This window comes from Conexibacter arvalis (genome assembly GCF_014199525.1).
Lineage (GTDB): Bacteria > Actinomycetota > Thermoleophilia > Solirubrobacterales > Solirubrobacteraceae > Conexibacter > Conexibacter arvalis.
Window position 1 is genome coordinate 164,850 of record NZ_JACHNU010000001.1, and the last position, 113,070, is coordinate 277,919.

At 75.3% G+C, this 113,070-nt stretch carries 100 protein-coding genes and 1 pseudogene (2 of these 101 running past the window's edge); 54 read left to right on the forward strand and 47 right to left on the reverse strand.

The window, feature by feature from the left end; translation table 11 throughout:
- A protein-coding gene (locus tag BDZ31_RS00800; RefSeq protein WP_183338045.1) for an amidohydrolase crosses the window boundary here: on the reverse strand, positions 1-365 show its beginning. Its footprint begins 838 nt before the window's first position; only the first 365 of its 1,203 coding nucleotides appear in the window; the start codon lies at positions 363-365; its stop codon lies off the left edge, out of view.
- 147 nt (positions 366-512) lie between these two features.
- Positions 513-1,217, reverse strand: coding sequence for a FadR/GntR family transcriptional regulator (locus BDZ31_RS00805; protein WP_183338047.1), 705 nt, complete (start codon positions 1,215-1,217; stop codon positions 513-515).
- Between the two features lie 119 nt (positions 1,218-1,336).
- Between BDZ31_RS00805 and BDZ31_RS00810 the strand changes: the two genes are divergently transcribed.
- The 10 genes from BDZ31_RS00810 to BDZ31_RS00855 all read left to right on the forward strand — a co-directional run bounded on the left by BDZ31_RS00810 (position 1,337) and on the right by BDZ31_RS00855 (position 14,180).
- Positions 1,337-2,896: an amino acid permease gene (locus tag BDZ31_RS00810; protein ID WP_183338049.1), complete on the forward strand. Its 1,560-nt coding sequence runs from the start codon at positions 1,337-1,339 to the stop codon at positions 2,894-2,896.
- On the forward strand, positions 2,893-3,675 hold the full coding sequence (locus BDZ31_RS00815) for a gamma-glutamyl-gamma-aminobutyrate hydrolase family protein (protein ID WP_183338051.1): 783 nt from the start codon (positions 2,893-2,895) through the stop codon (positions 3,673-3,675). Before BDZ31_RS00810 ends, BDZ31_RS00815 begins: the two co-directional genes overlap by 4 nt.
- Entirely contained in the window at positions 3,672-5,060 is a 1,389-nt protein-coding gene (locus BDZ31_RS00820; RefSeq protein ID WP_183338053.1) for a type I glutamate--ammonia ligase, read from the forward strand. The genes BDZ31_RS00815 and BDZ31_RS00820 overlap by 4 nt, the downstream gene beginning before the upstream one ends.
- A 3-nt stretch (positions 5,061-5,063) precedes the next feature.
- On the forward strand, positions 5,064-5,843 hold the full coding sequence (locus tag BDZ31_RS00825; protein WP_183338055.1) for an SDR family NAD(P)-dependent oxidoreductase: 780 nt from the start codon (positions 5,064-5,066) through the stop codon (positions 5,841-5,843).
- Complete coding sequence (locus BDZ31_RS00830) at positions 5,833-7,281, forward strand: aldehyde dehydrogenase family protein (protein ID WP_246344363.1); 1,449 nt, start codon at positions 5,833-5,835, stop codon at positions 7,279-7,281. The genes BDZ31_RS00825 and BDZ31_RS00830 overlap by 11 nt, the downstream gene beginning before the upstream one ends.
- A 180-nt stretch (positions 7,282-7,461) precedes the next feature.
- On the forward strand, positions 7,462-11,385 hold the full coding sequence (locus BDZ31_RS00835; RefSeq protein WP_183338057.1) for an RCC1 domain-containing protein: 3,924 nt from the start codon (positions 7,462-7,464) through the stop codon (positions 11,383-11,385).
- 125 nt (positions 11,386-11,510) lie between these two features.
- The gene (locus BDZ31_RS00840) at positions 11,511-11,921 is read left to right on the forward strand and encodes a YciI family protein (protein WP_183338059.1); all 411 of its coding nucleotides are present in this window, start codon (positions 11,511-11,513) and stop codon (positions 11,919-11,921) included.
- 5 nt (positions 11,922-11,926) lie between these two features.
- Entirely contained in the window at positions 11,927-13,156 is a 1,230-nt protein-coding gene (locus BDZ31_RS00845; RefSeq protein WP_343075495.1) for an RNA polymerase sigma factor, read from the forward strand.
- Between the two features lie 64 nt (positions 13,157-13,220).
- Positions 13,221-13,652 (forward strand): Na-translocating system protein MpsC family protein, encoded by a 432-nt coding sequence (locus tag BDZ31_RS00850; RefSeq protein WP_183338063.1) that lies wholly within the window; start codon positions 13,221-13,223, stop codon positions 13,650-13,652.
- 180 nt (positions 13,653-13,832) lie between these two features.
- Complete coding sequence (locus BDZ31_RS00855) at positions 13,833-14,180, forward strand: anti-sigma factor antagonist (protein WP_183338065.1); 348 nt, start codon at positions 13,833-13,835, stop codon at positions 14,178-14,180.
- An 82-nt stretch (positions 14,181-14,262) separates the two neighbouring features.
- Here BDZ31_RS00855 and BDZ31_RS00860 read toward each other — a convergent pair whose 3' ends face one another.
- Positions 14,263-14,886, reverse strand: coding sequence for a LysE family transporter (locus BDZ31_RS00860; protein WP_183338067.1), 624 nt, complete (start codon positions 14,884-14,886; stop codon positions 14,263-14,265).
- A 72-nt stretch (positions 14,887-14,958) separates the two neighbouring features.
- On the opposite strand from BDZ31_RS00860, the gene BDZ31_RS00865 reads away from it, so the two are divergent.
- The 4 genes from BDZ31_RS00865 (at position 14,959) to BDZ31_RS00880 (ending at position 20,254) form a co-directional block, all read left to right on the forward strand.
- Positions 14,959-15,882, forward strand: a complete 924-nt coding sequence (locus BDZ31_RS00865) for an ArgP/LysG family DNA-binding transcriptional regulator (RefSeq protein WP_183338069.1) — start codon at positions 14,959-14,961, stop codon at positions 15,880-15,882.
- Positions 15,883-15,894: 12 nt separating this feature from the next.
- A complete protein-coding gene (locus BDZ31_RS00870) occupies positions 15,895-17,553 on the forward strand; it encodes a helix-turn-helix transcriptional regulator (protein ID WP_183338071.1) in 1,659 nt (552 codons plus the stop codon).
- A gap of 135 nt (positions 17,554-17,688) precedes the next feature.
- Positions 17,689-19,086 carry an FAD-binding oxidoreductase gene (locus tag BDZ31_RS00875; RefSeq protein WP_183338073.1) on the forward strand — a complete coding sequence of 466 codons (1,398 nt, stop codon included), beginning with the start codon at positions 17,689-17,691 and terminating at the stop codon, positions 19,084-19,086.
- 178 nt (positions 19,087-19,264) lie between these two features.
- Positions 19,265-20,254, forward strand: a complete 990-nt coding sequence (locus tag BDZ31_RS00880) for a lysylphosphatidylglycerol synthase domain-containing protein (protein ID WP_183338075.1) — start codon at positions 19,265-19,267, stop codon at positions 20,252-20,254.
- Positions 20,255-20,274: 20 nt separating this feature from the next.
- On the opposite strand, the gene BDZ31_RS00885 is transcribed toward BDZ31_RS00880, so the two are convergent.
- From BDZ31_RS00885 to BDZ31_RS00895, 3 genes are all read right to left on the reverse strand, one after another.
- Entirely contained in the window at positions 20,275-20,568 is a 294-nt protein-coding gene (locus tag BDZ31_RS00885; protein WP_183338077.1) for a GYD domain-containing protein, read from the reverse strand.
- A 160-nt stretch (positions 20,569-20,728) separates the two neighbouring features.
- Complete coding sequence (locus tag BDZ31_RS00890) at positions 20,729-21,034, reverse strand: DUF11 domain-containing protein (protein WP_183338079.1); 306 nt, start codon at positions 21,032-21,034, stop codon at positions 20,729-20,731.
- Positions 21,031-23,619 carry a DUF11 domain-containing protein gene (locus BDZ31_RS00895; RefSeq protein WP_183338080.1) on the reverse strand — a complete coding sequence of 863 codons (2,589 nt, stop codon included), beginning with the start codon at positions 23,617-23,619 and terminating at the stop codon, positions 21,031-21,033. Before BDZ31_RS00895 ends, BDZ31_RS00890 begins: the two co-directional genes overlap by 4 nt.
- Before the next feature lie 175 nt (positions 23,620-23,794).
- Between BDZ31_RS00895 and BDZ31_RS25730 the strand changes: the two are divergent.
- From BDZ31_RS25730 to BDZ31_RS00915, 5 genes and pseudogenes are all read left to right on the forward strand, one after another.
- Positions 23,795-23,968, forward strand: a pseudogene (locus tag BDZ31_RS25730) (glutathione-dependent formaldehyde dehydrogenase); the annotation flags it as partial.
- A 69-nt stretch (positions 23,969-24,037) separates the two neighbouring features.
- The gene (locus tag BDZ31_RS25315) at positions 24,038-24,172 is read left to right on the forward strand and encodes a hypothetical protein (protein WP_281381453.1); all 135 of its coding nucleotides are present in this window, start codon (positions 24,038-24,040) and stop codon (positions 24,170-24,172) included.
- A gap of 10 nt (positions 24,173-24,182) precedes the next feature.
- The gene (locus tag BDZ31_RS00905; RefSeq protein ID WP_183338082.1) at positions 24,183-24,623 is read left to right on the forward strand and encodes a hypothetical protein; all 441 of its coding nucleotides are present in this window, start codon (positions 24,183-24,185) and stop codon (positions 24,621-24,623) included.
- A gap of 87 nt (positions 24,624-24,710) precedes the next feature.
- On the forward strand, positions 24,711-25,643 hold the full coding sequence (locus tag BDZ31_RS00910) for a hypothetical protein (RefSeq protein WP_183338084.1): 933 nt from the start codon (positions 24,711-24,713) through the stop codon (positions 25,641-25,643).
- Positions 25,644-25,741: 98 nt separating this feature from the next.
- Positions 25,742-26,353 carry a dihydrofolate reductase family protein gene (locus tag BDZ31_RS00915; protein ID WP_183338086.1) on the forward strand — a complete coding sequence of 204 codons (612 nt, stop codon included), beginning with the start codon at positions 25,742-25,744 and terminating at the stop codon, positions 26,351-26,353.
- Positions 26,354-26,378: 25 nt separating this feature from the next.
- Here BDZ31_RS00915 and BDZ31_RS00920 read toward each other — a convergent pair whose 3' ends face one another.
- From BDZ31_RS00920 to BDZ31_RS00940, 5 genes are all read right to left on the reverse strand, one after another.
- The gene (locus tag BDZ31_RS00920) at positions 26,379-26,777 is read right to left on the reverse strand and encodes a PIN domain-containing protein (RefSeq protein WP_183338088.1); all 399 of its coding nucleotides are present in this window, start codon (positions 26,775-26,777) and stop codon (positions 26,379-26,381) included.
- A complete protein-coding gene (locus tag BDZ31_RS00925; protein ID WP_183338090.1) occupies positions 26,774-27,010 on the reverse strand; it encodes a FitA-like ribbon-helix-helix domain-containing protein in 237 nt (78 codons plus the stop codon). The genes BDZ31_RS00920 and BDZ31_RS00925 overlap by 4 nt, the downstream gene beginning before the upstream one ends.
- Positions 27,011-27,088: 78 nt before the next feature.
- Positions 27,089-28,375, reverse strand: a complete 1,287-nt coding sequence (locus BDZ31_RS00930; protein ID WP_183338092.1) for an RsbRD N-terminal domain-containing protein — start codon at positions 28,373-28,375, stop codon at positions 27,089-27,091.
- Between the two features lie 27 nt (positions 28,376-28,402).
- Positions 28,403-29,647 (reverse strand): CaiB/BaiF CoA transferase family protein, encoded by a 1,245-nt coding sequence (locus BDZ31_RS00935; RefSeq protein ID WP_183338094.1) that lies wholly within the window; start codon positions 29,645-29,647, stop codon positions 28,403-28,405.
- A complete protein-coding gene (locus BDZ31_RS00940; RefSeq protein ID WP_343075496.1) occupies positions 29,644-30,465 on the reverse strand; it encodes an SDR family NAD(P)-dependent oxidoreductase in 822 nt (273 codons plus the stop codon). The genes BDZ31_RS00935 and BDZ31_RS00940 overlap by 4 nt, the downstream gene beginning before the upstream one ends.
- 285 nt (positions 30,466-30,750) lie before the next feature.
- On the opposite strand from BDZ31_RS00940, the gene BDZ31_RS00945 reads away from it, so the two are divergent.
- Positions 30,751-31,515 (forward strand): enoyl-CoA hydratase/isomerase family protein, encoded by a 765-nt coding sequence (locus BDZ31_RS00945; protein WP_183338098.1) that lies wholly within the window; start codon positions 30,751-30,753, stop codon positions 31,513-31,515.
- Positions 31,516-31,559: 44 nt separating this feature from the next.
- Here the strand turns inward: BDZ31_RS00945 and BDZ31_RS00950 are convergent, their stop codons facing one another.
- From BDZ31_RS00950 to BDZ31_RS00975, 6 genes are all read right to left on the reverse strand, one after another.
- Entirely contained in the window at positions 31,560-32,561 is a 1,002-nt protein-coding gene (locus tag BDZ31_RS00950) for an ABC transporter permease (protein WP_183338100.1), read from the reverse strand.
- Positions 32,558-34,132: a sugar ABC transporter ATP-binding protein gene (locus BDZ31_RS00955; RefSeq protein WP_183338102.1), complete on the reverse strand. Its 1,575-nt coding sequence runs from the start codon at positions 34,130-34,132 to the stop codon at positions 32,558-32,560. The genes BDZ31_RS00950 and BDZ31_RS00955 overlap by 4 nt, the downstream gene beginning before the upstream one ends.
- The gene (locus BDZ31_RS00960; RefSeq protein ID WP_183338104.1) at positions 34,129-35,370 is read right to left on the reverse strand and encodes a sugar ABC transporter substrate-binding protein; all 1,242 of its coding nucleotides are present in this window, start codon (positions 35,368-35,370) and stop codon (positions 34,129-34,131) included. The genes BDZ31_RS00955 and BDZ31_RS00960 overlap by 4 nt, the downstream gene beginning before the upstream one ends.
- A 188-nt stretch (positions 35,371-35,558) precedes the next feature.
- The gene (locus BDZ31_RS00965) at positions 35,559-36,785 is read right to left on the reverse strand and encodes a helix-turn-helix domain-containing protein (RefSeq protein ID WP_183338106.1); all 1,227 of its coding nucleotides are present in this window, start codon (positions 36,783-36,785) and stop codon (positions 35,559-35,561) included.
- Positions 36,786-36,866: 81 nt separating this feature from the next.
- The gene (locus tag BDZ31_RS00970) at positions 36,867-37,691 is read right to left on the reverse strand and encodes a crotonase/enoyl-CoA hydratase family protein (RefSeq protein ID WP_183338108.1); all 825 of its coding nucleotides are present in this window, start codon (positions 37,689-37,691) and stop codon (positions 36,867-36,869) included.
- Between the two features lie 97 nt (positions 37,692-37,788).
- Positions 37,789-38,958 (reverse strand): thiolase family protein, encoded by a 1,170-nt coding sequence (locus BDZ31_RS00975; RefSeq protein ID WP_183338110.1) that lies wholly within the window; start codon positions 38,956-38,958, stop codon positions 37,789-37,791.
- Between the two features lie 261 nt (positions 38,959-39,219).
- On the opposite strand from BDZ31_RS00975, the gene BDZ31_RS00980 reads away from it, so the two are divergent.
- The 6 genes from BDZ31_RS00980 to BDZ31_RS01005 are packed head-to-tail and all read left to right on the forward strand — an operon-like array spanning position 39,220 to position 48,057.
- The gene (locus BDZ31_RS00980) at positions 39,220-40,776 is read left to right on the forward strand and encodes a class I adenylate-forming enzyme family protein (protein WP_183338112.1); all 1,557 of its coding nucleotides are present in this window, start codon (positions 39,220-39,222) and stop codon (positions 40,774-40,776) included.
- Between the two features lie 4 nt (positions 40,777-40,780).
- Positions 40,781-42,640, forward strand: a complete 1,860-nt coding sequence (locus BDZ31_RS00985; protein ID WP_183338114.1) for a hydantoinase/oxoprolinase family protein — start codon at positions 40,781-40,783, stop codon at positions 42,638-42,640.
- Complete coding sequence (locus BDZ31_RS00990) at positions 42,637-43,005, forward strand: acetone carboxylase subunit gamma (protein ID WP_183338116.1); 369 nt, start codon at positions 42,637-42,639, stop codon at positions 43,003-43,005. Before BDZ31_RS00985 ends, BDZ31_RS00990 begins: the two co-directional genes overlap by 4 nt.
- Positions 43,002-45,134 (forward strand): hydantoinase/oxoprolinase family protein, encoded by a 2,133-nt coding sequence (locus BDZ31_RS00995; protein WP_183338118.1) that lies wholly within the window; start codon positions 43,002-43,004, stop codon positions 45,132-45,134. Before BDZ31_RS00990 ends, BDZ31_RS00995 begins: the two co-directional genes overlap by 4 nt.
- Positions 45,131-47,269, forward strand: coding sequence for a hydantoinase B/oxoprolinase family protein (locus tag BDZ31_RS01000; RefSeq protein ID WP_183338120.1), 2,139 nt, complete (start codon positions 45,131-45,133; stop codon positions 47,267-47,269). The genes BDZ31_RS00995 and BDZ31_RS01000 overlap by 4 nt, the downstream gene beginning before the upstream one ends.
- The gene (locus BDZ31_RS01005; protein ID WP_183338122.1) at positions 47,266-48,057 is read left to right on the forward strand and encodes a hypothetical protein; all 792 of its coding nucleotides are present in this window, start codon (positions 47,266-47,268) and stop codon (positions 48,055-48,057) included. The genes BDZ31_RS01000 and BDZ31_RS01005 overlap by 4 nt, the downstream gene beginning before the upstream one ends.
- 49 nt (positions 48,058-48,106) lie before the next feature.
- Here the strand turns inward: BDZ31_RS01005 and BDZ31_RS01010 are convergent, their stop codons facing one another.
- The gene (locus BDZ31_RS01010) at positions 48,107-49,978 is read right to left on the reverse strand and encodes an ABC transporter transmembrane domain-containing protein (RefSeq protein WP_183338124.1); all 1,872 of its coding nucleotides are present in this window, start codon (positions 49,976-49,978) and stop codon (positions 48,107-48,109) included.
- 57 nt (positions 49,979-50,035) lie between these two features.
- Between BDZ31_RS01010 and BDZ31_RS01015 the strand changes: the two genes are divergently transcribed.
- Positions 50,036-50,599: a TetR/AcrR family transcriptional regulator gene (locus BDZ31_RS01015; RefSeq protein ID WP_183338126.1), complete on the forward strand. Its 564-nt coding sequence runs from the start codon at positions 50,036-50,038 to the stop codon at positions 50,597-50,599.
- A gap of 34 nt (positions 50,600-50,633) precedes the next feature.
- On the opposite strand, the gene BDZ31_RS01020 is transcribed toward BDZ31_RS01015, so the two are convergent.
- On the reverse strand, positions 50,634-52,175 hold the full coding sequence (locus tag BDZ31_RS01020; RefSeq protein WP_183338128.1) for an MFS transporter: 1,542 nt from the start codon (positions 52,173-52,175) through the stop codon (positions 50,634-50,636).
- Positions 52,176-52,304: 129 nt separating this feature from the next.
- Between BDZ31_RS01020 and BDZ31_RS01025 the strand changes: the two genes are divergently transcribed.
- Complete coding sequence (locus BDZ31_RS01025) at positions 52,305-52,973, forward strand: TetR/AcrR family transcriptional regulator C-terminal ligand-binding domain-containing protein (protein WP_183338131.1); 669 nt, start codon at positions 52,305-52,307, stop codon at positions 52,971-52,973.
- 81 nt (positions 52,974-53,054) lie between these two features.
- Here BDZ31_RS01025 and BDZ31_RS01030 read toward each other — a convergent pair whose 3' ends face one another.
- From BDZ31_RS01030 to BDZ31_RS01095, 14 genes are all read right to left on the reverse strand, one after another.
- Positions 53,055-53,876: a crotonase/enoyl-CoA hydratase family protein gene (locus tag BDZ31_RS01030; RefSeq protein ID WP_183338132.1), complete on the reverse strand. Its 822-nt coding sequence runs from the start codon at positions 53,874-53,876 to the stop codon at positions 53,055-53,057.
- A complete protein-coding gene (locus BDZ31_RS01035) occupies positions 53,873-54,634 on the reverse strand; it encodes an SDR family NAD(P)-dependent oxidoreductase (protein ID WP_183338134.1) in 762 nt (253 codons plus the stop codon). Before BDZ31_RS01035 ends, BDZ31_RS01030 begins: the two co-directional genes overlap by 4 nt.
- Before the next feature lie 27 nt (positions 54,635-54,661).
- Positions 54,662-55,837 (reverse strand): acetyl-CoA C-acyltransferase, encoded by a 1,176-nt coding sequence (locus BDZ31_RS01040; protein ID WP_183338135.1) that lies wholly within the window; start codon positions 55,835-55,837, stop codon positions 54,662-54,664.
- On the reverse strand, positions 55,834-56,589 hold the full coding sequence (locus BDZ31_RS01045) for an ABC transporter ATP-binding protein (RefSeq protein WP_183338137.1): 756 nt from the start codon (positions 56,587-56,589) through the stop codon (positions 55,834-55,836). The genes BDZ31_RS01040 and BDZ31_RS01045 overlap by 4 nt, the downstream gene beginning before the upstream one ends.
- Positions 56,586-58,430, reverse strand: coding sequence for an ABC transporter permease subunit (locus BDZ31_RS01050; RefSeq protein WP_183338139.1), 1,845 nt, complete (start codon positions 58,428-58,430; stop codon positions 56,586-56,588). Before BDZ31_RS01050 ends, BDZ31_RS01045 begins: the two co-directional genes overlap by 4 nt.
- Positions 58,427-59,290, reverse strand: a complete 864-nt coding sequence (locus tag BDZ31_RS01055) for a branched-chain amino acid ABC transporter permease (protein ID WP_183338141.1) — start codon at positions 59,288-59,290, stop codon at positions 58,427-58,429. Before BDZ31_RS01055 ends, BDZ31_RS01050 begins: the two co-directional genes overlap by 4 nt.
- 9 nt (positions 59,291-59,299) lie before the next feature.
- Positions 59,300-60,505 carry an ABC transporter substrate-binding protein gene (locus BDZ31_RS01060; RefSeq protein WP_183338143.1) on the reverse strand — a complete coding sequence of 402 codons (1,206 nt, stop codon included), beginning with the start codon at positions 60,503-60,505 and terminating at the stop codon, positions 59,300-59,302.
- 9 nt (positions 60,506-60,514) lie between these two features.
- The gene (locus BDZ31_RS01065) at positions 60,515-61,432 is read right to left on the reverse strand and encodes an SDR family NAD(P)-dependent oxidoreductase (protein ID WP_183338145.1); all 918 of its coding nucleotides are present in this window, start codon (positions 61,430-61,432) and stop codon (positions 60,515-60,517) included.
- A complete protein-coding gene (locus BDZ31_RS01070) occupies positions 61,429-63,048 on the reverse strand; it encodes an AMP-binding protein (RefSeq protein ID WP_183338147.1) in 1,620 nt (539 codons plus the stop codon). The genes BDZ31_RS01065 and BDZ31_RS01070 overlap by 4 nt, the downstream gene beginning before the upstream one ends.
- A gap of 65 nt (positions 63,049-63,113) precedes the next feature.
- Entirely contained in the window at positions 63,114-63,905 is a 792-nt protein-coding gene (locus tag BDZ31_RS01075; RefSeq protein ID WP_183338149.1) for an enoyl-CoA hydratase/isomerase family protein, read from the reverse strand.
- 1 nt (position 63,906) lies between these two features.
- Positions 63,907-65,106 (reverse strand): acetyl-CoA acetyltransferase, encoded by a 1,200-nt coding sequence (locus BDZ31_RS01080; RefSeq protein ID WP_183338151.1) that lies wholly within the window; start codon positions 65,104-65,106, stop codon positions 63,907-63,909.
- Complete coding sequence (locus tag BDZ31_RS01085) at positions 65,106-66,518, reverse strand: 3-oxoacyl-[acyl-carrier-protein] synthase III C-terminal domain-containing protein (protein ID WP_183338153.1); 1,413 nt, start codon at positions 66,516-66,518, stop codon at positions 65,106-65,108. The genes BDZ31_RS01080 and BDZ31_RS01085 overlap by 1 nt, the downstream gene beginning before the upstream one ends.
- Positions 66,519-66,520: 2 nt before the next feature.
- Positions 66,521-67,360, reverse strand: a complete 840-nt coding sequence (locus BDZ31_RS01090) for an SDR family NAD(P)-dependent oxidoreductase (RefSeq protein WP_183338154.1) — start codon at positions 67,358-67,360, stop codon at positions 66,521-66,523.
- 332 nt (positions 67,361-67,692) lie between these two features.
- The gene (locus BDZ31_RS01095) at positions 67,693-68,277 is read right to left on the reverse strand and encodes a TetR/AcrR family transcriptional regulator (RefSeq protein WP_183338156.1); all 585 of its coding nucleotides are present in this window, start codon (positions 68,275-68,277) and stop codon (positions 67,693-67,695) included.
- A gap of 264 nt (positions 68,278-68,541) precedes the next feature.
- Between BDZ31_RS01095 and BDZ31_RS01100 the strand changes: the two genes are divergently transcribed.
- Together BDZ31_RS01100 and BDZ31_RS01105 are read left to right on the forward strand one after the other, a co-directional pair.
- Positions 68,542-69,555, forward strand: a complete 1,014-nt coding sequence (locus BDZ31_RS01100) for an amidohydrolase family protein (RefSeq protein WP_183338158.1) — start codon at positions 68,542-68,544, stop codon at positions 69,553-69,555.
- Positions 69,552-70,409, forward strand: a complete 858-nt coding sequence (locus BDZ31_RS01105) for an alpha/beta fold hydrolase (protein ID WP_183338160.1) — start codon at positions 69,552-69,554, stop codon at positions 70,407-70,409. Before BDZ31_RS01100 ends, BDZ31_RS01105 begins: the two co-directional genes overlap by 4 nt.
- 17 nt (positions 70,410-70,426) lie before the next feature.
- On the opposite strand, the gene BDZ31_RS01110 is transcribed toward BDZ31_RS01105, so the two are convergent.
- Entirely contained in the window at positions 70,427-71,083 is a 657-nt protein-coding gene (locus BDZ31_RS01110) for a TetR/AcrR family transcriptional regulator (protein ID WP_183338162.1), read from the reverse strand.
- Between the two features lie 151 nt (positions 71,084-71,234).
- On the opposite strand from BDZ31_RS01110, the gene BDZ31_RS01115 reads away from it, so the two are divergent.
- The 9 genes from BDZ31_RS01115 to BDZ31_RS01155 all read left to right on the forward strand — a co-directional run bounded on the left by BDZ31_RS01115 (position 71,235) and on the right by BDZ31_RS01155 (position 81,514).
- Positions 71,235-72,029 carry an SDR family NAD(P)-dependent oxidoreductase gene (locus BDZ31_RS01115; RefSeq protein ID WP_221242773.1) on the forward strand — a complete coding sequence of 265 codons (795 nt, stop codon included), beginning with the start codon at positions 71,235-71,237 and terminating at the stop codon, positions 72,027-72,029.
- On the forward strand, positions 72,026-73,228 hold the full coding sequence (locus BDZ31_RS01120; RefSeq protein ID WP_183338164.1) for an acyl-CoA dehydrogenase family protein: 1,203 nt from the start codon (positions 72,026-72,028) through the stop codon (positions 73,226-73,228). The genes BDZ31_RS01115 and BDZ31_RS01120 overlap by 4 nt, the downstream gene beginning before the upstream one ends.
- Positions 73,225-74,334 carry a phosphotransferase gene (locus BDZ31_RS01125; RefSeq protein ID WP_183338166.1) on the forward strand — a complete coding sequence of 370 codons (1,110 nt, stop codon included), beginning with the start codon at positions 73,225-73,227 and terminating at the stop codon, positions 74,332-74,334. The genes BDZ31_RS01120 and BDZ31_RS01125 overlap by 4 nt, the downstream gene beginning before the upstream one ends.
- Before the next feature lie 125 nt (positions 74,335-74,459).
- Positions 74,460-75,902 (forward strand): aldehyde dehydrogenase family protein, encoded by a 1,443-nt coding sequence (locus BDZ31_RS01130; RefSeq protein ID WP_183338168.1) that lies wholly within the window; start codon positions 74,460-74,462, stop codon positions 75,900-75,902.
- A gap of 55 nt (positions 75,903-75,957) precedes the next feature.
- Entirely contained in the window at positions 75,958-76,665 is a 708-nt protein-coding gene (locus tag BDZ31_RS01135; RefSeq protein ID WP_183338170.1) for a FadR/GntR family transcriptional regulator, read from the forward strand.
- A gap of 302 nt (positions 76,666-76,967) precedes the next feature.
- Positions 76,968-77,765: a gamma-glutamyl-gamma-aminobutyrate hydrolase family protein gene (locus BDZ31_RS01140; RefSeq protein WP_183338172.1), complete on the forward strand. Its 798-nt coding sequence runs from the start codon at positions 76,968-76,970 to the stop codon at positions 77,763-77,765.
- Positions 77,762-78,565 carry an SDR family NAD(P)-dependent oxidoreductase gene (locus BDZ31_RS01145; protein ID WP_183338174.1) on the forward strand — a complete coding sequence of 268 codons (804 nt, stop codon included), beginning with the start codon at positions 77,762-77,764 and terminating at the stop codon, positions 78,563-78,565. Before BDZ31_RS01140 ends, BDZ31_RS01145 begins: the two co-directional genes overlap by 4 nt.
- Positions 78,562-79,929: a glutamine synthetase family protein gene (locus BDZ31_RS01150; RefSeq protein WP_221242774.1), complete on the forward strand. Its 1,368-nt coding sequence runs from the start codon at positions 78,562-78,564 to the stop codon at positions 79,927-79,929. The genes BDZ31_RS01145 and BDZ31_RS01150 overlap by 4 nt, the downstream gene beginning before the upstream one ends.
- Positions 79,930-80,041: 112 nt before the next feature.
- Positions 80,042-81,514, forward strand: coding sequence for an APC family permease (locus BDZ31_RS01155; RefSeq protein ID WP_183338176.1), 1,473 nt, complete (start codon positions 80,042-80,044; stop codon positions 81,512-81,514).
- A gap of 68 nt (positions 81,515-81,582) precedes the next feature.
- On the opposite strand, the gene BDZ31_RS01160 is transcribed toward BDZ31_RS01155, so the two are convergent.
- Entirely contained in the window at positions 81,583-83,067 is a 1,485-nt protein-coding gene (locus BDZ31_RS01160; RefSeq protein ID WP_183338178.1) for an MFS transporter, read from the reverse strand.
- Positions 83,068-83,151: 84 nt separating this feature from the next.
- Between BDZ31_RS01160 and BDZ31_RS01165 the strand changes: the two genes are divergently transcribed.
- On the forward strand, positions 83,152-83,742 hold the full coding sequence (locus tag BDZ31_RS01165) for a TetR/AcrR family transcriptional regulator (RefSeq protein ID WP_183338180.1): 591 nt from the start codon (positions 83,152-83,154) through the stop codon (positions 83,740-83,742).
- 30 nt (positions 83,743-83,772) lie between these two features.
- Here BDZ31_RS01165 and BDZ31_RS01170 read toward each other — a convergent pair whose 3' ends face one another.
- From BDZ31_RS01170 to BDZ31_RS01185, 4 genes are all read right to left on the reverse strand, one after another.
- The gene (locus tag BDZ31_RS01170; protein WP_183338182.1) at positions 83,773-84,537 is read right to left on the reverse strand and encodes a DUF427 domain-containing protein; all 765 of its coding nucleotides are present in this window, start codon (positions 84,535-84,537) and stop codon (positions 83,773-83,775) included.
- A gap of 103 nt (positions 84,538-84,640) precedes the next feature.
- The gene (locus BDZ31_RS01175; RefSeq protein WP_343075497.1) at positions 84,641-86,314 is read right to left on the reverse strand and encodes an MFS transporter; all 1,674 of its coding nucleotides are present in this window, start codon (positions 86,312-86,314) and stop codon (positions 84,641-84,643) included.
- Positions 86,311-86,814 carry an RDD family protein gene (locus BDZ31_RS01180; protein ID WP_183338184.1) on the reverse strand — a complete coding sequence of 168 codons (504 nt, stop codon included), beginning with the start codon at positions 86,812-86,814 and terminating at the stop codon, positions 86,311-86,313. The genes BDZ31_RS01175 and BDZ31_RS01180 overlap by 4 nt, the downstream gene beginning before the upstream one ends.
- A gap of 14 nt (positions 86,815-86,828) precedes the next feature.
- Positions 86,829-87,461 (reverse strand): hypothetical protein, encoded by a 633-nt coding sequence (locus BDZ31_RS01185; RefSeq protein ID WP_183338186.1) that lies wholly within the window; start codon positions 87,459-87,461, stop codon positions 86,829-86,831.
- Between the two features lie 203 nt (positions 87,462-87,664).
- On the opposite strand from BDZ31_RS01185, the gene BDZ31_RS01190 reads away from it, so the two are divergent.
- Positions 87,665-88,603: a sensor histidine kinase gene (locus BDZ31_RS01190; RefSeq protein ID WP_183338188.1), complete on the forward strand. Its 939-nt coding sequence runs from the start codon at positions 87,665-87,667 to the stop codon at positions 88,601-88,603.
- A gap of 116 nt (positions 88,604-88,719) precedes the next feature.
- Entirely contained in the window at positions 88,720-89,133 is a 414-nt protein-coding gene (locus tag BDZ31_RS01195; protein WP_183338190.1) for a response regulator transcription factor, read from the forward strand.
- On the opposite strand, the gene BDZ31_RS01200 is transcribed toward BDZ31_RS01195, so the two are convergent.
- A complete protein-coding gene (locus tag BDZ31_RS01200) occupies positions 89,096-89,803 on the reverse strand; it encodes a response regulator transcription factor (protein WP_183338192.1) in 708 nt (235 codons plus the stop codon). The genes BDZ31_RS01195 and BDZ31_RS01200 overlap by 38 nt on opposite strands.
- Positions 89,804-90,041: 238 nt before the next feature.
- Between BDZ31_RS01200 and BDZ31_RS01205 the strand changes: the two genes are divergently transcribed.
- From BDZ31_RS01205 to BDZ31_RS01220, 4 genes are read left to right on the forward strand one after another with little or no spacing between them, the layout of a single operon-like run.
- The gene (locus BDZ31_RS01205; protein ID WP_183338194.1) at positions 90,042-90,446 is read left to right on the forward strand and encodes an SHOCT domain-containing protein; all 405 of its coding nucleotides are present in this window, start codon (positions 90,042-90,044) and stop codon (positions 90,444-90,446) included.
- 18 nt (positions 90,447-90,464) lie between these two features.
- On the forward strand, positions 90,465-91,880 hold the full coding sequence (locus tag BDZ31_RS01210; RefSeq protein WP_183338196.1) for an MFS transporter: 1,416 nt from the start codon (positions 90,465-90,467) through the stop codon (positions 91,878-91,880).
- Positions 91,877-93,226, forward strand: a complete 1,350-nt coding sequence (locus BDZ31_RS01215; RefSeq protein ID WP_183338198.1) for a diacylglycerol kinase family protein — start codon at positions 91,877-91,879, stop codon at positions 93,224-93,226. Before BDZ31_RS01210 ends, BDZ31_RS01215 begins: the two co-directional genes overlap by 4 nt.
- Positions 93,202-93,420, forward strand: a complete 219-nt coding sequence (locus BDZ31_RS01220) for an amphi-Trp domain-containing protein (RefSeq protein ID WP_183338200.1) — start codon at positions 93,202-93,204, stop codon at positions 93,418-93,420. The genes BDZ31_RS01215 and BDZ31_RS01220 overlap by 25 nt, the downstream gene beginning before the upstream one ends.
- Before the next feature lie 44 nt (positions 93,421-93,464).
- Here BDZ31_RS01220 and BDZ31_RS01225 read toward each other — a convergent pair whose 3' ends face one another.
- Positions 93,465-95,336: an amidohydrolase family protein gene (locus BDZ31_RS01225; RefSeq protein ID WP_183338202.1), complete on the reverse strand. Its 1,872-nt coding sequence runs from the start codon at positions 95,334-95,336 to the stop codon at positions 93,465-93,467.
- 59 nt (positions 95,337-95,395) lie between these two features.
- Here BDZ31_RS01225 and BDZ31_RS25735 point away from each other — a divergent pair, with 59 nt between their 5' ends.
- Entirely contained in the window at positions 95,396-96,406 is a 1,011-nt protein-coding gene (locus BDZ31_RS25735) for a LuxR C-terminal-related transcriptional regulator (RefSeq protein WP_221242775.1), read from the forward strand.
- 110 nt (positions 96,407-96,516) lie between these two features.
- Here the strand turns inward: BDZ31_RS25735 and BDZ31_RS01235 are convergent, their stop codons facing one another.
- Entirely contained in the window at positions 96,517-96,966 is a 450-nt protein-coding gene (locus BDZ31_RS01235) for a GNAT family N-acetyltransferase (protein ID WP_221242776.1), read from the reverse strand.
- Positions 96,967-97,083: 117 nt separating this feature from the next.
- Between BDZ31_RS01235 and BDZ31_RS01240 the strand changes: the two genes are divergently transcribed.
- Positions 97,084-98,223, forward strand: coding sequence for a non-homologous end-joining DNA ligase LigD (locus tag BDZ31_RS01240; RefSeq protein ID WP_183338206.1), 1,140 nt, complete (start codon positions 97,084-97,086; stop codon positions 98,221-98,223).
- 66 nt (positions 98,224-98,289) lie between these two features.
- Here the strand turns inward: BDZ31_RS01240 and BDZ31_RS25740 are convergent, their stop codons facing one another.
- Positions 98,290-99,831, reverse strand: a complete 1,542-nt coding sequence (locus BDZ31_RS25740; RefSeq protein WP_183338208.1) for a DUF11 domain-containing protein — start codon at positions 99,829-99,831, stop codon at positions 98,290-98,292.
- Positions 99,832-99,962: 131 nt separating this feature from the next.
- Positions 99,963-102,311: a helix-turn-helix domain-containing protein gene (locus tag BDZ31_RS01250; protein ID WP_183338209.1), complete on the reverse strand. Its 2,349-nt coding sequence runs from the start codon at positions 102,309-102,311 to the stop codon at positions 99,963-99,965.
- 251 nt (positions 102,312-102,562) lie between these two features.
- Here BDZ31_RS01250 and BDZ31_RS01255 point away from each other — a divergent pair, with 251 nt between their 5' ends.
- Complete coding sequence (locus BDZ31_RS01255; RefSeq protein ID WP_183338211.1) at positions 102,563-105,871, forward strand: HtaA domain-containing protein; 3,309 nt, start codon at positions 102,563-102,565, stop codon at positions 105,869-105,871.
- Positions 105,872-105,954: 83 nt separating this feature from the next.
- On the opposite strand, the gene BDZ31_RS01260 is transcribed toward BDZ31_RS01255, so the two are convergent.
- On the reverse strand, positions 105,955-106,419 hold the full coding sequence (locus BDZ31_RS01260) for a hypothetical protein (RefSeq protein ID WP_183338213.1): 465 nt from the start codon (positions 106,417-106,419) through the stop codon (positions 105,955-105,957).
- 138 nt (positions 106,420-106,557) lie between these two features.
- On the opposite strand from BDZ31_RS01260, the gene BDZ31_RS01265 reads away from it, so the two are divergent.
- Complete coding sequence (locus BDZ31_RS01265) at positions 106,558-107,271, forward strand: YdeI/OmpD-associated family protein (protein WP_183338215.1); 714 nt, start codon at positions 106,558-106,560, stop codon at positions 107,269-107,271.
- Between the two features lie 18 nt (positions 107,272-107,289).
- Here the strand turns inward: BDZ31_RS01265 and BDZ31_RS01270 are convergent, their stop codons facing one another.
- Complete coding sequence (locus tag BDZ31_RS01270; RefSeq protein ID WP_183338217.1) at positions 107,290-107,526, reverse strand: hypothetical protein; 237 nt, start codon at positions 107,524-107,526, stop codon at positions 107,290-107,292.
- 180 nt (positions 107,527-107,706) lie between these two features.
- Between BDZ31_RS01270 and BDZ31_RS24650 the strand changes: the two genes are divergently transcribed.
- The 3 genes from BDZ31_RS24650 to BDZ31_RS01285 all read left to right on the forward strand — a co-directional run bounded on the left by BDZ31_RS24650 (position 107,707) and on the right by BDZ31_RS01285 (position 111,643).
- Complete coding sequence (locus tag BDZ31_RS24650) at positions 107,707-109,899, forward strand: histidine kinase (protein WP_183338219.1); 2,193 nt, start codon at positions 107,707-107,709, stop codon at positions 109,897-109,899.
- Positions 109,887-110,534 carry a response regulator gene (locus tag BDZ31_RS24655; RefSeq protein WP_183338221.1) on the forward strand — a complete coding sequence of 216 codons (648 nt, stop codon included), beginning with the start codon at positions 109,887-109,889 and terminating at the stop codon, positions 110,532-110,534. The genes BDZ31_RS24650 and BDZ31_RS24655 overlap by 13 nt, the downstream gene beginning before the upstream one ends.
- 446 nt (positions 110,535-110,980) lie before the next feature.
- Positions 110,981-111,643, forward strand: a complete 663-nt coding sequence (locus BDZ31_RS01285) for an MBL fold metallo-hydrolase (protein ID WP_183338223.1) — start codon at positions 110,981-110,983, stop codon at positions 111,641-111,643.
- Between the two features lie 25 nt (positions 111,644-111,668).
- Here BDZ31_RS01285 and BDZ31_RS01290 read toward each other — a convergent pair whose 3' ends face one another.
- Positions 111,669-112,964 carry an MFS transporter gene (locus BDZ31_RS01290; RefSeq protein WP_343075498.1) on the reverse strand — a complete coding sequence of 432 codons (1,296 nt, stop codon included), beginning with the start codon at positions 112,962-112,964 and terminating at the stop codon, positions 111,669-111,671.
- 65 nt (positions 112,965-113,029) lie between these two features.
- Between BDZ31_RS01290 and BDZ31_RS01295 the strand changes: the two genes are divergently transcribed.
- Positions 113,030-113,070 carry the 5' end (the start) of an ArsR/SmtB family transcription factor gene (locus BDZ31_RS01295; RefSeq protein ID WP_343075499.1) on the forward strand. 304 nt of this gene lie beyond the right edge of the window, so 41 of the gene's 345 nt are visible here — the first part of the coding sequence; it begins with the start codon at positions 113,030-113,032; the stop codon falls past the right edge of the window.

The window sequence follows — 113,070 nt, forward strand, 5'->3', positions numbered from 1 at the left end:
AAGGCGCCGACGGCGATCGTCGCGATCACGTTGTGGCCGCAGGCGTGGCCGAGCCCGGGGAGCGCGTCGTACTCCGCCAGGATCGCGACGTGCGGGCCGCCGTCGCCCGCCGTCGCGCGCAGCGCCGTCGGCATGCCGGCGAGACCGACCGTGCAGGCGTGGCCGTGCGCTTCGAGCAGCCGTGCGATCTCGCTCGCCGCGAAGTGCTCCTCGAAGCCGAGCTCGGGGTTGGCGCCGATCGCCCGGAGCAGCGGTTCGAGCTCCGGTGCGAGCGCGTCGATGCGTCGCGCGATCTCCAACTCGATGCCGTCGAAGGCGTCGACCGGGGGGTTGTTTGAAGGTCGATTGCCGAACACGAGGGCCATTCTGGGAAAGGCCCCCCGACGCCGGCTATGGGAGTTCCTCAAAACGCGCGCCCGCCGTTTTGGGCACATCCCGACGACCGTGCGCCGCCGTGCGCGGCTGCTCGCGCGCGCGTGCGGATCGCGTCGACGCGCGCGCGTCGACGCGGCTCAGTCGTCGGCGAGGATCCTGGAGAGGCGGCGGTCGGAGGCCCGCAGGTGGGCCGCCATCGCCCGTCTCGCCGCCCGCGCGTCGCCTCTGCGCAGCGCGGCGACGATCGCGCGGTGACCGCGCGCCGAGCTCTGGCGCATCTCGGCGAGGTCGAGCACCTCCAGCGGCATGAACAGCTCCAGACGCGCCTCGACGATCGCGTCGCGCAGCAGCGGGCTGGCGGCGGCCTCGGCGATCAGCAGATGGAAGCGGACGTCGGCCTGGCGCAGCAGGCCGACGTCGCCGGCGGCGGCCAGCTCGTCGGTCAGGCGCTCGAGCTCCTCCAGCGCCTGCGGCTCGATCCGCGCCGCCGCCCGCTCGACCGCGCTGCACTCGTTGATGAGACGGAACTCCATCGCCGCGTTCAGCTCCGGCGCCCGCGCGCGCAGCTCGAAGCGGACCCGTTCGGGCGCCACCCGCAGCTCGCGCACGAAGGCGCCGCCGTGGGCGCCGCGCCGGGTCTCGACCAGCCCCTCCCCCGCGAGCAGCCGGATCGCGTTGCGCAGCGTCACGCGCGAGACGCCGAGCTGCTCGGCGTGCTCGCGCTCCGGCGGCATGCTCGCGCCCGGCCGGTAGAGGCCGAGGTGGATCATCCTCCGCAGGTGGGCCGCGACCATCTCGTAGGGCGGCGGCAGCTGCAGCGCCGAGGCGAGCGATTGCTCCATGGGGCGAAGACTATCCCTTGACTCCATTGCGCAAGTATGCGTTGATTGGGACAGGAGATGTTCCTTTCGCCGTTTTCGCGCGCCGGCCCGGCGCCGCGGCGACCTACCGGGAGGAAGCGATGAGCGACGCGCGGGATCTCGAACCGCAACCGCCGGACGTGCTGCGCCACGTCGGCTATCGACAGCGATTGGACCGGTCCGTCGGCCAGTTCGCCGCGTTCGCGGCCGGCGTCAGCCTCGTCTCGATCCTGACCGGCGTCTTCCTGCTGTTCTCGTTCGGCTACGGCGCCGCCGGGCCGGCCTACTGGTGGACGTGGCTGGTCGTCTTCGCCGGACAGGCGATGGTCGCGCTCGTCTTCGCCGAGCTGGCCGCCCGCTATCCGATCGCCGGCTCCGTCTACCAGTGGACGAAGCTGGTCGGCGGCCGCGCCGCCGGCTGGCTGGCCGGCTGGGTCGTGCTCGGCGCGACGATCGTCGGCAGCGCCTCGGTCGCGCTCGCCGCGCAGGTCGTGCTGCCCGAGATCTCCAGCTTCTTCCAGTTCGTCGGCGACGGCAGCGGCGCCCACGACCTGCCGACCAACGCCGTGATCCTTGGCTCGGCGCTGATCGTCGTCGCGCTGATCGCCAACAGCCTCGGCGTGCGCACGCTGACGCGGGTCAACAGCGCCGGCGTCGCGATCGAGCTGATCGCCGCCGCCGCGCTGATCGTGCTGCTGTTCGCCGCCGCCAAGCGCGGCCCGGACGTCGTCACCGAGACCGCCGGCATCGGCGCCGGCCACGACTGGGGCCTGTTCGGCGCGCTGCTGCTCGCCTCGATCGCCTCCGCGTACGTGATCGTCGGCTTCGACACCGCCTCCTCGCTCGCCGAGGAGACGCGCGATCCCCAGCGCAACGCGCCGCGCGCGGTGATCCGCGCCGTGCTCGCCTCCGGCGTGATCGGCGGCCTGCTGATCCTTGGCGCGCTGATGGCGACCGGCGACCTCGACGCCGAGGGGATGACCGCCGTCGGCATGCCGTACGTCGTCAAGGACGCGCTCGGCGACACGGTCGGGACGATCCTGCTCGTCGGCGTCATGATCGCGATCGCCGTCTGCCTGATGGCGGCGATGGCGCAGGGCACGCGGATGGCGTTCGCGATGGCGCGCGACCGCGGGCTGCCGGCCAGCGAGCTGCTCGCCCGCCTCTCGCGCCGCAGCTCGACGCCGATCGCGCCGAACGTCGTGATCGCCGTGCTCGCGATCGCGCTGCTCGCGATCAACATCCGCCAGCAGCAGATCATCGCGATCGTGACGAGCCTCGCCGCCGCGCTCTTCTACCTCGGCTACCTCGCCGTCACCGTCTCGGTGCTGGCGAGACGGCTGCGGGGCGGCTGGCCGCCGCGCGAGCAGGCGGGCCGCAAGCTCTTCTCGCTCGGTCGCTGGGGGCTTCCGATCAACGTGATCGCCGTCCTCTACGGCGCGGCGATGTCGGTCAACCTGCTGTGGCCGCGCGCCGCCGTCTACAACCCCGAGCCGCCCCACCACTGGTACCTGCAGTACGGCGGCCTCCTGTTCGTCGGGCTGTTCGCCGGCGCCGGCCTGCTCTACTACCTGCTCGTCGCGCGCCACCGCACCGGCGTGCTCGACGGCCATGCCGCCGAGCCGGCGGTCGAGCGCGAGCCCGCGGGAGCCGGCCTGTGAGCGCCGACCGTCGCCCCCTCGTCGGCGTGACCGGCCGGCGCTTCCCCGCGCCGGAGGTCTACCGCTCCGACCCGGCGCTGATGGAGGGCCTGACGCTCGACGCCTACTTCAGCGCCTACGCCGAGCAGATCCGGGCCGCCGGTGGCACCCCGCTCTTCCTGCCGCGCGAGGCCGACCCCGACGACCTCTGCGCGGCGCTCGACGCGGTCGTGCTGGCCGGCGGGCTCGACGTCGAGCCGCGGCGCTACGGCGGCGAGCCCGGCCCCAACGCCACCGCCCACGACAGCGACCAGGACGAGTTCGACATCGCGCTGGCGCGCGCCGCGATCGCGCGGGGGCTGCCGCTGCTCGGCTGCTGCCGCGGCCACCAGGTGCTCAACGTCGCCCGCGGCGGCACGCTCTGCCCCGACCTGCCGGCCGACGGCCTGATCGCGCACAACGCGCGCGACCGCTCGCCGCGGCTGCGCGACCAGCGCGTGCGCCTGGCGCCGGGCTCGCTGCTGCGCGAGCTGCTCGGCGCCGAGGAGCGCGTCAACACGATCCACCACCAGGCGATCGACGCGCTCGGTGCCGGGCTGGTCGCGACGGCCCACGCCGACGACGGCGTCGTCGAGGCGGTCGAGCTGACCGGCGCCCCCGTCGTCGGCGTGCAATGGCATCCGGAGCTGCACGCCGGCGCCGACCCGCTGTTCGCGTGGCTGGTCGACGCCGCCCGTCGCGGCCCGCAGCGAGCACGCGATCATGCCGCCGTGGCACCGACCGAGGAGGAAGCGCTGTGACGACGACCAAGGAGGCCGCGCGGCCGACCGCCGCGCCGACGGAGGCGACCGGCGAGCGACTGCTCGACGGCGCCACCCACGTGCGCGTCGAGACCCCCGACATCGACGGCAACCTGCGCGGCAAGCTCGTGCTGGCGTCGAAGCTCGCCGAGGGCGCGCTGCCGATGTTCCCGGAGGCGTACCTCGCCTTCCGCGTCGACGACGAGCTGGTCGAGCACGGCGTCGGCTCGGCGGAGACCGGCTTCGGCGACATGGTCGTCGCGCCCGACTGGTCGACGGCGCGGCGCCTGCCCGGACGCGAGCACGTCGTCGCCGTCCTCTGCGACGGCCTGCGCAAGGACGGCACCCCCCACCCCGCCCATCCGCGCAGCGCGCTGCGGCGGGTCGAGCGCGACTGCGCCGAGGCCGGCTTCGAGAGCTGCTTCGGCGTCGAGTTCGAGTTCTGGGCCTTCCGCCTCGACGAGCGCGCCGACGCGGCGCTCGCCTCCGGCGACGTCGCCGGCCTCACGCCGCTGTCGCGGCTGCCGCAGGGCTACAGCCTGCTGCGCTGGCCCGACTGCGGCGACTTCGTCGACGACCTGACCGCGACGATGAGCGCCTACGGCGTCCCGATCGAGACCGTGCTGACCGAGATCGGCGACGGGATGCTCGAGGCGGCGCTGGCGCCCGGGACGGCGCTGGAGGCAGCCGACCGCGCCGCCCGCTTCAAGCTCGGCGCGCGCGAGGTCGCCGCCCGCCACGGGCTGCTGCTGAGCTTCATCGCCAAGCTGCGGCCGAGCGACCAGGGCTCCTCCGGGCACCTCCACCAGAGCCTGCTGCGCGACGGCCGCAACGCCTTCTGGGACGGCGCCCCCGAGCGACTCAGCGAAACCGGCCGCCACTACCTCGCCGGGCTCCTGCACGCGACGCACGAGTGCGGCGCGATGATGGCGCCGTTCCCCAACTCCTACCGCCGCTTCGATCCGGCGCAGTGGGCGCCGTGCGAGGCGGCGTGGGGCTTCGACAACCGCAACGCCTGCGTGCGCGCGATCACGACCGGGGCGGGCGGAACCCGCTTCGAGCAGCGCCGCCCCGGCGCCGACCTGCAGCCGTACCTGGCGATCGCCGCCTGCCTCGCGGGCGGCCTGCACGGAATCCGCGAGCGGCTCGAGCCGCCGCCGGAGGCAGACAAGCTCGGCCGCGGCGAGGAGGCGCGCACGCTCGACCGCGAGCTGGTCGACGCCGCCGCGACGCTGCGCGCCTCGCGCTTCGCGCGCGAGACGTTCGGCGACGAGCTGGTCGAGCTGTATGCCGCGACGCGGGAGGCCGAGGCGGAGGCGTGGACGCGCCTGCGCGACGGACAGATCCCGCCGTGGGAGATCAAACGCTATTTGGAGGTCGTCTGACCGATGAGACTGGAAGGCAAGGTCGCGCTGATCACGGGCGCCGGATCGGGCATGGGCCGCGCGGCGGCGCTGCTGTTCGCCGAGCGCGGCGCCGCCGTCGTCTGCGCCGACGTGCGCGCCGACGCCGCCGAGGAGACGGCGGCCGCGATCGCCGCCGCCGGCGGGCGGTCGCTGGCGGTCGCCGCCGACGTCTCCGTCGCCGCCGACGTCGAGAGCGCGGTCGCGCGCGCCGAGCGCGAGCTCGGCGGCCTCGACGTGCTCTACAACAACGCCGCGCTGTGGCTGTACGGCCCCGACGGCTACGTCGAGGGCGAGACCGACGGCCCCTCGCCGCTGCTGACCGAGGAGATCTGGCAGCGGACGGTCGACGTAACGCTGAAGGGCACCTACCTCGGCTGCCGCTACGCGATCCCAGCGCTGCGCCGGCGCGGCGGCGGCGCGATCGTCAACGTCGCCTCGGTCGGCGCCTTCCGCGTCGGCCACGGCTCCTCCGACGCCTACACCGCCGCGAAGGGCGGCGTCGTCTCGCTCACGCGCAGCCTCGCGGTCGAGCACGCGCGCGAGGGGATCCGCGTCAACTGCCTCGTGCCGGGGGCGATCGAGACGCCGCTGGTCAGCCGCTACTCGGAGGAGGCGCGTGCGGCCGCCAGCAGCTCGATCCCGCTCGGCCGCTGGGGCAGACCGGAGGAGATCGCGCAGATGGCGCTGTTCCTCTCCAGCGACGTCTCCTCGTACTGCACCGGTCAGACCTACGTCGTCGACGGGGGCTACCTTGCCGTCTGAGCTGGGCCTCTCGATCGGCGGCGCGCGCGTCCCGGCGGCGAGCGGCGCGACCTACGCCGTCGTCGAGCCGGCGACCGGCGAGCAGCTGGCGCAGGTCGCCGACGGCGGCGCCGAGGACGCCCGCCGCGCCGTCGCGGCGGCCGAGGCGGCCCAGCGCCGCTGGGCGGCCGCCGGCCCCGGGGAGCGCAGACGCTGCATGCTGCGGCTGGCGGAGCTGATCGACGCCCGCGCCGAGGAGCTCGCGCTGCTCGACAGCCGCAGCTCCGGCAAGCCGCTGCGCGACACGCGCGGCGAGGTCGGCTTCGCGAGCGCGATCATGCGCTACTACGCCGGCATGCTCGACAACCTCGCCGGCCAGACGCTGCCGGCCGACGGCGACGGGGTCCTGCTGACGCTGCGCGAGCCGCTCGGCGTCGTCGCCGCGATCACGCCGTTCAACGGCCCGCTCGCGACCGCGGCGCTGAAGGCGGCGCCGGCGCTGGCGGCTGGCAACGCCGTCGTCGTCAAGCCGGCGCCGGCGACGCCGCTCTCCTCGCTGGTGCTGGCCGACCTCGCCGCCGAGGCCGGCCTTCCCGACGGCCTGCTGGCGGTCGTCGCCGGCAGCGGCGCCGAGCCGGGGATCGCGCTGGTCGACGACCCGCGCGTCGGGATGGTCAGCTTCACCGGCTCCTCGGCGGTCGGGATCGAGATCGCGCGGCGGGCCGCCGGGACGCTGAAGCGGCTGACGCTCGAGCTGGGCGGCAAGTCGGCCTGCATCGTCTTCGACGACGCCGACGTCGAGCAGGTCGGCGCGCTCGCGCCGCTGCCGGCCTTCGTCAACGCCGGCCAGGACTGCTGCGCCCGCTCGCGCCTGATCGTCCACGAGCGGGTGCGGGAGGCGCTGCTGGAGCGCTACGTCGCGACCGCCGAGGCGCTGGCGCTCGGCGACCCGACCGATCCGGCGACCGAGGTCGGGCCGCTCGTCTCGCAGACGGCGCGCGAGCGGGTCGACGGCTACGTGCGGGGCGGCGTCGCCGACGGGGCGGCGCTGCTGACCGGCGGACGGGCGCCGGACGACCCGTCGCTGGCGCGCGGCGCCTACTACCTGCCGACCGTGCTCGACGGCGTCGCGGCCGCCTCGCCGCTGGCGCAGGAGGAGCTGTTCGGCCCGGTCGTCAGCGTCCTCTCCTTCCGCACCGAGGAGGAGGCGATCGCGCTCGCCAACGACTCCCGCTACGGCCTCTCGGGCTCGATCTGGACCCGCGACGTCGGCCGCGCGCTGCGCGTCGCGCGGGCGCTCGACACCGGCGCGCTCGGCGTCAACAGCAACTCGTCGGTGTTCATGAACGCTCCGTTCGGCGGCCGCAAGCTGTCGGGCCAGGGCTACGAGTACGGCCGTGCCGCGCTCGAGGCCGCCACGCAGGTCAAGAGCGTCTTCCTCTCGACCGCCGCCGCCTGAGCGGCGACGCGCCGGGAAGCGGTCGGTTGTGCGCGGGTGACAAGGGGTCAGTCGACCGCTTGTCCCTCCGCACCGCCGCCGCTGGGAGCGACGTCGATAGCGTCGTTCGTTTCGGGGGCCGGCGCCGTCGCGCCGAGCCGCAAACGACGCACGGCACGGGGCCGGCGGAAAGGGCGACGGATGCGACAGCGCGAAACGATCGGCGACAGCGGGGCCGTCGCGCTCGGCCTCCGTCTCCTGGCGACGCTGTTGTGCGCGCTGGCCGCGGCGACGGCGATCGCTCCGCGAGCCGCCGCCGCGCCGCTGCCCGAGCCGTCGGCGCGGTTGGCCGTCGGCGTCGCCCACGCCTGCGCGCTGCTGCTCGACGGCAGCGTCAGATGCTGGGGCGCCAACGATCGCGGTCAGCTCGGCCAGGGCGACCGCGTACGGCGCGGCGCCGGGCCCGGCGAGCTGGGCGACGCGCTTGCGGCCGTCGACCTCGGCAGCGGCAGACGCGCCCGCGCGATCGCCGCCGGCTACCACCACACCTGCGCGCTGCTCGACGACGGCGCCGTCAAATGCTGGGGCGACAACGGCAGCGGCCGCCTCGGGCTCGGCGACGTCGCCGTCCGCGGCGACGAGCCCGGCGAGATGGGCGACGCCCTTCCGGCCGTCGACCTCGGCAGCGGCAGAACCGCCACCGCGATCGCGGCCGCCTCCAACCACACCTGCGCGCTGCTCGACGACGGCGCCGTCAAGTGCTGGGGCGCGAACGGCAGCGGCCGGCTCGGGCTCGGCGACGTCGCCGACCGCGGCGACGAGCCCGGCGAGATGGGCGACGCCCTCCCGGCCGTCGACCTCGGCCGGCCCGCGATCGCGATCGCCACCAGAACGGAGCACACCTGCGCGCTGCTCGACGTCGGCGCCGTCAAATGCTGGGGTCGCGGCGACTACGGCCAGCTCGGCCAGGGCGACAACGTCACCCGCGGCGATCAGCCCGGGGAGCTGGGCGACGCCCTCCCCGCGATCGAGCTCGGGAGCGCGGCGACGGCGATCGCCGTCGGGTACACCCACACCTGCGCCGTGCTCGACGGCGGCGCCGTCAAGTGCTGGGGCTGGAACGTCCACGGCCAGCTCGGACAGGGCGACACCGCCAACCGCGGCGACGGCGCCCGCCCGCGGCTCGACACGCTCCCGGCCGTCGACCTCGGCGGCGCCCGCGCGACCGCCGTCGCCGCCGGCTACGGCCACAGCTGCGCGGTGGTCGACGGCGGCGCCGTCAGATGCTGGGGGTACAACAGCGACGGCCAGCTCGGCCAGGGCGACACCGACCCGCGCGGCGGCCAGCCCGGCGAGCTGGGCGGCGCCCTTCCGGCCGTCGATCTCGGCAGCGGCAGGAGCGCCACCGCGCTCGGCGCGAGCATGTACAACACCTGCGCGCTGCTCGACGACGGCGCCCTCAAATGCTGGGGCGACAACGCCAGCGGCCAGCTCGGCCAGGGCGACATCCACGACCGCGGCGACCAGCCCGGCGAGCTGGGCGACGCGCTCGGCCCCGTCGACCTCGGCGGCCAGCCGGTCGCGCAGGTCGCGCTCGGGCTCCTGCACGTCTGCGGCCTGCGCGTCGACGGCGCCGTCAAATGCTGGGGCGACAACGGCAGCGGCCGGCTCGGGCTCGGCGACGTCGCCAGCCGCGGCGGCCAGCCGGGCGAGATGGGCGAGGAGCTTCCCGCCGTCGAGCTCGGCAGCGGCAGAGCCGCCACCGCGATCGCGGCCGGCTCGTCCCACGCCTGCGCCCTGCTCGACGACGGCACCGTCAAATGCTGGGGCGCCAACAACGGCGGCCGCCTCGGGCTCGGCGACACCGCCGCCCGCGGCGACGCGCCCGGCGAGATGGGCGACGCCCTCCCGCCCGTCGACCTCGGCAGCGGCAGAACCGCCACCGCGATCGCGGCCGGCTCGTCCCACGCCTGCGCGCTCCTCGACGACGGCTCCGTCAAATGCTGGGGCGCGAACGCCAGCGGCCAGCTCGGCCAAGGCGACAGAGCGGCGCGCGGCGGCCAGCCCGGCGAGCTCGGCGACGCCCTCCCGCCCGTCGACCTCGGCAGCGGCGCGACCGCCACCGCGATCGCGACCGGCTCCCACCACAGCTGCGCCCTGCTCGCCGACGGCACCGTCAAGTGCTGGGGCGACAACGGCAGCGGCCAGCTCGGCCTGGGCGACACCGAGCCGCGCGGCGACCAGCCCGGCGAGCTGGGCGACGCCCTCCCGCCCGTCGACCTCGGCAGCCGCAGAACCGCCGTCGCCGTCAGCGCGGGGCGCGACCACAGCTGCGCGCTGCTCGACGACGGGACCATCAGATGCTGGGGCGGCAACAGCGACGGCCAGCTCGGCCTGGGCGACACCGAGCCGCGCGGCGACCAGCCCGGCGAGCTGGGCGACGCCCTCCCGCCCGTCGACCTCGGCAGCCGCAGGACGGCCACCGCGATCGCGCCCGGCCATCGCCAGACCTGCGCCCTGCTCGACGACGCGACCGTCAAGTGCTGGGGCCGCAACGCCGACGGCCAGCTCGGCCAGGGCGACACCGCCGCCCGCGGCGACCAGCCGGGCGAGATGGGCGACGCGCTCGCGGCCGTCGACCTCGGCAGCGGCAGAAGCGCCACCGCGATCGCGGCCGACTGGGCGCGCGTCTGCGCCGTGCTCGACGACGGCGCCGTCAGATGCTGGGGCGCGAACACCAGCGGCCAGCTCGGCCAGGGCGACAGCGACCCGCGCGGCGGCCGGCCCGGCGAGCTGGGCGACGCCCTGGCGCCGATCGACCTCGGGCGGCTGCGCCTGCGCGACCGCGTCGGACCGCTCGCCACCGCCTCGGGCTTCCCGGCCTGGAGCGCCGCGCCGCCGGCGATCGCGCTGCGGGCGCACGAGGTCGGCAGCGGCGTGGAGCGGATCCGCTGGGCGATCGAGCGCCGCGACGGCGGCCCCGTCGACCCCTTCGGCCCCGACGGCCAGACCTGGGATCCCGCCGCGCCGCCGCGGCCGGAGCACGGCGAGCGGGTCGCATTCGCCGCCGTCGACCGCGCCGGCAACCGCGGTCCGCTCGGGCGCACCGCGTTCGCGCGCGTCGACGAGGTCGCGCCGGTCACGACCGACGACGTCCCCTCCGGTCCGCAGACGACCGCCCACCGCGTCACGCTCGACGCGGTCGACGACGGCAGCGGCGTCGCCGCGATCCGCTACACGATCGGCAGCGCGCCGGGCGATCCCCACGGCCCGGACGGGGCGCTCTACGACGCCGCGGACGAGCCGCTGCTGCGCCCCGGCGAGCGGATCCGCTACGGCGCAGTCGACCTCGCCGGCAACGAGGAGACGCCGCGCAGCGCAGCGCTGGAGGCGCCGCCGAGACCGGATCCCGACCCGGACCCCGATCCCGACCCGGACCCGGACCCCGACCCCGATCCCGGCCCGCAGCCGCAGCCGGAGCCCGAACCGCCGGCGGCCAACCATCCGCCGAGCGCCAACGCGATCGTCACCCGCCTGCGCGGCGGCAGAGCCCGCGCCCGCCAGCGCTACCGGCTCGACGGCCGCAGCTCGCTCGATCCCGACGGCACGATCGTCCGCTGGCGCTGGCGCGTCGACGGCCGCGTCGTCAGCACCGCCGAGCGCGCCACCGTCACGCTGGCCGCGCGCAGACGCGCCTACCGCGTCACGCTCACGGTCGCCGACGACCGCGGCGCCGTCGACACCACGGCCGTTCGCGTCCGCACGCCGGCGCCGCCGCCGATCCGCGTCACGATCCCGGCGCGGATCGCCTTCGCCAGCGACAGCTCCGTGCTCACGCGCCGCGCCGCGGCGCTCCTCAGACGGCTGCGCCCGCACGCGCGCGGGGCGCTGCGCGTCACCGTCACCGGCCACGCCGACGACCGCGGATCGGCCGGCTACAACCGCTGGCTCTCCAGACGGCGCGCGCAGCGCGTCGCGCGGCTGCTGCTCGCCGGCGTCGCCCCGCGGCCGCGCGCAGTCACCGTCGTCGGCCGCGGCGCCGACCGCCCGCGCGCGAGCAACCTGACGGCGGCCGGGCGCGCGGCCAACCGCCGCGTCGAGGTCGAGATCGTGACGCGGCGCTGAGCGCGGGCTGCCGCGTCGAGGTCTACGCTCACGCGCAGCGCCACGATGTCGAGAAGCGCGGCCCGGCTCCGCTCACCAGGTGAAGGGCCGCGACAGGCGCGGCCCGCGGACACCAGGAGATCACGATGCCGAAGTACCTGCTGCTCAAGCACTACCGCGGCGGCCCGGAGCCCCACCGTCCCTTCCCGCCGATGGACCAGTGGGCGCCCGGGGACGTGGAGGCGCACATCGCCTTCCAACGGCATGTCGTCGAGCTGCTGCAGGAGAACGGCGAGTACGTCGACGCGCAGGCGCTCACGCCGACCCGCACCTGGGTGCGCTACGGCGGCCCCGACGCCGCGCCCGTCACGACCGACGGCCCGCTGCCGGAGACCAGCGATCTGATCGCGGGCTGGTACATGATCGACGTCGACTCGCACGAGCGCGCACTCGAGCTCGCCGCCTACGTCTCCTCCGAGCCCGGCCCCGGCGGCGAGACGATGTACGAATGGATCGACGTCCGCGAGGTCATGTCCGGCGCGCCGCCGGAGGAGTGATCGCCGTGGCCGGCCGGCCGGCCGATCCGCTCGACGAGGGCGCCCTGCGCGCCCTCGTCCCGCGGGTGCTGGCGGCGATGGTGAGGCGCGGCGAGCAGTTCGACGCCGCCGAGGACGCGCTGCAGGAGGCGCTGCTGGAGGCGCTCCGCAGCTGGCCCGAGCATCCGCCGCGCGACCCGCGCGCGTGGCTGACGACGGTCGCGACGCGGCGGCTCCTCGACGCCCGCCGCAGCGAGGCCGCCCGCCACCGTCGCGAGGAGGAGATCGTCGAGGAGGCGGCGCGCGCACAGCCGCCCCCGACCGCCGCCGCGGCCGAGGACGACACGCTCTTCCTGCTCTTCTGCTGCTGCCACCCCGACCTCTCGCCGGCCTCCCAGGTCGCGCTGACGCTGCGCGCCGTCGGCGGCCTCACCACCCGCGAGATCGCCGACGCCTTCTACGTCCCGGAGGCGACGATGGCGCAGCGGATCAGCCGCGCCAAGCGGACGCTGCGCGGCCGCCGCCTCGACCAGCCCGGCGACCTCGCCGTCGTGCTGCGCGTGCTCTACCTCGTCTACACCGCCGGCCACGCCGGAAGGGTCGATCTCGCCGGCGAGGCGATCCGGCTCGCCCGCCAGCTCGCCGCCGCCACCGACGAGCCGGAGGCGCGCGGGCTGCTGGCGCTGATGCTGCTCAACCACGCCCGCCTCCCGGCGCGGCTCGACGCCGAGGGCCGGATCGTCACGCTCGACCGGCAGGACCGCAGCCGGTGGGACAGCCGCGAGATCGCCGAGGGTGTGTCGATCCTGCAGTCGGCGCTCGCGCAGCAGACCGAGGAGCGGCCCCCGGGCCGGTACCAGATCGAGGCTGCGATCGCCGCACTCCACGACGACGCGGCGAGCGCGGAGGAGACCGACTGGCCGCAGATCCTGTCGTGGTACGACGACCTCGTCGCGCTGACCGCCGACCCGGCGCGCCGCGATCCCGCCGCGGTGCTCGGCCGCGCCGTCGCGGTCGGCCATGTCGACGGCGCCGCCGTCGGCCTGCGCGAGACCGAGCGGCTGCGCGAGTCGATCGGTGACCGGCACCGCTGGCATGCCGTCCGCGGCCACCTGCACGAGCTCGCCGGCGACCCGTCCGCCGCCGCCGCGGCCTACGCCGAGGCGGCCCGCCGGGCGACGAACGTCGCCGAGCGCGACCACCTCGTCCGCCAGGCCGCCCGTCAGCACGCGCGAGCCGACGCCGCTCCAGGCTGAAGCCGTGTGCGACCGGACCGGTCGGGTACCTGCCGGCACGAGCGAACCTGAAGGGGTGGGTGCCTTGTCCGCCAGCAGCGGCAACCTCGAAGCGCAGCCCGACGAGCGCGGGCTCTCGGTGCTCGCGCAGGTCTCCAACGAGATGGTGCGCCTGTACAAGGAGCAGTTCGGCCGCGGGCCGCGAAGAGTGCGCGCCCACTGGTGCGGCGCCGACGCGCTCGCGGTCGTGCTCGAGGACACGCTCGCCCCCGCGGAGCGCAACCTCGTCGCGCTCGGCGCGCACCAGACCGTGCGCGACACGCGGCTGATCTTCCAGTACGCGACGCTGCCCGAGTTCTGCGAGCCGGTCGAGCGGATCACGGGTCGGAAGGTCCGCGCCTTCGTCAGCGGCATCGATGCCGAGGTCGACGGCCTCTCGATCGAGAGCTTCGTCTTCTACCCGGTCGGCGAGGAGGCCGGCCAGCCGAGCCGCATCGAGCGCGCGCCACGACGATGACAGCGCGCTGACCGCCCGGCCGAGCGTGCGGATCGCGCCCGCTAGCGTCTCCGCACGACATCGGCGGTGCAGCGCATCGTCCGGCGTTGGCTGACCGACGCGACGGGCAGTCCGTCCTCCGGAAGCGGGGACGGCCGCACGGGCGCAAACCCGCAAGCCCCTCCAGGAGGCATCGTGTCCGTGCACCATCCCGTCACGGCTCCGCCCGGCTTCAGCATCCGCATCCGCCCCGAGCGCGACCACGTGATCGTCGCGCTCGGCGGCGAGCTCGACCTCGCGACCGTCGAGCGCGCCGAGCGCTGGGCGCGCGCGCTCTTCCGGCGCGGCTTCGCGTCGATCGCGTTCGATCTGCGCAGACTGACGTTCATCGACTCCAGCGGTCTGAGACTGCTGCTCCTGCTCGACAGGATCGCCGCCGCCGGCGGCGCCCGGTTCGCGATCATCGACGGCGAGGGGCCGGTCCGCCGCCTCCTCCAGCTGACCGGCCTGACCGACCACTTCGCCCGGGTCGCCCCGAGCGCCGCCTGAGCACGGCGCGGTCGCCGCTCGGTCGGCGCGTGCGCGGCGGTGCGCTCGACCGAGCGGCGGGGCGATCCGGGATTGGAGCCGGTCACACCGCGCTGAGCGCGAGCGAGAGGCCCAGCGCGAGCATGATCGCTGCGATCGCGCCGTCGAGCAGCCGCCACGCGGCCGGCCGGGCGAACAGCGGTCGCAGCGCCGCCGCGCCGTAGCCGAGCGCGGCGAACCAGAGCACGCTGCCGCACGCCATGCCGGCGGCGAACCACCAGCGCCGATCGCCGTGGGCGTCGGCGGCGGTCCCGGCGAGCACGACGGTGTCGAGGTAGACGTGCGGGTTGAGCCACGTCAGCGCCAGCGCCGTCAGCAGGACGGCGAGCACGCCGCCGGCGGCGCCGTCTGCGGCGTCGGCGACGGCGCAGCGGCGCCACGCGCGCCGCGCCGCCAGCGCCGCGTACGCGAGCAGGAACGCGGCGCCGGCCAGCCGCGCCGCGTCGGCGAGCGCCGGGGCGCTCGCCAGCAGCACGCCGGCGCCGCCGACGCCGAGCGCGATCAGCACGACGTCGGAGATCGCGCAGACGGCGACGACGACGCCGCGGCGCTCGCGCAGGAGGCCCTGCCGCAGCACGAAGGCGTTCTGCGCGCCGATCGCGACGATCAGCGAGAGCCCGAAGGTGAGCCCCGCCAACGCCGCCAGCAGTGCAGCCGAGGAAGGCACGGGCTCTGATCGTCACCGCGCCTGACCTGAAGCGCAACGACAGTTCCTGCGCTACCTGTAGCGTTGCTTTCGGTGCAGTTCGACTCGCAGCAGCTGCGCGCGCTCGTCGCGATCGCCGACGCCGGCTCGCTCGACGGCGCCGCCGCCGCGCTGGCGCTGACGCCGTCGGCGGTCAGCCAGCGGCTGCGCGCGCTGGAGCGCGCGACCGGCCAGGTGCTCGTCGTGCGCAGCCGCCCGATCGCGCTCACCGCCGCCGGCGAGGTGCTGCTGCGGCTGGCGACGCAGGTCGCGCTGCTGGAGGAGGAGGCGGCCCGCGAGCTGGCCGGGGACCGGGCCGCGGCGGCGCGCACGCCGATCGCGGTCGCCGTCAACGCCGACTCGCTCGCGACCTGGTTCCTGCCGGCGGTCGCGCCGCTCGCCGACGCGCTCGAGCTGCGGGTCCACCGCGAGGACGAGGGCCGCACCGCCGAGCTGCTGCGCCGCGGCGTCGTGATGGCGGCCGTCACCGGCGAGGACGAACCGGTCGCCGGCTGCGAGGCGACCGCGCTCGGGGCGATGCGCTACGTCCCGGTCGCGGCGCCCGCGTTCGCCGCGCGCTGGTTCCCGCCCGCCGTCGCCCGCGCCGACGCCTTCCGCCGCGCGCCGGTCGTCTGCTTCGACGCCGCCGACCGGCTGCAGGAGCGCTTCCTGCGCGAGCAGACCGGCGAGGACCCCGCGCCGCCGGTCCACCTCGTGCCGGCCTCGGCCGACTACCTGCGCGCGATCGAGCTCGGCTTCGGCTGGGGCCTGGTCCCAGAGCCCCAGCTCGACGTCCGCGCCGGCGACGACGCGCTCGTCACGATCGCCGACGAGCGGCTCGACGTGCCGCTGCGCTGGCAGCGCTGGTCGCTGCGGACGGCGTCGCTCGCAGCCCTCACCGACGCCGTCGTCACGGCCGCCCGGTCGGCGCTGCGGCAGCCGGACGGACGCGCGGCGCGAACGCTGTCGTCGGCGTAGCCTTGAGGCACCATGAGCTGGAGCGAGGCGTACGCCTCCCTCTCCGACGCCGACACGGCGCGTGGCGCGCCGTTGACCGCGGACGAGCTCGAGCGGCTCGCGACCGCGGCCTACATGCTCGGCCGCGCCGATGACCATCTGCGCGCGCTGGAGCGGGCCCACCGCGCCCATCTCGACGCCGGCGCGCCGCTGCGCGCGATCCGCTGCGCGATCTGGCTCGGCATCTTCCTCGCGCTCCGCGGCGAGCAGGCGCGCGCGACAGGCTGGCTGAGCCGCGCGCGACGGATGCTCGCCCACCAGCCGAGCGACTGCGTCGAGCGCGGCTACCTGCTGCTGCCCAAGATGATCCGCCACGCCGCGGCGGGCGAGGACGCCGGCGCCCTGGCGGCGGCCGCCGACGCCGCCGCGATCGCCGAGCGCTGCCGGGACGCGGACCTGCTCGCGCTCGCCGTCCACGAGCAGGGGCTCGCGCTCGCGCGGCAGGGGCAGGTCGAGCGCGGCCTCGGCCTGCTCGACGAGGCGATGGTCGCGGTCACCGCCGGCGAGCTGTCGCCGATCGTCACCGGGCTCCTCTACTGCAGCGTGATCGACGGCTGCCACGAGCTGTTCGCGCTGCGCCGCGCGCAGGAGTGGACGGCGGCGCTGACCGCCTGGTGCGAGCGGCAGCCGGAGATGGTCGCCTTCACCGGCCGCTGCCTCGTGCACCGCGCCGAGCTGATGCAGCTGCACGGCGCCTGGCACGACGCGCTCGACGAGGCCCGCCGGGCAGGCGGGCGGTTCGCGCGCGCCGGCGACGCGCGCCCAGCCGCCGGCGCCCGCTACCGCGAGGGCGAGCTGCACCGCCTGCGCGGCGAGCTCGCGGCAGCCGAGCGCGCCTATCGCGACGCCCACCGCGGCGGCGTCGAGCCGCTGCCCGGGCTGGCCCTGCTGCGGCTCGCGCAGGGCGACGGAGCCGCCGCGACGGCGACGATCCGCCGCGCGCTCGCCGAGACGACCGCGCCGCTGCGGCGGGCGCGGCTGCTGCCCGCGGCGGTCGAGATCGCGCTGGCGATCGGCGACGGGGAGGAGGCGCGCGACGCCTGCGCCGAGCTGGAGCGGATCGCATCCGACCACGGCGGCGCCGGCTCGGAGGCGAGCGGCTTCGACGCCGGGGCGCGCGTCGGCGGGGGCGGCGGCCTGCTGTCCGCGCTCGTCGGGCACGCTCGCGGCGCGGTCGCGCTCGACGGCGGCGACGCGCGCGCCGCCTTGCGCGCGCTGCGCGAGGCCAGCGAGGCGTGGCGGCTGCTGGAGGCCCCGTACGAGGGCGCGCGCAGCGGCCTCCTGCTCGCGCTCGCCTGCCGCGCGCTCGGCGACGAGGCGACCGCCGCGCTGGAGCTGGACGCCGCGCGCGCCGCCTTCGCCCGGCTCGGCGCGGCGCCCGACCTCGCCCGCGCCGAGCGGCTCGCCGGCCGCTCGGCCGGCGCGACGGCCGGAGACCGCCACGGCCTCACCGCGCGGGAACTGGAGGTCCTGCGGCTCGTCGCCGCCGGCGCCACCAACCGGGCGATCGCCGCCGAGCTGGTGCTCAGCGAGCGGACGGTCGACCGGCACGTCAGCAACATCCTCGCGAAGCTGCGGCTCCGCTCGCGCACGGCGGCGACCGCCTACGCCTACGAGCACGAGCTGGTGTGAGCGATGGGTGGGATCACCCAGCCGGCGCACCGCGCGCGGTTGGGTTGATCGGCCGATGCGGTCGCCGCCGCGCGCGCGTAGCGTCGGTGCCCGGAACCGCTTCGAGCGCTCGCCCGAGCTGACGAGGAGGAGCAGATGAGCCGCCTGCTGGAGAGCCGAGAGACCGCCGTCGAGGAGCTGCGCGCGCGGCTTCGCGGCGCCGTCATGACGCCGCACGACGCCGGCTTCGCGGCGGCGACCCGCCTCTGGAACGGCATGATCGACGCGACGCCCGCGCTCGTCGTGCAGCCGACCGGCACGGCCGACGTCGTCGAGGCCGTCCGCTTCGCCCGCGCGCGCGGGCTGCCGGTCGGCGTGCGCGGCGGCGGCCACAACATCGCCGGCACGGCGCTCGCCGACGGCGGCGTCACGCTCGACATGTCGCGGCTGCGCGGCGTGCTCGTCGCGTCCGATGCGCGCACCGCGACGGCGCAGGCCGGCTGCCTGCTCGCCGACGTCGACCGCGAGTGCCAGCTGCACGGCCTCGCGACGCCGCTCGGCTTCGTCTCCGAGGTCGGCGTCGCGGGGCTGACGCTCGGCGGCGGGCTCGGCTACCTGACGCGCCGCTTCGGCTGGACGGTCGACAACCTGCTCGAGGTCGAGGTGGTGACCGCCGACGGCGTCGTCCGCCGCGCCAGCCGCGACGAGCACGCCGACCTGTTCTGGGCGCTCCGCGGTGCCGGCGCGAACCTTGGCGTCGTGACGTCGTTCACCTTCCGTCTGCACCCCGTCGGCCCGCTCGTCCACGGCGGCCTGATCGCCTGGCCGTTCGCCCGCGCGCAGGAGATCGTGCGCGCCTACCGCGCGCTGACCGTCACCTCGCCGCCCGAGCTGACCGCGTTCCTGACCATGCTGCGCGGCCCGGCGGCGCCGTTCGTGCCCGCTCGCTGGCACGGCGAGCGCCTCTGCGCGATGACGGTCTGCTTCAGCGGCGATCCGGGCGACGCCGACGAGGCGCTCGCGCCGCTGCGCGCGCTCGCCGACCCGGCCTTCGACCTGCTCCGCGAGCTGCCCTACACGGAGCTGCAGTCCTCCCTCGACGGGACCGAGCCGAAGGGCCTCCACTACTACTGGAAGACCGAGTACGCGGCGGAGCTGAGCGACGAGCTGCTCGAGACGTTGCGGGAGCTGTTCACCGCCTGCCCGATCCCCGACGCCGAGCTGGGAATCCTGCAGCTCGGCGGCGCGCTGCGCGAGCACGCCGACGACGACGGGGCCGTCGGCAACCGTGACGCCGGCTACGCGATCGGCGCCCTTGGGATGTGGGAGCCGGACGACCCGGCGGCCGACGCGCACCGGCGCTGGATCCGCGCGGCGTGGGAGCGCCTCCGCCCGTTCTCGACCGGCGCCGCGTACGTCAACTTCCAGACCGCCGACGAGGGCCCCGACCGGGTCCGCGCCGCCTACGGTCCCAACTTCGACCGCCTCGTCGAGATCAAGCGCGCCTACGACCCGGACAACCTCTTCCGCTCAAACCGCAATGTGGTCGCCTAGCAGCGCAGAGCACCGGTTCGCGTGAGCGGTTTCGATCCCACGCGCGATGTCACCGCATGACGCCGGGGATCGGTGCGATGGCCGTGCGGTGCTACGGTCGTTGCGGTAGCGCTCGCTGGGCGGTTGGCCTGCTCTCCCGACGCGCGACGCAACGAAGAGCGGGCCGAGAGGAAGCGCCATGTCCCCCGAAGGACCCTGGCGAGCGGCGCGGGCATTCGTCGCGCGCCACCGCGTCGCGCTGACCATGCTCGCGTCGCTTGCGAGCGCAGCCGCGCTGTCGCTGCTGCTCTACGGCCGCCGCCACGAGTTCAGCGCCGCGCTGGCCAGCGCGGCGCTGTGGGTCGTCGGCCTCAGCGTCGTCCTGCACGTGGGCGGGCTGCTCGCGCGCACCGAGGCGTGGCATCGCACGATCGAGGCCGCCGGCGGCACGGTCTCCCGCCGGGTGCTGTATCGCGCCTCGAGCATGCAGGTGCTGGGCAGCGTCGTCAATCCGCACCTCGGCGTCGCCGCGCGGATCGCCGCGCTGCGCCGCTCCTCGCCCTCGGTCAGCCCGCAGGTGCCGACGCTGATCGCCGCCGAGTTCCCGATCCTCGCCGTCGAGGCCGCGCTCGCGGCGCTGACCTCGTTCACGCTGATCGGACCGCTCGGGCTGCCGTGGTGGCTGCCGCCGCTCTGCATCGCCGTCATCGCGCTCGCGAGCACGGGCATGCGCCGGCTCGCGCTCGCCAAGGGGCGCGAGCTGTGGAGAGGCCTCGCCGTCGTGCGCACGATCCGGGGCGGCGGCGCGCTGATCGGGTTCGTCCTGCTCGCGGTGCTCGCGCAGGTCGCCCGCAACTGGCTGCTGCTCCACGCCGTCGGCGTCGACGCCTCGCTGTTCGACGCGATCGCCGTCCTGATCGCCGTCGTCACGCTCGGCCAGCTGCCGATCGGGCCCAGCGTCGGCGCCGCCGCCGCCGTCCTGATCCTTGGCCACGACGGCATCGCCGCGACCGCAGCCGCCGGCATCCTCCTGACCGCCACCGGCACCGCGGCCGGCCTCGCCTTCGCCGCGTGGGCCGGGCTCGACCGCCTCTGGAGCCGCCTCCGACGTCGACCGCGCGCGAGCGGGCCGCCGCCCGTGCCGACCCGCCCCGCGCTCCGCCGCCGACGGCAGCGATTCGGCGTCTGACGTGAGCGGGCGCCGCCCGCTCAGGGCAGGTTGCCGGTGATGGCGCGCATCTCCTCGGCGCTGAAGGCGCGCAGCGTCGTGGAGCGGATATTGCCCTGCCCGGCGACGGCGAGCAGCGCGGCGGCGAGGGCGGCGTCGTCGGGAGCGTCGACCGTCGCGACGAGATCGTGCGCGCCGAGCGTCCAGTGGATGTCGAGGAATCTCACGCCCATCCCCTCGAACTGGCTCTGCGCCGCCTCGTAGCGGTCGACCGTCTCCTTCGCTCCGCGGACCCCTTGGTCGGTCCAGTCGAGCAACGCGATGTACGTCGGCATGGATGCCTCCTCTCGCTCGCAGCCGTGTCTTGCTGGTGCCCGGCCGCGAGCGGTTCCGACCGTCGATCGCCTGGATGATGGAGCCTTGGCGCACGCGCGTGCGGCGCGCCGAGCGGCGGCCGGCCTCGGCGACCGGCGCCGGCCGGCCTCATCTGGCCGCTCAGCCGGTCACGCCGCCGGCGCGGTGCCCGCCGGCTGCCACCACGACCGTCCGTCTCGCACGGGCGGTGACGGCGTCGGCCGAGGTCGCCACGGCGGTGTTCGTCTTGCGGCCGCTGGCGCCGCTCAGCGCGCGGACGACGAGCTGGAAGCCGCGGCTCGCGCGCGGTCCGAGCGCGCGCACGGTCCAGCAGTGCCGACCGCCCGCCAGCCTCGCGCGCGGCGTCGAGCGCACGGCGACGAGGCCGGCCGGCAGCTGGTCGCAGACGCGAACGCGGCGCGCGGTGCCGCGCGACGGGTTCGTCACGCGCAGCGGTAGGAGAACGTGTCGCCGGCGCGGACCGACGCGCGGCTCGCGGCCTTCGCCAGCCGCAGCGGGACCCGTCTGACCGTCGCGCTGACGCCGGCGATGTTGCCGGCCGGCTTCGCGTCGGTGCCGTCGCCGGTCGCGCTGACGACGTTGCGCTTCGCGCGGCCGAAGCTGGTCGGCGCGACCACGACGGCGACCGTCGCCGCCGCGCCCGCGCGCAGCTGGCCGAGCCGGCAGGTCACCGGGAAGCGGCGGGTGCAGCGGCCCTGGCTCGCTCTCAGCGAGACGATCCGGCCGCTCGCGGCGAACGTGTCGGTCAGCCGCGCGTCGGGCGCGTCGCCGCCGCCGCGGTTGACGACGCGGATGCGGTACGTGATCCGCTCGCCGATCGTCGCCGCTCTGCGGTCGGCGCGCTTCGTGACGTGGAGGTCGAACGGCGCGGCCGGCGCGCCGGTCGGCGGGGTCGGCTCCGGCGGAGTCGGCGGCCCCGGCGGCGGCGGGCCGGGAGTGGTCGCCGCGCAGACGGTCGCCGTCGCGCTGTTGTCGCTCAGGTCGCCGTCCTGCTGGTCGCCCCGCACGGTCGCGACGTTGACCGTGCAGCCGGCGCCCGGGAGCGCGGTCGCGGTCACGAGCACCTGGGTCGAGCCGCCGGCCTCCAGCGATCCGAGCGCGCACGACACGCGCCCGTCGGCGATCGCGCAGCTGCCCTGGCCCGGCTTGGCCGAGACGAGCGCCAGCCCGGGCGCGAGCGGATCGTCGACGGTCACGCCGCTCGCGTCGCTGGGGCCGTCGTTGGCGACCGTCAGCACGTACATCACCTGGCCGCCCGCCGGCACGGACGCGGCCGAGGCCCGCTTGGCGATCGAGAGGTCGGCGCGCCCTCTCAGCGACGGGCAGACCGTGCTCTCGTCGTCGGAGGGGTCGGGGTCGATCGTGAGCGCTCTGACCGTCGCGGTGTTGCTCGGGCAGCTCGCCAGCGAGCTCGGCGCTCTCATCGTGATCGCGAACGACTCGGTGGCGCCGTTCGGCAGCGCGTCGAGCGCGCACGTCACCGTGCCGCCGGCCTCGCCGCAGCCCGCGCTGACGGAGAGGAACCTCAGCCCTCTCGGAAGGACGTCGGTCACGACCACGCCGCGCGCGGGGTCAGGTCCTCTGTTGAAGACGTCGAGCCGGTAGGCGATCTCGCCGCCGGGCACGATCGGCGTCGGCGTCGCGCGCTTGACGACGCCGACGTTCGCCCGTCCCTGCGGCACGCAGACCGCGCTGACGTCGTTGGCCGGGTTGGGATCGGGCGTGTCGCTCGCGACGGTCGCGGCGTTGGTCAGCTGCGTGCAGGTCACCGCGGCGGTCGCCACCCGGACGCTCACCTCGAACGTGCGCGTGGCGCCGGAGTCGAGCGAGTCGACCGCGCAGGTCACCGTCGCGCCGACGACGCCGCAGCCCGCGCCGGCCGCGACGAACGACAGCCCGGCCGGCAGCCGGTCCTCGACGCGGACGCTCGTCGCCCGGCTCGGGCCGGCGTTGGTCACCGTGAGCGTGTAGGTCTCCTCGCCGCCGGGCGTCAGCCGCTCGGAGGCGGCCGTCTTCGTCACGCCGAGGTCGGCCGGCAGCTGGGTGTTGACGACCGTGCAGGCGATGTCGTCGCCGGGCGCCGGCGAGACGGCGACCGACGTGCCGCCGCCCGACGGCAGCGACGGGTCGGCGACGCCGTCGTTCGTGCACGTCCACGCGCGCGCGTAGTCGTCGAGCCGGGTCCCGCTCGCTGCGGCGGCCGCCTCCGACAGCGTGTAGGAGGCTCCGTCGGTGCGCGGCAGCACGATCGTCTCGCCGGTGGTCGCGGCGTCGCTTGCGCCGGTCGAGGCCGACGCGATCTCCGTGCCCTCCGGCGAGGTGACGGCGAGGTCGAAGGCGTCGGAGGCGCGGACCCGCCCGGCGACCTGCTTGGCGACCTCGACCTTCGCGGTCTGGAGCGCGAACGCTGCGCCGGAGCGGGCCGTCGTCTGGAGCGCCAGCGACAGCGTCGACGGCGTGTCGGCGCCGACGATCACGCCGTCGTAGAGCGCGACCGGCGAGCTGCCAGCGCCCGGCGGGTCGCTCCCCTGCCCGATGCAGGTGACGGTGGTCGTGCCGAGGCCGCTGAGCGCGTCGCGGCAGCCGCGCGGGGCGGTGCCGTTCATGACGCCGATCAGGCTCAGCGGCCTGTCGGAGGTCCAGGTCAGCCGCTCGTTCGGCGTCGCGATGTTGTTCTCGGCGTCGGCGGCCACGAGCCGCCAGCCGGTCACCCGGGCGCCCGCGCCGTCGACGACCTCGATCTCGCTCAGCGTCAGCTCGGCGCCGTTGAGGGCGCCCGCGTCGCGCGCGTACAGGACCGGTCTGCCCGGGACCCCGACGTAGTCGGAGGAGCCGAACGGGAATCGCCGCGCCAGCGGCGCCGGCAGCGGGTCGATCGCCGGGTGGGCGGACGGCCCGGCCAGCGGACGCGATCTGATCGTGAACGAGACGGTGTACGCGCCGCCGGGCAGCGTGATCGACAGCCGCTGGCCGTCAGCCGAGCGGGCGGCGGCGTCGCTGTAGGCCGCCATGTCGAGCCAGCAGAGGGTCGAGGCGTACGGGCCGCCGGCGCCGTACCCGCAGCCGGCGGCGCCGGACTGCGCCGACGCCTGCGCAGGGATCAGAGCCGCCGCGGCCGCCGCGACGAGCGCCGCGACGACGATCGGCGCGAACCGGCGCGACGCGAACGCGGCGAGCGCCGCGCCCGCCCAGCAGCACGGCCAGCGCTACGTGCCGCGGCTGCTGGAGCATGCGCGGCGCGGCGACCTCGACCCTTCGTTCCTGGCGACCCATCGCATGCGGCTCGACGACGCGCCGCGCGGCTACGAGCTGTTCAAGCACAAGCGCGACGGCTGTGTGCGCGCCGTCTTCGCCCCCTGAGTCGGATTGGGAGGCGCGCGCGGCGGGAACCTGCGGGGCTCGTCCACGAACCGAGGAGAGCCGGTCGGCATGGCGGTGCGACGCCAACGCAGAGGGAAGGTCGACGACGAGCCGGGAAGCGGCCTCGCACTTGCCGTGGCCGGGCTGTTCACGATCGCCGTGCTCGCGATGATCGTGTGGATCCTCGTCGAGCACGGGATGTGAGGAGCGCGGGATGAGCGGAATCGACGCGCGACGCCCGTCGGCGCGCACCCGCGCCTGGCGCTGGGCGCTCGCGCTGGCGGGCGCGGCGGCGCTGCTGGCAGGCTGCGGCGGCGACGAGGAGTCGCTGCAGTCGGGCGGCGACGCGAACGCGGGGGCGAGTGGCGGCGACATGCTGCCCGCCGCCGACGTCGCGCGCGTCCTGAGCGCGCAGAGAGAGATCGCCGCTTGCCGCGACGGCGGCGACGCGCGCGGGGTCGACGGCGCCGTCTCGACGCTGATCGCCGTCTATCGCGACGGCCCCGACCGCATCTACCAGTTCGGCTCCAGCGAACGGCTGGGACGGCCGATGCGCGACGTGCTCGACGAGGCGAGCGAAGGGCTCGACGCCTGCCGCGACCCCGCCGCCCGGGCGCGGATCGAGCGGGCGCTCGCGCAGGACGACGCCGGGTAGCGGTCGGCGCCAACCTGCGGACATCGCCCGTTCGCAACCGCGCTCGGCGGGTACAGGCGGGCTTCAGGCAGCGTCGGGAGCATCACCATGAACCGTGCGAAGACCGTCAAGCGACGGGTCCGCTCAGCGGATCCCTCCCTCACCCCGGAGGCCAACCGGCTGCTGACCGACGAGCTGCGCGAGGTAGTCGGCGCCGAGGAGGTCGAGGTGCCGGCCGCGGCGGCCGACGGCCGCGGCGAGGCGCACGGCGGCCACGGCCGCCTCCTGACCGCGATCCTCGCCAACCGGGTCCTGTTCTCGATCTCGTTCGCCGCGCTCGTGACGGTCGGCGTGATCCTCTCCCTGATCACCGGCACGTGGTGGGCGCTCGTCGTCGCCTGCGCCGTCCACGCCACCGGCACGCTGCTGATCGCCGGCTTCGCGATCCACATGACGACCGAGGTCGAGCACGTCGACCCGACCACCGCCGCGCGGCTGGAGGACGAAGGCGTCGGCGACCCCGATCGCGTCCTCACCGAGCTGACGGAGCAGTTCGCCGGCGCCGAACGGGCGCACGGAGCGGCCGACGTCGTCTCCACCGGCAGCAACGACAACCGCGCCGACCCCGACGCGTCCCCGGCGCAAGCCGAGCGCGAGCAGCGTACGGCGATGACGCCGTCGGCGCACGGCAGCAGCCCCGCCGGCAGCGGCTCGGTGATCGGCCTGATGCCGGTCGCGGTCGTCGCCGGCCTGCTCGTCGTCACGCTGATCGCCGCGATCGCCGAAGGCGGTCTCGTCTGGGCGGTGCCGGCGATCGTCTGGGCCGCCGCGACCGTCTGGCTCGTGCTCGTGCTGCGCGTCGACGGACCTGCCGAGGAGCGCGCGGCCGACGCCGGCGAGCCGCTCGAGGGCGGGCCGGATCGCGCGCACGGCGACACCGCCACGGCGGCGCGCGCCCGGCTGCTGCCGGTCGTCGCGGTCGCCGTCGTCGGCGTCGCCGGCTTCTGCGTGCTGGTCGCGCTGGCGATGACGACGCTCTAGCGGACGGTCGCGGCGTCGGCCGCCGATGAGTTCCCGCCCGCCCGGGCGTCATCTGTCGCGATGCGGGAAACGACCGACTCCGCGAAGGAGGAGAGATCATGGGCAAGCTCGTCGTCACCGAGTTCCTGACGCTCGACGGCGTCGCGCAGGCGCCGGGCGCGCCGGACGAGGACCGCGAGGGCGGCTTCGTCCACGGCGGATGGCAGGCGCCGCTGCTCGACGAGCAGGCGGGCGCGACGATGTTCGAGCAGGCGCGCGGGATGGACGCGCTGCTCCTGGGCCGCAGAACGTACGAGATCTTCGCCGGCTACTGGCCGACCGCGCCGGAGGAGATCCCGTTCACCGGCCTGCTCAACGACGTCGCCAAGTACGTCGCCAGCCGCACCCTCGCCGAACCGCTCGAGTGGAGCGGGTCGACGCTCCTGACCGGCGAGCTCGCCGACAGCGTCGCCGCCCTGAAGGAGCGCCACGAGGAGATCCACGTGATCGGCAGCCTCGACCTCGTCCAGTCGCTGCTGCGCCACGGCCTCGTCGACCGGATCGAGCTGTGGCTCTACCCGCTCCTGCTCGGCAGCGGCAAGCAGGTCTTCGGCGAGGGGATCGCGCCGGCGAGACTGCGCCTGGTCGAGTCGGTCGCCTACCCCAACGGCACGCTGCAGCTCGCCTACGAGGCCGACGGCCTCCCCGCCTACGGCACCATCGGAGCCTGAACGGGCACGGCGCGCGGGCGGCTCCTCAGCGCGTGAGGACGGCGCAGCGCAGGCCGGGAGCGCCGGCGATCCGCCGGTCGAGGGTGACGAGCGCGGCGTCGAGCAGCTCGGCGAGCGCGACGTAGGCGGCGTCGTAGGTCGAGAGGTTGCGGCGCAGCTCCCACGCGCGCCGCGCGAGCAGCTCGTACGGCCACTGCTCGATCGCGAGGTCGAGCAGGTCGTCGTGGGCCTGCGCAGCCTGGTCGGAGCTCACGAGCCCGGCGAGCTCATGACGGCGGATGATGTTCGCCGCCTCGAACTGCACGAGTCGCGGGGCGGCGAGCGCCCGTCCGCGGAGCGCCTCCGCGGCCCATCGCCCATCGGGGCCGTCGTCGAGCAGCACCGCGACGAGCGCGGAGGCGTCGCAGACGACCGGCGTGCTCACCGGCGGTCGGCGTCGCGCGCGGCGAGGATCGATGCGGCGTCGACGCGGACGCCCGTCGCCCCGACACGCGTCCGCGCCCGTGCGATCACGTCGTCGACGGCGGGACGCGCCGCCGTGTCGATCAGCATGCCGCGCAGATACTCCTGCAACGACTGACCGGCGCGCGCGGCCCGCGCCGCAAGTTCGTCCCGAACCTCGTCCGGGACCTCTCGCACGGTGATCGCCACAGTCATGCAGTCAATCTAGCAGCTTCGCTGCGGAATCAGCAGCGCTGCCTCACCGGAGACCTTGCGGCCTCAGCGGGCACGGCGTCACCGGCGGCGCTGCGTCCCGAGGTCGCGTCGCAGCGCCAGCGCGGCGTGCAGCTCGAGCACGCGGCCGGCGCTCAGCGACCGGCCGAGCAGCTCCTCGGCGCGCCGCAGGCGGTTGGCGACGGTGTGCTGGTGGACCGACAGGCGGTTCGCCGCCTCGAGCTTGCTCATGCCCGCTTCGAGATAGGAGAGCAGCGTCTCGCGCAGCTGCGCCGACGCCGCGTCGTCGCCGGCGAGCGGGCCGAGCTGCTCGGCGACGAAGCCGCGGGCGCGCTCGGGATCGCTCGTCAGCAGCGCCGGCAGCTCGACGCGGCGGTAGCGCACGACCGGGTCGGTCCGCCGCATCCGAAGCGCGAACCGGCGCGCCTCGACCGCCTCAAGGTGACTGGCGCGGAAGCCCTCCTCGCCGTGGCCGCAACGGCCGGCGGCGACATGCACCCCGGGCGGGACATGCGCGGCGGCGATCGCCTCCTCGTCGCGCCCCGCGGCGGGGCTGACCCACGCCCACAGGACCGAGACGCCGTCGGCGACGACGAGCGGGCGCCCCGCGCCGACGGCGGCGGCGGCGTCGGCGACGGCCGCCTCCAGCAGCCTCAGCGCGGACTGCGCGTCGCCGCCCGGGTCGGCCCAGACGACGAGCGCGAGCTGGGCGCGGCGCAGCTCGTAGTTGAGCCGGCGGCTGGCGACGTCGAGGTCGAGCTCGGCGCCGTCGAGCAGCTCGCGGACGGTCGCCGCGCGCAACGCGTCGGCGCTGCGCGCCCATCGCTCGCGCTCCTCCCCGTAGACCTGGATCGCGCAGTCGGCGAGGCGGTTGGCGTACTGCAGGTGGTGCGTTCCCCAGCGCAGGATCAGCGCTCCGGCGTCGGGTCCGGCCGTCTCGACCATGTGCGCGGCGACGTGCTCCCACACGTATGCCATGCCGTAGCGCGTGCTGCGGATGATCTGGTCGAGCGAGACGCCCCGCCGCGCGACGTCGCGCAGGTAGTCGACCGTCTCGGCCGCGAGCGTGAGGCTCTCGGCCTCCTCGCCGCGCAGCATCATCGTCGCCTGCCGCGCGATGCTCGCCTCCGACGCGATCCGATGGTCGTCGAACAGCTCGTCGAGCCGCTCCGAGAGCCCCTCGACCCGCGCGAAGGAGCGGCGGACCATGTCGGCGGCGATCTCCTCGACGTTGTCCAGCAGCCAGTGGATCGTCTCCTCAAGCGCCTCGGGCAGGGCGGCCTCGCGGCGCGCGCATCCACGCCGCGGGCGCGCCGTCGCCGGAGGCCCGCCGTCGCCCTCTCGCACGCTCGCCACGCTCCCGCGCCCCCGGGCTCAGCCCGCGTCGCGGCCGAAGGCGCCCTGCGCGCGCGCCGCCTCGATCCGCTCCCCGTCGTAGCCGCACAGCTCGCGCAGCACCTGCTCCTGGTCGGCGCCGCGCGCGGGCGCCGGCCGCAGCGGCGCCTCGTGGCCGGAGATCCGCAGCGCCGAGGCGATCTGGCGGACCTCGCCGAACGTCGGGTGCGCATAGGAGCGGATCGCGTCGCGCGCCTCGATCTGCGGGTCGCTCAGCGCGGCCGGCAGCGTGCGCACCTCGCCGACCGGCACGCCGGCGGCCCTCAGCGCCTCGACCCACGCCGCGACCGGCCGCTCGCGCATCCGCGCGCGCAGGATCGCGAGCAGCTCGTCGCGGTTGCGCAGGCGGGCCGCCATGTCGGCGAAGCGCTCGTCGCCGAGCAGCTCCCCGAGGCCGGCGACCTCGCAGTAGCGGCGCCAGAACTTCTCCTTCGCGCAGGCGACCGTCAGCCAGCCGTCGGCGGCCTCGAACGCCTGGAACGGCACGATCGACGGGTGCGCGGACTCGCCGTGGCGGACCGGCTCGTGCTCCTTGGTCGCCGACCACGTGCCGACGTAGGTCAGCAACGACAGCGCGACCTCGTAGAGCGACAGGTCGCAGTCGCCGCCGACGCCGTCGCGCCGCGCGCGCCAGACGCCCGCGGCGATCGCCAGCGCCGCCGCGTAGCCGGCGCAGAAGTCGACGAGCGAGAGGCCCGACTTCGTCGGCGGCCCGTCCGGCTCGCCGGTCAGCGACATCCAGCCCGACAGCGCCTGCATGATGTAGTCGTAAGCCGGCTCGGCGGCGCGGGGCCCGGTCATGCCGAAGCCCGACAGCGAGCAGCAGACGAGCCGCGGGTTGCGGTGCGCGAGCGCGTCGTAGGTGAGCCCGAGCCGCGCCGGCTGGTCGCCGCGCAGGTTGCAGGCGAGCGCGTCGGCGCCGGCGACGAGGTCCTCCAGCACCGCCCGTCCCGCCGCGCTCTTGAGGTCGAGCGAGATCGAGCGCTTGCCGGCGTTGAAGGTCTCGAAGAAGAGCGAGTCCTCGCCGTCGCGGTACGGCGGCACGTAGCGGCCGACGTCGCCGCCGGTCGCCGGGTCCTCGACCTTGATCACGGTCGCGCCGAGGTCGCTCAGCTGACGGGTGCCCCACGGCCCGGCGCCGAACTGCTCGACCGCGAGCACGGTCACGTCCGCCAGCGGCGCGCGCGGCACGGTCGGGCGCTCGGCGGCCGACGCGCCGGTCATGCGCTCATCCCGACCGCGAGGCCGCCGCTGACCGCGAGCACCTGGCCGGTGACGTAGTCGCTCGCCGGCGAGCACAGGAACGCGATCGGCGCCGCCGCCTCCGCGACGGTGCCGGCGCGGCCCAGCGGGATCGCCCGGTCGAGGTCGGCGCGCGCCCGCGCGGGGACGCCGACCCGCACGACCCGCTCGCCGATCGTCACCGTCGACTCCTCGCCCCACGTCTGCGTCAGCCGCGTGTCGATCAGGCCGAACGCGACGGCGTTGACGTTGACCTTCAGCGGGCCCCATTCGCGCGCGAGCGTCTTCGTCAGCCCGACGACCCCGGCCTTCCCGGTCGCGTAGCCGGCCTGGCCGGCGCCGCCCCACGCGGCCACCGAGGAGACGTTGACGACCTTGCGGAAGACCTCGCGCCCCTCCTCGCGCTCGCGCTTGGCCGGCTCGCGCAGGTGCGGCGCCGCGGCGCGCAGCACGCGGAACGGCGCGACCGCGTGGATCTCGAGCATCGACCGGAAGGTGTCGTCATCCATCCGGTGCAGCGGCCCGTCGGCCGTGTAGCCGGCGTTGTTGACGACGATGTCGAGCCGCCCCCATGTCCCGACCGCCGCGTCGACGAGCGCCTCCGCGACCCTCTCCTCGACCAGGTTCCCGGCGAACGCGACCGTCTCGCCCGGAAGCTCCGCGGCCGTCCGCTCGACGACCTCCCGGTCGAGGTCGGCGACGACCACCCGCGCGCCGCCGGCCGCGAGCGCCTCCGCCGTCGCGCGCCCGATCCCGCGAGCCGCGCCGGTCACCACCGCCACCTTGCCCTCGTACGTCACCCGCTCTCCCTTCCTCAGACCGTCGCGGCCGCGCCCGACAGCGCGGGACCGACCGCGTCCCATCGCGGGACGCGGCCAGCGTATGCCGGCCGCTCGGCGCGGCGCTTGTGTGGCCGTCCAGCGTCGCAGCGTCGCGCTGGACGGCCGCACAGGACAGGGCCGACGCGCCTCCATAGCCTCGTCGCGGGCACGCGCAGCCCGCGCGGCCCCGGGGAGGAGCTGGCGGGGCGACGCGCGTCGCCGGCACCTCCGCACGGCCAACGACAGTCACCGGAGGTAAGCATCTTGGACTCCCTCGTCTCCGCCGTCGAGGACGGCGTCTACCGCATCGAGCTCAACCGGCCCGACCGCCTCAACGCGATCGACAAGCCGATGCAGCGAGCGCTGATCGCCGAGCTGGTCAGAGCCGACCACGACGACGACAGCGACGTGATCGTGCTCGCCGGTCGCGGGCGCGCCTTCTGCGCCGGCGGCGACATCCGCTCGCTGACCGCGTCGGACTCGTTCAGAGACACGCGCGGGCGCGTCCATCCCGGCGCCAAGCACCTCGTCAACGCGTTCCTCGGGCTCGAGAAGCCGATCGTCGCCGAGGTCGGCGGGGCCGCGGTCGGGCTCGGGGCGACGATCGCGCTGATGTGCGACGTCGTCGTGATGGGCGAGAGCGCCCGCATCGGCGACCGCCACGTCAACGTCGGCGTCGTCGCCGGCGACGGCGGCGCCGTGATCTGGCCGCTGCTCGTCGGGCCGGCCCGCGCCAAGGAGCTGCTGATGACCGGCCGGCTGCTGCGCGGCCCCGAGGCGCGGGAGATCGGCCTCGTCGCCCACTGCGTCCCCGACGACGAGGTCGGCGCGAAGGTCGCCGAGCTCGCCGCCGAGCTGGCCGCCCAGCCGCGCTGGGCGATGCGCGCGACGAAGGTCTCCGTCAACCGCTACCTCGAGTGGATGTCGAACCTGACGCTCGACGCCTCGCTCGCGCTCGAGCACCTCTCGATGACCAAGGACGAGCACGCCCAGGCCGTCGAGGCGTGGCTCGCCGCCCAGGGCAGGTAGCGGCGGACGGCGGCGGCGGGGCGGGCGCCCCGCCGCCGGCGGCGTCAGCCGGAGCGGCGCTGGGCGAGCATCGTCGAGGCCGCGACCGCGACGACGACGGCGGCGCCGGTGAAGACCGGGTCGACCCAGTCGGCCGCGCCCGCGAGCGTCAGGCCGTTGATGCTGACCGCGACGAAGAAGACGCCGACGATCGTGCCCGGAACGTTGAACCGCCCCGGCTTGATCGTCGTCGCGCCGAGGAAGACGGCGGTCAGCGCCCCGACCGTCAGGCCGAGCCCGTCGCCCGGGGTGGCGGCCCCGGTGCGCGCCAGCAGCAGCACGCCGGCGACGCCGTAGAAGAGGCCGGCGAGCACGAACGAGAGCAGGATCAGCCGCCGCGTGCGGACGCCGACCAGCCGCGCGGCCTCCGCGTTGGAGCCGATCATCAGCAGCGAGCGGCCGGTGACCGTGTAGCGGATCACGAACCCGACGACGAGCACGACCACGAGGAGCAGCCAGACCGGGCGCGGCACGCCGAGCCAGGTGAGCGAGCCGAAGTCGGTCAGCGCCGCGGGCATCCCGATGATGCTGCGGCTGCCGCTGTAGAGCAGCACGACGCCGCCGATCAGGGTCGCCATGCCGAGCGAGATCACGATCGCCGGCGCTCTCAGGTAGGCGACGACGCTGCCGCTGATCAGCCCCACGCCGGCGCAGGCGACGACCGCGATCGGCACCGCCGCCACCAGCGGCACGCCGGTCTCGGTGACGATCGCCGCGACGATCATCGAGGAGAGCATCGCGATCGCGCCGATCGTCAGGTCGAACTGGCCGGCGACGAACGGCAGCAGCGCGCCGAGCGCGGCGATCGCGACGACCGCCTCGTTCGCGAACAGCGTCCGCAGGTTGTCGGTCGTCAGGAAGCTGTCGGAGGTCGTCGGCCACAGCGAGAAGAACGCGATCAGCGCCAGCAGCGCCCAGACGAGCCCGAACCGCTCGACGATCGGTCCCACGGCGCGCCTGCGCGACCGCGTCCGGCTGGGTGCGTCGACGACAGCGTCGGTGCTCATGCGTTCCTCTCTTCGGCGAGCGACTCGCCGTACACGTTGCTCAACAACCACTCGTGCGACAGCTCGCCGGCCGTCGCCTGCGCCCCGATGCGCCCGCGCTCGAGCACGACGACGCGATCGCACAGCTCCAGCAGCTCGTCGGCGTCGGCGCTGGCGACGAGCACCGCCATGCCGCGCTCGGCGGCGGCGCGGATCAGCGCGTAGATGTCGGCGCGGGCGCCGACGTCGACGCCCTGCGTCGGCTCGTCCAGCAGCAGCAGCCGCGTCCCGGCCGTCAGCCAGCGCGCGATCACGATCTTCTGCTGGTTGCCGCCGGACAGCCGCGACAGCTCCGCCTCGGGACCGGGGCAGCGGACGCCGAAGTCGCGGATCGCGGCGGCGGTCGCGTCGTCCTCGCGGCCCCGCCGCAGCCACAGGCGGCGGTAGGCCGGCAGCTGGCTGGCGAGCAGGTTCTCGCGCACGCCGAGCTCCAGGAACGCGCCCTGGCCGGCGCGGTCCTCGGGCACGAAGCCGACGCCCGCGCCGACGGCGTCGGCGGTGTCGCCGCGGCGCAGCGCGCGGCCGCCGACGCGCACCGTGCCGCGTTCGCGCCGCTCGGCGCCGAACAGCGCCCGCAGCAGCGTCGAGCGGCCGGCGCCGACGAGCCCGGCGAGGCCGACGACCTCGCCGGCGCGCACGTCGAGGTCGCAGCCGGCGACGACCCCGCAGTCGAGGCCGCGGACCTCGAGCACGGCCGGCCGCGCGCCGTCCTCCTCCGCCGCCGCGCGACGCGCCGGCGGCGCGGCGGCGACCTCGCGGCCGGCGACCAGCCGCGCCAGCTCGCGCGGCGTCAGCGACGCCGCAGAGCGCCGGGCGGCGACCTCGCCGTCGCGCAGCACGGTCACCTCCGAGGCGAAGGCGAGCACCTCGTCGAGCCGGTGCGAGACGTAGACGATCGACTGGCCGCGCGCCGCGTAGCCGCGCAGCGCCTCCAGCAGCCGCTCGACCTCGGCCGTCGCCAGCCGCGCGGTCGGCTCGTCGAGGATCAACGCGCCGGCATGCAGATCCTCGCGCCCCCGCAGCGCGCGGGCGACGGCGATCAGCGTCCGCGTCGACGCGCGCAGGTCGGCGACCGTGCGGCTGGCCTGCACGCCGACGTCGAGCTCGTCGAGCACGCGGTCGGCCGCGCCGTACAGCGCGGCCCAGTCGATGCGGCCGCCGCGGCGCGGATACGGCAGCCCCGAGAAGAGGTTCTCGGCGACCGTCAGGTCCTCGAACAGACCGAGGTCCTGATGGACGAAGCCGAGGCCGGCGCCGTGTGCCCACTCTGGCGTCACCTCGGCGGCGGCGACGCGCCGGCCGTTGACCTCGACCTCGCCGGCGTCCGGACGGCAGACGCCGGCGAGGATCTTGATCAGCGTCGACTTGCCCGAACCGTTGCCGCCGACGAGCGCGTGGATCTGCCCGCGCTCGACGGCGAACGACGCGTCGTGCAGCGCGCGGGTGCCGCCGAAGGCCTTCGAGAGCCCGTCGACGCGAAGCCCGACGGTGCTCGCGCCGACCTGCTCGGCGCCCTCGGCGGACACGCTCATCCGCGCTCCCCCGCCCAGATCGCGCGGTAGTTGTCGGCGTAGCCGGCGGAGCGCTCGTTGCCGTCGTAGGGGTTGGCCGGGGCCGGGTGCTCGGCGTCTATCAGCTGGAAGCCGATGCCCGCGTCGACCTGCTCCTCGCCGGCGAACAGCCGGTTGAGCCCGTCGGCCGCCGCCCAGGCGCGCCACTCGCCCGGCACGCCGACGGCGAAGTTCTGCGGGCCGCCGGACGCGATCATCTCGAGGTTGGTCGAGAAGCCCTCCCAGCCGGTCAGCATCAGGTCCTTGCCCTCAGCGTTGGCCTGCGCGACCGCGGCGCCGGCGCCGAGCGTGATCGGCCCGTCGATCGGCGAGACGACGACCTTCGCGTCCGGGTTGCGGCCGATCGCCGAGAGGACCTTCGCCTGGAGCCGGTTCTGGGCCAGGTCGGCGGCGGTGAACGGCGCCTTGCGGATCGTGCAGCCGGGGCAGCGCTCGGTCAGCTCCTTCGCGATCGCGGCGACCATCTCCCGGACCATCCCGCCGTCGTCCCAGTCGAGCAGGATCACGTCGCCCTCGCCGCCGGTCTTCACGGTCACGTAGCTGGCGAGCGAGCCGGCCAGCTCGTCGCGGACGTAGTCGACGTACGGCGCGACGCCTCTCCCGTACCGCAGCTGCGCGTCGAACATCGCCTCGCCGCCGTTCTCGTCGCAGTCGAGCGCGCTCAGCCCGTAGACGAGGATCCCGCGTCGCTTCGCCTCCTGCAGCGAGCCGGGCGCCCAGTCGCACGAGACCGAGCCGACGAGCACGATCGCGTCGGCCTTCGCCGAGATCGCCGAGCGGATGTGCCGGTTGGCCTCCGCGGGGTCGAGCTTGGCGTCGGCGACCGTCGTTCTCCAGCCCAGCTCGCGACCGGCCTCGGCGAACGCGTCCGACGGCGCCTGGCAGCCCTCGGCCGCCTGCGAGCAGCTGATCACCCAGACGTTCTTGCCCCTGACGGCGGCGGGGCCGCTTCTCGGCAGGTCGCGGTCGGTGCCGGCGTAGCCGGCGTCGACGACGGCTCTGGCGGCGGCGACCGCCGCGGAGGCGTCCCCGCCGCCCCGCGCCGTCGTCGTCTCCGATCTCTCCGAGCTGCCGCAGCCGGCCGCGACCAGGCCCAGCCCCAGCGCGCCGACGCACGCGACCGCGCGCGCCCAGCCGCCATGCTTTCGGCGGGCGGCGGCGATCCGCCGCCGCGCGTTGCCGAGCGTCGTCCTCTGCATGCTCTCTCCTCTCCGCCGGCGGTGCGCGCCGACCCTGCGAGCCGGGCCCGCTGTCAGACGCGCGTCGCGGCTCTCCTGGACCGTGACGTGCGCTGATTAGAGTCCGCCGCGGGCCTGCTGCCATTGGCCAGCCGCCCTGAGTTGGGCGCGCCGTCTGGACGCCCGCACAATCGGCCGGGCGCGCCCGCTCAGGAGGGTGGCGACAGCGCCCGGTCGCCGAGCGCCTGCGCGATCTTCAACGCCAGCTCGAGCTCGAGCCGCCGCTCGTCGATCGAGCGGCCGAGCAGGTCCTCGGCCGAGCGGATCCGGTACAGGACCGTGTTCTTGTGGACGTTCAGCCGCTCAGCGGCCGAGCGGGCGTTGGCGCCGTGCGCGAAGTAGACGGTCAGCGTCTCGCGCAGCCGCGCGGCGGCGGGGTCGTCCTCGGCGAGGCCGCCGAGCGTGCGCGCGACGAAGCGGCGCATCCGGCCGTGCTCCTCGGCGACGAGCGAGACGAGCTCGAGCTCGTCGTAGCGGAAGACCTTCGCGCCCGGGATGCCGGTGTTGGCGACATGATGGGCGTGGACGGCCTCCTGATGGCCGTTGCGGAAGCCGGGGAGGCCGCCGTCGACGGTGCCGAGCGCGACGTACTGGCGCTCGCGACAGCGGCGCCCGACGATCTCCGCCACCTCCTCCATCGGGAGCGGCCGCTCCAGCCCGATCCACGTCCAGAGCGTCGAGGAGCCGGCCGGCGCCGTCAACGCCCGGTGGGCGCCGAGGTCCCGCGCGATCGCGGTGGCGAGCGCTTCGAGCCCGGCCAACACGTCAGCGACGCTGCCGCCCTGCTCGGTGCTCCACAACACTGCCGGCACGAGCGGGCGGCGCAGCTCGAAGCCGAGCGTGCGCGACGCGGCGTCGACGTCGGCGCCGTCCCGGTCGTCGAGCACCGAGCGCACGATCTCGGCGCGGTGGGCGGAGGCGCTGTCGATCCAATGCCTGCGCTCGCGCTGGTAGTGCTCGATCACCTTGTCGACCGCGAGCTCCATGTAATCGAAGTAGCGCCGCGAGAAGTCCTCGTAGACGGCGAGCACGGTCGCCGGGTCCTCCACCCGCGCTCTGATCTCGCTCAACCAGCCGGTCAGCGACCAGCGCGGGCCGCGCATGTACGCGCGCGAGATCATCTCGGGGTCGCCGCCGCGCCGCAGGATCGTCGTCGCCATCTCGAACGCCTCCGGCGGCGGCTCGGCCGGCGCCCCGGGCCGGCCGTCGGCGAGGTGCTCCAGGTAGCAGCGGAGGTTGGCCCGCATGCTGCGGCGGCAGTCCTCGCGGATCGCCTCGTCGGCCCGCACGTCGGGCAGCGCGTCGATGCAGACGCGCAGGCCCTCCTCGGCGAGGCGATCGAGGTCGGAGAGCTTGCGCTCCGCGATCGCAGCCACGTGCGCGGAGACCTCCTCCGGCGACGGAAGCGACTCGCGCGCCTGTCCCGTTTCCACCGTGACCGTCCTCGCCATCGCCGCCTACCGGTTCCTCCACACGGGCTCGCGCCGCTCCGCGAACGCGGCGATCCCCTCGTGGAAGTCCTCGGAGGCGAAGACGGCGTCTCCCAGCTCCATCTGGCGGCGCCAGCCCTCTGCGTCGGTCCAGTCGCCGGAGCGGCGGATGACGCCCGTCGTCGCCCGCACCGCGACCGGCCCCGAGCGGCCGATCCGCTCGGCCAGCTCGATCGCCGCGGCGAGCGCCTGCCCGTCGTCGACGACGCGGTTGACGAGCCCCAGCTCGGCGTACCGCTGCGCCGGCCACAGCTCGCCGGTCAGGCACGCCTCCATCGCGAGGTGGTACGGGATCCGACGCGGCAGCCGGAACAGCCCGCCGCCGGCGGCGAACAGCCCGCGGGCCGCCTCCGGCATGCCGAAGCGGGCGCCGCGCGCGGCGACGACGAGGTCGCACGAGAGGCAGACCTCCATGCCGCCGCCGACGGCGTAGCCCTCGACCGCTGCGATCAGCGGCTTCGCGGGCGGGACCTCCATCACGCCGAAGCCGCCGCGCGCCTCGTCGCGCGCGATCCCCTCGGCGACGATCGCGGTGAGGTCCTGGCCGGCCGAGAAGCAGCCGCCGGCGCCCGTCAGGACGGCGGCGCGCAGCGTGTCGTCGGTCTCGTAGCGGTCGAGCGCGCGCGCGAGCGCGACGGCCGTCGCGCGGTCGAACGCGTTCTTGCGGCTCGGCCGGTCGATCGTCAGCACGAGCACGTGCTCGCCCGCGCGCCGCTCGCCGATCGGCGGGCTCCCGGCGCCGCCCGAAGCGGCGGCAGCCGCTCGCGCCTCGCCGTCGTCACGTCCAACCATCACACCACCACTTTCTCCCGCGACGCGGGAAGCCGGAGACGAAACCATGGATCGCGCAGCCGGTCAAGCGAGCGCGCCGAACCGTGCGCGGCACCGCTCAGCGCGCCAGGATCGAGATCGACACCGCGGCCAGCCCCGCTCCGAGCCACCCGCCTCCGTTCTCCGCGAGGGCGACGCGCGCGCCCTCGACCTGCCGCGCGCCCGCGCCGCCGCGCAGCTGGGTCACCAGCTCGACGATCTGCGAGCAGCCGGTCGCGCCGATCGGATGGCCCTTGGAGATCAGCCCGCCGCTCGGGTTCAGCGGGAGCCGCCCGCCGAGCGACGACGCTCCCGAGCGCAGCAGCCCCACGCCGCCGCCGCCGGCCTCCACGAGGCCGAGCTCCTCGGGCACGGTCAGCTCCGCGGGCGCGGCCGCGTCGTGCAGCTCGACGAGGTCGATCGCGTCCGGCCCGACGCCGGCCTCCCGGTAGGCGGCCTGGGCCGCCGTCGCGATCGGGCTCGGCTCGGCCCGCCCAGTGCCGGAGCGCAGCACGCTGGAGAGGACCCGCACCGGGTCGGCGTCCATCCGCTCCAGCCCGCGCGCGGAGGCGAGCAGGACCGCCGCGGCGCCGTCGCCGATCGGCGAGCACATCAGCAGCGTCAGCGGGTCGGAGACCGTGCGCGACGCGAGCACCTCGTCGACGGTGACCTCGTCGCGGAACTGCGCGACCGGATTGTGCGCCGCGTTGCGATGCGACTTGACCGCGACCGCCGCGAGGTCCGCCGCCGTCGCGCCCTGGCGCGCCATCGCCTCGCGCGCCATCCGCGCGTAGATGTCCATGAACATCGAGCGCTGCGGCGCCCCGTCGCTCGGCGGCAGCTCCTCCTGGTCGACCGCGCCGCCGAAGGCCGAGAAGCTGACGGCCTTGTCCTCGTGCGACAGTCTCTCGGCGCCGATCGCCAGCACGACGTCGGCCGCGCCCGAGGCGATCGCCGAGACGCCGAGGCCGAAGGCCGTCGCGCCCGACGCGCACGCGTTCTCGACGTTGACGATCTGGGTGCCGAGCAGGCCGGTGCGGCGCAGCGCGACCTGCCCGCGGATCATCTCCTGACCGGTCACCAGGCCGGCCGCCGCGTTGGCGAAGAAGATCGAGTCGATCGCGTCGGGCTCGGCTCCCGCGTCGGCGAGCACGCCCGCGACGGCCTCCTCGGCCAGGTCGCGCAGCGTGCGGTCGTGGAACTTGCCGAAGGGGGTGTTGGCGACCCCCGCTGCAAAGACCTCGCGCATGTCGGCTTCTCTCCGTCGTCGTGGGGTGAGGCGCACGACCGCGGCCGGCGCACGACGAGCGTAGGCGGGGCCGTCGCCGCCGCCTTCTACGTCGATGCCAACGCGCCGGCGCGCGTTCGCATCGACGCCGAAGCCGCCGCCGCGACCCGCCCGTAGCCTCGCCGAGCGCGCCCACCGCCGACGCCCGGCGCGGAACGGCGGAGCGCAGAGAGACCGGCCCGCGCGGCACGCCCGCGGCGGGCGCCAGTGAGAGGGAGGGCAATGACCAGTCGCTTGGATCCGGCTGCACTGTCGAGGACGGGCGCCGAGCAGCACGGCGATCGGACCGCGCTGATCTGCGGGTCCTTCACGCAGACCTACGCCGAGCTGCACGAGCGCGGGCGGCGGCTCGTCGCCGTGCTGCGCGGGCTGGGCGTCGAGCGCGGCGAGCGCGTCGCGGTGCTCGCCGACAACTCGCCGGAGGCGCTGGAGATCATCTCCGGCCTGGCGACCGGCGGCTTCGTGCGCGCGACGCTCTATGCCCACAACAGCCCGGGCTCCAACCTCTACCTGCTGCAGCTCGTCGACGCCGCGGTGCTGCTCGTCCAGCGCCGCCACCACGACGCGATCCGCCACCTGCTGCCGCAGGCGCCGGCGCTGCGCCACGTGATCGTCTTCGACGGCGAGACGCCGGCCGGCGCGCTCCCGTACGACCGGCTGCTGGCGGCGGCCGACCCCGCTCCGGAGGAGCCGCTGCCCGCGCTCGACGAGCTGCAGCTGATCCGCTTCTCGGCCGGCACGACCGGCAAGCCGAAGGCGATCGTCCACCTCGTCCACCAGCGGTCGGCGATCGCCCTGCAGATGTCGCGCCTGCTCGGGCCGCTCGACCCGAGCGACCGCTACGTCGCGGCGGCGCCGCTGTCGCACGCGACGTCGCTGCCGGTGTGGCCGATCATGGCGGCCGGCGGCGCGGTCGTGCTGCTGCGCCGCTTCGACGCCGGTGACCTGCTCGCGGCGATCGGGCGCGAGCGCGCGTCGATCACCTTCGGCGTGCCGACGATGGTCGACGCGGTCGCCCGCCACCCAGACGCGGCGACGACCGACCTCGGCAGCCTGCGCGCCTTCGTCTACGGCGGCGCGCCGATGACGCCGGCGGTGCTGACGCGAGGCCGCGCGGTCTTCGGCGACGTCTTCATGCAGCTGTACGGGCAGAGCGAGGCCGGCGTCCCGCTCACCGTCCTGCGCCCGGAGGAGCACGTCGGCGCCGACGCCGCGCGGCTGCGCTCGGTCGGGCGTGCGATGCAGGACACGACGATCACGATCGTCGACGACGACCTGCGCCCGCTGCCGCCCGGCACGGTCGGCGAGGTCGCCGCGAGGTCGCCCGGGGCGATGGAGGGCTTCTGGGGCGATCCCGACGCGACCGCGCAGCGCAAGCTGCCCGACGGCACCGTGCTGACGCACGACATGGGCTACCTCGACGAGGACGGCTTCCTCTACCTGACCGACCGCAAGGAGGAGATGATCATCTCGGGCGGCTTCAACATCTGGCCGGCGGAGCTGGAGGCGGCGCTCGCCGACCATCCCGCCGTCCGCGAGGTCTCGGTCTTCGGGATCCCGCACGAGCGGTGGGGCGAGACGCCGATGGCGGTCGTCGTGCTCGAGCCCGGCGCGGAGGCGACCGAGGAGGAGCTCGTCACGTGGTCGCGAGAGCAGCTCGGCGCGGTCAAGCGGGTCACGGCCGTCGCCTTCGCCGACGACCTGCCGCGGACTCCGATCGGCAAGGTGCTGCGGCGCAAGGCCCGCGAGCTGCACGGCCCCTCGGCGGCGAAGGGCTGAGGCGATGGCGACCACGATCGACATCGACACCGGCGGCACCTTCACCGACGGGTTCGTCGTCCGCGACGGCGTCCCGCACACCGTCAAGGTGCTGACGACGCCGCACGACTTCGCGGTCTGCTTCCGCGAGGTGATCGCGGCCGCGGCCGACGCCGTCGACCTCTCCGTCCCCGAGCTGCTGCGCGAGACCCGCTGCGTCCGCTACGCGACGACCGTCGGCACCAACGCGCTGATCCAGCGCCGCGGCCCGCGGCTCGGCGCCGTGCTCGACACCGGCGCGGGCGCCGGCGACCCGGCCCGCTGGGGTGCCGGGGTGCTCGTCGACGCGGCGATGGTCGCGCCCGCGCCCGACGGCGAGGTCGCGCGCGACGGCGACGCGGCCGAGCAGATCGTCGGCGCGGCGCGCAGGCTGCTCGCCGAGGGCGCCCGCAGCCTCGTCGTCTCGCTCGACGGCGAGCGCTCGCAGGCCGTCGAGGCGCGCGTGCGCGAGCTGTTCGAGGAGGCCTTCCCGCGCCACTGCCTCGACACCGTCCCGCTCCTGCTCGGCAGCGAGCTGACCGACGACCCCGACCCGGCCCGCCGCGCGGCGACGGCGCTCTTCAACGCCTACGTCCACCCAGACGTCGCCGACTACCTCTACCGCGCCGAGGACTTCCTGCGCGACAACGGCTACGACCGGCCGCTGCTGATCGTCCACAACTCCGGCGGCGTCTCGCGCGTCGCGCGCACCGTCGCCGCCCGCACCTTCAACTCCGGCCCGATGGCCGGGCTGCTCGGAGCGCGGGCGCTGGCGCGCGCGCTCGACCTCGGCGACCTCGTCACGCTCGACATGGGCGGGACGAGCATCGACGTCGCGTTCGTCGGCCCGGAGCGGCTGCCGATGCGCGAGCACGGGCTCGTCGACGAGACCGTCGAGATCTCGCTGCCGCTGCCGGAGATCCTCGGCCTCGGCGCCGGCGGCGGGTCGATCGCCTGGCTCGACGACGGCGAGCTGCGCGTCGGCCCGCGCAGCGCCGGCGCCAAGCCCGGCCCCGCCTGCTTCGGCCTCGGCGGGACCGAGCCGACGCTGACCGACGCCGACGTCGTGCTCGGCGTCCTGCGGCCGGAGCGGTTCATGGGCGGCGGGATGGCGATCGACGTCGACGCGGCCGCGCGCGCCGTCGCGACGATCGCCGAGCCGCTCGGCATCGGCGTCGAGCAGGCCGCCAGCCGCATCCGCGCGACCGTCCACCGCGACGTCGCCGAGCGGCTCGCGGCCGAGCTGCGCGCGCGCGACCTCGAGCCGGGCGCCGTGACGGCGCTCGCGTTCGGCGGCAACGGCGCGACGCACGGCGCCGAGATCGCCGACCTCGCCGGCCTGGAGCGGATGGTCGTCGTCCCCTTCTCGCCCGTCTTCAGCGCCTTCGGCGCCTCGACCGCCGACGTCGCCCACCGCCACGAGGCGCGGGCCGACGGCGGCGCCGGCGCAGAGGAGCTGCGCAGCCGCGCGCTGCGCGACATGCGCGGCGAGGGCTACGCGCCGGACGAGGTGCGGGTCGAGGTCGCGGAGGTCGAGCGCGACGGCGTCGCATGGACGGTCGTCGAGGCGACGGCGGCGCTCGGCGGCGGCGTGCCCGACCGCGGGCTCCCCACCGCCGCGCACGAGCCGCCGCCGGCGGCGACGCGCGAGGTGCGCTGGAGCGAGGCCGAAGCCGTCGCGACGGCCGTGCTCGACCGCGAGCGCGCCGCGGCGGAGGGCGTCGTCGCCGGCCCGGCGCTCGTCGACGCACCGATGACGACGTGCGTCGTGCCGGCCGGCTGGCAGATGGAGACCGACGAGCGGGGAGTCCAGCGGCTCTCCCGGACCCGCGGGAGCGGACGATGAACGGCGAGCAGCGCATCGCGATCACCGAGTACCTCGACGTCGACCTCGCGTCGGAGCAGTGGACCTGCCGCCGCTGCGACGCGGCGCTCGGCGACGCGGCCGACGACTACAAGCGGCACCTGCTGATCCACGACCGCGACCCGCGCGAGGTCCACCCGGCGCGGTTCGCGACCGAGCACTCCTACGCGCCCGACCCGGCGTGGTGCCGGATCGTCGAGTTCTACTGCCCGTCGTGCGGGACGCAGGTCGAGACCGAGTACCTGCCGCCCGGCCATCCGCTCACGCGCGACATCGAGATCGACCTCGCGTCGCTGCGGCGGATCGCCGCCGAGCGCGCCGGCGAGCGGGCGGAGGAGGCCCGATGACCGAGATCAACGTCGACATCGGCGGCACCTTCACCGACTGCGTCGCGACGCGCGCCGACGGCACCGTCGCGACCGCGAAGGCGCTGACGACCCACCACGACCTCTCCGCCGGCTTCCTGCGGGCCGTCGGCGAGCTCGCCGGCGCCTTCGGCGTCGCGACCGACGAGCTGCTCGCCGAGACGGAGGCGATCCGCTACGCCACGACGCTCGGCACCAACGCGCTGATCGAGCGCAACGGGCCGCGTCTGGGCCTGCTGACGACGATGGGCCACGAGGACACCGTCCCGATCGGGCGCTGCCGCCAGTGGGGCGACGGGCTGGCGGCGAGCGAGACGCGCGACCTCGCGCGGGCCGAGCGCCCGGTCCCGCTGATCGACCCGGAGCGGATCGTCACGCTCGTCGAGCGGGTCGACTACGACGGCAGGGTCCTGATCCCGCTCGACGAGGAAGAGGTCCGCGACCGCCTCCAGCAGCTCGTCGGGCAGGGCGTGCGCGGCTTCGTCGTCGGCCTGATGAACGCCCACGCCAACCCCGACCACGAGCTGGCGGTGCGGCGCGTGATCGAGCAGGAGTACCCGAGCCAGTTCCTCGGCCGCTTCCCCGTGATCTGCTCGCACGAGGTCTCGCGCCGCTCCGGCGAGTACGTGCGCCAGATGACGGCGATCATCGACGCCTACCTGCACCGCTTCACCGCCGACCGGCTCTCCGACCTGCGCGACCGGCTGCGCGACCGCGGCTACGGCGGCCAGCTGCTGCTCGTCCACAACTCAGGCGGGATGGGCAGCCTCGCGCGCACGACCCCGGTGCAGACGGTCCACGCCGGCCCGGTCTCGGGCCTGTACGGGTCGCGCCGCGTCGCCGAGGCGCACGGCTACGACAGCGTCGTCACGACCGACATGGGCGGCACGTCGTTCGACGTCGGCGTCGTCGTCAGGGGCTCGGTGCGCTTCTACGACTTCAACCCCGTGATCGACCGCTGGCGCGTGCAGGTGCCGATGATGGACATCAAGGCGATCGGCGCCGGCGGCGGCTCGATCGCGCGCGTCGACCCGATCGCCGGCGTCGCCGTCGGCCCGGCGTCGGCCGGCTCGAACCCCGGCCCGGCCTGCTTCGGCCAGGGCGGCTCGGAGCCGACGGTGACCGACGCCAACCTCGTGCTCGGCTACCTCGACCCCGACAACTACCACGACGGGGCGATCAAGCTCGACCGCCGCCGCGCCGAGCGCGCGATCGAGCGCCGGATCGCGAGGCCGCTCGGGATCGACGTGATCGAGGCCGCCCGCCGCATCCGCCGCGTCGTCGACGAGCGCATGGGCGCGGAGATGTTCCGCGAGATCACCGTCAAGGGCTATGACCCGCGCGACTTCGCCGTCTTCTCGTTCGGCGGCGGCGGTCCGCTGCACGCGTGCGGGTACGCGGCCGCGCTCGACGCGCCGAAGGTCGTCGTCCCGCCGCACAGCTCCGTCTTCTCGGCCTCCGGCGCGGCGGGGCTGGAGCTGCTGCACATCTACGAGCGGTCGACCTGGATGATGCTGTTCGACCCGCTCACCAAGCGGCGTCTCACCGACTTCGCGCGCTTCAACGCGATCGTCGAGGAGTGCCGTGCGCAGGCGGTCGCCGACTTCGCCGCCGACGGCTACGGCCCCGACGACTTCGAGGTCACGCTCGAGCTCGACTGCCGCTCGTCGGGGCAGCTGTTCGTCACGACCTTCGCCAGCCCGGTCGAGCGGATCGAGAGCGACGCCGACCTGATCGCGGTGATCGAAGCGTACTTCGCCGAGTTCCGCGACCGCTTCGGCGACCTCGCGCTGACGAAGGAGGTCGGCGTCTCGATCGACGTCGTGCGCCTGCGGGCGCGCGTCCCGCGCGAGCCGCTGCGCAGAGCGGCGCGGCCGTCGCGGGAGGGCGGGATCGAGGCGGCCCGGACCGGCGAGCGCGACTGCTGGTGGACCGCCGGCGGTCTCGCCCGCACGCCGGTCTACGCCTACCGGCGGCTCGCCGACGGCGCCGCGATCTCCGGCCCGGCGGTGATCGAGGCGCCTGACACGACGATCCTCGTCGACCCCGGCTGGCACGGCCGGATGGACGAGCACGGCTTCTTCACGATGACGCGGGAGGACGCGGCATGAGCGCGGCGACGACGGACTACTTCGAGCAGCTGCTGTCGGGCCGGCCGGTCCTGTACGGGCCGGACCGCGAAATCATGGAAGAGCACCGGATCCCGCCGCGGACCGCGCGCGAGGAGGAGGCGCTCGCCGCGATCGCCGACCCGGCCGACGTGACGGTCGCGCACGCGCGGCTGGAGGCGGTGCTGGAGTCGGCGATGGAGGTGCTGCAGCAGATCTGCGTCGCGCCCGGCGCGAAGTGGGGCGACCTGACGGTCGGCATCTACTCGCGCGCCGGCGACCTCGCGCTCGCGAGCACGCGCGGCGTGAACATGTTCTCGGCGGCCGTCTCGCCGGTGCCGAAGTTCATCGGCAAGCACTGGGCCGACGAGCCGACCGTCGGCGTCCGGCCGGGCGACGTCTTCTTCCACAACGACTCGACCTACGGCGGCACGCACAACCCCGACCACACCGTGCTCATCCCGCTCTTCTGGGAGGACGAGCACGTCGCCTGGATCGGGACGGTGATGCACGAGGGCGACAACGGCGCGCTCGACCCCGGCGGCTTCGCGCCGTCGGCGACGACGCGCTTCGGCGAGGGCCTGCGGATCGCGCCGATGAAGATCGGCGAGAACCACGTGCTGCGGCGCGACGTGCTCAACATGTTCCAGAACCAGGTGCGCGACCCGCTCGCCTGGCTCGTCGACACGCGCGCCAAGCACTCCGCCGTGCGCGACGTCGAGCAGCGGCTGCACGACCTGATGCGCGAGCACTCGCCCGAGCTGCTGATCGCGACGCTGCGGCATCTGCTGGAGAGCACCGAGGCCGAGGTCGCCAAGCGAGTCGCGGCGTGGCCCGACGGCCGCTTCCGCTCCGTCTGCTTCGGCGACACGACGCTCCACGAGGAGCGGCTGTTCAAGCTCGCGGTCGAGATCGAGAAGCGCGGCAGCAGGCTGACCGTGCGCACGCACGGCTCGGCGCCGCAGATCGATCGCGCGATCAACGCGCAGGCGCATTACGTGCGCTCGATCGTCGGCAACGAGTTCATGGCGTTCCTGTTTGCCGACCTGCCGCGCAACGCCGGCTTCGTCTCGGCGCTCGAGTTCGACTTCGAGCCCGGCTCGATGCTCGCCGCCGACGACGACCAGCCGACATCGCTGTCGATGCTCAGCTCGTTCGCGATGAACACGGCGCTGCACGTCGCGCTGACGAAGGCGCTGTTCGCGAACCCCGGCCAGACCGTCCCGATCGCGCCCTGGTACGCGATGATCCCGACGCTGCGGATGGCCGGCCTCAACCAGCACGGCCAGCTGCTGGCGCGCAGCGCCGTCGAGATGAACGCCGCCGGCGGCGGCGCCCGCCACGACCGCGACGGCGAGCACGCCTGCGCGCCGTTCTTCGCGACGCTCGCCGACTGGGGCGAGATGGAGGAGCGCGAGGCGGAGTTCCCGGTCGTCGGCCTGTGGCGGCGGATCCCGGAGGACAACCACGGCTTCGGCCGCCACCGCGGCGGCGCGTCGGTCGAGTGGGCTTACATGCTCTACGGCAGCAGAAGGTTCGTCTTCGCCGAGACGAGCACGGGCGGGCGCTTCCCGGTCACCGGCGGCCTGTTCGGCGGCTACGGCGGGCCGTGCACGCCGCTGACGCGCGTGCGGCCGCGCAACGGATTCGAGGACGTGCGGGCGTGGCTGGCCGCCGGCGCCGAGGGCCTCTCCTACGACGCCGCGAAGGTCGTCGAGCGCCGCCCGATCGACGCCGACTACACCGTCAGCAGACCGGACGTGATCCCGGCGCCGGTCGTCGAGGGCGAGTTCTGGATCCAGCGGATGGGCGGCGGCGGGGGCTACGGCGACCCGCTCGAGCGCGAGCCCGAGGAGGTCGCCGTCGACCTGCGCCGCGGGCTGATCAGCCCCGAGGTCGCCAGCTCGGTCTACAAGCTCGTCTGGAACGGCGACCGCTGCACGCCCGACCTCGACGCGACCGCCGCCGCGCGCGACGCCGAGCGCCGCGCACGGCTGGAGCGCGGGCTTCCGTACGACGCATTCGTCGCCGCCTGGCGGCGCGACGCCCCGCCCGCGGAGGTGCCGTACCTTGGCTCGTGGGAGTGGGAGGCGCCGGCGGAGTGGGCGTCGGAGTCCGAGTCGGAGGAGGCGGCGTGAGCGCCGCCTTCGCGCCGCTCCTGGATCGGCTGGCGCGGCGCCTGTCGCCGGATGCGCCGGCGGTCGCCGACGCCCCGGAGCGGTGGGCGTACGCGCTGCGCGACGCGGTCGACGCGGTCGCGCCCGACTGGATCGTCACCCATCGCGACGACGCGCTCGAGGCCGGCGCGATCGCCGCGCAGCTCGCGGCGGGGGCCGACCCGATGGACCTCGACCCCGCGGCCGTCCCCGCGGTCGCGGCGACGCTCGACTGCGCGGGCACGCTCGCGTCGCTCTACCCCGACCGCGTCGTCGCCGCGTCGCTGACCGGCCCGGTGCGGCTGCGCGACGCGGTCGCGGAGGCGCTCGGCGACGACGGCGCGGCGCTCGACCGCGACGACCTGCTCGCCGACTGCGGCGACGCGCTGGCGCGGCTGGCGGCCGCGTACGCGGAGCGCGGCGTCACGCGGATCGTCGTCTGGGAGGGCGAGCCGTCGCCCGCGGCGGCGCCCGCCCCCGCGGCGGCCCACGAGCCGCTGCTGCGCCGCCTGGAGCTGCTGGGCGTCGAAGCGGTGCTGTGCGGCGGCAGCGACCTCGCGCCGGCCCGCTATGCCGGCCACGCGTGCGCGGGCGGCGGCAGCGGCGCGGCGCTGCTGGACCCGTGCGCCTTCGAGCCGGCGCGCGCTGCCCGCGCAGGCGACGCGCTCGCCGCGGCCGCGTCCGCCGCCGGTCCCGCCGGCGTCGTGCTCTCCGACGGGCCGCTCAGCCCCGACACCGACCTCGCCGCGCTGCGGGCCGCGCGCGCCTGACGCAGCCGGCGCGCCGCGGGCCCGCGCTCGCCTCCGCCGGACGGCGCGCTCAGGCGGAGGTGCTCGGCTGGGGCGCCGCGGTCGCGGAGATCCTCAGCGCCTCGACGAGGTCGCGGTAGAGCGCGTCGTCGGCGAGCAGCTCGTCGTGGGTGCCGCGGGCGCGGACGCGGCCCGCTTCGAGCACGACGATCTGGTCGGCGTCGACGACGGTCGAGAGCCGGTGGGCGATCGTGAGGACGGCGCCGTCGCGCGCGCGGGCGCGCAGGCAGCGGTGGATCGCCGACTCGGTCAGCGCGTCGACCTGGGCGGTCGCCTCGTCGAGCAGCAGCAGCGCGGGCGTGCGCAGGATCGCGCGCGCGAGCGCGATCCGCTGGCGCTGGCCGCCGGAGACCGACGTCGCCGACAGCTGCGTGTCGAGGCCGTCGGGCAGGTCGGCCAGCAGCCCGTCGAGCTGGACCTCCTCCAGCACAGCGCGCAGCTCTGCGTCGGTGGCGTCGGGATGGGTGAAGAGGAGGTTCTCGCGGATCGTGCCGGGGACGACCGGCGACTCCTGCTCGACGTAGGCGATCCGCTCGCGCACCTCGGCGTGGGTCAGGCGCGCGTAGGGGCGGCCGGAGAGCGCGATCTCGCCGGCCTGCGGCTCCAGGAAGCGGAGGATCAGCGACATCAGCGTCGTCTTGCCGGCGCCCGAGGGGCCGACGATCGCGACGTGGCCGCGTCGCGGCACGACGAGGTCGACGCCGTCGACCGCCGGGTCGAGCTCGGGGCCGTAGGCGGCGGTCACGCCGCGCAGCTCGAGCATCGGCGGCGCGCCGTCGCCGGCGGCGGACATGGCTGCGGCGGGCGCTACAGCGGCGGGTGCGGCAGCCGCGGGCGTGGCCGGGCCGACGGGCACGGCTGCGGCGGGCGCGATCGCCGGCGCCTGCCGCGCGCCCGGCGCCGGGTCGCCCTCCTCCGGCTCCAGCCGCTCCGTCTCGCGGATCCGCGCCGCCGCCGCGAAGCCGGCCTGCAGCGAGGTGACGTTCTGCGTCAGCTCCATGATCGGCCCCATCAGCCCGAAGGCGTAGAGCAGGAAGGCGATCAGCGTCGAGACCTCCATCGCGCCGTCGCTGACGCGCCAGGCGCCGAGGCCGAGGATCGTGATGATCGCGACCTGCAGCCCGGTGAAGGCGATCGTCCACGCGAGCGCCTCGCGGCGGACGGCCCTGATGCTGTGGGCGGCCGCCTCGTCGGCGTCGGTCCCGATCCGCGCGCCGATCCGCGTCTCGGCGCGGCTGGCCTTGACGGTGCGGATCGCGCGCAGCGTCCCCTCCAGCGTCCCGCCGAGGCGGCCGACGTGCTCCTGCGCTCTCTCCTGCGCTCTCGCGATCGCCGGCATCAGGCCGAGGAACAGCGCGGTGACGATCGCGAGCGCGAGCACGGTCGTGCCGAGCAGGACGAGGTCGAGCACGCCCATCAGGACGAGGCTGCCGACGAGCATCACGCTCCCGTTAACGAGGCCGATCACGCTCGAGGAGGCCGCCTCGCGCAGCAGCACGGTGTCGGAGGTGACGCGGGTGACCAGCTCCCCGGCCGGGCGCCCGGTGATCGCGGCGATGCGGGCGCGCAGGTAGCGGCCGACCATCGAGCGGCGGGCGTCGAGGACGATCCGCTCGCCGACCGTGCCGAGCAGCGTCCACTGGAAGTACCACGTCACGGCGCCGGCGAGCGTCAGTGCGGACAGCACCAGCACCGGGGCGAGCAGCGACTCCGACGTCGCCAGCGAGTCGAGGATCCACTTCGTGATCAGCGGGCTGGCGAGGCCGGCGGCGGAGCCGGCGATCGCGAGCGCCAGGCCGCCGGCGAGCGCCGCCTTGTGCGGGCGGGCGAAGCCCCAGAGGATCGCGAGGCGCGGGAAGCGGGACGGCCGTGGATCACTCACGTCTGAAAATGTAACACGGGTGTTTCGAAATAGAGGATCCGAGTATCGTTCTGCCCGATGAGCACGAGCGAGACAGGAGTCCGCGCCCGCACCCGCCAGGCGATCGTCGCCGCGGCGATCGACGTGCTCGCGGCCGACGGCGGCGCCTCGCTCGCCGACGTGGCGAGCGCCGCCGGCGTCAGCCGCACGACCGTCCACCGCTACTTCCCCGAGCGCTCCGACCTGCTGGCCGCCGTCGTCGAGGAGGCGATGGCGCGCGTCGAGACGGCGACCGAGCGCGCCCGCCTCGCCGAGGGCCCCGCCCCCGCCGCGCTCGAGCGCGCCTGCCGCGAGTACTTCGAGCTCGGCAGCGCGCTCACGCTCCTCTTCGGCGGCTCGATCGAGATCGCGGACGCGGACTGGGAGCGCTGCGCGACCAGCCCGGAGGACGACATCGGCGCGGTCGTCGCCCGCGGCCACGCCGACGGCACGATCGACCCCGAGCTCACCGGCGCGTGGGTCGAGAACCTCGTGTGGGCGCTGCTCTACAGCGCCTGGTCCCACCAGCGCGAGCACGACGTCCCGCGCCAGACCAGCCTCGACCTCTGCCTCCGCAGCCTCCGCAAGGCGATCGCCGCCTGACGGCGCGGGCGGCGTCGCCCCGCATGCCTGCCTGCTACCGCCCGATCGGCGGCACCTGCCGGAGCGTGGCGAGCACCAGCAGGGCGATCGCGACCGCGGCGACGGCGCTGAGCGCGGTGACGGCGTTCATCCCGGCGAGGAAGGCGTCGCGGCCGGCGGCGAGCAGCTCGGCGCCGACCGTCGCGGGCAGCTCCTCGGCGACCGCGAACGCGGCGGCGAAGCTGTCGCCCGCGCTCGCGGCCGCGTCGGACGGGACGCCGGCGGGCATCGCCTCCTCGATCCGGGCGCTGTAGATCGCGGTGCCGACGCTGCCGCCGACGGCGATCCCGCCGGCGGCGCCGAGCTCGTTGCCGGTCTCCGAGATCGCCGACGCCGACCCGGCCTCGTCGGCCGGCGCCGAGCCGACGATCATGTCGGTGCCGAGCGCGCCGAGCGGGTTGAGCCCGACGACGACGAGCACGCCGCCGACGATCAGCAGCGCCAGCCCCGACCCGGCGTCGAGCAGGCTCAGCGCCGCGAACGCGCACGCAGCGACGGCCATCCCCGCGGCGATCACCGACGCGGGCCGGAAGCGGCGCGCGAGCAGCGGGGCGGCGAGCGAGGCGACGACGGTCGCCGCGCCGAGCGGCAGGAACCACAGCCCGGCCTCCCCCGGCGACAGTCCCGCGATCAACTGCAGGTGCTGGGTGAAGTAGAAGGTGAACGAGTACATCAGCGGCATGCTCAGCATCAGCGCCAGCAGCGCGGCGGTGAAGCGGCGCCGCGCGAACAGCCGCAGGTCGAGCAGCGGGTCGGCGAGCGTCCGCTGGCGCCGCGCGAACAGGAGGCCGACGGCGACGCCGAGCGCGACCGCCAGCAGCGCGCCGGCACCGGGGCCGTCCTTGGCGATCTCCTTGACGCCGTGGACGAACGGCAGGATCGCGCCGAGCGACAGCGCGACGCTGGCCGGGTCGAGCCGTCCGGGCCGCGGGCTGCGGTGCTCGGGCAGCAGCAGCGGCGCGGTCGCGAGCAGGAGCGCCATCACCGGCAGCGCGAGCAGGAAGACCGAGCCCCACCAGAACCGCTCCAGCAGCAGACCGCCGATCGCCGGGCCGGTGATCCCGCCGATCGAGAAGGCGATCAGCCAGACGCCGATCGCCAGCGACCGCTGCTTGGGGTCGCCGAACATGCTGCGCAGCAGCGAGAGCGTCGACGGCATCAGCGTCGCGCCGGCGACGCCGAGGAGCGCGCGCGAGGCGATCAGCATCTCGGGGCTGACCGACCAGGCGGCGAGCGCCGAGGCGGCGCCGAAGGCGGCCGCGCCGATCATCAGCAGCCGGCGCCGGCCGATGCGGTCGCCGAGCGTGCCCATCGTGATCAGCAGGCCGGCGACCATGAAGCCGTAGACGTCGGTGATCCACAGCAGCTCGGTGTTGCTGGCGCCGAGGTCGGCGCCGAGATGGGGCACCGCCATGTAGAGCACCGTGAGGTCGAGGCCGAGCACGACCGTCGGGAGCACGAGCACGATCAGTCCCAGCCACTCCCTCAGCCCGGCGCGGGCGGGAGCGGCGTCAGCGTCGTCGGTCGTGGTCGCCATCGGTCCTCCTCGGTCGTTCGCGGCCGCCGCCCGACGGCGACCGCGTTGGTTTCAATCCGTTCCGATACGGAACAGAAGTCAATCACAGTTCCGTTCCGGTCCGCAACGAAACTTCGCTACGATGGCCGCGTGCCGACCGCTCGCGACAGCCGCGCCGCGATCGAGCGCGTGGGGCGCCCGCGCGACCCGGCGATCGACGCCGCCGTGCTGGAGGCGACCCTCGCCGCGCTCGCCGACGACGGCTACGGCGGCCTGCGGATGGAGGACGTCGCGCGGCGGGCCGGCACGACGAAGCCGGCGATCCGCCGCCGCTGGCCGGGCCGCCAGCAGCTCGTGCTCGCCGCGCTCGCCTCACGGCTCGGCACGCTCGCGGCGCCAGACACCGGCTGCACGCTCTGCGACCTCGACGAGAGCCTGAAGCTGTTCGCGGCCGCCTTCCGCCGGATGCCGCCCGGCGTGCTCGCGCCGCTGTTCGCCGACTGCGCCGCCGACCGCGCGCTGCGCGACGCCTTCATGGAGACGCTGTTCGAGCCGCCCCGGGCCGCCGTCGCGCAGACGCTCGAGCGCGCGTACGAGCGCGGCGACCTGCGCGAGGCGGCCGACCGCGACCTCGTCGTCGACCTGATCGCCTCGTTCGTCCACTACCGCGTCCTGTTCGGCCACGCCCCGATCGACGACCAGCAGACCGAGCGCACCGTCGAGACGCTGCTCCAGGGCCTCGCCGCCGACTACGACCGCCTGCTCGCGCACAGCCGCGCGAGCGACGCCGGCTCGGCGATGCACCACCTCCACGCCTGAGCGGCGAGCGGCGACGGGGCCGCGGTCACCCCGTGGCGCCCGCGGGAGGACGCGCCGCAGCGCCGGGTCGCCGCAGAGCGGCTACGCGCCGGTCCACCGCGGCGCGCGCTTCTCGGCGAAGGCCCGCGCGCCCTCGCGCGCGTCGTCGCTGGCCTGCAGCGCGTCGAAGGCGCGCGACACGCGCGCCCAGTCACCGCGGTCCCAGTCGCTGCCGTCGCCGGCCCAGCGGTGCGCGATCCGCTTGCTAGCGCGCACCGCGAGCGGTGCGTTGGCGGCGATCTCCCGCGCCAGCGCCAGCGCTGCGTCGAGCACCTCGGCCGCCGGCACGACGCGGTTGACGAGCCCCCACCGCAACGCCGTCTCGGCGTCGATCGGACCGCCGGCCAGCAGCGCCTCGGCGGCGACCTTCGGCGGCAGCTGGCGCGGCAGCCGCAGCAGCCCACCGGCGGCCGCGATCAGCCCGCGCCTCACCTCCGGCAGCCCGAGCGACGCCTCCTCCGACATGACGGCGAGGTCGCACGCGAGCACGATCTCGGTCCCGCCGCCGAGCGCGAAGCCGTTGACGGCGGCGATCAGCGGCGTCTCGACGAAATGCTCGGCGATGCCGGCGAAGCCCCACTCCGGATGCCCGGGCGCGTGGACGTCGCGGCCGGCCGCCAGCTCCTTGAGGTCGGCGCCGGCGCAGAAGGCCCGCCCGGCGCCGGTCACGACCCCGACGCGCAGCTCGGGATCGGCGTCGAGCTGCTCGAGCGCCTCGCCGACGGCCGCCGACAACTGCGCGTTGACGGCGTTGAGCGCGCGCGGCCGGTCGAGCGTGATCACGCCGACGCCGTCGCGGCGCTCCAATCGCGCCGCGGGCGCGTCGACGGCGTCGCCGCGCGGCGTCTCCACGGCCCGGCTCATCGCGCCGCCATCCGGATCGATCCGTCGAGGCGGATCGTCTCGCCGTTGAGCATCGGGTTGGCGACGATCGCCTCGACGAGCGCCGCGAACTCCTGCGGACGGCCGAGCCGGCTCGGATGCGGCACCTGCGCGCTGAGCGAGCGGATCGCCTCGTCGGAGAGCGTCGCGAACAGCGGCGTCTCGAACAGGCCGGGCGCGACCGTCACGACCCGGATCAGGTGCTCGGCCATCTCCCGCGCGATCGGCAGCGTCATCCCGGCGACGCCGCTCTTGGAGGCCGAGTAGGCGGCCTGGCCGACCTGGCCGTCGAAGGCCGCGACCGACGCGGTGTTGACGATCACGCCGCGCTCCTCGCCCAGCGGGGCGGTCGCGATCATCGCCGGCGCCGCCAGCCGGATCACGTTGAACGTCCCGATCAGGTTGATCTCGACGACGCGGCGGAACTCCTCCAGCGGCATCGGCCCGCGCTTGGAGACGACCCGTCTCGGCGGCCCGATGCCGGCGCAGTTGACGACCGCGCGCAGCGGGCCGAGCCCGGTCGCGGTCTCGACCGCCGCGGCGACCTGCGCCTCGTCGGTCACGTCGGCGGCCGCGAAGGCGACGCGCTCCCCGAGTCGCTCGGCGACCGCGGCGCCGTCCGAGGACGGGAGGTCGACGATCGTCACGCTCGCGCCCGCGGCGACGAGCCGCTCCACCGTCGCCAGCCCGAGGCCGGAGGCGCCGCCCGTCACGAGCGCGCCGTTGTCTGCGATCTGCACTGCTCTCCTGCCTTCTCTCGTGTCTCTCTAGATGCGCTCGACGATCGTGGCGTTCGCCATCCCGCCGCCTTCGCACATCGTCTGCAGCCCGTAGCGGGCGCCGGTCGCCTCCAAGTGGCCGACGAGCGTCGCCAGCAGCCGCGTCCCGGAAGCGCCCAGCGGATGGCCGAGCGCGATCGCGCCGCCGCGCGGGTTGACGCGCGCGAGGTCGGCGCCGGTCTCGCGCTGCCACATCAGGGGCACGGGCGCGAACGCCTCGTTGACCTCGAAGGCGTCGATCTCGCCGATCCCGAGGCCGGCGCGCGCGAGCGCCCGCTCGGTCGCGGGCACGACGCCGGTCAGCATCAGGAACGGGTCGCTGCCGACGACGGAGAAGGCGCGCACCCGCGCCCGCATCCGCAGGCCGAGCTCGCGCGCCTTCCGCTCGCTCACGATCAGCGCCGCCGACGCGCCGTCGGTCAGCGGCGACGAGTTGCCCGGCGTGATCCGCCACGCCGCCTCGGGGAAGCGGGCCGCGGCCTCGTCGGTGCGGAAGGCCGGCCGCAGCGCCGCCAGGCCCTCTGCGGTCGTCCCGGCGCGGACGGTCTCGTCGACGGTGAATGCGCGCCCGTCGAGCGCGACCGGGACCAGCTCGCCGTCGAAGCCGCCGGCCGCAGCGGTCGCCGCCGCGAGCTCGTGTGAGCGCGCCGAGAACTCGTCCAGCTCGCCCCGCTCCAGCCCCCAGCGCGCCGCGATCAGCTCGGCGGAGATGCCCTGCTGCACGAGGCCCTTGGGATAGCGCGCCGCCAACGGCGCCTGCGGCTCCGCCCCCTGCGCGTTGGAGAACATCGGCACCCGGCTCATCGACTCGACGCCGCATGCGATCGCGACGTCGTAGGCGCCGGCCATCACGCCCTGCGCGGCGAAGTGGACCGCCTGCTGGCTGGAGCCGCACTGGCGGTCGATCGTCGTCGCCGGGACCGACTCCGGGAAGCCGGCCGCCAGCAGCGCCGTGCGGCCGACGTTGAGCGCCTGCTCGCCGCTCTGCGACACGCAGCCGGCGATCACGTCGTCGACGAGCGCGGGGTCGACTCCCGTCCGTTCCACCAGCGCGGCGAGCACGGTCGCAAGCAGCGTCGCCGGATGAGTCTCCGACAGCGCCCCGCCGGGCTTCCCCTTTCCGGACGGCGTGCGGACGACGTCCACGATCACGGCAGCGTTCACTGATCCTCCTGTGCGGTTCCGAGATATGCCTCTCTGACGGCCGGCTGGTCGAGCACCGACGGCGGGCCGTCGGCGAGCTTGACGCCGTAATCGAGCACCACCACGCGCGCGCAGAGCCTGCGCACCCAGTCGACGTCGTGCTCGACCATCAGCACCGCGACGCCGGAGGCCGGCAGGCCGGCGAGCAGCTCCGCCATCGCCCCGCGCTCCGCGCTCGAGAGGCCGGAGAGCGGCTCGTCGAGCAGCAGCAGCCGCGGTCTCATCAGCAGCGCGCGGGCGAGGTCGACGCGGCGGCGGACGCCGAACGGCAGGTCCGCGACCGGGTGGTGGCGCAGGTCGGCGAGGCCGACGTCCGCGAGCGCCTGCTCGGCCAGCTCGCGCACCTGCGCGCGCCGCCGCGGCGCGAGCCAGCCGAGCCACGGCGCCCACGCGAAGCCGCCGAGCAGCACGTTGTCCAGGCAGGTGAGGCCGTCGAGCAGCTGCGCCTGCTGGAAGGTGCGGCCGATGCCGCGCGCCGCACGACGGTGCGACGGCAGCGGCAGCACGTCGCGGCCGTCGTGCACGACCTCCCCGGCGCTCGCGCGCACGAGGCCCGAAATCGCGTTGATGAGCGTCGTCTTGCCGGCCCCGTTGGGGCCGACGAGGCCGACGAAGCCCTCCGGCGGCACCTCCAGACCGACGTCGGCGAGCACCGGCGCGCCGCCGAACGAGACGGTCACGCCGGAGACGCGCAGCAGCACGTCGTCGGTCATCGCACGACCTCCCCGCCGCCGATCAGGGCGGCCTCGCTCGCATCGGTCCACTGGTCGGCCGCCAGGTCGGCGACGACCGCGCCGTGGCGCAGCATCACGACCCGGTCGGCGACCGGCAGCGCGGCGCGGACAGCCTGCTCGACCATGAGCACCGTCACGCCGAACTCGCCGCGGATCGTCGCGACCTTTTCGAGCAGGTCGCGCACGATCGCCGGCGCGAGCCCGAGCGACAGCTCGTCGATCACGAGCAACCGCGGCTGCGTCAGCAGCGCCCGGCCGATCGCGAGCATCTGCTTCTCGCCGCCGCTGAGCAGCGCGGCGTCGGTGCGGGCGACCGCGGCCAGCCGCGGCAGCAACTCGAGCACGTCGTCGCGGGTGACGAACCGGTCGGCGCCGGCTGCGATCCGGCGCGGCACGACATCGAGGTTCTCCGCGGCGGTGAGGCCCGGGAAGACCTTCGTCCGCTCCGGCACGAGCGCGATGCCCGCGGCCGTCAGCTCGTCGGGCGAGCGCCGCAGCAGCGTCTCGCCGCGGTAGCGGTCCAGCTCCGCCGAGGTCGCGATCTTCTCGCTCGTGAGCGTGCCGGTGAGCGCGCGCAGCAGCGTCGTCTTGCCGGCGCCGTTGGCGCCGACGACGAGCGTCGCCGACCCCTTCGGGCAGCGCAGGTCGACGTCGCGGACGGCGGTCACTCCGTTCGGGTAGGTGACGGTCAGTCCCGTCACCTGGAGCAGCGGGTCGTCTCCTCCCGAGCCGGCCGTGGCCGCGGACGAGACCGTCGCGGGCGCCGCCGCCGGCCGGGACACCGCGGCCGGCTCGCGCACGACCGCGACGTCGGCCGGGGCCTCCGCCGTCGGCTTGCCGCCCCGCCGGCCGATCCGCGCGATCGCCGCGCCCACCCTCGCCGGCAGCGAGATCAGCCCGCCCGGCAGCCACAGCAGGCAGCCGATGATGACCGCGCCGGTCACGATCAGCGTGAGGTCGGAGGTGCGGGCGCTCAGCGCGGTGCCGCCGATCGCCCGCAGCCCGTCGTCGAGCAGGAACGGCAGCGCGGTGATCAGCAGCGCGCCGAGCGCCACCCCGATCGCCGACCCGAGCCCGCCGACGACGACCATCGCGAGGTACTCGATCGCGATCAGCAGCGTGTAGTTCTCGACGTGGACGGTGCCGACGTAGTAGGCCATCAGCGCGCCCTCCAGCCCGATGATCCCCGACGAGATCGCGAACGCCGCGGTCTTCATCCAGCGCGTGGAGACGCCGAAGACCGGGGCGATCTGCTCGTGGTCGCGAACCGTCTGGGCCGCCCGCCCGAGCGAGCTGCGCGTGACGAGGTGGAAGAGGAGCGTCACGATCGCCGCGAGCGGCAGCAGCAGCCAGTACCACGCGACGTCGCTGTCAAGCGAGACGCCGAGCAGCTCGGGGTAGGGCATCCGGAAGCCGCTCGCGCCGACCTCGTGGTTCTGCACCTCCGCGGCGACGTAGAGCACCGCGTAGGTGAGCGCGATCGTGCTGACCGCGAGGTAGAAGCCACGCAGCCGGAAGGCCGGGATGCTCGCGACGGCGCCGACGACCCCGGCCGCCAGCAGCGCGCCCGCGCACGCGAGGACGAAGCCCGTCTCCGCCTGCTCGTCGAGCAGCGCGGCGGTGAACCCGCCGATCGCGAGGAAGGCGGCATTGCCGATGCTGACCTGGCCCACCAGGCCGACCATCACGTTCAGCGCCTGCGCGCCGAGCACCGCGAACAGCGCCAGCACGACGATGCTCAGCCAGCGGTCGCTGCCGGCGAAGGGCAGCGCCAGCAGGACGGCCGCGAACGCCGCCAGGGAGACCCGTCGCACCGTCATGCCCGTTGCACCGTCTGGGTCCCGAACAGGCCGCTCGGCCGGATCGTGAGCGTGAGCAGGACGAGCGCGAACAGCGCGACGGTCGCCGCCTGGCCGCCGAGCAGCTGTGCGGCGACCTGGAGCGTGAGCGCGGCCAGCGCAGCCCCGGCGAAGACGCCACCGAGGCTGTCGAGCCCGCCGATCACGGCCGGCGACAGCGCGCCGAGCCCGATCATGATCAGCGTCGAGCTGGCGCCGAGCCGGTAGCCGTAGCCCATCGCAGCGATCGCCGCGATCACCGCGCCGCTGCAGAAGGCGACGAGGAAGATCCGCTCGACCCGCAGCCCGGTCTGGCTCGCCAGCAGCGGGTCGGCGCTGGCCGCGCGGATCGCGAGGCCGGCGCGCGTCCACTTCTGCCACGACAGCGTCGCCGCCATCGCGGCCAGCGCGAGCCCGACCAGCGCCAGCTCGAGCACGGTCAGGCGCGCTCCGCCGATCGAGAGGTAGGACTCGGGGAGCGGGGAGGCGAGCTGGTAGCTGCCCGACCCCCACACCCACGAGAAGACGCCCTCGAGCGCGATCCCGAGCCCGAGCGTGACCACCGCGGCGGCCCACAGCGACCGCCGCTTGACCGACTGGCGCAGCAGCACGCCGAGCGCGACGCCGAGCGGCACCTGGATCGCGAGCACGCACAGCAGCACGACCCACGAGCTGCCGATCACCGTCTGGAGGCTGTACGCGACGTAGACGGTGAGCAGCATCAGGTGGCCCTGCGCGAGGTTGAACACGCCGGTCGTCTTGAACACCAGGACGAAGGCGAGCCCCGCCAGCGAGAACAGGCTCCAGTCGCGCAGCGAGCCCACGAGGACGTCGAGGACCATCGTCGTCTCCTAGTCGACGTCGAACCAGTCGGTGACGGGTCTCGTCGCGTAGCCGCCGCGCGGGTCGAAGTGCATCCAGCGCGCGGACGTGAACGCGACCCTGCTGCCGCCCGCGAAGCCGAACTGGCCGTGGCTGAAGCCCCTCACCTCGGTGTCGGTCTCGCGCAGCGCCGCGGCGAACGCGGCGCCGTCGCAGTCGCCCTCGCAGCGCTCGAGCGCGGCCGCGATCAGCGCGCCGGCGGCGTAGCCGAAGCCGAAGTACGGCTTGTCCTGCGCGCCTCCGGCGCCGGCTCTCGCGGCCGCGAGAGCGATCGATCTCACGCCGGGGTCGTTGCTCGCCGGCGAGACGAACAGCTGCGGGTAGTAGTAGTTCGGCAGCCTCAGCGCCGCGCCCTGGACCTCGTCGGTGTAGTAGGGCGCGAGGATCGGCACGTCGGTCATGCCCTGCGCTCTGTACGCGGCCGCGATGATCGGCAGCGACGGCGTCCACTGGACGATCGCGTCCGGTCTCTGCCGCGCGATCGGCGCGAGGCTGGGGTTGACGTCGGTCAGCGTCGCGGGCAGGAACGCCTCGCCGACGACGCTCCATGCGCCGCTCTCCTTGCCGTGTTCGGCGATCAGGCGCGCCGCCTCTCTGCTGGCCGGGGTCTCGGAGCCGACGAACGCGAGCTTCGCGCCGTCGCCGAGCTCCCGGCTCTCGACGAACTCGGCGACGGCCTGCACGTACTGCTCCGGCGTCCAGCCGGTCGTGAAGCTGTACGGGCTCGCCATCAGCGTCTCCGTCACGAGCCCATAGCCGAGCAGCGCGACCTCGTTGCGGTCGGTGTCGCGCACGAGCGCCTCGCCGGTGGTGCTGATCGGCATGCCGGCGACGACCCCGACGCCGTCGCGCACGAGCTGGCGGTACTGCGTGGCGGCCGTGTCCGGCTTCGCCTGGTCGTCGAGCACGACCAGCTCTATCTTGCGGCCGTTCGCGCCGCCGTCGGCGTTGACGCCGTCGAGGTACGTTCTCAGCCCGGCGAGGTCGCCCTCGGTCAGGTACGCGAGCGGGCCGGCGATCGGCCCAAGGTACCCGACCTTGAAGGTGCCGCCGCCGCTGCCGCTGCCGGCGGTCGTCGCGCCGTCGCCGTCGTCGCTGCTGCCGCACGCGGCGAGCAGCAACGCCGCGGCGAGCGCCGCGAGCGCCAGCGCGATCCTGGTCTGCACTCTCCTCATCTCTCCTCCTCAGGAGCCACTCGTTCTGCGGACGAGCAGATCGCGATAGGCGCGCATCTCGTCCGCGGTGTCGACCGGCACGAAGAAGCCCTCCGTGTCGGTCACGTCGTCCAGCTGCGCGAGCACGCGCTCGGCGGTCGGCTCCACGTCGGAGACGCCGGGCGTCTCTCCCACGAAGACGCGGGCGATCCGCCCGCCGCCGACCGAGAACGTCTCGCCGCTGAGCGGGCAGTCGTCGTGCAGCAGCGCGGCGACCGCCGGCGCCACCTTGGCGGCCGGGAAGTGCCGCTCCATCCACGCGACCACCCGCGGGTCGGGGTACCACGCGGTCAGCCGCGAGTGCGCGACCGGCGAGATCGCGTTGACGCGGATGCCGTGCGGGCGCCCCTCGATCGCGAGGCCGCGCGTGAGCCCCACGATCCCCATCTTCGCCGCGCCGTAGGCGAAGAAGTCGAGGCCGTGCGGGCCGTCGACCGTCAGGCCGAAGAGGCCGGCGGCCGAGGTCGTGTTGACGATCCGGCCGCCGCCCTGCGCGACCATCAGCGGCCACGCCGCGCGGCAGACGTAGAAGGTGCCGGAGAGGTGGACGTCGACCATCGTCGGCCAGTCGCCGAGCGTGATCCCCGCGTTGTTGACGACCATGTCGAGGCGGCCGAAGGCGCTGACGGCGGCGGCGACGATCGCGGCCGCGCCCTCCGGCGTCGCGACGCTGTCGAGGTTGGCGATCGCCCTCCCGCCGGCGGCGCGGATCGCCGCGGCGACCTCGTGCGCGGGCTCCGCGTCGGCGCCGCTGCCGTCGGCTCCGCCGCCGAGGTCGTTGACGACGACCGCCGCGCCGCGCGCGGCCAGCTCGAGCGCGTGCTCGCGGCCGATCCCGCGGCCGGCCCCGGTGACGAGCGCGACCCTCCCGTCGAAGCGGACGGTCATCTCCCCTCCCGCGTCTCGACGCCGGAGCGGCGCACGACGATGCCGGCCGCCTCGCGGTCCCACGTGTCGGGGGTGATCGCCGCGTCGCGCAGCTCGTGCTTGCGGACCTTGTTGGTCGGCGTCTTCGGCAGCTCGCCGAGCACGCGCACGTAGCGCGGCACCATGAAGTGCGGCAGGCGCGGGACGAGGAAGCGCAGCAGCTCCTCGGGGTCGACGGTCATCCCGGGCGCGCAGGCGACGACGGCGAGCACGTCGTCCTCGCCGTGCGGGCTGGGGACGCCGACGACCGCCGCCTCCTGCACGGCGGGATGGGCCAGCACCTCGGCCTCGACCTCGAACGACGAGATGTTCTCTCCGCGCCGCCGCAGCGCGTCCTTCATGCGGTCGACGAAGTACCAGTTGCCCTCGGCGTCGACGCGGAAGGCGTCGCCGGTGTGGAACCAGCCGTTGCGCCACGCGCGCGCGGTCGCCTCCGGGTTGCGCCAGTAGCCGAGCGTCAGCGTCCACGGCATCTCGGTGCGCACGATCAGCTCGCCGACCTCGCCGGGCGCGACCTCGACGTCGTGGTCGTCGACGAGCCGCACCTCGACGCCGTCGCGCGGTCTGCCGCACGAGCCGGTCGCCGTCGGGTTGCGGGCGGAGATCAGCGGGCAGCTGACCTCCGTCATGTTGAAGCCGGTGTAGACGTCGCAGGCGAACCGCTCGCCGAACCGCAGCGCGTCCTCGACGAGCGGGATCATGAAGACCAGCCGCAGCGGGTTGTCGGGATCGTCGGCCTCCTGCTCGCGCGCGAGCAGGAAGTTGGCCATCACGCCCAGCAGGGTGCAGACGGTGACCCTGTCGCGGCGGATCACCTCCCAGAAGCGGGAGGTGTCGAAGCGGTCGACGATCGCGACCGAGCCGCCGTCGAGCCACAGGCAGCCGACGACGCCGATCGTGCCGCCGGCGTGGAACATCGGCAGGTTGACGAGGTAGCGGTCGCCGGCCGAGAACAGCTCCGAGAAGGTCAGCGCGCCGGTCGCCCACACGTGCAGATAGGTGCAGACGACGCCCTTCGACGGGCCGGTCGTGCCGGAGGTGTAGATGATCGCGTACGGGTCCCACGGCTGGGCGGGGCTGTCGAGCAGGTCGTCGGTGACCGGGTGGATGCGCAGCGCGGCGCCGTCCCAGCTCTCGACCGACGCAGGCGCCTCGCCCGCGCCGCCGACCACGACCACGTGCTCGAGGGCGCCGAGCGCGACCTCGTGCAGGCGCGGCAGCAGGTCGGCGTGGACGATCGCGACGCGCGCGTCGGCGTCCCGCAGGACGTGCTCGAGCATCCGCCCGCGGTATGCGGTGTTGACCGGCACGTAGACCGCGCCGAGCTGGTTGACGCCAAACCAGGTGCGCAGCGCGTCCTGCCCGTTCGGGAGCCACGAGACGACGGCGTCGCCGGCCGCGACGCCGAGCGCCCGCAGGCCCGCGGCGACCGCGAGCGCCTCGTCGCGCGTCCGTCTTGTCGTCCACTGCGTCCCGTCGTCGAAGACCGCGAACACCTCGTTCGGGTCCGCCGCCACCCGCCGGGCGAGCATGTGCGGGATGACGCACCGCTCCCGGGCGGGAATCTGCACCTGCATCGCGCTCCTTCTCTCCTCTCGCGCCGTGCCGCCGCGCGGGCGGCCGGCCTTCTCCGAGGGCCGCCTCAGCGGCCCGTGAACCGGGGCGGGCGGCCTTCCGCGAAGGCGCGCACGCCCTCCGCCCCGTCCTCGATCTCCGTCACCGTCGCGCGGTGAGCGTCGTCCTGCATCCGCAGCCCGACGGCGGGGCTCTCGCCCCACGTCCGCAGCAGCAGCTGCTTGTAGAAACCGATCGCCTTCGTCGCCGATGCGGCGAGCTGCGCGGCGAGCTCGTCGACGCGTGCGTCGAGAGCGTCGTCGGCGAGCACCTCGTGCACGAGCCCGATCCGCAGCGCCTCCGCGCTGCAGACGAGCCGGCCGGTCATGTAGATCTCGGCCGCGCGCGCCGGGCCGACGACGCGCGGCAGCGCGATCGCGTTGCCGACCTGGCCGATCCGCACGAGGCGGCTGCCGATCCGCGCCCGCTCGGCGGCGAGGCGGATGTCGGCGGCGCAGGCGATCTCCGTGCCCGCGCCGGCGCAGACGCCGCCGAGCGCGGCGAGGACCGGCTTCGGGCACTGGTAGATCGCGTGCACGATGCGCGTGTAGATCGTGTCGCGCGTGCCGTGGAAGAACGGCGCGTCGCGGTACTCGCCGTCGAGCGACCGCTCCAGCGACGAGAGGTCGTCGCCGGCGCAGAAGGCGCCGTCGGCGCCGGCGAGCACGACGACCCGCACCTCGGGGTCGTCGGTCGCGCGGTCGAGCGCGCCGAGCAGCGCCATCCCGAGCGCGTGGTCGATCGCGTTCAACCGCTCGGGGCGGTTGAGCGTCAGCCGGAGCTCGCCGCCGCGACGCTCCTCGATCAGCACCTCGTCCATCTCAGCCGACCTCCGCCGCGCGTTCGCCGCCGAGCACCGAGACGAACGCGACGCACTCGCCCGGCCAGCCGCCGAGGTTCTGCGTCATCGCGAACCTGCCGTCGAGGTCGAGCTGCCGTCTGCCGGCCTCGCCGCGCAGCTGCAGCCAGCACTCGAACAGCATCCGGATGCCGGAGGCGCCGATCGGGTGGCCGAACGACTGCAATCCGCCGTCGGGGTTGACCGGCAACATGCCGTCGCGGTCGAAGGCGCCGTCGAGGACCGCTCTCCACGAGGTCCCGCGCGGCGTGAACTGGAGGTCCTCCATCAGCACCAGCTCGGTGACGGTGAAGCAGTCGTGGACCTCGGCCATCCCGATCTGCGCGGGGACGTCGGTGACGCCCGCCTGCCGGTACGCCTCGCGGCCGGCCGCGGCGACCTCGGGGAAGCCGGTGTAGTCGTAGGCGGGGTCGATCGCGCCGGTGCCCGGCCCGACCGCCATCCCCATGCCGTGGACGTAGATCGGCGTGTCGGTGTACCTGTGAGCGTCCTCGGCGCGGCAGACGATCGCCGCGGCGCCACCGTCGGTGAGGCCGCCGCAGTCGAGCAGGCTGAGGTTGCCGGCGAGGTTCGGCGTGCTCGCGATCCGCTCCTTGCTGATCAGCTGCCGGTAGGCGGCGCGCGGGTTGTCGACCCCGTTGGCGTGGTTCTTGTACGAGATGTGGGTGAGCGCCGTCTTCAGCTCCTCCGGGCTGATCCCGTACGCCGCCAGGTAGCCGTCGGAGAGGTAGCCGAAGAGGCCGGGCGGCGTGATCTCCAGCAGCGTGCCGTCGCCGGGCGGCGGGGTGCCGGGGACGCCGGCGGTGCCGGTGTCGCCGGTCTTCTCCGCGCCGATCGCCATCGCCACGTCGTAGGCGCCGGAGGCGACCGCGAAGCAGGCGTTGCGGAACGCGTCGGAGCCGGTGACGCAGAAGTTCTCGTTGCGGCTGACGGGCTTGCCGTCGAGCTTGAGCGGCTTGGAGAGCGTCGTTCCCGCCACGCTGGAGGCGTACGTGCCGAGCCAGAAGGCGTCGACGTCGCCGATCTCCAGCCGCGTCGAGGCGACCGCCTCCAGCGCCGCGTCGACGAGCAGGTCGTCGACGCCTCTGCCGGGCAGGTCGCCGAAGCTCGTGCAGCCCATCCCGACGATCGCGACGCGACCGCCGATCCCTCTCGCGGCCATCAGTCCTCCTCCATGACGGGGCGCGCCTTCCAGAAGTAGTTGTGCTGTCCATCGCGCGTCGCCATCACGCGGAAGGTCAGCGCGACGCGCCGGCCGGGCACGAGGTCCTCCGGCGCCGTCTCGGTCAGCTCCAGCTCGGCGCGCCCGCCGCCGTCGAAGTCGACGACGCCGAAGACAGCCGGCGGGCTCGGCGACCAGGCGAGCCGGTCGACCGTGTGCGCGACGAGCCTCCCGCGCACCTCGCGCATCGGCTCGCGGTCCATCCTGTCGACGGCGCGACAGGCGTGGCAGACGCGCTGGGGCGGCAGCTGGCGCGTGCCGCAGGCGCGGCAGCGGGTCGCCTCGATGCCGAACTTCCACGCGCGGCGGCGATGCGCGACCGGCGCCGCCGGCGGCGCGGGCGCCGCCTTGCGCGGCGGCTCGACGTCGATCAGCCCCCGCCACGAGAGGTAGCGCCCGTACGGGAGGCCCTCCCGCGCCGCCGCGAGCTGGCGCGCCAGCGGATCGGCGGCCTGCGCCCGCCGCTCCGCGAGCAGTTCGGTCGCACGGAAGACGAGCGCCTCGACGCCGTCGCCGACGGCGAGCAGGACGATCGTCTCGCCCGCCGCGGCGCGATCGAGCGCCGCCACCAGTCCGAGGCCGGCGTCGGCCGCGCCGGCCGCGCCGATCTCGCCAGCGAGGTCGACGAGCGCCTCGGCAGGAACGCCGGCGGCCCGTGCGACCGCACGCCGGGCGCGCGGGTTGGCGGCCGCGACGACCAGATGCCTGACGTCGTCGGCGGCGACGCCCGCGGCGGCGAGCGCCGTCGCGGTCGCGTCGGCGGCGAGGCCGGCAGAGATCTTCGCCCCGAAGCTCTCCTCCCACCGGCGCGGCACGGCCGCCTCCGGCAGCCGCCAGCGGTCGAGATGCTCCTCGGTCGCCGCGCCGCTGCCGATCAGCTCCGCGACGACCGGCTCGTCGCCGCCGGTCGCGACGAATGCGGCGGCGCCGTCGCCGCCGCCGAGCTCGTCGGGCCCGTTCGGCGCGCCGACGCGGATGTCGGACAGCACCGCGAGCGCGGGAGCGGGCGACTGGAGCGCGGCGCGCAGCGCTCCGGCACCGGAGCGGACGGCGCCGGCGACGTCGGTCGCACCGACGTCGCGCGGCAGGCCGAGCGCGGCGTGGATCGCGGCGGCATTGGTCTTCTCGAGGTAGGCCGGGCGGCTCGTCGCGAACCAAATCCACGACGGCGCGAGCAGGTCGCCGGCGAGCGCGCGGCGGGCCGCCTCGACGCCCATCGTCGTCGTGTCCTCGTCGAAGCAGGCGACGGCGCGGCGGCCCTGGCCGCCACCGGCGCCGTGCGCCGCGCGCACGGCGGCCGCGTCGAGCCGGTGGACCGGGACATGGGTCCCGTAGCTGATGACCCCGGCCACGGTCAGGCTGCCTCGGCCGCGGCGGCGAGCGCCTCGTGGCGGAGTCTCCAGTCGGCGCTGCCGCGCGCGCGGAAGTCGGTCACGAACCAGCTCGCGCCGATCCCGCCGCCGCCGTCGACGAGCAGGCTCTGCCCGGTCATGTAGGCACTGTCGTCGCTCGCCAGGAAGGCGACGGCGTCGGCGATGTCGGCCGGGCGGCCGAGGCGGGCGAGCGGGACCTCGCGCTCGAACAGCTCGCGCGCGCCGGTCGCCAGCAGGTCCGCGGTCATCGCGGTCTCGGTGACGCCGGGCATCACGGCGTTGACGCGGACCCGGTGGACGCCGAGCTCGTACGCCATCACGGCGGTCAGCATGTTCAGCGCCGCCTTCGCCGAGCAGTAGGCGGAGAAGAAGGCGGCCGGCTGGACGGCGCCGGAGGAGGAGGTCATCACGATCGAGCCGCCGTTGCCGCACTGCGCCATGCGGCGGGCCGCCGCCTGGCAGACGAGGAACGTGCCGGTGACGTTGACGTCGAAGTGACGGCGCCACGTCCGTGCCGAGACGTCGAGCACCGGGCCGACGCGGCACCAGCCGGCGTTCGCGTGGCAGACGTCGAGGCGGTCGAAGCGGCCGACCGTCTCGGAGAAGAGCGCGGCGACCTGCGCCTCGTCGGTCTGGTCGCAGGCGACGCCGACGGCCTCGGCGCCGCCGGACCGCAGCTCGGCCGCGATCCGCTCGGCGCCCTCGCCGTCGAGGTCGGCGATCACGACGCGCGCGCCCTCCGACGCGAGCTTGGCGGCCGTCTCGGCGCCGATGCCTGACGCGCCGCCGGTGACGAGCGCGACCTTTCCTTCGAACCGCATCTGCTCTCCCAAGTCAATGAATGCTCATTTACTTCGCGACGAAGATAGACGAGCGCTCGGCGACCTGTCAAGCCGTCCGGTCGGAACGAGGCGCGACGGCAGCGCGCCGTCGGCACGTGGGGCGCGGCGCGCGAGGCGCGGGCGAGTACGGCGGGGCGAGTGTGCAGCGGGCGCGTGCAGCCGGTGCGAGTGCGGCCGGAGCACCTGCGGCAGGCGCGGCGGCGGGGGCACGTGCGGCGAGGGACGTGCCGGCGAGGCGCGAGCCGGCGAATCGGCGCGCCGCGGTCGTGCGCCGGCGCACTCGCCTCAGCGCTGCGGCCGCGCGGCGGCGGTCAGCGGTCGACGACGCCGACCATGCGCAGCGCGAGCTGCACGTGGAGGTCGGCGATGCGGCGCGGTGAGAGCGACGCCTGCAGCCAGTACGGCTCGGTCACCATCACGCACATGTCCATGATCGCCATCGCCGTCGCCCGCTGGGGCGGCATGTCGGCGCTGTCGAGCAGGGCGAACTCGCCGACCTCGACGCCCTGCTCCAGCACGTCCTGCAGCAGACGGCGCGTCGCGCGACGGGCCTCGGCGATCTGCTCAAGGTCACCTGGAGGGAGGAACTCCATGTCGCGCACGCTGACACGCGACTCGCGTGGGAAGCGCGTGTAGAAGAGCACGTAGGTCTCGACGAACTCGCGCAGCGCCTCGGCCGGGCGGTCGACCCCCTCGACCGCCGCGCGCAGCTGCCGCAGCAGGTCGCTGTGGGCCTTGCTGATGATCGCGTGCAGCAGCGCTTCCTTGGAGGGGAAGTGGTTGTAGAGCGCGCCGACGGTCACGCCGACCGCCGAGGTGACCTCTCTCACGCTCGTCGCCATGAACCCCTTGCGGTGGAACAGCTCGACGGCCGCGTCCTCGAGGCGGGCCCGCATCTCGGGCGCTCTCAGGCGGACGGCGCGGGGCGGGCTGGTTGTTCTTCGCTGGGCCAAGGAATTCCTCTCCGCCGCCGATCCGGCGCTCGGCGACGGCAGGAGAGATTAGCCCTCGCCGCCGGCGGCGGCGACGCCTCCTCCGCGCGGGGAGCGACCCGCCGCTCGAACTAGGTGAATGAGTGCTCATATAATAGCGGCGCGCGCTCGACCTGAACGAGCGCACAGGCAGCTGCCCTGCGTGACGTCCACACGAAAGGAATGCGCGTGCCCCACGAACGCACCCCCGTCATCGACGTGTGCGGGATCCTCTACGACGCGCCGAGCTGGGAGGCGTACCTGCGGACCTTCGCCGCGCGCACGCCCGCCTACCTCTCCGTCTTCGCCGGCCGCTTCGCCGTCCTCGCCGGCCTCGACCCGCGCGTCGTCGCCGAGACCGCGCGCCGCGACCCGGTCGCGGCCGCGGAGCTGCTGATCGCCGCCGGGACGCTCGACGCGGACGTGCGGGCCCACGTCGAGGCCCTCGACCGCGACGGCGTGCGCGCGCAGGTGATCGCCGGCGGCCATGCCGAGCTGGCGAGCGGCGACGGCACGATCAACGATCGCGTCGCCGCGCTGGCCGCGGAGGCGCCGGGGCGGCTGGTGCCGTTCGCGGGGCTCTCGCTGCGGGAGGGCAGCGACGCCGTCGGAGAGCTGCGCCGCTGCGTCGGCGAGCTCGGGATGCGCGGCGCCGCGATCACGCACTTCCTCGACGACGCCGATCCGCTCGGCGCCGCCAGCCGCGCCGTCTACGTCGAGGCCGAGCAGCTCGGCGTGCCGCTGTGGATCCACACCGGGCACAACCTCTCCTCCCGCCACCGTCCCGACCACTGCACCTGGCGCGAGCTGGACGCGATCGCGCGCGACCATCCGCAGCTGACGCTGATCGCCGGCCACGGGGGCTGGCCGTGGGTGCTGGAGATGGTGTCGATCTGCCAGCGGCACGTGAACGTCCACCTGGAGATCTCCAGCCACCGCCCGGCGCGCATGGCGATCGCCGGGTCCGGCTGGGAGCCGCTGCTGGCGCACGGTGCGACGACGATCCGCTCGAAGGTCCTGTTCGGGACGATGAGCTGGGTCCACGACTGCTCGATCCGCGAGCTGGCCGACGAGGTCGAGCAGCTCGGGATCGGGGATCGCACGGCGCGCCGCTGGCTGCACGACAACGCCGCGCGGGTGCTCGGCCTGCCTCCCGGCGAGGCGCCGCCCGCCTCCGCCCGCGCGCAGGAGGCGGTGCGATGAGCGCCACGATCACGACCGACCGGATCGAGCTGCCCGGCGGCCCGTTGGCGATCCACCGGGCCGGCGACGCCGGGCCGCCGCTGCTCCTGCTGCACGGCGCGATGCTCGACACCGCGAGACTGCTGTGGCGCAATGTGATCCCGGCGCTGTCGGATGCGTTCCAGGTGGTCGCGCCGGACTGGCCGCGCCACGGCGGCAGCCGCCCGTGGTACGGCTTCCTCGACCAGGCCGCGCTGGCGAGCTGCGTCGACGCCGTGCTCGAGCACTGCAGGTTCGAGCGGGCCGCGATCGCCGGCCTCTCCCTGGGCGGCGGGGTCGCCGCCGGCTACGCCGCCGCGCGCCCCGACCGGGTCAGCCGCCTCGTGCTCATCAACCCCGGCGGCATGGAGGGCCGCCGCGCCTGGCAGCGGACGACCTGGCTGACGATGCGCACGCCCGGCATGCTGCGGCTGCTCACCCGCCTCTATCCGCCGGCGCGCGTCCGCGCCGGCCTCGCCCGCGCGCTGCCGGCCGGCGAGCGCGCGCCCGACTTCGACGCGATCGTCGCGCTCGCCGAGCGGGAGCTGCGCGCCAAGCGCGAACACGGCGAGCTGCTGCTCGACGACTGGCAGATCGCCTCCTATGGCTGGAGCCGGATGCGGATCGACCACCGGCCGCTACTGCCGCGGATCGCCTGCCCGACGCTGCTGGTCCACGGGCTCGAGGACAGGCTCGTGCCGCGCGCCTCTCTCGTCGAGGCCGCGCGGCTGCTGCGGGACGCGCGGCTGGTCGACGTCGAGGGTGCGGGCCACGCGCTGCCGCTCGACAGACCCGAGCGGCTGCACGAGGAGATCCGCGCCTTCGTCGCGGCCTGAGCGCCGCGGCGGCGCGGTCAGGCGCCGGCGGCTCCGCGCGATCTCGGCGCCGCGCGGCGCCGCGGGCGCGGGGCCGCCGCCTGCACCAGCCGCAGCGCCATGTCGCCGTAGTGGTAGGCGACCTCGGATTCGCCCAGCGGCCCGCCCTCGCGGTACCAGAGCGAGACGCCGATGCCCATCTCCAGGATCGCGTAGGTCGACAGCTGCGCCGACGCCGTCTCGAAGCGGCCCTCCGCGATGCCGCGCTCGATCAGCGCCTGCCAGCTCTGTGCGTAGCGGCGGCGCAGCTCGCGGATCTCGCCGCGGGCCGGCTCGTCGAGGCTCGCGATCTCGCGGTTGCCGACCTGCACCTCGAGCGGATGGCGGGCGTGGTAGCGGACGTGGGCCTCCATCGAGCGGCGCAGCTGCTCGGCGCAGTCGTCGGTGGTCCGCAGCACGCGTTCGTGCTCGTCGAGCAGCGTCGCCATCGTCGCGACCATGATCTCGCGCAGCAGTGTCTGCTTGGAATCGACGTGGTTGTAGAGGCTGGAGGCGCGCATCCCGACCGCCTCCGCGATGTCTCTCATCCCGGTCCCGTAGTAGCCGCGCTCGGCGAACAGCCGCACGGCGGCCGCACGGATGTCGTCGCGACGTGGAGTGGCCGAAACCTCGGAGGGCGTCGCGTGCGCGGGCATCGCGCCAGTCTACCGGCCGCCGGATGGGCGCAAAACCGTCCATCGACGAATCGTGAATCGGCCGTCAATGCGGCGATCAGCGAGCTCGTACGGCATACTGACGAATCATCATTAGCCTGTGCTGGAGAGAGCAGATGAAGCGAGGGACCCGTTGACTTCCTGGACCACGACGAGCGCGGTGGCCGATCGCGAGCCGGGCTTCGCCGGCAGGGTCGCGTGGGTGACCGGCGCCAGCCGCGGCCTCGGCCGCGCGCTCGTGCGCGCGTTCGCCGACGCGGGCGCCGAGGTGGTCGCGACCGCGCGCTCCGCCGACGCGCTCCACGAGCTCGCCGCGGAGGTCCGCGCCGCGGGCGGGACGATCCATCTCGCGCCCGGCTCGGTCGCGAGCGAGAACGACCTGGCCGATGCGATCGCATCGATCGAGGCGTACACCGGACGGCTCGACGTGCTCGTCAACAACGCCGGCGTCAGCCCGTCGTTCCGACATGCGGAGACCGTGCCGACCGACGAGTGGCACGAGGTGCTCGACGTCAACCTGACCGGCGCCTTCCTCGCTCAGGCGCGGGCGCTGGAGCTGCTCGCCGCCGATGGCGGCGGGGCGGTCGTCAACGTCTCCTCCGTCCACGGCGTCTCCGGCCACGAGCGGCTTGCCGCCTACAGCGCCAGCAAAGGCGGCCTGGAGGCGCTGACGCGTACGCTGGCGGTCGAGTGGGCGCCGCGCGGCGTACGCGTCAACGCGGTCGCGCCGGGCTACCTGGAGACCGACATGACGAGCGGGCTGCGCGCGCACGACCGCTGGTCGCAGGCGCTGCTGGACCGCATCCCGATCGGCCGCTTCGGCACCGTCGAGGAGGTCGTGCCCGCCGTGCTCTTCCTCGCCGGCGACAGCGCCCGCTACATCACCGGCACGACGCTCTCGATCGACGGAGGATGGACCGCACGATGACCGACTTCGCCATCTCACCGGAGCTGCGGGAGCTGCGCGATCGCGTCGCGGCCTTCGTGCGCGAGATCGTCATCCCGGCCGAGGCGCGCGACACCACCGGCCACGGGCTCGACGACGGCCTGCGCGCCGAGCTGCAACAAGCAGCGCGCGCCGCCGGCCTGTTCGCCCCCACGGTCGCGGCCGAGTACGGCGGTCTCGGCCTGGACCATCGCGCGCAGGCGGTGGTCCTGGAGGAGGCCGGCTACTCCCTCCTCGGCCCGCAGGCGCTCAACTGCGCCGCGCCCGACGAGGGCAACCTCCACCTGCTCGCCAGGGTCGCCGACGCGGCGCAGCGCGAGCGCTACCTGCGCCCGTTGGCGGAGGGCAGGATGCGGTCGTGCTTCGCCATGACCGAGCCCGCGCCCGGCGCCGGCTCGGACCCGTCGATGCTGCGGACCGAGGCGCGCCGCGTCGACGGCGGCTGGTCGATCAGCGGCCGCAAGTGGTTCATCACCGGCGCCGAGGGCGCCGCTTTCACGATCTGCATGGCGCGCACGTCCGAGCAGATCGAGGCAGGCAGGGGCGCGACGATGCTGCTCGTCGACGCCGACAACCCCGGGATGCGGATCGAGCGGATCGTCGACGCGATCGACCGCAGCTTCCCCGGCGGCCACGCCGAGGTCGTCTTCGACGACTGCCGCGTCGGCGACGACGCCGTCCTCGGCGAGGTCGGCGAGGGCTACCGCTACGCGCAGGTGCGTCTCGCCCCCGCGCGCCTGACCCACTGCATGCGCTGGCTCGGGATCGCCCGCCGCGCGCTCGACACCGCGCTCGACCGCGCAGCCGAGCGCGAGGCGTTCGGCGCCCGGCTCGGCGATCTCGGGATGGTGCAGGAGAAGATCGCCAGATCGGTGATCGACATCGAGACCAGCCGCCTGCTGATCGCGCGGTGCGCATGGGTGCTCGACCAGGGTCGCTCGGGCGGCCGCGAGTCGTCGATCGCCAAGGCGCACGTCGCCGAGGCCGTCGACCGGGTCGTCGACCGCGCCGTGCAGATCTGCGGCGCGCTCGGGATCTCCGGCGACACGCAGCTGGCGCGCTACCTCGCCGAGGTGCGGCCGTTCCGGATCTACGACGGCCCGACCGAGACCCACCACTGGTCGATCGCCCGACGGACGCTGCGCGAGCGCGCCGCCGCGCGCGCGGAGGCGACGGCGTGAGCCGGCGCACCCCGCCCCCGGGCGACGGGAGGCGCGCGGTCGCGACCGACGACGTCGTCGCGACCGCCGCGCAGGCGCGCGGGCTGCCGCGTCCACCGCTGCTCGTGCTCGAACCGCTCGCCGCCTTCCTCGACGCGCATCGGATCGGCAGCGGCCCGATCGACGCGCGGCCGATCGGCGACGGCCACTCCAACGTCACCTACGGTCTGCGGCGCGGCGACGCTCACGTCGTGCTGCGGCGCCCGCCCCGGCCGCCGCTGCCGCCCTCAGCGCACGACGTCGTGCGGGAGGCGCGCCTGCAGCGTGCGCTGGCTGGCCACGCCCGCGTGCCCGAGATCCTCGCGATCTGCGACGACGAGTCGATCCTCGGCGTCCCCTTCTACGTGATGGGCCACGTCGCCGGCGCGGTCGCCGGGCCGACCCTGCCGCCCGCGCTCGACGCCCCCGGCCAGCGCGGGCGGTTCGGCGCGGAGCTGGTCGACGCGCTCGCCGAACTGCACGCGGTCGACGTCGAGACGGCCGGCCTCGGCGGCTTCGGCCGCGGAGCGGGCTACCTCGCCCGCCAGCTGCGCCGCTTCCGCGGGCTGTGGGCGCAGTACGCGACGCGCGACCTGCCCGACCTCGACCGCACCGCCCGCTGGCTGGAGGAGCACCTCCCCGACTCGGGGCCCGCGACGCTCGTCCACGGCGACTACCGGCTCGGCAACGTCGTCTTCGAGCGCAGCGACGAGCTGCGGCTCGCCGCGATCCTCGACTGGGAGCTTGCGACGCTCGGCGACCCGCTCGCCGACCTCGGCTACCTGACCGCGACCTGGGCCGAGCCCGGCGACGACGAGACGCCGATGCTCGCGCTGTCGGCCGCGACCCGGCTGCCCGGCTTCTCCAGCCGCGACGACCTGCGCGAGCGCTACGCCCGCCGCACCGGCCGCGACCTCGAGCGGCTCGCCTGGCACGAGACGCTCGCGACCTGGAAGGCGGCGATCTTCCTCGAGTGCAGCTACTCCCGCTACCTCGCAGGCTCGACCGACGACCCCTACTTCGGCACGCTCGCCGAGGGCGTCCCGCAGCTCGCGCGCGCCGCCGCACGACGGATCGCCGCCGGCTGATCGCCGCGCCCCGCGGTGAGCCGGCGCCACACCAAAGCATCAAAGCGCTACTCTGCGATCCATTCCGTGCGGCCCGCGGCGATCGCGGGCCGCACGATCGCCCCAGCGAACCAGGAAGGTTGCCCGTGGTCACGCCCGCGAACCCGCTCGAGCTCATCGACGGCCGCATCGCCACCCCCGCCGAGCGACTCCCCGGCCTGCTCGAGGACCCCGACGACGGCAGTGCGCTCGGACCGCAGCGGGCGAGCGCCCCCAAGGCGGTCGAGCTGGCGCTCGCGGCCGCCGACCGCGCCTGGGAGGACGGCGGCTGGAGCGGGCTGCCGGTCGACGCGCGCGCCGCGGCGCTGGAGCGACTGGCCGACGGCCTCGCCGCCCGCGCCGAGGAGCTGGCGCTGCTCGACGCACTCGACAGTGGCGTGCCACTCGCGATTACGCGCGCGATCGCCGGCTCGCTGGCCGGCACGCTGCGGGCCGCGGCCGCCGAGGCGCGCGCCGCCGGCGAGGCGCGGCCGCTGGAGGCCGGCGGCCGGCGGGTCGAGGTGCTGCGGCTGCCGTGGGGCCCGGCGCTGCTGCTGACGCCGTGGAACGCCCCGGCGGCCGCCGCCGCGAGCAAGCTCGCCAACGCGCTCGCGGCCGGCTGCCCGGCGATCCTCAAGCCCTCCGAGCTGGCGCCCTCCTTCTCGCGCCCGCTCGCCGAGGCGGCCGTCGAGGCCGAGCTGCCGCCCGGCGCGCTGCAGATCGTCCACGGCGGCCCGGAGGTCGCGCAGCGGCTGCTCGGCGACCGGCGGGTGCGCGTCGTCGCGCTCACCGGCGGGCAGGCGACCGGCCGCGCCGTCGCGGCGGCGACGGCGGCGCGGATGGTTCCGCTGCAGCTCGAGCTGGGCGGCACCAACGCGGCGCTGGTCACCGACGACGCCGACCTCGGCGCCGCGGCCGAGGCGCTCGCCGCCGGCATGACGAAGCTCAACGGCCAGTGGTGCGAGGCGCCGCGGCGGATCCTCGTCGCCGCCGCGCGCCACGACGAGCTGGTCTCCGCGCTGGAGGCGGCGCTCGCCGGCCGGACGGTCGGCAGCCTGCGCAACGAGGCGACCGACGTCGGCCCGCTCGCCCACCGCGACCACCTCGCGCGCGTCCGCGCGCAGGTGGCGGCGCTCGGCGGCGAGGCGCTCACGCCGTCGCCGGCGCCGGAGGGCGACGGCTTCCACCTCAGCCCCGCGATCGTCGTCGGGGCCCCGCCCGCGGCGGCCGGCGAGGAGATCTTCGGTCCGGTCGTCACCGTCCACCCGGTCGCCGACGACCACGAGGCGGTGCGGCTGGCCAACGCCAACGGCGACGGCCTCGCCGGCTACGTCTTCGCCGGCGACCGCGAGCGGGCCTTCGCGCTGGGGCGGCGGCTGCACGCCGGCGAGGTGCGGATCGGCGGCACCAACCTGGTCGACCTCGCGCCCGGCTCGACGCAGTCGTTCTGGGGTACGAGCGGGCTCGGCGCGCACGGCGCCCGCCAGGTGCTGGAGGCCTTCCGCGGCAGCCGGATCGTCGGCGAGGAGGACCCCTCCCTGCCGCTGTGACCGGCGCCGGCCGACCGCGCGGCGACTGCGGGTCAGCGGACCAGACTGCAGGCCAATGCCCTCCAGCCCCGAATCCGACGGCGAGCCGCTGGTCGTCGCGCCGGCCTATGCCGTCGTCGTCGACCACCTGCGCCGCGCGATCCACCTCGGCCGCTACGCCCCCGGCGACAAGCTGCCGCCCGAGCGGACCTTCGCCCCCCAGCTCGGCGTCTCGCGCGTCACCCTGCGCGAGGCGATCCGCGTGCTGGAGGGCGAGGGCTACCTGACGACCCGCCGCGGCGCGACCGGCGGCGTGATCGTGCTCGGCCACGGCGTGCCGCGCGAGCAGCTGCTCGAGCAGGTGCGCGAGCGCCGCGACGAGATCGTCGCGCTGCTCCAGTTCCGGCTCGTCAACGAGCGGCTGGCGGCCGAGCGGGCGGCGACGCGGATCGAGCCGCAGCAGCTCGACGAGCTGGAGCGGACGATCGCCGAGCTGCGCGCGGCCGAGGCGATCGGCGCCTTCCGCCAGGCCGACTCGGCCTTCCACCTGACGATCGCCCAGGCGGCCGACTGCGAGCTGCTGCGCAAGGCGGTCGAGGACGCGCGCGCGGCGATGTTCCTGCCACTCGACGCGATCGAGTACGAGCTGATCCGCGCCGCGACGCTGCGCGGCCACCAGCGCGTCCTCGCCGCGCTGCGCAGAGGCGACGCGGCCGCCGCCGGCCGCGCGATGGCCGCGCACGTCCGCGCCACCGAGCGCGAGCTCGACGCCGTCCTCGGCTAGCGCCCGCCCACGCCCCGCGCCGCCCGCCCGCAGCCCTCCGCGCGCCGCCCGCAGCCCTCCGCGCGCCGCCCGTCCACACCCCGCGCCGCCCGTCCGCATCCCTCCGCGCCGGCTCGCCGCCCGCCGGCCGGGCCGCCTTCGCGATCCCGGGGGTCGCGGCCATAAAGCATCAATGGTATAAACCTCATGCCAATTGGCGGGCGCGTTCGTCGCGGCCCGCCCGAGCGGAGAGGGAGCACGATGGGCGCACGGCGGCGGTCGACAGCGGACGGGCGGAGCGACGGGAGCGCTCCGCGGGCGCGATGAGCGCGCTCGCCTCCGCGGGGCCGGTCGCGGCAGCCGCGCGGCCGGCCGCCCCGCTGGTCGGGATCACCGGCCCGCGCCTGCACGCGGCCGAGATCTCGACGACGCCGCAGATCCTGCTCCACGCCTACTGCGACGCCCACTACGTCTTCTACCCGCAGGCGGTCGCGCGGGCCGGCGGCCTGCCGGTCCACCTGCCGCGGGAGGCCGACCCGGAGGCGGTCGTCGCGCGGCTCGACGCGCTCGTCGTCGCCGGCGGCCAGGACGTCGACCCGCGCCGCTACGGCAGCCAGCCGACGCCGACCAGCTCGAGAGTCGACCCCGGCCGCGACTCCTTCGAGCTGGCGCTGATCGAGGCGGCGCTCGCGCGCGGCCTGCCGCTGCTCGGGATCTGCCGCGGCATGCAGCTGCTCAACGTCGCCCGCGGCGGCACGCTGATCGACGACCTGCCGCCGGTGCAGGCGGTCGAGCACACGCTCGTGATCTACCCGCCCGAGGTCCGCGTCCACGCCGTCGAGCTGGCGCCCGGGACGGCGCTGCACGACATCTACGGGCCGCGGATCGAGGTCAACAGCTTCCACCACCAGGGGATCGGCGCGCTCGGCGCCGGGCTCGCGGTCGCCGGCACCGCGCCCGACGGGATCGTCGAGGCGGTCGAGCTGCCGTCGGCGTGCGCGATCGGCGTCCAGTGGCACCCGGAGATGCTGCCGGGCACCGATCCCCTGTTCCATTGGCTGCTGCGACAGGCCACCGACCACGAGGCGCGCGCCGCGCGCCAGGAGAGGAGAGCTCGATGAGCACCATCGCAACGCCGGAGCGCCGCGTCGACGGCGCCCGCCATCTCGGCAAGGTCGCGCTCGTGACCGGCGCCGCCTCCGGCATCGGCCGGGGGATCGCGCTGCGGCTGGCGCGCGAGGGGGCTCAGGTCGCCTGCCTCGACCTCAACGGCGACGGGGTGCGCGAGTCGGCGGCCGCGATCGAGCGCGAGCTCGGCGGCGGCCGCGCGCTGGCGCTCGACGTCGACGTGCGCGACCGCGCGCGCGTGCGCGCGGCGGTCGAGCGGACGGTCGCCGAGCTGGGCAGGCTCGACCAGCTCGTCAACGCGGCCGGGATGCTGACGATGACCGGCTTCGCCGACCTCACCGACGAGGAGTGGGACCGGACGATCGACGTCAACCTCAAGGGCTGCTTCGTGCTCGCGCAGGAGGCGGCGAAGGCGCTGACGCCGCGCACCGGCGCGATCGTCAACATCACGACGGTCGAGGCCGACGTGGTCGTGAGCTCGACCGGCCACTGCCAGCCCCATTACAACGCATCGAAGGGCGGGCTGAGAATCCTCACGAAGGCGCTCGCCGCCGAGCTGAGCGACCGCGGCATCCGCGTCAACGCCGTCGCCCCCGGCGTCGTCGACACGCCGCTGACCGGGATCGACCTCCACTCGCCGGAGGCGTGGGCCTTCATGGAGCAGCGGGTCCTGATCAAGCGGCTCGGGCAGCCCGACGACATCGCCGCGGCCGTCTCGTTCCTGCTCTCCGACGACGCCTCCTACATCACCGGCGCGCAGCTGCCGGTCGACGGCGGGTGGCTGGTCCGATGACGGCGCTCCAGGAGATGCCCGGTCGGCTGGCGCTCGACGAGCTGGAGGCGGCCGGGATCGAGACCGTGATCGTCGCCGCCCCCGACATGCAGGGCCGGCTGTTCGGGCGCCGGATGTCGCCGGCCCAGCTGCGCCGGCGCCTCGACGGGATCGACCTCTGCACCTGCACGCTGGCGTGGGACATCGACCAGTCGCTCGAGCTGCAGGTCGACTACGCCGGCTTTCACACCGGCTGGCAGGACATGCGCCTCGTCCCCGACCCGGCGACGCTGCGGCGGCTCGGCTGGCTGGAGGGGGTCGCGCTCTGCTTCGGCGACCTGCGCGACGACGAGGGGGCGACCGTCCCGATCGGCCCACGGGCGATGCTGCAGGGCCAGATCGAGCGGCTCGCGCAGCTCGGCTACGAGGCGCGGATCGGCAGCGAGCTGGAGTTCTACCTCTACCGCGGCACCCCCACGGAGGCGCGCGCCGCCGGCTACCGCGGGCTGACGCCGACGACCGAGCACCACGCCGACTACCTGATCTCGCCGGGGAACCTGATGGAGCCGTTCTTCGGCCGGCTGCGCCGCGGGCTGGAGGCATCGGGCGTCGAGCTGGAGCTGGAGCAGGGCGAGTGGGGGCTCGGCCAGTGGGAGGTCAACATGCGCTACGGGCCGCCGCTGGAGGCGGCCGACCGCCACGCGCTGTTCAAGCTCGCGACGAAGGAGGTGGCGACGCTGGAGGGACTGTGCGCGACCTTCATGGCCCGCCCCTCCAACGAGGCGATCGGCTCCTCCGGCCACGTCCACCTTTCGCTGCTCGACCGCGACGGCGGCGCGGCCTTCCACGACGGCGACGGCGAGCGCGGCCTGTCGGCGGCCTACCGGGCGGCGGTCGGCGGCGTGCTCGACCACGCCGCCGAGTTCATGGCCTGGTACGCGCCGACCGTCAACTCCTACCGCCGCGCCTCGCGCGACGAGCTGGTCGCCGGCGCCGGGGCGACGTGGGGCTACGACAACCGCACGACGACCGTCCGGACGGTCGGGGCGACGCCCGAGAGCCTGCGGCTGGAGCTGCGGCTCCCCGGCGCAGACGGCAACCCGTACCTCGTCTTCGCCGCGCTGCTGGCGAGCGTCGCCGACGGCCTCGAGCGCCAGCTCGACCCCGGTCCGCCGGTGCGGGGCAACGCCTACGAGCAGGAGCGCCGCCCGCTGCCGGCCGACCTCGCCGCGGCGGCGGCCGCGCTGCGCGGCAGCGCCGAGGCCCGCGCCGCCTTCGGCGACGTCGCCGTCGACCACTACGCCGCGGTCGCCGAGCACGAGTGGGAGCAGTTCATGGCGGTCGTCGGCGAGTGGGAGATCGCTCGCTACTTCGAGCAGATCTGAGGGAGCCATGTGGAATGAAGATCAGTCCTTGACAATGGACTGATCTTTATTCCATACTCGCCCCGACGCGCGGCCGTTGGGGCCGCCGCCTTTCTCGGAGGGAGAGAGCGTGATGGAGACGACGACGGTCGAGTCGCCGCCTGCCCGACACCAGCTCGAGCGCGGCGCGATGGGGGTCGGAAGCATCGTCTTCCTGGTCGTCGCGACCGCGGCGCCGCTGAGCGCGATGGCGACCGCGATGCCGGTCGCGGTCGCACTCGGCAACGGCGTCGGCGCGCCCGGCGCCTACCTCGTCGTCGCGCTCGTGCTGGCGCTGTTCGCCGTCGGCTACGCGGCGATGAGCCGGCAGCTGACCAACCCCGGAGCCTTCTTCGCCTACGTCGCCGCCGGCCTCGGTCCGCGGCTCGGGATGGCGGCCGGCTTCGTCGCGCTGCTCGCCTACAACATGCTCGTCCTCTACGTCGTCGGCCTCGTCGGCTTCTTCGCCCACCAGACCTTCGCCTCCGAGCTGAGCGTCGACATCCCGTGGGAGATCTTCTCCTTCGGCCTGCTCGCCTTCGCGCTGGTCGTCGGCATCCTTGGGATCGAGCTCAACGCCCGCGTGCTCGGGACGCTGCTGATCGCCGAGACGGCGCTGCTGCTGGTGCTCGCCGTCGCGACGCTCGTGACCGAGGGCCCGGGCGCCTATCCGCTCCAGTCGGTCAGCCCCGACGAGATCTTCAGCGGCGCCGTCGGGATCGGCTTCACCTTCGTCTTCATCTCCTTCATCGGCTTCGAGGCGACGGCGATCTTCGGCGAGGAGGCGAAGGAGCCGCGCCGCACCGTCCCGCGCGCGACGATGATCGCGATCGCCTTCATCGGCATCGTCTACCTGCTGTCGTCGTGGTCGATCATCGCCGCCTCGGGCGGCGCCGACGCGCAGGCCGCCGCGCTCGCCGACCCGGGGACGTTCGTCTTCGCCGCGGCCGGCTCGGTGCTCGGCGGCTGGGCCGTCCACCTGATGAACTGGCTGCTGCTGACGAGCTTGATCGCGGTCCTGATGGCGATCCACAACATGGCGACCCGCTACATCTTCGCGTTCGGCCGCGAGGGGGTCCTGCCGCGCCGGCTCGGCGAGACCCATCCGCGCCGCCGCACGCCCTACGTCGCCGCCTGCGCCCAGGCCGGCTTCGTCGCCGTCGTCGTCGCGATCTACGCGCTCGCCGGCGCCGAGCCGTACCTCGACCTCGGCAACCAGACCGCCGGCGTCGGCGCGCTCGGCGTGATCGGGCTGATGGCCGTCACCTCGATCGCGGTCGTCGCCTTCTTCTGGCGCCGCCCCGACCGCAGCCTCTGGCGCCACGTCGTCGCCCCGGGCCTCGCGGCGCTCGGCCTGCTGACCGCCTGCTGCCTGATCGTCGACAACTACTCGCTCCTGACCGGCAGCACCTCCAGCGTCGTCAACGCGCTGCCGTGGCTGCTCGTCGTCGCCGCGGCGATCGGCTTCGTCGTCGGCTGGAAGCGGCCGCCGCGCGCGCCGCTCGACGTCTTCGCCGAGGACGCCGAGGAGCCCGCGACCGCGCCGCCGGCGGCGGCGGCGCGCTGAGCAAGCGCGGGCGGCCGCCGCTCCGGTCCGACGACGGCGCCGCGGTCGGGCCGCGCGCCGTCGTCCGGTCAGACGCCGGCCGTCTGCCTGACCGGAGCCTCCGCCGGCTCCTCCCGCTCGCTGCCGGCCGCCGGGATCGCGAGCGCGATCAGGGCGCCGATCACCGCGGCGCCGGCGCAGATCGCGAACAGCGTGCGGTAGGCGCCGAGCGAGGGCAGCTCGTGGCCGCCGACGCCGATCGTCATCGAGGCGAGCAGGGTGCCGCCGATCGCGCTCGCGAGCGAGCTGCCGACGCTGCGGAAGAGCGTGTTGAGGCCGTTGGCCGCCGCGAGCTGGGATCTGCGCGCGCCGAGCAGGATCAGGCTCGGCATCGCGGCGTAGGCGATCCCGGTGCCGGCGCCGGCGATCGTCGTGCCGACGACGACCTGCCAGTAGGCGTCGACGAAGACGATGCGGAAGAGGAAGCCCAGCGCGACGATCGACGCGCCGAGCGCGAGCGTGACCTTCGGGCCGAAGCGGATCGACAGCTTCGCCGAGACCGGCGACAGCAGCAGCATCGCGACCCCGCTGGGCAGCATCGCGAGGCCGCCGGCGAGCACCGAGGAGCCGAAGCCATAGCCGGTCGCCTCCGGCGCCTGCACGTACGACGCCGTCCCGATCAGCGACGCGAACAGCGCGAAGCCGACCGCGAGCGAGGCGACGTTGGTGAGCAGCAGCGCCGGGCGGGCGTTGGCGACGACGTCGACCAGCGGCGAGGCGGCCCGCCGTTCGACGGCGACGAAGACGGCGATGCCGACGAGGGCGGCCGCCAGCAGGCCGACCGTGCGGGCGTCGCCCCACCCCCACGCGTTGGCCTGCGCGAGCGGGAGCAGCAGGCAGACGAGCGTCGCGCTGAGCAGGGCGGTGCCGCCGAGGTCGAGCCGGCCGCGACCCGTCCGCGGCGGGTCGCTGATCGCGGCGGCGATCCCGGCGAAGGCGAGCGCGCCGCCGCCGACGCAGGTCCAGAACAGCACGTGGTAGTCGGCGTGCTCGGCGACGAGCGCGGCGAGCGGGAGGCCGAGCGCCCCGCCGATGCCCAGCGTCGCGCTGACGAGCGCGATGCCGGCCGGCGCGCGCTCCTTCGGCAGGACGGTGCCGATCAGGCTGATGCCGAGCGGGATCGCCGCGGAGGAGAGCCCGGTGATCGCGCGGCCGACGATCATCACGGCGAGGTTGCTGGTGAGCGCGCAGATCAGCGAGCCGAACGCGAGCGCGACGACCGCCGCGAGCAGCATCAGCCGCTTGCCGTAGAGGTCGCCGAGTCGGCCGAAGACCGGGACGGCGACCGCCGCCGAGAGCAGCGTCGCGGTCAGCAGCCACTGGGTGCCGCTCGTCGTGCTGCCCAGGTCGGCCTGGATCTGGCCGAGGACCGGGACGAGCAGCGTCTGCGTCAGCGCGACGAGGACGCCGCAGATCGCGACGGTCGCGAGCGCGGCGATCTGCTGCGGCGACCAGCCGTCGGTGTCGGGCGGGTCGGCGACGGCGGTGGAGTCGGGGCGGGTGGCGTTGGACATGGGCCTTCCTGACAGTTTATGCCTCAAGGCAGAATATGCCACAATCGCGGAGGTGAACGCCCCCGCCCCGCGAACCCCTCGCCGATGAGCGCACGCGAACCCACCGACGGCGGATCGCTGCGCGAGCGCAAGCGCGCGGCGGCGAAGGCGCGCGTCGCCGAGGTCGCGATCGAGCTGTTCGCCGCCCACGGCTACGCGGCCGTCTCGGTCGCCGAGATCTGCGCCGCCGCCGAGGTCGCGCCGCGCAGCTTCTACCGCTACTTCCCGGCCAAGGAGGACGTGCTGCTCGAGCCGGTCCGCGAGATGGCCGACCGCGCGGAGGCGGCGCTCGCGGCCGCGCCGGCCCAGCTCTCCGACGCCGACGCGCTCGCGTTCGCGCTGCGCCGGCTCGCCGAGCACATGGTCGACCACTGGACGCGGCTGACCGCCTACTTCGACGTGATCCGCGAGACGACCGCGGTGCGCGCCTCGCCGCTGGTGCAGCTGGCCGACCGCGAGCGCTCGCTCGCCGACCAGCTGCTGGCGCGCCGCCGCGCCACGCCGCCGCCCGACTGGCAGACGCGGCTGCTCGTCGCCCGCTCCGTCGCCGCCTTCCGCGTCTGGCTGGACGAGGTGCGCGGCGGCGAGGTCGCCGACCCGCTCGCCCACTTCGACCGCATCCTCGCCGCCCGCTGAGCGGCATCCGGCGGCGGCCGGTCGCCGCTCTCAGCGCGCCTCGTCGTAGTCGCGCCACCAGCCGGGGCGGCCCCACGGCGTCTCGGGGCGCGGCTGGCGCTCGCCGTCGAGGTCGACGTCGACCGCCTCGTCGAAGAAGCAGATCAGGTCCCGCACGGCGAGCGCGTCGTGGCGCGGCCGGCGATAGGTCCAGGCGACGTTCTCCAGCAGCTCCCCGCCGACCCGCGCCGAGAAGTACGAGGCGACCCCCTTGTAGGCGCACTCGGTCCGCAGCGGGCTCGGCTCCAGCTCGGCGAGCACGTCGGCGCGCGCGAGGTACCAGCGGGTCGGCAGCCCGGTCTCGAACAGCGCGCGGGCGTGCCGGGCGTCGGCGAGCACGACGCCGCCGGCGGAGACGACGACGTGGCGCGAGGTCGGCCGCACGTCGATGCGGTGGTAGGGGTCGATCGCGTGGGCGACCAGCCGCTCGTCCTCCTCGAACCAGGCGTCGAGGTCGTCCCACGCGAACGAGACGTGGCCGTCGAGTCCGGGCGCGCCGGCGGGCGGGGCGACCGGCTCGAGGTCGGCGAGCCGCTCCCAGCGGACGTCGTCGCGCGGGACGAAGTAGCGCGCCAGCGCGCCGTGCCGGTGGAGCAGCTTCGCGCGGCGGCTGTCGATCACCGTCTCGCCGCCGCGCAGCGCGCGGACCCACCGCGGGGAGGGCTCGACGAACAGCAGCTCCCCGGCCGGGATCTCGACGTTGAACCGTCCCGCCGGCCGTTGCCCGAACGGGCCGGAGCCGATCGTCAGCGACATGCCACGACGCTAGCGGCGCGCCGCGAGCGCGTCCATCGCGCCGCCCGCAGTCGGCGCGTCCGCCGCCGGTCGCCGCCCTCGCCCGACGGCGGCGTCGCCGACCTCACCCGTCGGGCGGCCGAGCTGCTCCGCTGGCGCCGGCGCCGCGCCCCGGGAGCCGGCGCGTGAACCACAGCGACAGCAGCGCGGCCGCCGCGACCGCGCCGATCGCCAGCCGCAGCGCGTCGAGCTGCGCCGCGCCGTAGTGGTCGGCGACCGCCTGCGCGTCGGCCTCCGACACGCCCAGGTCGCGGGCGGCGCGCTCGACCTCGTCGACCGGGACGACGGGGATGCCCTCGCGCGCCACCTGCTCGACCTGCGCGCGCACCGCCGCCGGGATCTCCTGGTTGCGCTCGACCGCGTTGGCGAAGCCGGCCGTCAGCGCCGCGATCAGCACCGACCCGATCAACGCCGTCCCGAGCGAGGCGCCGAGGTTCTGCGCGGTGCCCTGCAGGCCGCCGGCCTCGTTGATCCGCTCCGGCGGGACCGACGACATCACGACGTTGCCGAGCTGGGAGACGAGCAGCCCCGCGCCGACGCCGAACAGCGCCAGCGCGAGCGCGAACGGCGTCGTGTCGAGCTCGACCTCGATCGTCGCCAGCAGCAGGATCGACGCGGCCGCGAGCGCGACCAGCCCCGCCTGAGCGACCCGCTTGGGGGCGAGCCCGGCCGCCAGCCGCGGGCCGAGCAGCGCCGCCGCGAACATCGTCACCGACATCGGGAACAGCCGCTTGCCGGTCTCGAAGGCGTCGAGCCCGAGCACGACCTGCAGGTAGACGGGCAGGACGAAGAAGGTGCCGAGCAGGATCAGCTGCTGGGCGACGAGCGTCGAGAGGCCGGCCCGCAGCGCGGGGATCCGCAGCAGCGCGCGGTCGAGCAGCGTCGAGCGCCCCTGCTGCTCGCGCCGCTCCTCCCACGTCGCGAACAGCGCGAGCGTGCCGAGGCCGGCGAGCACGAGGAACGGCACCGCCGAGAAGCCGAGCGGCGTGATCTCCCGCCCGCCGATCGTCAGCGCCCCGCGCGGCAGCACCCAGCCCCACTCGCTGCTCTTCAGCACGCCGAAGACGGCCAGCCCGAGGCCGAGCGCCGACAGCGCGACGCCGACCACGTCGACGCCGCCGCCCGCGCGCGCCGCCGACGCCCCGGCGCGCAAGATCCGCCGGGCGAGCAGGATCCCGACGACGACGACCGTCTCGCCCGCGAAGACGTAGCGCCAGCTCAGCTCGGTCGTCACCCAGCCGCCGATCAGCGGGCCGGCGGCGATCGCGGCGCCGGCGGTCCCGCCGATGACGCCGAACGCGACCGCTCGCGCGCGGCCGTCGTAGAGCGCCGCGACGAGCGCGACGATCGCCGGGATCACGAGCGCCGCGCCGAGCCCCTCGACCAGCGACCAGCCGATCAGCAGCACGGTCAGGTTCGGGCTGAGCGCGGTCGTCAGCGAGCCGAGCCCGTAGACGGCGAGCCCGATCGCGAAGGCCCGATCGCGCCCGAGCAGGTCGCCGAGCTTCGCGCCCGCGAGCATGAAGGCCGCCATCACCAGCGTGTACGCGGTGATCGCCAGCTGGACTCCCTGGATCGTCGTGTCGAGGTCGGCGACGATCTGCGAGATCGAGACGTTCATCACGCTGCTGTCGAGCACCATCACGAACTGCGCCGCCGCCAGCACCGCGACCGGCAGCCACGCCCGGCGCCGGTCGGCGGCCGGCGGCGCGGCGAGGTCGTCGCTGCCGGCCCTCACCGATCCTCCGGGCGCGGGTGAGGCCGGGCTGCGGCGCCGCGGGCGGGGCCGTCGGCGTCGACGACGACGGTGCCGGCGACGCGGTCGTGGAAGCCGCGGCGGCGGTCGTCGACGAGGATCGGGAGGAAGCCGGCGAACAGCGGGATCGCGGCGAGCGTCAGCGCGACGAAGCGCAGCAGCGCCCGCCGCGGCGAGATCGTCGCCCCGTCCTCGTCGCAGACGCGGAAGCGCATCAGGCGCGCGCCGGGCGTCTGCCCCGTCGTCGACCAGCAGACGGCGAAGTAGGCGACGGTCCAGGTCAGGTAGGCGGCGCCGCCGACGGCGAGCGCGACCGGCTTCAGCTCCGAGGGCAGCGTCAGGACCGTGAAGGCGAGCGCGACGGCGGCGGCGGTCGCGATCGCGACCGCGTTGAGGAGCACGGCGTCGGCGGTGAAGGCGATCGCCCGCGTCACCAGGCCGACGTACCGGCCGGGCCGCGCCGCGGTGGCGGCCGCAGGCATGCGGCCGGCGAGGCTCACGAGGGCCCGGCCCGCCCGAGCGGCACCAGCGCGTCGTCGGGCGGCGGCGGGCGATGGAGGAAGCGGCGCGCGAAGCGCTCCAGGCGCGCGTCGGCGCGGCGCGAGCGCTCGCCGACCTCCTCGGCGACCTGGTCGGCGAGGCCGCTCCCCTGCTGCGCGATCGCCTCGGTCACCGCCGGGCTGCGCGCGATCTCCTCGACGACACGCCACAGCTCCTCGCTGGCGAGCACCCGCGCGACGCTCGCGTCGAGCAGGCGGCTGTCGAGCAGCTGGGCGACGAGCCGCTCGGCGCCCGCGCTCTCCAGCGCCTGCGCGACGAGGTCGGCGGTCAGGCGGCTGTCGAGGGCGCGCTCGACCATCCGCGCCGTCGCGGGATCCTCGGCGACGCGCGCGGCCAGCCGCGTCACCGTGTCGTCGTCGAGCGCCGTCGCGACGACGCGATCGACGAGCGGGCTGCGCATGACGAGGTCGACGGCGTCCGCGGCGACACGCGAGCGCAGCGCCCGCTCCAGCGCCGCCAGCGCGGCCCGCGACGCCTCCTCGCAGCCGCGGCGCGCGGCGCGCCGCGGCAGCCGGGCGACGGCCGGTCCGAGGCCGAAGGGGTCGACGAGGCGCGCTGCGGACGTCACAGGCAGACGGTCGCACCGGCCCGCCCGCGCGCGCAAGGTGACCGACACCCCAACCGTCGGTGGTGCGCACCCCAGCACGCGCGAGCAGCGGACGACGCCGGCGCGCCAAGTTGCGGACTGATGGCGGCCACTTTGCCGACGCACGCCGCGCGCGTGGTGCAATGGTTCGCTCGGAAGACGTCCGCAGCGGAGGCCAGCCGCAGATGGCGAGCAGCGTCCCGGAGGTGCGCAGGCTGCCGGCGCAGCGCGAGTTGCGCGTCGCGTCGTGGCTGCGCGCGGCCGGCGCGGCGGCGCTCGCCGCAGCGGTCGCCGCGGCGGCCTTCCTCGCGGTCGACGGCGTCAGGCGCGAGCCGGCGGTCGCGGCCCTCGCCGCGGTCCTCGTCGCCGCGCTCCTGCTGCTGCTCGCGCAGCGCAGCGCCGGCCGCGCGCTCGCGTCGGAGAACCGGCGGCTGACCGCCGCGGCGGCGACGGCGACGCGGGAGCTGCGCGCGTCGCGGGCGCGGATCGCGGCGAGCGCCGAGCGGGAGCGCCGCCGGATCGAGCGCGACCTCCACGACGGCGCCCAGCAGCGGCTCGTCGCGCTGCGGATCGAGCTGGAGCTGGCGGAGGAGCTGATCGGCCGCGACCCGTCGCTCGCGGCCGAGCGGCTGCGCGAGCTGGAGCGCGAGGTCGACGAGGCGCTCGAGGAGCTGCGCGCGCTCGCGCACGGCGTCTACCCGCCGCTGCTCGCCGACCGCGGCCTCGTCGAGGCGCTGCGCGCGAGCGCCGCGCATGCCGCGCTCCCCGTCGAGCTCGACGCGACCGGCGTCGGCCGCTACTCGCCGGAGATCGAGAGCGCGGTCTACTTCTGCGCGCTGGAGGCGCTCCAGAACGCCTGCAAGCACGCGGCCGGCGCCGACCGGGTCGCGATCGCGCTCGACGGTCGCAGCGGTTGGGAGCTGCGCGCCTCCGTGACCGACGACGGCGCCCGCCTGCCAGCCGGCCGGCTGGCGCCCGGCGCAGGCATCACGAACATGCACGACCGGCTCGCGGCGGTCGGCGGCCGGCTCGAGATCGGCCCGGCGCCCGGCCGCGGCTGCGCCGTCCGCATCCGCGTCCCCGTCCCGCTGCCGGTCCGCCGGCCTCCCGGCCGGCCGCGGTGAGGCGCGCATCACCCCCGCGCTCGTGCGCGGACGGCCGGCTTGGCAGGGTCGTGCCCTTGCCGCGCGGCGCGTGGCGCGACACCGTGCGATCGACCGCCACGACGAGGAGCCAGCGCATGAGCGGCACGGTCACCGTGCTCGCCGTCGACGACCAGGAGGTCTTCCGCCGCACCGCGCGCCGGCTGCTCGCCGCGGCGCCCGGCTTCGAGCAGGTCGGGGAGGCGGCGTCGGGGCCGGAGGCGCTGCGGCTGGCGGCCGAGCTGAGACCGGACCTCGTGCTGCTCGACGTCCGCATGCCCGGGATGGACGGGATCGAGACCGCACGACGGCTGGCGCGCTCGGGCGTCGGCGCGACCGTCGTGCTGATCTCGCTCGGCGAGCTGCCCGACCCGGTCTCGCTGCGGTCGGTCGGCGCCGCCGGCTGCCTGCGCAAGCAGGACCTCTCGGTCCGCGCCCTCGACCGGGCCTGGGCGGCCGCGACCGGCGGCGCCGCTACCGACGCTCCGAGAGGTAGATCAGCGCCGCCTTGACGCGGCGGCTGACGTCGGGCGCCTGCGCGAGGCCGAGCTTCAGGAAGATCGCGTTGATGTGCTTCTCGACGGCGCGCTTGGTCAGCACCAGCTCGTCGGCGATCGCCTGGTTGCTGCGCCCGCGCGCGACGTGGGAGAGGATCTCGACCTCGCGCGGCGTCAGCTCCGCCAGCGGCGAGCGCTCGATCCGCCGCCGCTCGGCGATCAGCCCGTCGACGACGCGCGCGTCGACGACCGAGCCGCCGCGCGCGACCGTCTCGATCGCGGCGGCCAGCTGACCGCCGCTCTGGACGCGCTCCTTCAGCAGGTAGGCGCGGCCGTCGGAGCCCTCCTCCAGCAGCGCGATCCCGTAGCGCGGATCGGCGAACTGGCTCAGCACGACGACGCCGACGCCGGGGTGGCTGCGGCGCAGCGCCGCGGCGACCTGCAGGCCCTCGTCGCTCTGCGACGGCGGCATGCGGATGTCGGTGACGACGACGTCGGGACGCGCCTCCTCGACGGCGCGCAGCAGGCCGTCGCGGTCGCCGCAGGCCGCGACGACCTCGATCCCGCCGCTGCGCTCCAGCACGTGCGCCAGCGCCTCGCGGACGAGGAAGCTGTCGTCTGCGATCGCCACGCGGATCGCGCTCGCGTGCGCCGTCCCGCCGTCAGCTCGCGCAACGGCCTCCATCTCGCCCACTATCCGGTCCGCAGGCGGTGCCGGTCAACCCCGCGGCGCCTCCCGCGCGGCGACCTGGCGCCCGCGCGTCCGCCGTCCGCCTTCCGCGGGGCGGATGCGCGCACGAGGGCGGGGCGGGTGCCGGCCGGCTTGCCGCCCGCGCGGCGGCGCGCGAGCATCGGCGCACGACGAGGCCCGTCCCGGCGAGCGGCTGCCGCCCGCCGGGCACGGCTGGACAGGAGCAAGCGAGATGCTGACGTTCGCGGCCGACTACCCGTTCCTCGACGTCCTCTGGACGATGATCATCTTCTTCGCCTGGGTCGTCTGGATCTGGATGATGGTCGTCATCCTCAGCGACCTCTTCCGACGCCGCGACATCGGCGGTTGGACGAAGGCGGCGTGGTGCGTCTTCATGATCGTGCTGCCGTTCCTCGGCGTGCTCGTCTACCTGATCGCCCAGCACGACGGCATGGCGCGGCGCAGCAGCGAGCAGGCCGAGGCGATCCAGCGCCAGTTCGACGACCACGTGCGCGCCGTCGCCGGCGGCGACGGCGCCGTCGCGGAGATCGAGCGCGCCGAGGGCCTGCTCGCGAGAGGGACGATCACGCGAGCCGAGTTCGACGCGCTCAAGGCGAGAGCGCTCGCCGCCCACTGATCGGGCGGCGGCCGGCCGATGAGCGGCAGCCCCGTCTCCAGCGGCCCGGGGCTGTCGGCGCGCCGGCTGCTCGTCCCGCTCGCGCTGGCGCAGTTCATCTGCAGCTTCGCCGGCTCGAACATGAACGTGATGATCAACGACATCAGCACCGACCTGGACACGACCGTCCAGGGGGTGCAGACGGCGATCACGCTGTTCCTGCTCGTGATGGCGGTGCTGATGATCCCCGGCGGCAAGCTGACCGACCGCTGGGGCCGCAAGCGCTGCTTCGTCGCCGGGCTCGCGCTCTACGGCGTCGGCGCGCTGATCAGCGCCGCCTCGCCCGACCTCGCCGTGCTGATCGTCGGCAACTCGCTGCTGGAGGGCGTCGGCACCGCGCTGCTGATCCCGCCGGTCTACATCCTCGCGACGCTCGCCTTCACCGAGAAGGCGTCGCGAGCGCGCGCCTTCGGGCTGATCAGCGGCGCCGGCGGCGTCGGCGCGGCGGCCGGGCCGCTGATCGGCGGCCTGATCGCGACCGCGATCAGCTGGCGGGCGGCCTTCGTCTTCCAGGCGCTCGTCGTCGCGGCGATCGTCGTGCTCGCCCGCCGCGTCGAGGACCCGCTGCCGGCCGACCCGACCCGCCGGTTCGACCTGGTCGGCGCGGTGCTGTCGGCGGCCGGCATGCTGCTGCTCGTGCTGGGGATCCTGCAGGCCGGCACGAACGGCCTCCTGGTCGCGATCCTCGTCGCCCTCGGCGCGATCTTCCTGCTGCTGTTCTTCCGGCACGTCCGCGCCGACGAGCAGGCCGGCAGGGAGCCGCTGCTGTCGCTCTCGCTCTTCCGCGATCGGACCGCCAACCTGGGGCTCGTCACGCAGAACGTCCAGTGGCTGCTGCTGCTGGGGATCAGCTTCGTCGTCGCGGTCTTCCTCCAGACCGTGCGCGGCCTCAACCCGATCGAGACCGGCGCCGTCTTCACCGCCGCGACCGTCGGCGTCCTCGTCTCCTCGGTCGCCGCCGGGCGGCTCGTGCAGCGCTACCCGCAGCGCACGCTCGTCCGCGTCGGCTTCGTCACGACGGTCGCCGGCATCGCGCTGCTGCTCGCGCTCGTCGGCCTCTCCGACCGGTCGGTCATGCTCGTGCCCGGGCTGCTCGTCGCCGGCCTTGGGCTCGGCGTCATGCTGACGCCGTCGGTGAACATCGTGCAGTCGGCCTTCCCGGAGCGCCAGCAGGGCGAGATCTCCGGCCTGTCGCGCAGCATCTCCAACCTCGGCTCCTCGCTCGGCACCGCGATCGCGGGCACGATCCTCGTCTCCGACCTCGCCTCCGGCAACCGCACCTACGTCGTGGCGATGATCGTGCTCGCCGGCTTCGCGCTCGTCGGCCTCGCCGCCGCGACCCGCCTCCCGCCCGACGAGCCCGCCGGGCAGGCCGCTCCGGAGACCGCGCGGTGACGGCCCGTCGCCTCGCCGCGCTCGCGGCGCTCGCGCTCGGCGCCGGCGGGCTCGCGCTCGCGCTGGTCGTCGCCGTCGGCGCCTTCCCGCGCGGACCCGTCGCGCTCGCCTGCCTCGCGCTCGCCGCGACCGCCGCCTGGTACGGCCTGCTGCGCACCGGCGCCGTGCGCGCCGGCGGCCTCGCGCTCGGCCTGCTCGGCGTCGGCGCGGCGGTCGCGCTGATGGCGCGCGACCGGCTCGTGGAGGAGGCGGTCGCGGTCGCGGCGCTCGCGGCCGCGCTCGCGCTGGCGCGGCGGAGCTTCGCGGGACGGGCGCGGCTCCCGCCGCGGGCGGCGCCGCGCCGGCCGGTGCTGTTCTTCAACCCCAAGTCGGGCGGCGGCAAGGCGGCGCGCTTCGCGCTCGCCGACGAGGCCCGCGCGCGCTCGATCGAGCCGATCGAGCTGCATCCGGGCGACGACCTCGAGCGGCTCGTGCGCGACGCGGTCGCCGCCGGCGCCGACGCGCTCGCGATGGCCGGCGGCGACGGCTCGCAGGCGATCGTCGCGGCGGTCGCCGCCGAACACGACCTGCCGTACGCCTGCGTCCCGGCCGGCACCCGCAACCACTTCGCGCTCGACCTCGGCGTCGACCGCGACGACGTCGTCGGCGCCCTCGACGCCTTCGTCGACGGCGGCGAGCGGCGCGTCGACCTGGCGGAGGTCAACGGCCGCGTCTTCGTCAACAACGTCTCGCTCGGCCTCTACGCCGAGGCGGTCCAGCGCGGCGGATACCGCGACGCGAAGCTGCGCACGCTGCTCGACACGATCCCGGCGACGATCGGCCCCGACGGCGCCGGCCTCGACCTGCGCTGGCGCGGACCCGGCGGCACGGAGCATCGCGCCGGCGCCGCGATCCTCGTCTCCAACAACCGCTACCGGCTCGGCCGCGCGATCGGCTCCGGCACCCGCCCGCGGATCGACGACGGGCTGCTCGGCGTCACCGTCGTCGGCCGCTCGATCGGCCGCGGCGGCGAGGGTCGGCTGCCGCAGCGGCCGTGGCGCGAGTGGTCTGCGCCGGCCTTCGACGTCGACGCCGACCACGTCATCCCCGCCGGCATCGACGGCGAGGCGGCGCGGCTGCACCCGCCGCTGCGCTTCCGCATCCGCGCGGGCGTCCTGCGCGTGCGCGTCTCCCGCCGCCACCCGGGCGCCTCGCCGTCGGCGGCGATGCCGGAGGGGCTGCGGGAGGGGGCTCGCGCGCTGGCGCGGATCGCGGCCGGCCGCGATGATCGACACGGCGGCGACGCCTCCCCCGACCAACCCCCACCGACGAAGGAGCGACGATGGAGATCCTCGAAGTCGAAGTGAAGGAGCGGCTGAGACGCGAGGCGGTCGCCGAGCGGCTGCGCGACCTCGCCGACATGCTCGCCCGCCACAACGAGCTCGAGTTCGAGCGCGGCGGCATGCGCTTCAAGGTCAAGGTCCCCGACGAGGTCGAGCTGAAGGTCGAGCTCGAGGTCGAGAGCGACGAGCGCGAGCTGGAGATAGAGCTGAAGTGGTGAGGTGAGGCGGCCGGCCGCGCACGCCCGGCCGGCCGCCTCGCGCCTCACACGTTCCCGGCGAGGATCTCTCTCGTCAGCGTGCAGCAGCAGCCGCCGGCCTCCAGGCAGGCGCGGCCGTGGGCGGCCGAGCCGGCGGTGCGGGCGAGGCCGGCCTGCGCGGCGGCGGCGCGGCGGCTGCCGCGCCGCTCGTGGACGACCTCGCCGGCGACGATCGTCGTCGTCACGTCGAGGTCGGTCGCCTTCGCGGCGCCCGACTTCAGCAGGTCGCCGTCGAGCACGATCACGTCGGCGGCGCGGCCGGGCTGGAGCGTCCCCTTCCACGTCTCGGCGCGGTCCTGCCACGCCGGCGTGCTCGTGCAGGTGCGGATCGCCTCGCGCAGGGTGATCCGCTCGGCGGTGCCGGCGACGCCGCCGAACTGGCCGCGGCGCAGGACCGCGCTCGCGACGCCCTGGCGCCAGTCGGGCGGGGTGACCGGCGCGTCGGAGGCGGTGGAGACGCACACGCCGGCGTCGAGCGCCGAGCGGTACGGCCACTGCCAGTCGGTCCGCTCCGGGCCGATCACGCCGTCGAGCGTGCGCCCGAGCAGGTACTTGATCGAGGCGTTCATGTTCGCGCCGATGCCGTGCTTGGCCATCGTCCGCAGCGTCGCTCTCGGCGTCAGGTCGGCGTGGATGACGTAGTGGCGCGGGTCGCGCCGGCGGTGGGCGCGCATCGCCCGCACGTACGCCCGCACGACCGCCTCGATCGCGGCGTCGCCGGTCGCGTGCGTGCCGATCTGCATCCCGGAGCGGTGGGCGAGGCGGATGATCGACTCCAGCGTCGCGAGCTGCTCGGCCGGCGTCGCGCCGGCGACCGTCAGCGACCCGTTGCGGCCGTCGAGGTAGGGCTGCTTCAGCCACGCCGTCTGCGCCGCGGTCGGGATCCCGTCGGCGAAGACCTTCATGCCGGCGACCCGCAGCCTTCTCGCGTCGACGCCGCGCAGCGGTCTGTAGGCGGCGAGCGCCGCCCGCGCCGAGTCGAGCGAGGCGCCGGCGCTGAGCAGCACGTTGAGCCGCACCGGCAGTCTGCCCTCGCGCACCAGCCGCCGCATCAGCGCCAGCGTCCCGACGTCGATGCCGGGATCGGTCAGGCTCGTGATGCCGATCGAGTGCAGGTAGCCGAGCCCGCTCACGAGGCTGTCGGAGACCTCCTTCGGCGTGAACGCCGGCACGATCCGCCGCACGAGCCCGGCGGCGCCCTCGCGCAGCACCCCGGTCGGCTCGCCGTCGGCGTCCTTCTCGATCACGCCGCCGGGCGGCGGGACGGTGTCGCGCGTCACGCCTGCGAGCCGCAGCGCCTTCGAGTTGACCGCGACCGCGTGGTAGTCGAACGAGGTCAGGATCACCGGGTGCTCGCCCGAGACCGCGTCGAGGTCGTGGCGGGTCGGCGCGCGGCCGATGCGGTTCTCGTTCCAGCCGCCGCCGCGGATCCACGACTCGCCCGGCCCGGCCGCGGAGGCGGCGTCGCGCACGGCGGCGGCGAGCTCGTCGATCGTCGCCGTGTCGACCGGCAGGTTGGCCGGCGGCAGCGACAGGCCGAAGCCGCTGAAGTGCAGGTGGGAGTCGTTGATCCCGGGCATCACCGTGCCGCCGCGGGCGTCGATCACCTGCGTCCTGCGCGTCGCCAGCCGCCGCAGGTCGCGCGTGCGGCCGGTCGCCAGCACGCTCCCGCCGCGCAGCGCGACCGCCTCGGTCACGGTGAAGCGGCGGTCGAGGCAGAGCACGCTGCCGTTGACGATCAGCAGGTCGGCGGTGCGGGCCGGTCTGCGCCGGCGCGCTCTTCTCGCCGCGAGCGCCTCGTCGGCTCCCAGCAGGCCGGCCGCCCCGAAGGCGGCGGCGCCCTTGATGAACTGACGTCGGTCGAACGCTGAATTCACTCCCGCTCCTTGCGGCCGGCTGGATAATGCTCACGGGACCCTGGCGGAGGAGCTGTGCGGTGGCAATCACTCAGATGAGCGATCTCGATCTCGTGCCGGCGGCGCGGCTGCGCGCGCTGGCGCACATCGCGCAGCAGGCGGCACGGCGCGACGCGCCGGCGCGCCGGGCGGCGCGCGCGCTCGACGCCGTCGCGGAGCTGACCGCCTGCGACGCCCTCTCGCTCTACGCCTGGGACCCGGTCGCCCGCGACCACGCGCTCGTGCGCGGCTGGGGCTACGCGCCGGCCGACTTCCCCGAGCGCGGCGGCGGCGACCTGCTCGCCGACGACGGCTACCAGCTCGCGCGCCGCAACCGCTGGCCGCTGCGGCTCACCGACGTGCGGCGCCGGCGGCCGCCGCTGCACCGCGTGCTGGAGCTGGCCCGCTTCGGCGAGGGGATGACCGCCTGCCTCTTCACCGCCGACGGCCGCTACACCGGCGTCGTCAACCTCAACGTCGAGCGCGACGAGCCGTTCGACGACGGCCTGCTCGCCGTCGTCGCGCTGGCCGTCCCCGCGCTCGCGGAGATCACCGACGCGACCGGCTCGCTGCAGGAGGCGGCGGGGCTGCTGCCGGCCGGGATGCCGGCCGTCGTGCTGCGGCCCGACGGGACGGCCGTCGCGCTTCCGCACCGCGCCAGCTCGCCGCTGCTCGCGCCCGGCGGCGCGGCGCTCGCGGCCGCGCTGCGCCGCGCGCCGGCTGGGCCCGGCACCGCCGCCTTCCTCGTCGCCGAGCCCGACGGGGCACTGACGCGCGTGCTGGTCGTCCGCCCGGCCGACCCGAGCGCCGGCCGCGCGCTGCTGGTCGGCGCCGAGCCGGCTTCGGTGCCGCTCAGCCGGCGCGAGCTGGAGGTCGTCACGCTGCTGGTCGACGGCGCGACCAACCCGGAGATCGCCGAGCGCCTCGTCGTCAGCCGCCACACCGTCGCGACCCACCTCGCCCACATCCTCGACAGACTCGGCGTCGCGACGCGCGGGGCGGCCGCCGCGCGGGCGGTGCGCGACGGGCTCACGCTCGTCGAGGCCGCCTGAGCGCGGGCGGGCCGGCGCTGGCGGGCGGGAGCGCCGGCGGGCGGGCGCTGGGGCGGGCGGGAGCGCGGGCGCGCGACGAGGCGGCGCCGGCGCGCGCGCCGGCCGGCTGCCTACAGGTCGCGCTCGTAGACGAACATCACCGGACCGTCGGGGCCGTCCTCGCGGTTGGTGAAGCCGAAGCGCTCGTAGAGGCGGCGCGCGGCGACGTCGTCCTCGGAGGTGCCGAGGTCGATCGTGTCGGCGCCCTCCGCCCGCGCCAGCTCGAGCGTCGCCGTCATCAGCGCCCGCCCGAGCCCCTCGCCGCGCCGCTCGGGCACCACGTACAGCTCGGCGAGGTAGCACTCGCGCGCGGTCGACCAGATCGACGGGCGGAAGCGCAGGACCGCCAGCCCGACCGCCGGCTCGCCGACCAGCAGCACGGCGAAGTCCGGGCCGGCGAGCAGCTCGCCGATCCGCGCGGCGAGCGCGTCGGGCGCCGGCGTCGGCCAGTCGTACTCGCGGTTGAAGTCGTGCAGCAGCCGCCCGATCGTCGCCGCGTCGGCGTCCCGAGCCCGGCGCACGGCGGGCACCTTGGCGGCTGCCTCCGACCGCTGCTCGCCTGTTCCCCGCTCGGACACCGGCCCAGCGTAACGCGGTCGCGCGAGTGCCACCGGGCCGGTCGCTAGCATGCGGCTGGCGTGGCCAAGAGCGAGTACACGATGCTCGAGGTGGCGGGGCGCGAGGTGCGCCTCTCCAACCCGGCGAAGGTCTACTTCCCGAAGCCCGGGTGGACGAAGCTCGACCTGGCCCAGTACTACGTCGAGGTCGCCGACGCCGCGCTGATCCACCTGCGCGAGCGCCCGACCGTGATGAAGCGGTTCGTGAACGGGATCATGGAGGACCCGATCTGGCAGAAGCGGGTCCCGGCGAGAGTGCCCGACTGGCTGGAGACCGCGACCGTCGCCTTCCCCTCCGGCCGCACCGCCGAGGAGCTGGTCGCCGCCGACGCCGCCCATCTCGCGTGGGCGGTCAACCTCGGCGTGATCGACTTCAACCCGTGGCCGGCGCGCCGCGACGACCTCGACCACCCCGACGAGCTGCGCGTCGACCTCGACCCGACTCCCGGGGTCGGCTGGGATGAGGTGCGACGGACGGCGCTGGTCGTGCGCGACGTGCTCGCCGACCACGGGCTGCGCGGCTACCCGAAGACCTCCGGCTCGAAGGGGATCCACGTCAACGTCCGGATCGAGCCGCGCTGGGACTTCCTCGAGGTGCGGCGCGCCGCGCTGGCGCTGGCGCGCGAGGTCGAGCGGCGGGCGCCCGAGCTGGCGACGAGCAAGTGGTGGAAGGAAGAGCGCCACGGCGTCTTCGTCGACTACAACCAGAACGCCCGCGACCGCACCGTCGCCTCCTGCTACTCGGTCCGCCCGACCGTCGACGCGCGCGTCTCGTGCGCGCTCGATTGGGACGAGGTGCCCGACGTCGAGGCCGGCGACCTGCGGCTCGATACCGTCCCCGAGCGGCTGCGCACCGTCGGCGACCCCTCGGCGACGATCGACGACGAGCCCGGCTCGCTCGACAGCCTCCACGAGCTCGCCCGCCGCGACGAGGAGGAGGGGCTCGGCGACGCGCCGTGGCCGCCCCATTTCCCGAAGCAGAGAAACGAGCCCAAGCGCGTCCAGCCGAGTCGCGACAGGGACCGCCCGACGCAGCGGGGCCGCATCGGCGACCCGCAGCCGGGCGGCCCGCCGCCGGGCGTCAGAGGCGGCCTCCAGCAGGGCTTCGGCGCCAAGCCGCGCAGCGGCCAGGGCCACGAGCACGAGTTCGACGAGCGCTGACGGCTCCGGCGGGGCGCTGGAGCCGTGTCGCAGACCGGACCTGGCCGCGGCCCCGCGGAACCGTGCTCAGCCGGTGACGCCGCCGGCTCTCACGTCGCCGCTGCTGCGGATGACGCGGTCGGCGTGCCGGGCGGTCGCCGGACGGGTGTCCGGGCTCGTCGCCCGCGCCCGGTTGACGATCCGACTCGGCGCGCCGGCCAGCACTCTCACGACGATCCGCAGCTGCCGGCGCTCGCCGGCGCGCAGCGAGCGGAAGGTCCAGCAGTGCCGGCCATCGACCATCCGCGCCCGCCGCGTGGCCGAGACGACCGCGACGCCGTCGGGCAGCGCGTCGCAGACGCGGACGTCACGAACGGCGCGTCTCGAGCGGTTCACGACCCGCAGCATGTACGCGATCCGATCACCGGCACGGAAGCGGCTGCCTCTGCTCGCCTTCGTCAGCGCGAGCCGCCCCTTCGCGGCCCTGGCGGGCCCTCTCGGCTGCTCGGGCGCTCTCGGCTGCTCGGGCATTCTCGGCGTCTCGGGCGTCGTCGGCGTCTCAGGCGTCGTCGGCCTCTCGGGCGTCGTCGGCACGGTCGCGGCCTCGACGCCCACCTGACCGGCGGCGAGCACCCCCGGTTGGTCCTTCCCCTGCTGGAGCGTCACGAAGACCTGGCAATTCGTGTCGCCGTTCCAGAGCCAGACGAGGTCGTCGCGCGAATCCGGGAACACCACCGCCTTGATCGAGACGGCGCCTTCCGCGACGGTCGTCGCGCAGAGGTCGACCGTCGCCGTCTGCCCCCAGATGCCGGTGCCCGCCACGGTCAACGCGTCGCCCGCAAGCGTGGCGTCGCCGGCGCAGACCTGCCAGTCGTCGCCGCCCGTGAGCGTCAGCGCGACCGGCTTGCCGGTCACGTTGGTCTCGATGGTGAACCGCGCAACGTCACCGATCGTGAGCGGGCCGGTCGGCGCCGTGACCTGCAACATCGGGGAGCTGGTCGCAAGCTCGAGGACCGTGTCGAAGTCCGCGGCGGTGAAGTTCGCGCTACAGCCAGCCCACGTCTGGACCTTGTTCCCGGGACCGGAGTCGCTGACGCACCAGATGATCTCCTGGAGAGCAGTGCGCTGGTCGGTGCTGTCGTTGTTCGCCGCTGTGACGCCGGGAAACCCAAGGGGGTACGTGCCGTTCGCAAACGCGACCCCATCGCGAACCGGGTACCCATGCTGCGCCAGGTACCCGATCACGGTCTCCTTGTCCGGACCCAGGGGGTCGTTGCTCGGGTCGAACTTCGGGTTGCCGGTCACCGTCGTCGGCGGGTCCAGGTAGGTGGCCATGCACGAGGACACGTCGTGGTCGGTGCAGTAGGCCCACTGCGACGTGACCTGGCTGCCGTCCTTTCGGGCGACGCACCCCGGCACGCGGGTGCTGTGGGCCGCGTCGATCGTCCCGTCGGCGAGGTACAGCGGAACCGACGCGCCGTCGTCGAGCGCGGTCTCGCGGACGCCGGTGAGGACCAGCATGCTCGGCGAGACCACCGAGTCGGTCGTGCCCTCACAGGCGGGGACCGTCGTGGCCGCGCTCGCTGATCCGGTGGCGGCGCCGAGGCCGATCAGCGCGGTGGCTGTCACCGCGGCAGCCCGGCCGAGCCAACGGCGGGATCGCCTAGCCGGGCGGCTGGTTGCGTTGTGCTTCACCTGATGTCCTTCTTCTTCGTTCTGGGGGACGTGGACCTTCGCCGCTTGGGAACCGGCGCGCCCGATCAAGGCGGACGTCCCGGGCGGGATGAGGATGCGTTCAGACGCTCGGCGGCGACCCCGAGCAGGACGGCGAGGACATCGTCGATCGTGGTGAACGTCCGCCCGATCTCGTGCTTGACGACGCTCAGCCGATGGTCCAGCGAGTTCGGGTGCAGATGCAGGGCCGCTGCGCTGGGGCCGCGCTGGAGGCCGTGGGCGACGTACTGGCGCAGCGTGGCGACGAGTGCGCCGTCGCGCCGCTCGAGCGGCGCGACGATCGCCTCGCGAAGCGCGTGGGCGATGTCGGGGCGGCCGATCAGCAGCGATTCGAGCGTCAGGCTCATGATGTCGACGGGACCGGTACGTCCGTCGGCGCTCGCCACGTCGACCAGCCGCTCGAGGTGGCGCAGCTCGCGGCCGACCTCGCGCAGCGGCGTCGCGTCGCCGAGCACGGCGACGGCGCGCTCCGGGAGGCGTTCGTCGAGTCGTGGCTCGGCGACCTCGAGCGGCGCGATGCCGTATATGCGCTCGCCGCGGACGTTCGTGATCCACCCGGCGCGGCGGAGGTCCATCGCGATTCGCCCGGCCGGGACGACATCCGTCGAGTCGAGGAGGATCACGAGACAGCGGCAACGCGTCGCGATCGGGATGCCGGCTGCCGTGGAGGCCGCGATCACCGCCTGATCGGAGCCCGCAGGATCGAGGAGCACGTTCAGCAACGCCGCCTCGGCATTCGAGCGGTCCGGCTGCATCGCGTCGGTGAGGGCCGCCTGCGTCGCTTCGATGTAGGCGATCAGCCGGGGGATCGCGGCCGGAAGATGGCGGAGCTCTTCGTCGATCGCGGCGTCGAGGATCGCGCCCCACACGATCTGCGGCGTCGTGCGCCCGACCGCGGCGACGTCGTCGGGCGTCATGCCCAGTCGGAGGTACTCCAGCGTGCGTCGAGTCGGGCCGACGAGGGTCCGGTCGCGAGCCGGCTCGCTGCCGCAGAGCAGCGAGACGACCGCTTCGGCGTCCGCTTCAGCGCTGGAGATCTCGGCGTCGGCGTCCGCGAGGATCATCGCGAGCTCCGGATGCGCCGCGCGACGGTGCTCGACGAGTCGGCGCGTGAGCCAGACCCGGTCGACGCGGTCGAGGATCGCGCGAAGCACCGACGTGACCTCGGTCGCCGACGGCATCCCGCCCCCCGTCGCGGCGCTCGATGCGGGGCGGTTCGGGTCGTCGTGGTCCGACGCGGCCCGCAACGCCAGGGCCAGCACGCACCGTCCGTGCCAGCTTCCCAGGTCGAGACCGGTCAGCCGCTGGATGCGGCCGATGCGGTGGCGGACCGACTCGCGATGGAGGGAGAGCGCTCGGGCCGTCGCGCCCACGGCTCCGTCGGCGGCGACGAAGGTCGTGGCGGTTGCGAGCAGCTGCGCGCCGAAGGGCGCGGAGGCGATCGCCGCGGCCGTGGCGCGGAGGCGGAACGCGACCGCGGGGGCGGAGGCGAGGAGCCGTTCGGGCACCAGGTCGAGGTCGGTGAGCGGTCCACGGCGGCCGTGTCGGGCCGCGATGACCACGATCTCGCGGAGCCGGCGTGTGCGGTCGTTCGACGATCCCGGACGGGGCAGCGCTTCGGCGACGATGGCCGCGCCATCGACCCGGGGCGCGGCTGCCCCCGCGGGAAGAGACCCGACGACATGGTCGCTGCCCGTCATCGCGGCGAATCCCATCTCGCGGAGCTCCCTCGCGAGGGCGGCGTGCCCCCGCAGGTCGGCTCCGGGGCGGACCGCGACGAAGATCCGTGCGTCCGTCGGGCCGGGGGCGCGCGGCGCGGCATCGATCGCCTCCGCGATGGCGGCCCTGGCCGTACGCTCAGCCGTGATCCGGGTGTCGTCCGCGTGGGGCGCGGCTCGGCGCGCGATCCGCTCGACCAGCGCGGCGGAGTCGAGCGCGCGACCGCCGCTGCGCAAGAGCGCGCGGAGCTGACACGGGGCGGCGTGGCGGGCGATGGCGCACCAGAGAACCGTGGCGGCCTGGGCGAAGGTCGTGATGATGTCGTCGATCGTCAGACCCCACACCACCATCACCTCGGCGAAGCGGTTGGCGATCTCCCGCAGCTCCTCCTCGCTGTGAGCCCGGTTCTCCAGGAAGGCGAGCAGCACGTGCTCGGAGGCGCGACCGAGCGCGTCGGCGAACGGTCCCTGCAAGACGTCCTCGGGCAGGGCAGCGACGGCCGGTACCGCTCGCGCGGCTCGATCGACCTGTGCGGCGGCGAGCGACGGCAGATCGATCCGGGTCAACGTGGCGACGACGTCAGCCGCGAGCGCGACCGGGCGGTCGACGGTCGGCAGGGACTCGATCTCGCCGCCGGGGGAAGTCGCGTTGGTCATCGGACAGCGCTTCCGCGGGCGATCCCCAGGACTCTCTGACTGTCTGGCGACGGTTGCACTCCGCCCCCATTGTGCGCGGTGGGAGGGGGGTGCCGATCATGCGTCGCCATGAATCTCAGCGTCGCCGACCGTGCTCGGGCCGGACCGCTGGGACCGCGCACTGCCGACGCGCTGCCCGACCGGTCCGCCAGCGCGCTGCGGCACAGTCATTAGGCTACCCTAATAAGGGCACCCTTATAGATGAGGTTCGGATGTCCTACCGCAGGTCCTTGGCCCGGCGATCGACGTGGCATGCGCCGATCGCCCTCCTCCTCGCGCTCGCCGTCGCCCTCGCCTGGGCGGCCGCCGCGCCCTCCCGCTCGGCAGCGGCCGAGCCGGTCCAGATCACCGAAGGCGACGGCCTGCTGTGGGGCCTCAAGCTGTCGTGGCGCAACTACGCCGGGATCGGCACGTGGTCGGATGGCGTCGAGCACCTCGGCGGCGTCGACGGCTACCGCTGGCCGTTCAGATCGGGCACGTACGACCCCGACACGCACAGAGCCGAGCTGCGGTTCGGCGGCAGCGTCCGCTGGACCGCCCACGACGGCGCGCTCGACCTGACGCTGAGCGATCCGCGCCTCTTCGTCGACGGCGACGACGGACGGATCGTCGCCAAGACCGTCAGCAAGAGCGAGTCGACCGGCGAGCTGGTCGACTACGGCGAGATCGCGATCGTCAACGTCGCCGTCGACGGCGACGCGCTGACCGTCGCCGACGGCAAGACGACGTGGAGCGGCCTCACCACCACGCTGACCGGCGACGGCAGCAGAGCCTTCAGCAGGAACTATCCGACCGGCACCAGAATGGACCCGGTCTCGACGACCTACACCGGTCCCGGCGGCCTCCCGAGAGCGACCGGCGACGACTTCGCCGTCGAGGACGCGATCGCCTGGAGCGCGGCCGCGCGCGTCACGGCCGACCCGGCCCGCAACGCCTACGCCTTCCACTACGACCCGGGCGACGAGCTCGTCCACACGCCGGTCGGCGGCTCCGCCGGCCTGGTCGCGCTCGACCCCGACACGCTCGAGCCGGTCGGCACGCCGCTCGGCGCCAACCCGTCGAGCATGTTCGAGAACCACCCGGCGTCGACCTCGGCCCCGTGGACCGGGACCGTCTTCGACGCGGACGGCAGCACCATCTACGCGTTCACCTGGGACAGCTCGACGCAGAGCTACAGCCAGGAGAGACTGCCCGGGGACCTCTGGGCCGACGCGATCCACTTCGACACGGCCCGCTCGCGCCTGATCGCCGTCCGCAGCGGCGAGCTCGTCAGCTGGCGGAAGGTCGGCGGCACCTGGACGCAGACGACGTACACGGTCACCGGCGCGCCGTTGAACACCGACGCGCGCTCGATGGTCGCCGCCGACGCCTTCGGCGAGCTCGTCGTCACCTCGGCCAGCAACCGACCGGTCCTGGTCAGGCTGTCGGGCTCGACCGCGACGGTCAGCGTCCTGCCCGGCGACTACAGCGACCCCGGCGCGCAGCAGGAGCTGTTCAACCAGCCGAGCGCGGTGACGGCCGCGCCCGGCGGCGGCTTCGACCTGAGCAACTTCCGCGGCCAGGTCTTCCAGGTCCGCCGCGACCGCTGGGGCAACCTGCAGCCGCCCGGCCCGCCGCTCGAGCACGGCTTCGGCCAGACGCTCACCGCCGCCGCCGACACGACGAGCCTCGGCACCTCGATCGTCGCCGACTTCTCGCTCAGCACGCTCGGCTTCGTCGAGGATGGCCGCATCGCCGGCACGCTCAGACTCGATGAGCAGCTCGGCGCCGGCGTGATCAGCCCGATCGGGATCGCGGCCGGCCCCGACGGCTCGCTGTACGTCAACGCCAGCGGCACGCAGACGAAGTACGAGCGCGCCGGCTACGCGCCGCGCGTGACGACCCAGCCGCAGGACGCCGTCGTCTCGCTCGCGGCCGGCGTCGAGGCAGGGCAGGCGACCTTCACGGCAGCCGGCGGCGCGCGCGCGTGGAGAGGCGCCGACGCGACCCCGGCGATCCGCTGGCAGACGCGCGCCGGCGACAGCGGCCGCTTCGCCGACATCCCCGGCGCGACCGGCCAGAGCGTGACGCTCGACGCCGTCGCCGACGACAACGGCCGCCAGGTGCGCGCGGTCTTCACCAACGCCAACGGCGAGGTCGGCACCCGCGCGGCGACGCTGACCGTCAACACCGCCGCCGCGATCGCCGTGCAGCCCTCCGACGTCGCCGTCACCGCCGGCCAGACGGCCGAGATCAAGGTGATGCCGGTCGGCAACCCGGCGCCCCAGATCCAGTGGCAGATGAAGACCGGCGCCTTCTGGGCCGACGTCGACGCGGAGTCGGGCGACTTCGAGGTCGACGGCGGGTTCCTGCGGATCCCGAACGCGACCGCCGCGATGAGCGGGACGCAGTTCCGCGCCCGCCTGCGCAACCGCATCACCCCCGGGTCGGAGGCGTGGAGCACCGTCCACACGCGCGCCGTCACGCTGACCGTCACCGCGCCGGTGACGACGCCGCAGACCTTCGGCGGCGGCCACCTCGACTGGGGCTTCGCCAACCGCTGGCGCTGCTACGTCGTCGGCGGCGTCTCGCGCGGCGCGATCGTCCCCTCCGACGGGGCGTCGCAGCTCCCCGGCACGCGCGCGAACGGGCCGCTCTGCGACGGCCGCGACGCCGGCTCGGAGATCGTCCGCTTCGGGATCCGCGGCGGCGGCTACGACCCCGCGACCGGCGCGCTCGAGCTGCGGCTGCGCGGCACGGTGCGCTTCTGGGGCCACGACTACCACGTGCCGGGCAGCACGACGCCGCAGCTCGACACGACCTTCTCGAACCTGCGCCTCGTCGCAGCCGGCGGGCGCGGGACGCTCTACGCCGACGTCGCCGGCGCGACGATGGACGCGCCGATCCCGGTCGCCCGCACCCAGGTGCCGCTGGTGACGGTCTCGCTGCCTGGCGATCCGATCGCGCGCGCCGGCGGCCTCGACTGGAGCGGGCTGGAGACGACGCTGACCGCCGAGGGCTCCGCCGTCTTCGGCAACTACCCGGCCGGCGAGCCGTTCGACCCGATCTCGCTGTCGGCCGACTACGGCACGCCGGAGCCCGACCCGCAGCCGCAACCCGGACCGCAGCCCCAGCCCGAGCCACAGCCGCAGCCGAGAGCGCCGGCCGCGCGGGCGACGATCGTCGCCGGGAGAGCGCGCGCGGCGCTGAAGCGCGGTCAGCGGGTCGCGCTGGCCGCGCGCGTGCGCTGCCCGGCCCGCGGCGGCGCCTGCGCCGTCAAGGCTCCGAAGCGGGTCGCGCTGCGGATCGCCGGCAGACGCCACGTCGCGGCGGTGCTCGCACCGCGCAGCCTCCGCGCCGGGCGCAGCGCGCGTGTGCGCGTGCGGCTGACGCGCAAGGCGGCCGCCCGGCTGACCGGCCGCCGCGCGATCGTGCGGCTGCGCGTGACGGCGACCGCCGCCGGGGCGCGCGCGACGACGAAGGTCGTGAAGGTGACGCTGAGGGGCGCGCCGAGCGCGAGCAGAGCGGCGAAGCGCCGCTGAGGCGGGCCGGGGCGCCGCTGCCAGGGAGCGCACGTTGGCTTTCCGCACGTGCTGAGCATGTGCGGAAGGCCAATGCGCCCCGCTCACTCCACCCGTCGGTAGAAGAGCTCGAAGTCGAGCTCCCAGTCGCGCCCGTCGGGCGAGGTCTCCCAGCGGCCGGCGATCGTGCGGCCGTCGTCGCTGAACGTCCCGCTCCAGCGCTGGTGGAAGGGCAGCGGGGTGAAGTCCGGCGCGTCGCGCGCGAGCGTCCATTCGCGTCCGTCGAAGGTCATCGCGTAGACGCGCGCGACGCCGCGCGAGTCGAAGTAGTGCTGGACGTAGCCGTCGCCGTCGGCGAGGGAGACGAGGATGTGCCCGTCGGGCGCCTCGGGGACGGGGACGGTGGAGGTCTGGAGCAGGAAGGCGCCGTCGAGGATCCACTCGAAGCGCGTGCGGGCGCGGTCGGCCAGCTCGGGCGCGATCGGGAAGGCCGGCACGTCGATCCGCCATTCCCCCACGAACGGCTCGAGTCGGGCGAGTCGCTCGTCGCGCTGCGTGTCGTCGGTCACTGCCGCCTCCTGTCGCGATGGTCGTCACCACCACAGACGACCGCGCCCGTCGGAAATCATCGCCGCGCGAGGCGCACCGCCATCGCGGGCCGCGAATAGAGGACCGGATCAGACCTCTTCGGGGCATACCGTGGGCGGATGACCGAGATCATCGACTGCGCCGACGTCGGCGAGTGGGAGGCGTGGCTGGCGCGCCATCACGGAGATCGCGACGAGGTCTGGATCCGGATCGCGAAGAAGGGCTCGGGGCTGCGCTCGGTGACCGCCGAGGAGGGCATCGACGGCGCCATCTGCCACGGCTGGATCGACGGGCAGCGCAGAGCGCTCGACGCGACCCGCTTCCTGCAGCGCTACTCGCCCCGGCGCCCGCGCTCCGCCTGGTCGCAGGTCAACGTCGAGCGAGCCGAGCGGCTGATCGCCGCGGGGCGGATGCGGCCGCCGGGGCTCGCGCAGATCGAGGCGGCGAGAGCCGACGGCCGCTGGGCGGCTGCCTACGTCTCGCAACGCGACGCGACCGTCCCGCCCGAGCTCGCCGCCGCCTTCGCGCGCGACGAAGCGGCCCGCGCCGGCTTCGAGTCGCTCGGCAAGACCGAGCGGTACCTCGCGCTGCTGCCGATCCTGAAGGCGCGCACCGCCGCGGCGCGGGCGGCGCAGGTCGAGCGAGCGGTCGCGCTCCTGCGCGCGGCCGGCGGCAGAGCGCGACCGAGTGATGACGCGCAGCGGCGCGACAGAGCGCGGCAGGGCGGCAGAACGCGGCGCAGCGGCAGAACGCGGCAGGGCGCCAGAGCGCGGCATGGCGGCAGAACGCGGCGCGGCGACAGAGCGCGGCAGGACAACGACGCGACCGGGTGAGCGCCGGCCTGCCGCCGATCAGCCCGGCGTCTCGATCCAGCGCAGCAGCCGGCCGTCGCGCAGCTCGTGGTAGGCCGGCGGCGCCGGCGGCGGGTCGCGCCGCAGGCGCTCGACGACGGCCGCGGGGCCGTGCAGCTCGTCCTCGGCCGCGGTCGTCCAGTGGACCTCCGGGTCGAGGGCGCGCGTCAGCCGCTCCCAGTCGCCGCGCTCGATGAGCGTGAGGATGTTGCCGACCGCCGGGACCTGATCCGCCATCGCGCGACACGCTACCTCTGGACGGGGCCTCGACCCGCCGGTCGGCCCCGGCTCCGCTCCGATGCGCGTCCGCGTGCGCCGCACGTGGGTCGAGCGATGGCGCGCCGCTGCCGATCCGCCTCCCACGACGGATAGGCTCACGGCGCCGGAGCGCCGCTGGGCAGCCGGCTCGACATCGCGATGCACTTCCTTCCGAGCGTACGAACGACCGACCGAGCGCGCACCGCGCCGGACTCCCGCCCGGAGGGGGACGCGGGGCCGGCCCGCACGGAGCCCGCCGGCGGCTCCGACCGCGCCACCGCCCAGCCCGCGCCCGCCGCCACCCCGCGCGGCCCCGCCGCCACCCCGCGCGGCCCCGCCGCTGCGCTGCGCGGCCCCACCACCACCCCGCGCGGCCCCGCCGCTGCGCTGCGCGGCCCCGCCACCACGCCCACCAGCGGCGGGCCCGCCAGCGGCGCGCCGGCCGCGGCGTCGCCGCACCGGCGCCCGCGCCTCGCCGACCGCCCGCAGCTGCCGGCGCTCGCGGCGCTCGCCGGGGCGGCGCTGCTGCTCGCCGCCGCGGAGACCGCGCTGCTGTTCGACCAGCCCGCGGCCCCGTGGGCTCTCGCGCTCTTCCCGGCCGCCGCGCTGACGTGGTTCGTGGCCGGCGCGGTGGCGTCGCTGCGCCGACCTTCCAACCGGATGGGCGCGATCATGTTCGCCGGCGCGCTCGCGTGGTTCGCCGCCGGCCTGCTCAACGCGCCGCAGCCGGCGCTGTCGGCCGTCGGCTCGCTCGTCGCGCTGCTGCCGCTGGCGCTCGGCGCCCACCTGCTCCACGCCTTCCCGTCGGGTCGCCTGCGCGGCCGCGCCAGCCGCCTGATCGTCGCCGGGATCTACGTCGCCGCGCTCGTGCTGCACGCGCCGGCGTGGCTGTTCATGCCCGGCGGCGCCGGCGCGCCGCTGCAGGTCGCCGACCGGCCGGACCTCGCGCGGCTCGGCGCCGACGTGCAGGACCTCGTCGGCGGCGGCCTGCTGCTCGCGACCGCCGGGCTGCTGGCGCTGCGGCTGCGCGCCGCGACCCCGGCGCAACGGCGGGTGCTGGCGCCGCTGGCGCTGTACGGGATCGCCGCCGTCGCGCTCGTGCCGACGCTGAGCCGCCTGCAGGGGCCGCTGCTCGGCGACGACCCGCTCGCGCTGTTCGCGCTGCAGGCGACGCTGCTCGGGCTGCTGCCGCTCGCCTTCGTCGCCGCGGCGCTGCGCGGCGGCTTCGCGCCGACGGCCGGCGTGCGCGAGCTGAGCGCCTGGCTCGGCGCGGCGGACAGCCGCCCGGCGCCGTTGCGCGACGCGCTCGCCGAGGCGCTCGGCGATCCCTCCGTCGAGCTGGCGCTGTGGGCCGGCGAGCGGGAGCGATGGGTCGACGGCGGCGGCCGGCCGGCCGCGCTGCCCGACCCGCGCAGCGGCCAGGGCGTCGTGCTCGTCGAGGCCGAGGGCCGGAGGGTCGGGGCGATCGTCTACGACGCGACCTTGATCGCCGACGCCGCCCCGGTGCGCGAGGCCGCCGCCGTGATCGCGCTGGCGCTCGACCGCGACCGCCTCACCGCCGAGCTGATCGCGAGCCGCGAGCGCCTGCGCGCGTCGCGGGCGCGGATCGCCGCCGCGGCCGACGACGAGCGCCGGCGGATCGCGCGCGACCTCCATGACGGCGTGCAGGGCCGGCTCGTCGTGCTCGGCCTGCGCGCCGGCGAGCTGCGGCGCGGCGCCGACGCCCGCGGCGACGAGGAGGCCATGGCCGAGGCCGACGCGCTGCGCCGCGAGCTGGACGCGACGCTCCACGCGCTGCGCGAGCTGGTGCGCGGCGTGCTGCCGGCGGCGCTCGCCGAGCGCGGCCTCGGCGCCGCGGCCGCGGAGCTGGCCGACCGGATGCCGCTGCCGACGACGGTCGCGGCCGGCGACGAGCGCTATCCGCCGGCGGTCGAGAGCGCCTGCTGGTTCGTGATCGCCGAGGCGCTCGCGAACGTCGTCAAGCACGCCGCCGCCCGCAGCGCGCGGGTCACCGTCGAGCCGACCGCCGGCGGCGTCCGCGTCGAGGTGCGCGACGACGGGCGCGGAGGCGCGGCGACCGGGAGCGCGGCGACCGGGAGCGCGGCGCGCGGCGCGCTCCCGCACGCAAGCGCCAGCCCGCACGCAAGCGCCAGCCCGCACGCGAGCGCCAGCCCGCACGCAAGCGGCAGCACGCACGCCGGCGGCCGCCCCGGAGACGGCGCGCCGCGCGCCTCCGGAACCGGCCTGCGCGGCCTCGCCGACCGGATCGACGTCGTCGGCGGCCGGCTCGCGATCGACAGCCCGCCCGGCGGCGGCACGCGGATCGTCGCGGAGGTCCCGTGCGGGTCGTGATCGGCGAGGACGAGACGCTGCTGCGCGAGGGGCTCGCGCTCGTGCTGTCGCGCGAGGGCTTCGAGGTGGCGGCGCTCGCGAGCGACGGCGACCAGCTCGTGCGCGCCGCCCGCGAGCACCGCCCGGAGCTGGTCGTGACCGACATCCGCATGCCGCCGACGCACACCGACGAGGGCCTGCGCGCGGCGCTGGCGATTCGCGCCGAGCTGCCGCGGACCGCCCTGCTCGTGCTCTCCCAGCATGCCCAGCGCCGCTACGCCGAGCAGCTGCTCGGCGAGCAGGCGGCCGGGGTCGGCTACCTGCTGAAGCAGCGGATCGGCGAGCTCGACCTCTTCTGCGCCGACGTGCGCCGGGTCTGCGCCGGCGGGACGGTGCTCGACCCCGAGCTGGTCGGGACGCTGCTCGGCCGCGCGCGGCCCGACGGCGACCCGCTCGACGCGCTCACCGACCGCCAGCGCGAGGTGCTCGCGCTGATGGCGGAGGGGCGCAGCAACGCGGCGATCGCCGAGCGGCTGGTGATCACGGAGAAGGCGGTCGTCAAGCACGTCTCCAACGTCTACGACCAGCTCGGGCTGGCGCCGGCCGCCGACGACCACCGCCGCGTGCTGGCGGTCGTCCGCTACCTGTCGCGCTAGGCGCGCCGACTCCGCGCGACCGGCGCGGCGGTGGGAGCTGACGCGGACGCCGGAGCGTGCGTCCGGCCCCGGAAATGGAAACGGCCCGCACGAGGCGGGCCGATTCCGGGAGGAGAGAGATGTGTCTATGTGTGGTGATGCTGTGATCGGTGGAGGAAGTCTCTGTGCTGCTCCGCCGTGTCGGCGTTCCATCGATCAGGCGAGAACCATGATGGGGCCTCCGCGGCGGCGCGTGTGTGAGCTGCGACACGCAAGGGAGATCTGTCAGCTCGCGCCTGCTCCGACCGCCCTGAATCGACCGCGACGAGCGGTGGCCCCGACGCGGGGCCACCGTCGGCGCGCGCCTCTCAGGCCGATGCCGGGCGGCGGCTGCGCGCCCGCCCTTGACTTAAAGCGCACTTGAAGGTGCACGATCTGCTCTCCGACGATCGACGAAGGGAGCAGCGATGACGACCGCCACCCAACTCGAGACCGTGATGCCGGACCTGCTCGCGACCGCGGGGCAGCCGCTCTCGTTCGCGCCGCGGACCGCCGTCCGCGCCTTCCTGCTGCGGCGCGCCGCCGGCAACCTGCTCGTCTACGTCAGCGACACCGTCGCCGACGAGGCGGAGGCGATCGCGGCCGCCGGCGGCGCCGAGCGCCAGTACGTCAACCACGACCACGAGGCGATGTTCCTCCCGCGCAACGCGGTCGCCCCGCTGTTCGTCCACGAGCGCGACGCCGCCGAGGTCGAGCGGGCCGGCGCCCACGTGCGCGGCACCTTCTCCCGCCGCCACCGCCTCGACGACGACTTCGAGGCGATCCCGATCCCCGGCCACACGCCCGGCGCGACGGCGTACCTGTGGGACCAGGGCGAGCACCGCTACCTCTTCACCGGCGACTCGCTCTACCTGCACCCCGGCGGCGAGTGGCGCGTCGCGGTGCTCGACTCCAGCGACCGCGACGCCTACCTCGACAGCCTGGCGCTGCTGCGCGAGCTCGACTTCGACGTGCTCGTCCCGTGGGCGGCGCCGGTCGGCGAGTCCCCGGTCGCCCGCACCGACCCGGCCGACTCCCGCCGCCGCATCGACGCGATCGTCGAGCGGCTGCGGCGGGGCGAGCGGAGCTGAGCGCGGGCGGCAGGCGGCGCGCCGGTCAGTGCGAGACGGCCGCGCGCCCGGCCCACCGACGGCGGCGGCGCGAGCGCGGCGCGGCCGCGTCGCCGTCGCCGGCCGGCCAGACGACCGCGGCGACGGCGACCGCCGCGGCGGCGACGCCAGCGAGCAGGAGCGCCGTCGCCGGCAGGCCGATCAGCGATCCGACGACGCCGGCGACCGGGTAGGTCGCCAGCCAGCCGAGGTGCGAGAGCGAGAACTGCGCCGCGAACAGCCCCGGCCGCTCGGTCTCGTCGCCGGAGCGGTTGATCAGCCGGCCGGCCGGCGTCTGCACGAGCGAGAGCCCGGCGCCGATCGCCGCCCACACCGCGATCAGCGCGCCGAAGCCGTCGACGAGCGCAGCCGCGAGCAGGCCGGCGACGAGCAGGGCGCCGCCGGCGAGCATCGCCGGGCGGTCGGCGATCCGGTCGAGCAGCCGCGGCAGCGCGAGCGCGACGACCATCGCGCCGGCGCCCGAGGCGCCGAGCGCCCACGCGACGTCGCCGGCGTCGCGGCCGAGCTGATCGCGGACGTAGACGACGGTGTTGACGATCACCATCGCGCTCGCCGCCGCCGCGGCGACGTTGAGCGCGAGCAGGCCGCGCAGCCGCGGCGTCGCGAGGTAGCGCCGCAGGCCGGCGGTCACCCGCCGGGACCGCGTCCCGTCGTCGCGCGCCTGCCGGCGCGCCGGCAGCGTCGTCGAGAGCACGAGCGCGGCCGAGACGAGGAAGGCGGCGCCGTTGGCGGCGAAGAGGCCGTCGTAGCTGACGAACGCCAGCAGCACCGCCGCGAGCGCCGGGCTCAGCAGCGCCTCCAGCTCGTAGGCGAGCCGCGACAGCGACAGCGCGCGGGTGTAGGTCGGCTCGTCGGGCAGGACGTCGGGGATCGTCGCCTGGAAGGTCGGCGTGAAGCCGGCCGAGCCGGCGTTGACGAGCACGATCAGCACGTAGACCTGCCACACCTCGGTCACGAACGGCATCGCCGCGACGGCCGCGGCGCGCAGCAGGTCGAGTCCGACGAGCACGCGCCGGCGCGGCAGTCCGGCGGTGAGCGCGACCAGCAGCGGCGAGCCGAAGACGTAGACGACCATCTTCAGCGCCAGCGCGATACCGACGACCGCGCCCGCGCCGCCGCCGGCGAGGTCGTACGCGAGCAGGGTCAGCGCGACGGTCGTCAGCCCGGTGCCGACGAGCGCGACGACCTGCGCGCCGAACAGGCGCCGGTAGGTCGCGTCCGCGAGCGGGCCGTGACCGCGACCGCGAGCCACCCGATTGCGCGCCAGCCCTGCGAGCCCCACGACCATCACCATCCTTGAAGAGATCTACGTATGAACAATTCTTCATCAATGGTAGCATCACGACCGTGCCGCTTCCCTCAGAGCACCTCCCGGCCGAGCGGCCGCT

Excerpts from the sequence above, each read along its gene's own strand:
- BDZ31_RS00825 (WP_183338055.1), top strand. The coding sequence starts at position 5,064 with ATGAGACTGGAAGGCAAGGTCGCGCTGATCACGGGCGCCGGATCGGGC.
- BDZ31_RS01200 (WP_183338192.1), bottom strand. The coding sequence starts at position 89,803 with ATGGAGGCCGTTGCGCGAGCTGACGGCGGGACGGCGCACGCGAGCGCG.
- BDZ31_RS00805 (WP_183338047.1), bottom strand. The coding sequence starts at position 1,217 with ATGGAGCAATCGCTCGCCTCGGCGCTGCAGCTGCCGCCGCCCTACGAG.
- BDZ31_RS01050 (WP_183338139.1), bottom strand. The coding sequence starts at position 58,430 with ATGACGGTGCGACGGGTCTCCCTGGCGGCGTTCGCGGCCGTCCTGCTG.
- BDZ31_RS01140 (WP_183338172.1), top strand. The coding sequence starts at position 76,968 with ATGAGCGCGCTCGCCTCCGCGGGGCCGGTCGCGGCAGCCGCGCGGCCG.
- BDZ31_RS00880 (WP_183338075.1), top strand. The coding sequence starts at position 19,265 with ATGTCCCCCGAAGGACCCTGGCGAGCGGCGCGGGCATTCGTCGCGCGC.
- BDZ31_RS00870 (WP_183338071.1), top strand. The coding sequence starts at position 15,895 with ATGAGCTGGAGCGAGGCGTACGCCTCCCTCTCCGACGCCGACACGGCG.
- BDZ31_RS00960 (WP_183338104.1), bottom strand. The coding sequence starts at position 35,370 with ATGCAGAGGACGACGCTCGGCAACGCGCGGCGGCGGATCGCCGCCGCC.
- BDZ31_RS01105 (WP_183338160.1), top strand. The coding sequence starts at position 69,552 with ATGAGCGCCACGATCACGACCGACCGGATCGAGCTGCCCGGCGGCCCG.
- BDZ31_RS00835 (WP_183338057.1), top strand. The coding sequence starts at position 7,462 with ATGCGACAGCGCGAAACGATCGGCGACAGCGGGGCCGTCGCGCTCGGC.
- BDZ31_RS01015 (WP_183338126.1), top strand. The coding sequence starts at position 50,036 with ATGAGCACGAGCGAGACAGGAGTCCGCGCCCGCACCCGCCAGGCGATC.
- BDZ31_RS01265 (WP_183338215.1), top strand. The coding sequence starts at position 106,558 with ATGACCGAGATCATCGACTGCGCCGACGTCGGCGAGTGGGAGGCGTGG.
- BDZ31_RS00925 (WP_183338090.1), bottom strand. The coding sequence starts at position 27,010 with ATGACTGTGGCGATCACCGTGCGAGAGGTCCCGGACGAGGTTCGGGAC.
- BDZ31_RS01150 (WP_221242774.1), top strand. The coding sequence starts at position 78,562 with ATGACGGCGCTCCAGGAGATGCCCGGTCGGCTGGCGCTCGACGAGCTG.
- BDZ31_RS01000 (WP_183338120.1), top strand. The coding sequence starts at position 45,131 with ATGAGCGCGGCGACGACGGACTACTTCGAGCAGCTGCTGTCGGGCCGG.
- BDZ31_RS01075 (WP_183338149.1), bottom strand. The coding sequence starts at position 63,905 with ATGGACGAGGTGCTGATCGAGGAGCGTCGCGGCGGCGAGCTCCGGCTG.
- BDZ31_RS01070 (WP_183338147.1), bottom strand. The coding sequence starts at position 63,048 with ATGCAGGTGCAGATTCCCGCCCGGGAGCGGTGCGTCATCCCGCACATG.
- BDZ31_RS01160 (WP_183338178.1), bottom strand. The coding sequence starts at position 83,067 with ATGTCCAACGCCACCCGCCCCGACTCCACCGCCGTCGCCGACCCGCCC.
- BDZ31_RS01095 (WP_183338156.1), bottom strand. The coding sequence starts at position 68,277 with ATGCGGGCCCGCCTCGAGGACGCGGCCGTCGAGCTGTTCCACCGCAAG.
- BDZ31_RS00935 (WP_183338094.1), bottom strand. The coding sequence starts at position 29,647 with ATGACCGGCGCGTCGGCCGCCGAGCGCCCGACCGTGCCGCGCGCGCCG.
- BDZ31_RS01195 (WP_183338190.1), top strand. The coding sequence starts at position 88,720 with ATGAGCGGCACGGTCACCGTGCTCGCCGTCGACGACCAGGAGGTCTTC.
- BDZ31_RS00990 (WP_183338116.1), top strand. The coding sequence starts at position 42,637 with ATGAACGGCGAGCAGCGCATCGCGATCACCGAGTACCTCGACGTCGAC.
- BDZ31_RS00875 (WP_183338073.1), top strand. The coding sequence starts at position 17,689 with ATGAGCCGCCTGCTGGAGAGCCGAGAGACCGCCGTCGAGGAGCTGCGC.
- BDZ31_RS01180 (WP_183338184.1), bottom strand. The coding sequence starts at position 86,814 with ATGCCTGCGGCCGCCACCGCGGCGCGGCCCGGCCGGTACGTCGGCCTG.
- BDZ31_RS01270 (WP_183338217.1), bottom strand. The coding sequence starts at position 107,526 with ATGGCGGATCAGGTCCCGGCGGTCGGCAACATCCTCACGCTCATCGAG.
- BDZ31_RS00975 (WP_183338110.1), bottom strand. The coding sequence starts at position 38,958 with ATGCGCGAGGTCTTTGCAGCGGGGGTCGCCAACACCCCCTTCGGCAAG.
- BDZ31_RS01220 (WP_183338200.1), top strand. The coding sequence starts at position 93,202 with ATGGAGATCCTCGAAGTCGAAGTGAAGGAGCGGCTGAGACGCGAGGCG.
- BDZ31_RS00955 (WP_183338102.1), bottom strand. The coding sequence starts at position 34,132 with ATGAGCGTGTCCGCCGAGGGCGCCGAGCAGGTCGGCGCGAGCACCGTC.
- BDZ31_RS00970 (WP_183338108.1), bottom strand. The coding sequence starts at position 37,691 with ATGGTTGGACGTGACGACGGCGAGGCGCGAGCGGCTGCCGCCGCTTCG.
- BDZ31_RS24650 (WP_183338219.1), top strand. The coding sequence starts at position 107,707 with ATGCACTTCCTTCCGAGCGTACGAACGACCGACCGAGCGCGCACCGCG.
- BDZ31_RS01135 (WP_183338170.1), top strand. The coding sequence starts at position 75,958 with ATGCCCTCCAGCCCCGAATCCGACGGCGAGCCGCTGGTCGTCGCGCCG.
- BDZ31_RS00885 (WP_183338077.1), bottom strand. The coding sequence starts at position 20,568 with ATGCCGACGTACATCGCGTTGCTCGACTGGACCGACCAAGGGGTCCGC.
- BDZ31_RS01060 (WP_183338143.1), bottom strand. The coding sequence starts at position 60,505 with ATGAGGAGAGTGCAGACCAGGATCGCGCTGGCGCTCGCGGCGCTCGCC.
- BDZ31_RS00995 (WP_183338118.1), top strand. The coding sequence starts at position 43,002 with ATGACCGAGATCAACGTCGACATCGGCGGCACCTTCACCGACTGCGTC.
- BDZ31_RS00895 (WP_183338080.1), bottom strand. The coding sequence starts at position 23,619 with ATGGCGGCCTACAGCGACGCCGCCGCCCGCTCGGCTGACGGCCAGCGG.
- BDZ31_RS01210 (WP_183338196.1), top strand. The coding sequence starts at position 90,465 with ATGAGCGGCAGCCCCGTCTCCAGCGGCCCGGGGCTGTCGGCGCGCCGG.
- BDZ31_RS00810 (WP_183338049.1), top strand. The coding sequence starts at position 1,337 with ATGAGCGACGCGCGGGATCTCGAACCGCAACCGCCGGACGTGCTGCGC.
- BDZ31_RS01110 (WP_183338162.1), bottom strand. The coding sequence starts at position 71,083 with ATGCCCGCGCACGCGACGCCCTCCGAGGTTTCGGCCACTCCACGTCGC.
- BDZ31_RS01205 (WP_183338194.1), top strand. The coding sequence starts at position 90,042 with ATGCTGACGTTCGCGGCCGACTACCCGTTCCTCGACGTCCTCTGGACG.
- BDZ31_RS01170 (WP_183338182.1), bottom strand. The coding sequence starts at position 84,537 with ATGTCGCTGACGATCGGCTCCGGCCCGTTCGGGCAACGGCCGGCGGGA.
- BDZ31_RS01065 (WP_183338145.1), bottom strand. The coding sequence starts at position 61,432 with ATGACCGTCCGCTTCGACGGGAGGGTCGCGCTCGTCACCGGGGCCGGC.
- BDZ31_RS00980 (WP_183338112.1), top strand. The coding sequence starts at position 39,220 with ATGACCAGTCGCTTGGATCCGGCTGCACTGTCGAGGACGGGCGCCGAG.
- BDZ31_RS01165 (WP_183338180.1), top strand. The coding sequence starts at position 83,152 with ATGAGCGCACGCGAACCCACCGACGGCGGATCGCTGCGCGAGCGCAAG.
- BDZ31_RS01045 (WP_183338137.1), bottom strand. The coding sequence starts at position 56,589 with ATGACCGACGACGTGCTGCTGCGCGTCTCCGGCGTGACCGTCTCGTTC.
- BDZ31_RS01080 (WP_183338151.1), bottom strand. The coding sequence starts at position 65,106 with ATGGCCGCGAGAGGGATCGGCGGTCGCGTCGCGATCGTCGGGATGGGC.
- BDZ31_RS00905 (WP_183338082.1), top strand. The coding sequence starts at position 24,183 with ATGAGCGGAATCGACGCGCGACGCCCGTCGGCGCGCACCCGCGCCTGG.
- BDZ31_RS00840 (WP_183338059.1), top strand. The coding sequence starts at position 11,511 with ATGCCGAAGTACCTGCTGCTCAAGCACTACCGCGGCGGCCCGGAGCCC.
- BDZ31_RS01250 (WP_183338209.1), bottom strand. The coding sequence starts at position 102,311 with ATGACCAACGCGACTTCCCCCGGCGGCGAGATCGAGTCCCTGCCGACC.
- BDZ31_RS01055 (WP_183338141.1), bottom strand. The coding sequence starts at position 59,290 with ATGGTCCTCGACGTCCTCGTGGGCTCGCTGCGCGACTGGAGCCTGTTC.
- BDZ31_RS01285 (WP_183338223.1), top strand. The coding sequence starts at position 110,981 with ATGACGACCGCCACCCAACTCGAGACCGTGATGCCGGACCTGCTCGCG.
- BDZ31_RS01255 (WP_183338211.1), top strand. The coding sequence starts at position 102,563 with ATGTCCTACCGCAGGTCCTTGGCCCGGCGATCGACGTGGCATGCGCCG.
- BDZ31_RS25315 (WP_281381453.1), top strand. The coding sequence starts at position 24,038 with ATGGCGGTGCGACGCCAACGCAGAGGGAAGGTCGACGACGAGCCGGGA.
- BDZ31_RS00985 (WP_183338114.1), top strand. The coding sequence starts at position 40,781 with ATGGCGACCACGATCGACATCGACACCGGCGGCACCTTCACCGACGGG.
- BDZ31_RS00950 (WP_183338100.1), bottom strand. The coding sequence starts at position 32,561 with ATGAGCACCGACGCTGTCGTCGACGCACCCAGCCGGACGCGGTCGCGC.
- BDZ31_RS01090 (WP_183338154.1), bottom strand. The coding sequence starts at position 67,360 with ATGCGGTTCGAAGGAAAGGTCGCGCTCGTCACCGGCGGCGCGTCAGGC.
- BDZ31_RS01020 (WP_183338128.1), bottom strand. The coding sequence starts at position 52,175 with ATGGCGACCACGACCGACGACGCTGACGCCGCTCCCGCCCGCGCCGGG.
- BDZ31_RS01190 (WP_183338188.1), top strand. The coding sequence starts at position 87,665 with ATGGCGAGCAGCGTCCCGGAGGTGCGCAGGCTGCCGGCGCAGCGCGAG.
- BDZ31_RS01145 (WP_183338174.1), top strand. The coding sequence starts at position 77,762 with ATGAGCACCATCGCAACGCCGGAGCGCCGCGTCGACGGCGCCCGCCAT.
- BDZ31_RS01120 (WP_183338164.1), top strand. The coding sequence starts at position 72,026 with ATGACCGACTTCGCCATCTCACCGGAGCTGCGGGAGCTGCGCGATCGC.
- BDZ31_RS00910 (WP_183338084.1), top strand. The coding sequence starts at position 24,711 with ATGAACCGTGCGAAGACCGTCAAGCGACGGGTCCGCTCAGCGGATCCC.
- BDZ31_RS00915 (WP_183338086.1), top strand. The coding sequence starts at position 25,742 with ATGGGCAAGCTCGTCGTCACCGAGTTCCTGACGCTCGACGGCGTCGCG.
- BDZ31_RS01030 (WP_183338132.1), bottom strand. The coding sequence starts at position 53,876 with ATGAGCCGGGCCGTGGAGACGCCGCGCGGCGACGCCGTCGACGCGCCC.
- BDZ31_RS01155 (WP_183338176.1), top strand. The coding sequence starts at position 80,042 with ATGGAGACGACGACGGTCGAGTCGCCGCCTGCCCGACACCAGCTCGAG.